Source organism: Exiguobacterium sp. KKBO11 (assembly GCF_001644945.1).
Taxonomy (GTDB): Bacteria; Bacillota; Bacilli; order Exiguobacteriales; family Exiguobacteriaceae; genus Exiguobacterium_A; species Exiguobacterium_A abrahamii.
The window spans coordinates 401,105-516,447 of sequence record NZ_LUCU01000022.1; the positions used below are offsets into that span (position 1 = coordinate 401,105).

Annotated in this window: 119 protein-coding genes, 1 riboswitch and 2 other annotated features (2 of these 122 running past the window's edge); of the genes, 31 read left to right on the forward strand and 88 right to left on the reverse strand. The window is 48.7% G+C overall.

The genetic code is table 11. The features are described 5' to 3' along the window. The 25 genes from AYO36_RS09080 to AYO36_RS09200 all read right to left on the reverse strand — a co-directional run. A protein-coding gene (locus AYO36_RS09080; RefSeq protein WP_064300424.1) for an alpha/beta hydrolase crosses the window boundary here: on the reverse strand, window positions 1–952 show its 5' portion. Its footprint begins 665 nt before the window's first position; only the first 952 of its 1,617 coding nucleotides appear in the window; it begins with the start codon at window positions 950–952; its stop codon lies beyond the left edge, outside the window. A gap of 145 nt (window positions 953–1,097) precedes the next feature. Then, window positions 1,098–2,273, reverse strand: a complete 1,176-nt coding sequence (locus tag AYO36_RS09085) for a glycine C-acetyltransferase (RefSeq protein WP_064300230.1) — start codon at window positions 2,271–2,273, stop codon at window positions 1,098–1,100. After that, on the reverse strand, window positions 2,273–3,361 hold the full coding sequence (gene tdh, locus AYO36_RS09090; protein WP_023467708.1) for an L-threonine 3-dehydrogenase: 1,089 nt from the start codon (window positions 3,359–3,361) through the stop codon (window positions 2,273–2,275). Before tdh ends, AYO36_RS09085 begins: the two co-directional genes overlap by 1 nt. Before the next feature lie 98 nt (window positions 3,362–3,459). Beyond that, window positions 3,460–4,326 carry a 2-oxoacid:ferredoxin oxidoreductase subunit beta gene (locus AYO36_RS09095; RefSeq protein WP_023467707.1) on the reverse strand — a complete coding sequence of 289 codons (867 nt, stop codon included), beginning with the start codon at window positions 4,324–4,326 and terminating at the stop codon, window positions 3,460–3,462. Then, window positions 4,313–6,061 carry a 2-oxoacid:acceptor oxidoreductase subunit alpha gene (locus AYO36_RS09100; protein ID WP_035398188.1) on the reverse strand — a complete coding sequence of 583 codons (1,749 nt, stop codon included), beginning with the start codon at window positions 6,059–6,061 and terminating at the stop codon, window positions 4,313–4,315. Before AYO36_RS09100 ends, AYO36_RS09095 begins: the two co-directional genes overlap by 14 nt. A 189-nt stretch (window positions 6,062–6,250) precedes the next feature. Then, window positions 6,251–6,511 (reverse strand): stage V sporulation protein S, encoded by a 261-nt coding sequence (locus tag AYO36_RS09105; protein ID WP_023467705.1) that lies wholly within the window; start codon window positions 6,509–6,511, stop codon window positions 6,251–6,253. A 29-nt stretch (window positions 6,512–6,540) separates the two neighbouring features. After that, window positions 6,541–7,335 carry a TIGR00282 family metallophosphoesterase gene (locus AYO36_RS09110; RefSeq protein WP_023467704.1) on the reverse strand — a complete coding sequence of 265 codons (795 nt, stop codon included), beginning with the start codon at window positions 7,333–7,335 and terminating at the stop codon, window positions 6,541–6,543. A 49-nt stretch (window positions 7,336–7,384) separates the two neighbouring features. After that, window positions 7,385–8,947 carry a ribonuclease Y gene (gene rny, locus AYO36_RS09115; protein WP_023467703.1) on the reverse strand — a complete coding sequence of 521 codons (1,563 nt, stop codon included), beginning with the start codon at window positions 8,945–8,947 and terminating at the stop codon, window positions 7,385–7,387. 194 nt (window positions 8,948–9,141) lie between these two features. Continuing rightward, window positions 9,142–10,185: a recombinase RecA gene (recA, locus tag AYO36_RS09120; protein WP_023467702.1), complete on the reverse strand. Its 1,044-nt coding sequence runs from the start codon at window positions 10,183–10,185 to the stop codon at window positions 9,142–9,144. 111 nt (window positions 10,186–10,296) lie between these two features. Continuing rightward, a complete protein-coding gene (locus AYO36_RS09125; RefSeq protein WP_064300231.1) occupies window positions 10,297–11,529 on the reverse strand; it encodes a competence/damage-inducible protein A in 1,233 nt (410 codons plus the stop codon). 71 nt (window positions 11,530–11,600) lie between these two features. After that, complete coding sequence (pgsA, locus tag AYO36_RS09130; RefSeq protein ID WP_023467700.1) at window positions 11,601–12,179, reverse strand: CDP-diacylglycerol--glycerol-3-phosphate 3-phosphatidyltransferase; 579 nt, start codon at window positions 12,177–12,179, stop codon at window positions 11,601–11,603. Window positions 12,180–12,242: 63 nt separating this feature from the next. Beyond that, complete coding sequence (locus AYO36_RS09135) at window positions 12,243–13,142, reverse strand: helix-turn-helix domain-containing protein (RefSeq protein ID WP_050678534.1); 900 nt, start codon at window positions 13,140–13,142, stop codon at window positions 12,243–12,245. A 27-nt stretch (window positions 13,143–13,169) separates the two neighbouring features. Next, window positions 13,170–13,952 (reverse strand): DUF3388 domain-containing protein, encoded by a 783-nt coding sequence (locus AYO36_RS09140; RefSeq protein ID WP_023467698.1) that lies wholly within the window; start codon window positions 13,950–13,952, stop codon window positions 13,170–13,172. A 94-nt stretch (window positions 13,953–14,046) separates the two neighbouring features. Then, window positions 14,047–14,751: an elongation factor P 5-aminopentanone reductase gene (gene ymfI / locus AYO36_RS09145; protein WP_064300232.1), complete on the reverse strand. Its 705-nt coding sequence runs from the start codon at window positions 14,749–14,751 to the stop codon at window positions 14,047–14,049. Then, on the reverse strand, window positions 14,751–16,022 hold the full coding sequence (gene yfmH / locus AYO36_RS09150) for an EF-P 5-aminopentanol modification-associated protein YfmH (protein ID WP_231884694.1): 1,272 nt from the start codon (window positions 16,020–16,022) through the stop codon (window positions 14,751–14,753). Before yfmH ends, ymfI begins: the two co-directional genes overlap by 1 nt. After that, window positions 16,019–17,272: an EF-P 5-aminopentanol modification-associated protein YfmF gene (gene yfmF, locus AYO36_RS09155; protein WP_023467695.1), complete on the reverse strand. Its 1,254-nt coding sequence runs from the start codon at window positions 17,270–17,272 to the stop codon at window positions 16,019–16,021. Before yfmF ends, yfmH begins: the two co-directional genes overlap by 4 nt. Next, window positions 17,269–17,820, reverse strand: a complete 552-nt coding sequence (locus AYO36_RS09160; RefSeq protein WP_029341191.1) for a cob(I)yrinic acid a,c-diamide adenosyltransferase — start codon at window positions 17,818–17,820, stop codon at window positions 17,269–17,271. Before AYO36_RS09160 ends, yfmF begins: the two co-directional genes overlap by 4 nt. A 33-nt stretch (window positions 17,821–17,853) precedes the next feature. Further along, the gene (locus tag AYO36_RS09165; RefSeq protein ID WP_023467693.1) at window positions 17,854–19,581 is read right to left on the reverse strand and encodes an ATP-binding protein; all 1,728 of its coding nucleotides are present in this window, start codon (window positions 19,579–19,581) and stop codon (window positions 17,854–17,856) included. Window positions 19,582–19,583: 2 nt separating this feature from the next. Then, the gene (locus AYO36_RS09170) at window positions 19,584–20,300 is read right to left on the reverse strand and encodes a response regulator transcription factor (RefSeq protein WP_023467692.1); all 717 of its coding nucleotides are present in this window, start codon (window positions 20,298–20,300) and stop codon (window positions 19,584–19,586) included. A gap of 170 nt (window positions 20,301–20,470) precedes the next feature. Beyond that, entirely contained in the window at window positions 20,471–21,637 is a 1,167-nt protein-coding gene (gene ccsB, locus AYO36_RS09175; RefSeq protein ID WP_023467691.1) for a c-type cytochrome biogenesis protein CcsB, read from the reverse strand. Beyond that, window positions 21,634–23,181 carry a cytochrome c biogenesis protein ResB gene (gene resB / locus AYO36_RS09180; protein WP_081637418.1) on the reverse strand — a complete coding sequence of 516 codons (1,548 nt, stop codon included), beginning with the start codon at window positions 23,179–23,181 and terminating at the stop codon, window positions 21,634–21,636. Before resB ends, ccsB begins: the two co-directional genes overlap by 4 nt. Window positions 23,182–23,204: 23 nt before the next feature. Then, window positions 23,205–23,795, reverse strand: coding sequence for a thiol-disulfide oxidoreductase ResA (resA, locus tag AYO36_RS09185; protein ID WP_023467689.1), 591 nt, complete (start codon window positions 23,793–23,795; stop codon window positions 23,205–23,207). Between the two features lie 126 nt (window positions 23,796–23,921). Further along, entirely contained in the window at window positions 23,922–24,683 is a 762-nt protein-coding gene (locus AYO36_RS09190) for a pseudouridine synthase (protein WP_023467688.1), read from the reverse strand. Beyond that, entirely contained in the window at window positions 24,683–25,255 is a 573-nt protein-coding gene (scpB, locus tag AYO36_RS09195) for an SMC-Scp complex subunit ScpB (protein WP_023467687.1), read from the reverse strand. Before scpB ends, AYO36_RS09190 begins: the two co-directional genes overlap by 1 nt. Beyond that, window positions 25,245–26,000, reverse strand: coding sequence for a segregation/condensation protein A (locus AYO36_RS09200; protein ID WP_023467686.1), 756 nt, complete (start codon window positions 25,998–26,000; stop codon window positions 25,245–25,247). Before AYO36_RS09200 ends, scpB begins: the two co-directional genes overlap by 11 nt. A gap of 92 nt (window positions 26,001–26,092) precedes the next feature. Here AYO36_RS09200 and AYO36_RS09205 point away from each other — a divergent pair, with 92 nt between their 5' ends. Further along, entirely contained in the window at window positions 26,093–26,557 is a 465-nt protein-coding gene (locus AYO36_RS09205; protein ID WP_064300234.1) for a DUF309 domain-containing protein, read from the forward strand. A 17-nt stretch (window positions 26,558–26,574) separates the two neighbouring features. Here AYO36_RS09205 and AYO36_RS09210 read toward each other — a convergent pair whose 3' ends face one another. The 11 genes from AYO36_RS09210 to AYO36_RS09260 form a co-directional block, all read right to left on the reverse strand. Next, a complete protein-coding gene (locus AYO36_RS09210) occupies window positions 26,575–26,922 on the reverse strand; it encodes a GNAT family N-acetyltransferase (RefSeq protein WP_023467684.1) in 348 nt (115 codons plus the stop codon). 151 nt (window positions 26,923–27,073) lie between these two features. After that, window positions 27,074–27,601 (reverse strand): type 1 glutamine amidotransferase domain-containing protein, encoded by a 528-nt coding sequence (locus AYO36_RS09215; protein ID WP_035398198.1) that lies wholly within the window; start codon window positions 27,599–27,601, stop codon window positions 27,074–27,076. A 97-nt stretch (window positions 27,602–27,698) separates the two neighbouring features. Beyond that, window positions 27,699–28,136 carry a peptidylprolyl isomerase gene (locus AYO36_RS09220; protein WP_023467682.1) on the reverse strand — a complete coding sequence of 146 codons (438 nt, stop codon included), beginning with the start codon at window positions 28,134–28,136 and terminating at the stop codon, window positions 27,699–27,701. A 103-nt stretch (window positions 28,137–28,239) separates the two neighbouring features. Continuing rightward, the gene (locus AYO36_RS09225) at window positions 28,240–29,244 is read right to left on the reverse strand and encodes a S66 family peptidase (protein WP_064300235.1); all 1,005 of its coding nucleotides are present in this window, start codon (window positions 29,242–29,244) and stop codon (window positions 28,240–28,242) included. A gap of 82 nt (window positions 29,245–29,326) precedes the next feature. Continuing rightward, window positions 29,327–29,971, reverse strand: coding sequence for a hypothetical protein (locus tag AYO36_RS09230; protein ID WP_064300236.1), 645 nt, complete (start codon window positions 29,969–29,971; stop codon window positions 29,327–29,329). Between the two features lie 93 nt (window positions 29,972–30,064). Continuing rightward, window positions 30,065–31,366 (reverse strand): pyrimidine-nucleoside phosphorylase, encoded by a 1,302-nt coding sequence (locus tag AYO36_RS09235; RefSeq protein WP_055967087.1) that lies wholly within the window; start codon window positions 31,364–31,366, stop codon window positions 30,065–30,067. 47 nt (window positions 31,367–31,413) lie between these two features. Next, a complete protein-coding gene (locus AYO36_RS09240; protein WP_029341181.1) occupies window positions 31,414–32,226 on the reverse strand; it encodes a purine-nucleoside phosphorylase in 813 nt (270 codons plus the stop codon). Between the two features lie 18 nt (window positions 32,227–32,244). Then, on the reverse strand, window positions 32,245–33,417 hold the full coding sequence (deoB, locus tag AYO36_RS09245; RefSeq protein WP_064300237.1) for a phosphopentomutase: 1,173 nt from the start codon (window positions 33,415–33,417) through the stop codon (window positions 32,245–32,247). 118 nt (window positions 33,418–33,535) lie between these two features. After that, entirely contained in the window at window positions 33,536–34,420 is an 885-nt protein-coding gene (gene xerD / locus AYO36_RS09250) for a site-specific tyrosine recombinase XerD (RefSeq protein ID WP_064300238.1), read from the reverse strand. 125 nt (window positions 34,421–34,545) lie between these two features. Further along, window positions 34,546–35,028, reverse strand: coding sequence for a ferric iron uptake transcriptional regulator (gene fur, locus AYO36_RS09255; RefSeq protein WP_023467675.1), 483 nt, complete (start codon window positions 35,026–35,028; stop codon window positions 34,546–34,548). Window positions 35,029–35,129: 101 nt separating this feature from the next. Further along, window positions 35,130–35,660 (reverse strand): NUDIX domain-containing protein, encoded by a 531-nt coding sequence (locus tag AYO36_RS09260; RefSeq protein ID WP_023467674.1) that lies wholly within the window; start codon window positions 35,658–35,660, stop codon window positions 35,130–35,132. A gap of 168 nt (window positions 35,661–35,828) precedes the next feature. Here AYO36_RS09260 and AYO36_RS09265 point away from each other — a divergent pair, with 168 nt between their 5' ends. Both AYO36_RS09265 and AYO36_RS09270 read left to right on the forward strand, forming a co-directional pair. After that, window positions 35,829–36,683, forward strand: a complete 855-nt coding sequence (locus AYO36_RS09265) for an aldo/keto reductase (protein ID WP_064300239.1) — start codon at window positions 35,829–35,831, stop codon at window positions 36,681–36,683. 67 nt (window positions 36,684–36,750) lie between these two features. Then, window positions 36,751–37,410, forward strand: coding sequence for a type 1 glutamine amidotransferase domain-containing protein (locus tag AYO36_RS09270; protein ID WP_023467672.1), 660 nt, complete (start codon window positions 36,751–36,753; stop codon window positions 37,408–37,410). 63 nt (window positions 37,411–37,473) lie between these two features. Here AYO36_RS09270 and AYO36_RS09275 read toward each other — a convergent pair whose 3' ends face one another. The 11 genes from AYO36_RS09275 to AYO36_RS09325 form a co-directional block, all read right to left on the reverse strand. After that, complete coding sequence (locus tag AYO36_RS09275; RefSeq protein WP_064300240.1) at window positions 37,474–38,091, reverse strand: hypothetical protein; 618 nt, start codon at window positions 38,089–38,091, stop codon at window positions 37,474–37,476. A gap of 80 nt (window positions 38,092–38,171) precedes the next feature. After that, a complete protein-coding gene (locus tag AYO36_RS09280; protein WP_023467670.1) occupies window positions 38,172–38,708 on the reverse strand; it encodes a PadR family transcriptional regulator in 537 nt (178 codons plus the stop codon). A 162-nt stretch (window positions 38,709–38,870) separates the two neighbouring features. After that, on the reverse strand, window positions 38,871–39,455 hold the full coding sequence (locus tag AYO36_RS09285) for an NUDIX hydrolase (RefSeq protein WP_064300241.1): 585 nt from the start codon (window positions 39,453–39,455) through the stop codon (window positions 38,871–38,873). Then, window positions 39,452–40,033 (reverse strand): CDP-alcohol phosphatidyltransferase family protein, encoded by a 582-nt coding sequence (locus AYO36_RS09290; protein WP_023467668.1) that lies wholly within the window; start codon window positions 40,031–40,033, stop codon window positions 39,452–39,454. The genes AYO36_RS09285 and AYO36_RS09290 overlap by 4 nt, the downstream gene beginning before the upstream one ends. Window position 40,034: 1 nt before the next feature. Next, the gene (locus AYO36_RS09295; protein ID WP_064300242.1) at window positions 40,035–40,922 is read right to left on the reverse strand and encodes an ABC transporter ATP-binding protein; all 888 of its coding nucleotides are present in this window, start codon (window positions 40,920–40,922) and stop codon (window positions 40,035–40,037) included. After that, entirely contained in the window at window positions 40,894–41,643 is a 750-nt protein-coding gene (locus AYO36_RS09300; RefSeq protein WP_231884695.1) for an ABC transporter permease subunit, read from the reverse strand. The genes AYO36_RS09295 and AYO36_RS09300 overlap by 29 nt, the downstream gene beginning before the upstream one ends. Continuing rightward, window positions 41,640–42,398, reverse strand: coding sequence for an ABC transporter permease family protein (locus tag AYO36_RS09305; RefSeq protein WP_064300243.1), 759 nt, complete (start codon window positions 42,396–42,398; stop codon window positions 41,640–41,642). Before AYO36_RS09305 ends, AYO36_RS09300 begins: the two co-directional genes overlap by 4 nt. After that, window positions 42,385–43,581 (reverse strand): ABC transporter substrate-binding protein, encoded by a 1,197-nt coding sequence (locus AYO36_RS09310; protein WP_064300244.1) that lies wholly within the window; start codon window positions 43,579–43,581, stop codon window positions 42,385–42,387. The genes AYO36_RS09305 and AYO36_RS09310 overlap by 14 nt, the downstream gene beginning before the upstream one ends. A 19-nt stretch (window positions 43,582–43,600) precedes the next feature. After that, entirely contained in the window at window positions 43,601–44,359 is a 759-nt protein-coding gene (locus tag AYO36_RS09315) for an SDR family NAD(P)-dependent oxidoreductase (RefSeq protein ID WP_064300245.1), read from the reverse strand. Next, window positions 44,359–45,330 carry an MBL fold metallo-hydrolase gene (locus AYO36_RS09320; protein WP_064300246.1) on the reverse strand — a complete coding sequence of 324 codons (972 nt, stop codon included), beginning with the start codon at window positions 45,328–45,330 and terminating at the stop codon, window positions 44,359–44,361. The genes AYO36_RS09315 and AYO36_RS09320 overlap by 1 nt, the downstream gene beginning before the upstream one ends. Window positions 45,331–45,503: 173 nt before the next feature. Next, a complete protein-coding gene (locus AYO36_RS09325) occupies window positions 45,504–46,943 on the reverse strand; it encodes an NADP-dependent glyceraldehyde-3-phosphate dehydrogenase (protein ID WP_064300247.1) in 1,440 nt (479 codons plus the stop codon). A 218-nt stretch (window positions 46,944–47,161) separates the two neighbouring features. Between AYO36_RS09325 and AYO36_RS09330 the strand changes: the two genes are divergently transcribed. Further along, window positions 47,162–48,040, forward strand: a complete 879-nt coding sequence (locus AYO36_RS09330) for a chemotaxis protein CheV (protein ID WP_023467660.1) — start codon at window positions 47,162–47,164, stop codon at window positions 48,038–48,040. 46 nt (window positions 48,041–48,086) lie between these two features. Here AYO36_RS09330 and AYO36_RS09335 read toward each other — a convergent pair whose 3' ends face one another. Continuing rightward, complete coding sequence (locus AYO36_RS09335; protein ID WP_064300248.1) at window positions 48,087–48,455, reverse strand: Hpt domain-containing protein; 369 nt, start codon at window positions 48,453–48,455, stop codon at window positions 48,087–48,089. Window positions 48,456–48,577: 122 nt separating this feature from the next. On the opposite strand from AYO36_RS09335, the gene AYO36_RS09340 reads away from it, so the two are divergent. After that, complete coding sequence (locus AYO36_RS09340) at window positions 48,578–49,513, forward strand: magnesium transporter CorA family protein (protein ID WP_023467658.1); 936 nt, start codon at window positions 48,578–48,580, stop codon at window positions 49,511–49,513. 80 nt (window positions 49,514–49,593) lie between these two features. Here the strand turns inward: AYO36_RS09340 and AYO36_RS09345 are convergent, their stop codons facing one another. Beyond that, complete coding sequence (locus tag AYO36_RS09345) at window positions 49,594–50,697, reverse strand: PP2C family protein-serine/threonine phosphatase (RefSeq protein ID WP_035408959.1); 1,104 nt, start codon at window positions 50,695–50,697, stop codon at window positions 49,594–49,596. A gap of 126 nt (window positions 50,698–50,823) precedes the next feature. Between AYO36_RS09345 and ytzI the strand changes: the two genes are divergently transcribed. Both ytzI and AYO36_RS09350 read left to right on the forward strand, forming a co-directional pair. Continuing rightward, on the forward strand, window positions 50,824–50,997 hold the full coding sequence (gene ytzI / locus AYO36_RS16770; RefSeq protein ID WP_023467656.1) for a YtzI protein: 174 nt from the start codon (window positions 50,824–50,826) through the stop codon (window positions 50,995–50,997). 134 nt (window positions 50,998–51,131) lie between these two features. Continuing rightward, on the forward strand, window positions 51,132–51,683 hold the full coding sequence (locus tag AYO36_RS09350; RefSeq protein WP_023467655.1) for a hypothetical protein: 552 nt from the start codon (window positions 51,132–51,134) through the stop codon (window positions 51,681–51,683). A 52-nt stretch (window positions 51,684–51,735) separates the two neighbouring features. Here AYO36_RS09350 and AYO36_RS09355 read toward each other — a convergent pair whose 3' ends face one another. Both AYO36_RS09355 and AYO36_RS09360 read right to left on the reverse strand, forming a co-directional pair. Then, on the reverse strand, window positions 51,736–52,320 hold the full coding sequence (locus tag AYO36_RS09355) for a YdcF family protein (RefSeq protein ID WP_082874218.1): 585 nt from the start codon (window positions 52,318–52,320) through the stop codon (window positions 51,736–51,738). Between the two features lie 361 nt (window positions 52,321–52,681). Next, window positions 52,682–53,506 carry an endonuclease I family protein gene (locus tag AYO36_RS09360; RefSeq protein ID WP_064300249.1) on the reverse strand — a complete coding sequence of 275 codons (825 nt, stop codon included), beginning with the start codon at window positions 53,504–53,506 and terminating at the stop codon, window positions 52,682–52,684. Window positions 53,507–53,843: 337 nt separating this feature from the next. Between AYO36_RS09360 and amyS the strand changes: the two genes are divergently transcribed. Then, window positions 53,844–55,385, forward strand: a complete 1,542-nt coding sequence (amyS, locus tag AYO36_RS09365; RefSeq protein WP_064300250.1) for an alpha-amylase — start codon at window positions 53,844–53,846, stop codon at window positions 55,383–55,385. 46 nt (window positions 55,386–55,431) lie between these two features. On the opposite strand, the gene AYO36_RS09370 is transcribed toward amyS, so the two are convergent. Then, the gene (locus tag AYO36_RS09370) at window positions 55,432–56,046 is read right to left on the reverse strand and encodes an NAD(P)-dependent oxidoreductase (RefSeq protein ID WP_064300251.1); all 615 of its coding nucleotides are present in this window, start codon (window positions 56,044–56,046) and stop codon (window positions 55,432–55,434) included. A gap of 182 nt (window positions 56,047–56,228) precedes the next feature. On the opposite strand from AYO36_RS09370, the gene AYO36_RS09375 reads away from it, so the two are divergent. From AYO36_RS09375 to AYO36_RS09400, 6 genes are all read left to right on the forward strand, one after another. Then, window positions 56,229–56,918 (forward strand): hypothetical protein, encoded by a 690-nt coding sequence (locus AYO36_RS09375; RefSeq protein ID WP_064300252.1) that lies wholly within the window; start codon window positions 56,229–56,231, stop codon window positions 56,916–56,918. A gap of 17 nt (window positions 56,919–56,935) precedes the next feature. Beyond that, window positions 56,936–57,859 carry an AAA family ATPase gene (locus AYO36_RS09380; protein WP_029341157.1) on the forward strand — a complete coding sequence of 308 codons (924 nt, stop codon included), beginning with the start codon at window positions 56,936–56,938 and terminating at the stop codon, window positions 57,857–57,859. Between the two features lie 6 nt (window positions 57,860–57,865). Beyond that, window positions 57,866–58,933: a DUF58 domain-containing protein gene (locus AYO36_RS09385; protein WP_064300253.1), complete on the forward strand. Its 1,068-nt coding sequence runs from the start codon at window positions 57,866–57,868 to the stop codon at window positions 58,931–58,933. A 28-nt stretch (window positions 58,934–58,961) separates the two neighbouring features. Continuing rightward, window positions 58,962–59,822 (forward strand): ABC transporter permease subunit, encoded by an 861-nt coding sequence (locus tag AYO36_RS09390; protein WP_047390994.1) that lies wholly within the window; start codon window positions 58,962–58,964, stop codon window positions 59,820–59,822. Beyond that, on the forward strand, window positions 59,822–60,850 hold the full coding sequence (locus AYO36_RS09395; protein WP_058712917.1) for an ABC transporter permease subunit: 1,029 nt from the start codon (window positions 59,822–59,824) through the stop codon (window positions 60,848–60,850). The genes AYO36_RS09390 and AYO36_RS09395 overlap by 1 nt, the downstream gene beginning before the upstream one ends. Window positions 60,851–60,964: 114 nt before the next feature. Further along, entirely contained in the window at window positions 60,965–62,137 is a 1,173-nt protein-coding gene (locus tag AYO36_RS09400) for an MFS transporter (protein ID WP_064300254.1), read from the forward strand. Between the two features lie 52 nt (window positions 62,138–62,189). On the opposite strand, the gene AYO36_RS09405 is transcribed toward AYO36_RS09400, so the two are convergent. From AYO36_RS09405 to AYO36_RS09425, 5 genes are all read right to left on the reverse strand, one after another. After that, window positions 62,190–63,299 (reverse strand): MFS transporter, encoded by a 1,110-nt coding sequence (locus AYO36_RS09405; protein WP_064300255.1) that lies wholly within the window; start codon window positions 63,297–63,299, stop codon window positions 62,190–62,192. Window positions 63,300–63,442: 143 nt separating this feature from the next. Then, on the reverse strand, window positions 63,443–65,998 hold the full coding sequence (locus AYO36_RS09410; protein ID WP_064300256.1) for an ATP-binding protein: 2,556 nt from the start codon (window positions 65,996–65,998) through the stop codon (window positions 63,443–63,445). Between the two features lie 208 nt (window positions 65,999–66,206). Continuing rightward, window positions 66,207–66,659, reverse strand: a complete 453-nt coding sequence (locus AYO36_RS09415; RefSeq protein WP_064300257.1) for a hypothetical protein — start codon at window positions 66,657–66,659, stop codon at window positions 66,207–66,209. 71 nt (window positions 66,660–66,730) lie between these two features. Beyond that, window positions 66,731–67,150, reverse strand: coding sequence for a hypothetical protein (locus AYO36_RS09420; RefSeq protein ID WP_047390976.1), 420 nt, complete (start codon window positions 67,148–67,150; stop codon window positions 66,731–66,733). Beyond that, entirely contained in the window at window positions 67,150–69,267 is a 2,118-nt protein-coding gene (locus AYO36_RS09425; RefSeq protein WP_064300258.1) for a DNA topoisomerase III, read from the reverse strand. Before AYO36_RS09425 ends, AYO36_RS09420 begins: the two co-directional genes overlap by 1 nt. A 44-nt stretch (window positions 69,268–69,311) precedes the next feature. Between AYO36_RS09425 and AYO36_RS09430 the strand changes: the two genes are divergently transcribed. Next, complete coding sequence (locus AYO36_RS09430; protein WP_023467639.1) at window positions 69,312–70,208, forward strand: DMT family transporter; 897 nt, start codon at window positions 69,312–69,314, stop codon at window positions 70,206–70,208. A gap of 46 nt (window positions 70,209–70,254) precedes the next feature. Here AYO36_RS09430 and AYO36_RS09435 read toward each other — a convergent pair whose 3' ends face one another. Then, window positions 70,255–71,715: an MDR family MFS transporter gene (locus tag AYO36_RS09435; RefSeq protein WP_064300259.1), complete on the reverse strand. Its 1,461-nt coding sequence runs from the start codon at window positions 71,713–71,715 to the stop codon at window positions 70,255–70,257. 145 nt (window positions 71,716–71,860) lie between these two features. Here AYO36_RS09435 and AYO36_RS09440 point away from each other — a divergent pair, with 145 nt between their 5' ends. Then, complete coding sequence (locus tag AYO36_RS09440) at window positions 71,861–72,676, forward strand: SDR family NAD(P)-dependent oxidoreductase (protein WP_023467637.1); 816 nt, start codon at window positions 71,861–71,863, stop codon at window positions 72,674–72,676. Window positions 72,677–72,720: 44 nt separating this feature from the next. Here the strand turns inward: AYO36_RS09440 and AYO36_RS09445 are convergent, their stop codons facing one another. From AYO36_RS09445 to rnz, 7 genes are read right to left on the reverse strand one after another with little or no spacing between them, the layout of a single operon-like run. Beyond that, complete coding sequence (locus AYO36_RS09445) at window positions 72,721–73,092, reverse strand: hypothetical protein (protein WP_064300260.1); 372 nt, start codon at window positions 73,090–73,092, stop codon at window positions 72,721–72,723. 27 nt (window positions 73,093–73,119) lie between these two features. After that, window positions 73,120–73,683, reverse strand: coding sequence for a hypothetical protein (locus tag AYO36_RS09450; protein ID WP_064300261.1), 564 nt, complete (start codon window positions 73,681–73,683; stop codon window positions 73,120–73,122). Further along, on the reverse strand, window positions 73,680–74,633 hold the full coding sequence (locus AYO36_RS09455; protein ID WP_082874219.1) for an ATP-binding cassette domain-containing protein: 954 nt from the start codon (window positions 74,631–74,633) through the stop codon (window positions 73,680–73,682). Before AYO36_RS09455 ends, AYO36_RS09450 begins: the two co-directional genes overlap by 4 nt. Further along, the gene (locus tag AYO36_RS09460; RefSeq protein ID WP_058712924.1) at window positions 74,569–75,288 is read right to left on the reverse strand and encodes a hypothetical protein; all 720 of its coding nucleotides are present in this window, start codon (window positions 75,286–75,288) and stop codon (window positions 74,569–74,571) included. Before AYO36_RS09460 ends, AYO36_RS09455 begins: the two co-directional genes overlap by 65 nt. Further along, window positions 75,266–75,670: a DUF4430 domain-containing protein gene (locus AYO36_RS09465; RefSeq protein WP_055966801.1), complete on the reverse strand. Its 405-nt coding sequence runs from the start codon at window positions 75,668–75,670 to the stop codon at window positions 75,266–75,268. Before AYO36_RS09465 ends, AYO36_RS09460 begins: the two co-directional genes overlap by 23 nt. Continuing rightward, the gene (locus AYO36_RS09470; protein WP_055966805.1) at window positions 75,667–76,563 is read right to left on the reverse strand and encodes a hypothetical protein; all 897 of its coding nucleotides are present in this window, start codon (window positions 76,561–76,563) and stop codon (window positions 75,667–75,669) included. The genes AYO36_RS09465 and AYO36_RS09470 overlap by 4 nt, the downstream gene beginning before the upstream one ends. Before the next feature lie 3 nt (window positions 76,564–76,566). Further along, a complete protein-coding gene (rnz, locus tag AYO36_RS09475; protein WP_055966808.1) occupies window positions 76,567–77,472 on the reverse strand; it encodes a ribonuclease Z in 906 nt (301 codons plus the stop codon). A 108-nt stretch (window positions 77,473–77,580) separates the two neighbouring features. On the opposite strand from rnz, the gene AYO36_RS09480 reads away from it, so the two are divergent. Continuing rightward, a complete protein-coding gene (locus AYO36_RS09480) occupies window positions 77,581–77,760 on the forward strand; it encodes a hypothetical protein (RefSeq protein WP_023467629.1) in 180 nt (59 codons plus the stop codon). A 62-nt stretch (window positions 77,761–77,822) separates the two neighbouring features. Here AYO36_RS09480 and AYO36_RS09485 read toward each other — a convergent pair whose 3' ends face one another. Continuing rightward, window positions 77,823–78,947, reverse strand: coding sequence for a M20/M25/M40 family metallo-hydrolase (locus AYO36_RS09485; protein WP_064300262.1), 1,125 nt, complete (start codon window positions 78,945–78,947; stop codon window positions 77,823–77,825). A 95-nt stretch (window positions 78,948–79,042) separates the two neighbouring features. Between AYO36_RS09485 and AYO36_RS16775 the strand changes: the two genes are divergently transcribed. Beyond that, on the forward strand, window positions 79,043–79,192 hold the full coding sequence (locus AYO36_RS16775; RefSeq protein ID WP_156501846.1) for a hypothetical protein: 150 nt from the start codon (window positions 79,043–79,045) through the stop codon (window positions 79,190–79,192). On the opposite strand, the gene AYO36_RS09490 is transcribed toward AYO36_RS16775, so the two are convergent. Continuing rightward, window positions 79,180–80,133: an aromatic acid exporter family protein gene (locus tag AYO36_RS09490; RefSeq protein WP_023467626.1), complete on the reverse strand. Its 954-nt coding sequence runs from the start codon at window positions 80,131–80,133 to the stop codon at window positions 79,180–79,182. The genes AYO36_RS16775 and AYO36_RS09490 overlap by 13 nt on opposite strands. An 85-nt stretch (window positions 80,134–80,218) precedes the next feature. Between AYO36_RS09490 and AYO36_RS09495 the strand changes: the two genes are divergently transcribed. The 4 genes from AYO36_RS09495 to AYO36_RS09510 all read left to right on the forward strand — a co-directional run bounded on the left by AYO36_RS09495 (window position 80,219) and on the right by AYO36_RS09510 (window position 84,142). Then, complete coding sequence (locus AYO36_RS09495) at window positions 80,219–81,295, forward strand: N-acetylglucosaminidase (protein WP_064300263.1); 1,077 nt, start codon at window positions 80,219–80,221, stop codon at window positions 81,293–81,295. Window positions 81,296–81,352: 57 nt separating this feature from the next. After that, window positions 81,353–82,288 (forward strand): manganese-dependent inorganic pyrophosphatase, encoded by a 936-nt coding sequence (locus tag AYO36_RS09500; RefSeq protein ID WP_064300264.1) that lies wholly within the window; start codon window positions 81,353–81,355, stop codon window positions 82,286–82,288. 85 nt (window positions 82,289–82,373) lie between these two features. Then, a complete protein-coding gene (gene fadH / locus AYO36_RS09505; RefSeq protein ID WP_064300265.1) occupies window positions 82,374–83,138 on the forward strand; it encodes a 2,4-dienoyl-CoA reductase in 765 nt (254 codons plus the stop codon). A gap of 290 nt (window positions 83,139–83,428) precedes the next feature. Beyond that, on the forward strand, window positions 83,429–84,142 hold the full coding sequence (locus AYO36_RS09510) for a ZIP family metal transporter (RefSeq protein WP_047390876.1): 714 nt from the start codon (window positions 83,429–83,431) through the stop codon (window positions 84,140–84,142). 65 nt (window positions 84,143–84,207) lie between these two features. Here the strand turns inward: AYO36_RS09510 and AYO36_RS09515 are convergent, their stop codons facing one another. The 7 genes from AYO36_RS09515 to AYO36_RS09545 all read right to left on the reverse strand — a co-directional run bounded on the left by AYO36_RS09515 (window position 84,208) and on the right by AYO36_RS09545 (window position 89,584). Then, a complete protein-coding gene (locus AYO36_RS09515; RefSeq protein ID WP_064300266.1) occupies window positions 84,208–84,846 on the reverse strand; it encodes an HD domain-containing protein in 639 nt (212 codons plus the stop codon). Beyond that, the gene (locus tag AYO36_RS09520; RefSeq protein ID WP_055966817.1) at window positions 84,828–85,364 is read right to left on the reverse strand and encodes a GNAT family N-acetyltransferase; all 537 of its coding nucleotides are present in this window, start codon (window positions 85,362–85,364) and stop codon (window positions 84,828–84,830) included. The genes AYO36_RS09515 and AYO36_RS09520 overlap by 19 nt, the downstream gene beginning before the upstream one ends. 65 nt (window positions 85,365–85,429) lie before the next feature. Continuing rightward, window positions 85,430–86,152, reverse strand: coding sequence for an amino acid ABC transporter ATP-binding protein (locus AYO36_RS09525; RefSeq protein ID WP_041255311.1), 723 nt, complete (start codon window positions 86,150–86,152; stop codon window positions 85,430–85,432). A gap of 13 nt (window positions 86,153–86,165) precedes the next feature. Continuing rightward, entirely contained in the window at window positions 86,166–86,825 is a 660-nt protein-coding gene (locus AYO36_RS09530) for an amino acid ABC transporter permease (protein ID WP_041255309.1), read from the reverse strand. A gap of 57 nt (window positions 86,826–86,882) precedes the next feature. After that, window positions 86,883–87,656 (reverse strand): transporter substrate-binding domain-containing protein, encoded by a 774-nt coding sequence (locus tag AYO36_RS09535; protein ID WP_023467617.1) that lies wholly within the window; start codon window positions 87,654–87,656, stop codon window positions 86,883–86,885. A 287-nt stretch (window positions 87,657–87,943) separates the two neighbouring features. Beyond that, window positions 87,944–88,369, reverse strand: coding sequence for a BrxA/BrxB family bacilliredoxin (locus tag AYO36_RS09540; protein WP_064300267.1), 426 nt, complete (start codon window positions 88,367–88,369; stop codon window positions 87,944–87,946). 30 nt (window positions 88,370–88,399) lie between these two features. Beyond that, window positions 88,400–89,584 carry a class I SAM-dependent methyltransferase gene (locus AYO36_RS09545; RefSeq protein ID WP_064300268.1) on the reverse strand — a complete coding sequence of 395 codons (1,185 nt, stop codon included), beginning with the start codon at window positions 89,582–89,584 and terminating at the stop codon, window positions 88,400–88,402. 110 nt (window positions 89,585–89,694) lie between these two features. On the opposite strand from AYO36_RS09545, the gene AYO36_RS09550 reads away from it, so the two are divergent. Continuing rightward, the gene (locus AYO36_RS09550; RefSeq protein WP_058705388.1) at window positions 89,695–90,468 is read left to right on the forward strand and encodes a sporulation protein; all 774 of its coding nucleotides are present in this window, start codon (window positions 89,695–89,697) and stop codon (window positions 90,466–90,468) included. A 178-nt stretch (window positions 90,469–90,646) separates the two neighbouring features. Then, on the forward strand, window positions 90,647–92,563 hold the full coding sequence (locus AYO36_RS09555; RefSeq protein ID WP_064300269.1) for a glycoside hydrolase family 3 protein: 1,917 nt from the start codon (window positions 90,647–90,649) through the stop codon (window positions 92,561–92,563). A gap of 31 nt (window positions 92,564–92,594) precedes the next feature. Here AYO36_RS09555 and AYO36_RS09560 read toward each other — a convergent pair whose 3' ends face one another. Both AYO36_RS09560 and tenA read right to left on the reverse strand, forming a co-directional pair. Continuing rightward, window positions 92,595–92,903 carry a hypothetical protein gene (locus AYO36_RS09560; RefSeq protein WP_156501847.1) on the reverse strand — a complete coding sequence of 103 codons (309 nt, stop codon included), beginning with the start codon at window positions 92,901–92,903 and terminating at the stop codon, window positions 92,595–92,597. Between the two features lie 51 nt (window positions 92,904–92,954). Beyond that, a complete protein-coding gene (gene tenA / locus AYO36_RS09565) occupies window positions 92,955–93,650 on the reverse strand; it encodes a thiaminase II (RefSeq protein ID WP_064300271.1) in 696 nt (231 codons plus the stop codon). Window positions 93,651–93,723: 73 nt separating this feature from the next. Then, window positions 93,724–93,830, reverse strand: a riboswitch (TPP riboswitch). Window positions 93,831–94,023: 193 nt separating this feature from the next. Here tenA and AYO36_RS09570 point away from each other — a divergent pair. The 7 genes from AYO36_RS09570 to AYO36_RS09600 all read left to right on the forward strand — a co-directional run bounded on the left by AYO36_RS09570 (window position 94,024) and on the right by AYO36_RS09600 (window position 103,211). Further along, window positions 94,024–94,905: a DUF1002 domain-containing protein gene (locus AYO36_RS09570; protein ID WP_023467610.1), complete on the forward strand. Its 882-nt coding sequence runs from the start codon at window positions 94,024–94,026 to the stop codon at window positions 94,903–94,905. Between the two features lie 276 nt (window positions 94,906–95,181). Beyond that, window positions 95,182–96,981, forward strand: coding sequence for a ribosomal protection-like ABC-F family protein (gene abc-f / locus AYO36_RS09575; protein ID WP_064300272.1), 1,800 nt, complete (start codon window positions 95,182–95,184; stop codon window positions 96,979–96,981). A 196-nt stretch (window positions 96,982–97,177) separates the two neighbouring features. Then, window positions 97,178–98,641: an alanine/glycine:cation symporter family protein gene (locus AYO36_RS09580; RefSeq protein WP_064300273.1), complete on the forward strand. Its 1,464-nt coding sequence runs from the start codon at window positions 97,178–97,180 to the stop codon at window positions 98,639–98,641. A 137-nt stretch (window positions 98,642–98,778) separates the two neighbouring features. Next, complete coding sequence (locus AYO36_RS09585; RefSeq protein WP_023467607.1) at window positions 98,779–99,672, forward strand: diacylglycerol/lipid kinase family protein; 894 nt, start codon at window positions 98,779–98,781, stop codon at window positions 99,670–99,672. Between the two features lie 245 nt (window positions 99,673–99,917). Next, on the forward strand, window positions 99,918–100,634 hold the full coding sequence (locus tag AYO36_RS09590) for a M23 family metallopeptidase (protein WP_023467606.1): 717 nt from the start codon (window positions 99,918–99,920) through the stop codon (window positions 100,632–100,634). 116 nt (window positions 100,635–100,750) lie between these two features. After that, window positions 100,751–102,724, forward strand: coding sequence for a penicillin-binding transpeptidase domain-containing protein (locus AYO36_RS09595; RefSeq protein WP_064300274.1), 1,974 nt, complete (start codon window positions 100,751–100,753; stop codon window positions 102,722–102,724). 16 nt (window positions 102,725–102,740) lie between these two features. After that, a complete protein-coding gene (locus AYO36_RS09600; RefSeq protein WP_064300275.1) occupies window positions 102,741–103,211 on the forward strand; it encodes a GNAT family N-acetyltransferase in 471 nt (156 codons plus the stop codon). A gap of 263 nt (window positions 103,212–103,474) precedes the next feature. Here the strand turns inward: AYO36_RS09600 and trpA are convergent, their stop codons facing one another. The 12 genes from trpA to buk form a co-directional block, all read right to left on the reverse strand. Further along, a complete protein-coding gene (gene trpA / locus AYO36_RS09605; protein WP_047390833.1) occupies window positions 103,475–104,257 on the reverse strand; it encodes a tryptophan synthase subunit alpha in 783 nt (260 codons plus the stop codon). Further along, entirely contained in the window at window positions 104,257–105,453 is a 1,197-nt protein-coding gene (trpB, locus tag AYO36_RS09610) for a tryptophan synthase subunit beta (RefSeq protein ID WP_023467602.1), read from the reverse strand. Before trpB ends, trpA begins: the two co-directional genes overlap by 1 nt. After that, window positions 105,450–106,019, reverse strand: coding sequence for a phosphoribosylanthranilate isomerase (locus AYO36_RS09615; protein ID WP_064300276.1), 570 nt, complete (start codon window positions 106,017–106,019; stop codon window positions 105,450–105,452). The genes trpB and AYO36_RS09615 overlap by 4 nt, the downstream gene beginning before the upstream one ends. After that, a complete protein-coding gene (trpC, locus tag AYO36_RS09620) occupies window positions 106,016–106,783 on the reverse strand; it encodes an indole-3-glycerol phosphate synthase TrpC (protein WP_064300277.1) in 768 nt (255 codons plus the stop codon). Before trpC ends, AYO36_RS09615 begins: the two co-directional genes overlap by 4 nt. Beyond that, the gene (gene trpD, locus AYO36_RS17020; protein ID WP_035409058.1) at window positions 106,780–107,796 is read right to left on the reverse strand and encodes an anthranilate phosphoribosyltransferase; all 1,017 of its coding nucleotides are present in this window, start codon (window positions 107,794–107,796) and stop codon (window positions 106,780–106,782) included. Before trpD ends, trpC begins: the two co-directional genes overlap by 4 nt. Window positions 107,797–107,802: 6 nt before the next feature. Further along, a complete protein-coding gene (locus tag AYO36_RS17025; RefSeq protein ID WP_064300278.1) occupies window positions 107,803–108,369 on the reverse strand; it encodes an anthranilate synthase component II in 567 nt (188 codons plus the stop codon). Then, the gene (trpE, locus tag AYO36_RS09635) at window positions 108,366–109,760 is read right to left on the reverse strand and encodes an anthranilate synthase component I (RefSeq protein ID WP_064300279.1); all 1,395 of its coding nucleotides are present in this window, start codon (window positions 109,758–109,760) and stop codon (window positions 108,366–108,368) included. The genes AYO36_RS17025 and trpE overlap by 4 nt, the downstream gene beginning before the upstream one ends. A gap of 51 nt (window positions 109,761–109,811) precedes the next feature. Next, window positions 109,812–110,061 (reverse strand) — a binding site (T-box leader). Between the two features lie 48 nt (window positions 110,062–110,109). Then, window positions 110,110–110,361 (reverse strand) — a binding site (T-box leader). Window positions 110,362–110,417: 56 nt separating this feature from the next. Then, window positions 110,418–111,686, reverse strand: a complete 1,269-nt coding sequence (locus tag AYO36_RS09645; RefSeq protein WP_035398284.1) for a dihydrolipoamide acetyltransferase family protein — start codon at window positions 111,684–111,686, stop codon at window positions 110,418–110,420. A 14-nt stretch (window positions 111,687–111,700) separates the two neighbouring features. Continuing rightward, window positions 111,701–112,684 (reverse strand): alpha-ketoacid dehydrogenase subunit beta, encoded by a 984-nt coding sequence (locus AYO36_RS09650; RefSeq protein ID WP_023467596.1) that lies wholly within the window; start codon window positions 112,682–112,684, stop codon window positions 111,701–111,703. Beyond that, window positions 112,681–113,694, reverse strand: coding sequence for a thiamine pyrophosphate-dependent dehydrogenase E1 component subunit alpha (locus AYO36_RS09655; RefSeq protein WP_023467595.1), 1,014 nt, complete (start codon window positions 113,692–113,694; stop codon window positions 112,681–112,683). The genes AYO36_RS09650 and AYO36_RS09655 overlap by 4 nt, the downstream gene beginning before the upstream one ends. 13 nt (window positions 113,695–113,707) lie before the next feature. After that, window positions 113,708–115,129, reverse strand: a complete 1,422-nt coding sequence (gene lpdA / locus AYO36_RS09660) for a dihydrolipoyl dehydrogenase (RefSeq protein ID WP_023467594.1) — start codon at window positions 115,127–115,129, stop codon at window positions 113,708–113,710. Further along, a protein-coding gene (gene buk, locus AYO36_RS09665; RefSeq protein WP_064300280.1) for a butyrate kinase crosses the window boundary here: on the reverse strand, window positions 115,099–115,343 show its end. 859 nt of this gene lie beyond the right edge of the window; only the last 245 of its 1,104 coding nucleotides appear in the window; the start codon falls outside the window, past its right edge; the stop codon is at window positions 115,099–115,101. The genes lpdA and buk overlap by 31 nt, the downstream gene beginning before the upstream one ends.

Here is a 115,343-nt window from a genome sequence, read left to right on the forward strand (position 1 = left end):
TGAAGTTTTGAATCATCGGCACGAACGTCCGCTCCGTACCGAATAACCCGTGGACGAGGAACGTCGGCACGATTTCACTCTTTCCTTGCGTGACGATCTGACGCGTTGGTGGCGGCGCACTTGACGTATCTTCCGCGAACACCCACCACGCTCCTCCCCCGACAATCAAACAGACGAGGAGCGAGATGCTGATCGTCTTCAACTGTTGCCGGCGCAAACGACGGACACGGTGAAAGACCCAGTAGAGGAATAATCCGACACCGATTAATAACACGATACCGGTAATGATCCAACCTGTCGGATTCGGTACATACGCAATCAACTGTAGCTGGTTGGCTTTCGTTCCGTATAATTTCCATGACACATCATGGTAATTCGACCAGTCGATCTTTTCTCCATTTTGGAGACCGATCACTTTTGGACCGTGGAGCTTGATCTCGATATCGGCTTGACGGATATACCGATCGGCGAGTTTCTTGACTTGTCCTGTCGGTTGATAGCCTTTGATATTCAAACGATCGATACTGAGATCGATGTTCGTATCAAGTCGATACGTATCAAACCAAAAACCGTCCGATTTTTTCATGTCGAACTTCGTATCGGGTGGAATGAGAATTCCGCCAATCCCCGTCTTCCATTCGTCCTTGATCGATGTCATGTCCTTGAAGTTCGCGAATGTCTTCTGCATCCGGATCCCTTCATAGTCATCCTTCGTCTTGAACGCCTTCGCTGCATAGCCGTTCTTTTCTGCCTGTTTGACATAACTATTCCAATTCGGATTTAGATTCAATAAACGCGCCACTGGGTGTTCCTTTGCGGCATATGTCGTCTTTAAGGTAACACTCTGATCGGTATGGATCGTCGCATCATATTGGATGCGAATACAACCCCCAAGGAGCAGCGTCAGCATCAAAAATGAGAGCAATATCCCTTTCTTCTTCGTACTCATCAGGTCACATCCTTTCCTCATCTGTTATTCCCTATCTCGCAAAAGTAAAAACGGTCGACTTTGATTCTTTCGTCATGACGCACTTCAGGCAGTGGGTCATCGACCCACTGCCTGAAAGTATGCGGACCTGGTTCGTCCGTGATCGATATCAACCGATCAAGTTTAATTCACGACCGACTTTTTCGAAAGCTGCAAGCGCCGTCGTTAAATCTTCACGCGTATGTTCCGCCGTCACGATCGTCCGGACACGTGCTTTTCCTTTTGCAACCGTCGGGAAGGCGATGCCTTGAGCAAAGATACCTTCTTGACGTAAGCGGTCCGACAACTCGTGGCAACGTGCTTCATCCCCGACGATGACAGGTGTGATCGGCGTCGTCGACGTTCCGATGTCGAATCCAAGATCCCGGAGTCCTTGTTTAAAGAATTCCGTGTTTTCCCACAGACGATCGAAGAGTTCCGTCTCTTCCTCCATGACACGGAGCGCTTCCCGGTTCGCTTCGACGACTGCTGGTGGATGTGATGTCGAGAACAAGAACGGACGTCCTTTATGGATCAGGTAATCTTTGACGTGCTGTTCACACGCGACGTATCCCCCGAGGACACCGATGGCTTTTGAGAGCGTACCGACTTGCAGGGCAACACGTCCGTCAAGACCGAAGTGATTGACCGTACCGCGTCCCGCTTTCCCAAGCACACCTGACGCATGGGCATCATCGACCATGACGAGTGCGTCATATCGCTCTGCTAATTCAACGATTTCCGGAAGTGGTGCAATGTTTCCGTCCATCGAGAAGACACCATCCGTGACGATGAGGCGCGTCCGCGCGTCTTGTGTTTCTTGTAAGGCCGCTTCAAGATCCGCCAAGTCGACATGTTTATAGATGCGGCGTTTCGCTTTCGTCAGACGAATCCCATCGATGATCGAAGCGTGGTTCAACTCATCCGAGATGACGACGTCTTCCGGACCGAGCAGTGCCGATAAGACACCGAGATTCGTTGCGAATCCCGACTGGAAGACGAGTGCTGCTTCCGTATGTTTGAATGTCGCAAGTTCCCGTTCGAATGCTTGGTGCATCTCGAGTGTTCCGGCAATCGTCCGAACTGACCCTGTTCCAGCACCGAACGTGCGCGCTGCTTCCGCAGCTTGTTCAGCGAGACGTGGATGTGCGGCGAGTCCGAGGTAGTTGTTCGACGACAGTTGAATGAGTTCCTTCCCGGCAATCGTCACGCGGTTATGTTGCGCGCTCTCAAGTGCCACGAGGTTGCGGAACGTGCCCGCCTGTTTCATCTCTTCTAGTTCTGTCCGTAAGTGTTCAAATCCCATTAATTCGTCCCCCTTGGTTGTAATACGACTTTCCCGCATTTCCCTTGACGCATCAATTCAAATCCTTCTTCGAACCGCTCAAGCGGCAACGTGTGTGTGATTAACGGTCGGACATCGACTTTTCCGCTCGATAAGAAAGCAGAAACCTGGCTCCATGTCTCGTACATCTTCCGACCGGTGATTCCTTGGACCCGGACACCTTTAAAGACGACGTGGTTCGTCAAATCGATTTCGACCGGTTTGACCGGCAGACTGAGGATGTTGACGTCTCCACCTGCTGTCACCATCTCGAATGCTTGACGAATCGCAACCGGATGACCACTCATCTCACAGACGACATCAATTCCATCTCCGTCCGTCATGCGCTCGATCCGCTCTAACACATCGTCATGACGTGAATCGATGACGACATCCGCCCCCATCGTCCGCGCGAGTTCAAGACGATACGGATTGACGTCGATCGCAACGACTTCCGCCGCACCAGCTGCTTTAGCGACGGAGACCGCCATCAGACCGATCGGACCACAACCGACGATTGCGACCGTTTTCGCACTGACATCGCTCGCGAGAACCGTATGGACGGCATTGCCCATCGGCTCTTGGATCGAGGCGATCCCTGCTGGCATATCTTCCGGGTTGACCCAAAGGTTTTCTTCCGGCATGACGACGTATTCTGCAAAACATCCTTGTGTATCGACACCGATGATCTTCGTGTTCTTACAGATGTGATATTGTCCACGAAGACATTGTTTACATTGATGACAGACGATATGCGTCTCCGCCGAGACACGATCACCGAGCTTCAAGCGTTTCGTGCCTTCTCCGAGCTCGACGACTTCGCCTGAGAACTCGTGACCGAAGACATACGGCGGATTGACACGCGAGGCTGCCCACGCGTCCCACTCATAGATATGCACATCCGTCCCACAGATCGATGTTGCCTCGACTCGAATCAAGACTTCTCCACGACTCGGTACGGGTACTGGTACTTCTTTCAGTGCCGCACCGAACCCGCGCTCTTCTTTGACGAGTGCACGCATCGTTTTTGTCGTTGTCGTCTCTTCTACCGTCGTTACTAATTTCGTCATCTTTCCCCGACTCCTTCGCGGAAGCTCACGTTTTTTATATGTGGCGAACTTCCAAATGTTTAGCATCCCCAAAAAACCAAACACATCTTTCCTCTATCTTACATGAATTCTGCTGCCAGTTTACCGAATGTTTCTTCGTTCAGCTCAAGATCCGCATACGCAAGACCCGATTCTTGATACCCATCGATTTGTGACTGGTAATCAGGACGTGTTTCATCCTGATAGATCAATCCCATGACGAGTCCGTCGTGAGCATGAACGGTCTGTTTCGCAAGATCCAAGTTCGACGGATCATATCCTTCGATGTCGGACAGCTTCGTCAAGTTCTGTTTGAACCAATCGTACGTATTGACCTTGTTGAACGTGACACATGGACTGAAGACGTTGATGAAGGCAAATCCTTTATGTGCCGTCGCTTGCTCGATCAGTTGCGTCAAGCCCTTCAAATCGTTCGAGAAGCTTTGGGCAACGAACGTCGCACCAGCCGTCAAGGCGAGTTCAACCGGTGAAACACTCTTTTCGATCGACCCTTTTGGCGTCGATTTCGTCTTGAATCCAGGTGCAGAAGTAGGTGACGTCTGTCCTTTCGTCAAGCCGTAAATCTGATTGTCCATGACGATATACGTCATGTCGACATTGCGCTTGAATGCATGAATCGTATGTCCCATGCCGATTGCAAATCCATCACCGTCGCCACCAGACGCGATGACCGTCAATTCGCGGTTCGCCATCTTGACACCTTGGGCGATCGGAAGGGACCGTCCATGAACACCGTGGAAGCCATACGTATTGATATAACCGGAAATCCGACCAGAACAGCCGATCCCGGAAATCAATGCCAACTCTTCTGGTTCGAGACCGACGTTCGCGACAGCACGCTGAATCGCTGCTTGAATCGAGAAGTCTCCACACCCTGGACACCAGTTTGGTTTGACATCATTTCTAAAATCCTTAAAGGTTGCCATGATATACCCCTCCTACGACCTGCTCGACGACCTCTGCTGGGTAGAACGGGTCGCCATTGAATTTCAGGATATGCTCGATCTTCGATGCATGTCCACAGTTCATCTGGATCAGCTTCGCTAGTTGTCCCGTTGCATTGTACTCGACGACGATGACTCGTTTTGCCCGCTCTAAGTGCGGCGTGACGAGCTCACTTGGGAACGGATGGACTTGACGGATATGCAAGTGATCAACCTTGATTCCTTGTGCTTCGAGTCGTGGCATGATCTCTTCGATCGTTCCACGTGTCGAGTTGAAACCGACGAATAAGATATCCGGTTCTGCATGATGCTCCGTTACGAGAACGGCATCCTGTAAGCGGAACGTGTTCAGCTTCCGAAGTCGCTTCGTCATCTGATCGACTCGGTTCTTCGTCGCTTCCGACGGACGCCCTTCCTCATTGTGTTCAACACCCGTTACATGATGAATCCCGTGCTTGACGCCTGGAATGACACGTGGGCTGATCCCATCTTCCGTCACTTCGTAGCGTTTGAAGTACGCTTTTCCTTCAAGTTCCGGTAAGTCTTCCTGGATCAACTTCCCGCGACGGATCTCAACGCGTGACATATCCGGTGGCTCAACCGATTGTTTTCCGAGCGACAGCATCAAATCCGTCAATAGAATGACAGGACATTGGTATTCCTCTGCGATATTGAATGCCTCTGCTGCATCGTAGAACGCTTCCTCGACCGTTGACGGTGCCAAAACGACCTTCGGAATTTCACCATGCGTGCTGTAGATCATCGCCATCAAGTCAGACTGTTCCTGTTTCGTCGGTAGACCGGTTGACGGACCACCTCGTTGTGTATCGACGATGACGAGCGGTGTTTCCGTCATCCCGGATAACCCGATCGCTTCCGCCATCAATGACAATCCTGGACCAGCAGATGCTGTCAAAGCACGGACACCTGCGTAGTTCGCCCCGATCGCCATCGTGACTGCCGCCAATTCGTCTTCCGTCTGGACGACCGTTCCGCCGAACTGCGGCAGTTTCTTGATTAAGTATTCCATGATCTCAGATGATGGTGTGATCGGGTAAGCTGCCATCAGACGTGCTCCACCGGCGATTGCACCAAGCGCGATCGCATCGTTTCCGATCATGAACATCCGTTGTTTTCCGTCAGCCGGTTCCAAGACGAACCGCTCGCCCTCTCCTGCAAGTGCTTCGAACGCTGCTGCACCCTCACGAATCGCCGCTAAGTTTTTCTCGACCATGTCTGGACCTTTTCGACCGAAAATCTGTTCGACGACGGCTTGGAAACGCTCTGGTGCAATGCCGAGAATCGCACTCGATGCACCGATCGCGACCATATTCTTCATCAATGCCGTACCGAGATCAGCTGCGATTTCCGTAAATGGAATCGCATACAAGGAAGCGCGTGCTTCGTCTGGATTCGTCGGATTGAATTTCGCATCCGCGATGATGATGGCACCTTGACGCAATTCATGGAAGTTAACATCGATCGTCTCTTGATCGAATGCGACTAAAATATCGAGATCATCGGAAATCGTCCGGACTTCCTGTGTCGCGACACGAATCTTATTGTTCGTATGTCCTCCCTTGATACGTGACGAAAAGTGACGGTAACCATACAGGTAATAGCCGAGTCGATTCAAGGCAATCGCAAAGATTTCGCCTGTTGATTCGATCCCTTCTCCCTGCTGACCGCCAACTTTCCATGATAACTGATTATACATCGACGTTCGCTCCTTCTCTGTCCCCTGAAATGATAGTTCTCTCTATCCTCCCTCATGATACCGATTTACCGGAAGTAGTACAATGCTCCCTCGGTGGAAAGGTGAGAAAATTTCGCGGACGTAGCAAAAAGACCATCTACTCCAGTCGAGTAAATGGTCTACTTGCAAATAGGACCTATGTCCAATTCGTCATCGTGGTTCGATGATGAGTTTGATGGCGGTTCTCTCTTCCCCATCAATCAAAATGTCTGTGAAGGCTGGGATACAAATCAAGTCGATGCCAGAAGGCGCCACGAATCCGCGTGCGATGGCGACGGCTTTGACAGACTGATTGAGCGCTCCCGCACCAATGGCCTGAATCTCGACGGAACCTCTCTCTCGAATGACACCCGCGAGTGCACCTGCTACCGCGTTTGGATTCGACTTAGCTGATACTTTCAGGACGTCCATGCGTGTACCTCCCCATCCAGAAATGGCAATCAGTCGAAGAATACTGACTGATCCGTCAGATGAATCCGTTCAATCTTCGTTGCTTTTTTGGTTGTGTCATCGATATGAATCAAGACTCCATTAAGTTGTTCCCGTCCTTCGGCAACTTCAAACCGTGTTGGGAGCTGTGTCTTGAATTTTCGTAGGACATCTTCCTGGCGCATTCCGAGTACGCCGTTCAGCGGTCCTGTCATCCCGACATCCGTGATGTAAGCCGTTCCTCCGTCAAGGACACGCTCATCTGCTGTCTGGACGTGCGTATGTGTGCCGACGACAGCTTGTACTCGACCGTCGAGGTGATAGCCCATCGCAATTTTCTCACTCGTTGCTTCCGCATGAACATCAACGAAGATGGCATCGACTTTTCCTTCGACTTCCGCAATCAGTGCATCGACGGTACGGAACGGGTCACCTAGTGGTGGTAAGAAGACCGTTCCCTGGACGTTGATGACGGCAATCTTTTTATTACCTGCTTTGACAATCATCATCCCACGACCTGGCGTCCCTTCCGGATAGTTTGCCGGACGGACGATTCGATCCGCGTCGTCGATCCAGTCAAAGATGTCGCGGTTATCAAACGTATGGTTCCCCATCGTGATCCCGTGGAATCCGAGTTCAAGGAATTGATGATAGATCGACTTCGTGATGCCACGTCCGTGTGCTGCGTTTTCGCCGTTGACGAGCATGACGTTCGGGTTGTACTTCGCTTTCAAGCGTGCTGTGAATTGTTGTAGGATATGTCGACCGGGTGCACCGACGACGTCTCCGATGAATAAAATCTTCATTGCTGTTCCTCCGTTCATTAAAAAAAGTGGCGGTCGCCCGCCACTCCACTTATTTCGCGTATTCGACTGCTCGTGTTTCCCGAATGACCGTGACCTTGATGTGTCCCGGATAATCGAGTTCTTCTTCGATTTTTTTCCGGATGTCACTCGCCATCTTGTGAGCCAGTACGTCATCGACGACGTCAGGTCGAACGATGATACGGACTTCACGACCCGCTTGGATCGCAAATGATTTTTCGACACCGTCGAACGATTCCGAGATTTCCTCGAGGCGTTCGAGACGGCGGATATAACTTTCGAGTGTCTCTTGACGTGCACCTGGGCGAGCAGCAGATAATGCATCCGCAGCTGCGACCAAGACGGAAATGACAGATGTCGCTTCCGTATCCCCGTGGTGGGATGCGATCGCGTTGATGACGGTTGGATGCTCTTTGTACTTCGTACCGAGCTCGACACCAATCTCAACGTGACTGCCTTCGACTTCGTGGTCGATCGCTTTCCCGATATCATGCAGAAGACCCGCACGCTTCGCAAGCGTGACATCTTCTCCAAGTTCAGCTGCCATCATACCTGCAAGGTGAGCAACCTCAAGTGAGTGATACAGGACGTTCTGTCCGTAACTCGTACGGTACTTCAAGCGACCGAGAATTTTGACAAGGTCCGGATGAATGCCGTGGATCCCGACATCATACGTCGCTTCTTCCCCGATTTCTCGAATCCGCTCGTCGACTTCACGACGGGATTTGTCGACCATCTCTTCAATACGGGCCGGGTGAATCCGACCATCCTGAACCAATTTCTCGAGCGCCATTTTAGCGACTTCGCGACGAATTGGGTCAAAACCAGACAAAATGACGGCTTCCGGCGTATCATCGATGATCAAGTCGATTCCAGTCAAGGTCTCGAGCGTACGGATGTTGCGGCCTTCCCGTCCGATGATCCGACCTTTCATCTCATCGTTCGGTAAGTTGACGACCGATACAGTCGTCTCTGCGATATGTTCAGCGGCGAACCGTTGAATCGCAAGTGACAAGATGTTACGTGCTTTCTTGTCGGCTTCTTCTTTTGCTTTTTGTTCGATTTCTTTTTGAAGAATGGCTGCGTCATGTAAAGCAGCCTGTTTCGTCTCATCCATGATGATCGTTCTTGCCTCGTCTTGCGATAAATTCGCGACGCGGACAAGCTCTTGACGTCCCTGTTCATACAGGTCCTCTACTTTGCGCTCTAGTTCTTCAGCTTGATGCTTCCGTTTCGCGATCTCTGCATCACGTGTATTGATTTGATCTTCCTTACGGTCGATAGCGTCAACACGGCGATCGAGTGTCTCTTCTTTCTGGAGCAACCGGGCTTCTTGTTTCGCTAGCTCTTGGCGACGTTCACGCAATTCTTTTTCCACTTCGTTACGAAGTTTGAATGCTTCATCTTTCGCTTCGAGTACTGCTTCTTTTTTCGTTGCCTCAGCCGATTCACGCGCACGTTCGACGATTTTGTTCGCTTCCGTTTCTGCGCCTTGAATTTTCGCTTCTGCAATCGATTTCCGCAAGAAGTAGCCTACGATGAATGCGATCAGCAAAGTGAGGAGAAGTATGACAATCCAAGTCAGTGTACTCATGGGTTCACCTCCCCTTTGCAAGGTGTTTCTTAGTTCATTTCGGTATTTCATCGAAGCTGTCTAAAAAACGTACATCTATATTGTAAGGATAGCACTCGTTCATTGTCAACGAACGGACGGGAAAGAATTCCACTGTTTTCCTCTTTTACACTAAAAAAAGAGAGGATTCGCATGCGAATCCTCTCTAAAACGATTTATTCAGCAAATAGATCTTCTGGTTGTTCTGCTTCGAAATCAACCGGCTCTTCGCGATCGACGAGACCGTGGTGTTCACGAATCAAACGTTCGACCTCTGCTGCGACTTCCGGATGCTCGACCATGTATTGCTTCGCGTTCTCACGTCCTTGACCGAGACGCTCTGAGTTGTACGAGTACCATGCACCACTTTTTTGAACGATATCGAGGTCTGTTCCGATGTCGATCAACTCACCGACTTTCGAAATCCCGAGACCATACATGATGTCGACTTCCGCTTGTTTGAACGGAGGCGCGATCTTGTTTTTGACGACCTTAATCTTCGTTTTGTTACCGACGACGTCCGTACCGTTTTTCAACGCTTCCGCACGACGCACTTCTAAACGAACAGACGAGTAGAATTTGAGTGCGCGACCACCTGGAGTTGTTTCCGGGTTACCGAACATGACACCGATTTTTTCACGGATTTGGTTGATGAAGATGACGATCGTCTTCGATTTATTCGTTGCACCAGACAGTTTACGAAGCGCTTGGCTCATCAAACGTGCTTGAAGACCGACGTGTGAGTCACCCATCTCGCCTTCGATCTCTGCTTTTGGTACGAGTGCCGCAACGGAGTCGACGACAAGAATATCGACCGCACCAGAACGAACGAGTGCTTCCGCGATTTCAAGTGCTTGTTCCCCAGTGTCCGGTTGTGACAAGAGGAGCTCATCGATATTGACACCGAGTTTGTTTGCATATGCTGGATCAAGCGCGTGCTCCGCATCGATGAACGCTGCTTGTCCGCCTTGTTTTTGAACTTCTGCGATTGCATGAAGCGCAACCGTCGTTTTACCTGACGATTCAGGTCCGTATACTTCGATGACCCGTCCACGTGGGTATCCACCTGCACCTAGGGCAATATCTAATGTAATCGATCCAGAAGAGATTACTGATACCTTCTGATCCGCATTTTCTCCGAGTTTCATGATAGAACCTTTACCGAACTGTTTCTCTATCTGGCGTAGCGCCATCTCAAGTGCTGCTTTACGATCACTCACGTAGCAGGCCTCCTTTTAATTATCTTACTGAGATTATTGTACTTCTTTTGAGACCGAATGACAAGCATTTTACGAACATTTATTCGCATACTTGCACTTTGATCATTTTTCTCACTCTGGTGCTTTTTCGAGATGTTTCAGTAGAAGGAAATAGGTATCCTTGACGGCGCGCAGTCGAATCATGCCTCTATCGAACGAAGGATATTGCCATTCGACGATCCGTGTTCCATGTGCGTCCGCAACAGCACAATAGACCGTTCCGACCGCTTTTCCGCTGTTGCTCGTCGGACCTGCTTCCCCCGTCAAGGCGACGGCGATATCGGATTGATACAGTTCCCGTGCCCCTTCAGCCATCGCGATCGCGACCTCTTTACTGACAGCAGTATGCTCTTGTAATAAATCCTCTTGTACCGATAACACGGCTTGTTTCGCTGCATCATCATAGACGACGGCGCTCCCGCGCAACACTTGACTCGCACCGCTGACATCAACGAGACCACTCGCGACGGCTCCTCCCGTCAGTGATTCGGCAAGTGAAAGTGTCAATCCTGCTTCTTGATACCGTTTTAGAACGACTTCCGGCAGACTCGTCTCCCCATATCCATAAAAGTACATGCCGACTTCAGCAAGGACGTGTTGTTCGAGTTCATCGAGCATACGATCGGCTTCCTGTTGATCGAGTGCTTTAGCCGTCAGGCGCAACCGGACTTCAGCGAGCTCCGCATACGGTGCGACCGATGGATTGGTCGCTTCCTTGATCAACGTTTCTAGACGGTCGTTTAAAGCCGATTCCCCGATTCCGAAGAATCGTAACGTCCGAGAACGAATCGTTTCTTGACCGAATAGATGACTGAAGTGATCTTTGAGGATTTGCTTCATCTCGCGTGGCACACCGGGTAAGACGATATATTGGTGATGCTCGGTCTGGACCGACATACCGGGAGCAAGTCCTGCATCATTACGTAAAACCGTTGCACCATCGATGATTAATGCTTGTTTTCGTTCGTTGATCGTCATCTCCCGTTGACGTGTCTTTAAAAACCCTTCGATTCGCTCGTACGCCGCTTGATCGAGGACGAGATCGCGTCCGAGAAGATTAGCGAGCACTTCTTTCGTCAAGTCGTCTTCCGTCGGTCCAAGGCCTCCTGTGATGACAAGGAGGTCTGCCCGCTGTTGTGCCTGACGGAATGTCTCTTGCATCCGCTCACGATTGTCACCGACGACTGTGTGATAATGAACGTCAATTCCGGCACTCGCTAACCATTCGGAAAGGTACTGTGCATTCGTGTTCGCGATTTCCCCAAGGAGAAGTTCGCTTCCGACTGCGATGATTTCTGCTTTCATGTTGATTCCTCACCTTCTTGAAGTATAAGAAAAGACTGTTCGGTATGACGAACAGTCTAAATTGATCCATCTTACATGGATTTCGTAATTAACTTAATGTTTTTCGAGAAATATTCGACACCTGAGTAAATCGTCAAGATCAAAGCAAGCCACATCGTGATGTCTGCGAACGGAATGTTCCACATCGCAAAGATGATATCGTGCAACAAGTATGCCGTGATCGATGTCAGCTGGACCCATGTCTTGGCTTTGCCAGAGTTTCCGGCAGCAAGGACGATCCCTTCATCAGATGCGACGAGACGAAGACCCGTGACTGCGAACTCTCGACAGAGAATGATGACGACGATCCATGCTGCGACGAATCCAAGTTCCACCAAGTAGACGAGAGCAGCTGCAACTAACATCTTGTCGGCAAGTGGATCCATGAATTTTCCAAAGTTCGTCACTAATTTTTGTTTGCGAGCGATATATCCATCGAGCCAGTCCGTCAGTGAAGCAACAAGGAAGATGATAGCTGCAACGAAGTGTGAGACGGGAAGCTCGGCTCCCAGTACATCCCACTGTCCCCAGTTCGGATCAATCGCAAGTACGATGACGAACACGGGAATTAATAAAACGCGTAATACTGTCAATTGATTCGGTAAGTTCATGTAACGCCCTCCTCCTTCATTTCGTATGTAAATGACATGCCATCTAAAAGAAGGCACGCCGAATTACGGCGTGGCTACTTTCTTTAGATAGATGTTTTGGACGAGAAGCGAACGGTTCAGTTTCAGTTCTTGGTCATTGACGACGATTTTATCAATCCCTTTAATCGAACCGATCCGGATCCGGATCAAGTCCGTCTTCGCGTCCTTCACGACGATCGGATTCGGATCCGATGCGTTGATGTGGTCTGGCGCGAGTGCTTCTCCTTCAAGTGATGTATCACGTACACCAACGAATGGCGACGGAGAGGCATCTTTCTTGATTTGAATCGAGACACTCATCGTATCTTTCGTTGCGACTTCATACGTGACATCTTGACCAGATGTCGACTTCGCAGCAAGTGCCTCTTTTTTAGGTTCTTCTTTTGTTTCTTCCTGCTTCGCCGGTTCTTCCTTCGGCTCTTCTTCCGTCTTCGCAGGCGCATCCGTCTCTTTACTTGGTGCGTCCCCTTGATCGATCGTGACATCATTTTGCTTCGGTGCGGACGTCTTCGCCTCTTCGTTACCGTCGAGGAACGTCTGCAGACCATAATACAAGGCAGCGCCGATCGCAAAGATTAGAACGATGATGATGATGTTCGGAATCCAGCGTTTTGCAACGCTCTTCTTCGGAGCACTTGATTTCGAATACGTCGCGCGTCGTGACAATTCGACGACCGGTTGTGCTTCCGGTTCCGGAAGATCACGTTTATAGGTCGTAAAGACTTCATCGACGTCAAGACCGAGTGCTTCCGCATATGTCTTGATGAAGGCCCGGGCGTAAAAAGCACCCGGCAATTGATCATAATTCCCTTCTTCGATCGCGACGATGTAACGCTTTTGAATCTTTGTCGTCGTTTGAATTTGTTCGAGAGAGACACCAAGTGCCTCCCGTTGTTCTTTTAAGTAGGTTCCGAGCTCGGTCATCGGTAACACACCTTCCATTTTTCATACTTATTCAAAGTTGAACCAATCATTTCCACCATGGGAACGAGGCAGTTCAGTCACAATGATTTCTTCAGTCGTGTTGCGTAATTCAATGATGTAATCAAAATCATCCCACGTATACTCGCTGGATTTGACGAACGCATCCGGATGTTCGACGATTTTCGTCGCCGGTAGACGCATGACTTCACGCAGGATTTGCCAGTGTCGTTCATCGAAATTTCGTTGTGATACTAACGCATCGATGATGTAGACATAATCACCCGTCCGCTCATCGTCGAACAACGATGTTCGAACCGTCTGTTTAATCAACGTCGACGATAAGAACAGCCATTTCTTATTCGCACTGACGCTCGCTGCGACGATTGACTCCGTCTTGCCGACGCGTGGCATGCCGCGGACACCAATCAACAAGTGCCCATCCTGTTTACATAGCTCTGCCATGAAATCGACGAGAATCCCTAAGTCTTCCCGGACGAAGCGGAACGTCTTTCGTTCATCACTGCTTTGATCGATATAGCGCCCGTGACGAATCGCGATTCGGTCACGTAGTTTTGGTTTTCGTAGTTTGATGACCTCTATGGTTGACATCGTCTTGAGAATAGCGGCGAGTCGTGGAATTTGATCCGGTTGTTTCGTTTGGAGCAACATACCGCGTCGTTGATGATCGACACCATTGATCGTCACGATCGAAATATGTAACATTCCCATCAACGAAGCAATGTCCCCGAGTATACCGGGACGGTTGACCTTTAATTCATATTCGAGATACCATTGCTCGAACTCACTCACGCGCCCATCCTCCTCTATCAATACGATTATCCATTCCTCATGTTAAATGATTTTTTGAAAAATGAAAAGCATTCCTGAACTGAAATTCCATCGCCTACATCCATGCGCCATCTATTTTAAGGATGGCTCCCGACACATAACTTGATTCGGGTTGCACTAAGTAACGGATGGCAGAAGCCACTTCCTCTGCTTTTCCGAATCGACCGGCAGGGATTTCAGCGATCGCTTGTTTCTTTTCATCTTCCGAGAAAATCGCGTTCATCGGCGTATCGATCCACCCCGGCGTAATCGCGTTGATGCGTCCGTGCATCGGTCCAAGTTCCTTGCTGTATGCCTTGACGAATCCGAGCTGTGCCGCCTTGCACGTCGAATAGACGACCTCACCCGCGACACCTTGTTCCCCTAATACACTACTGATGACGACGATCGCAAGCTTCGACGTAAACGGTTTCGTCCGTGTCACGGTTTGGCTGATGCGCATCAACGCCTCGACATGGATTTTCCAAAGTTCGTGCATTGATGTTGCCGATTGATCGAGCAACAGACCGCTATAACTCGTTCCGGCACAATGGACGAAGGCATCAACGACAGGTAATGCCGCACAGAATGCCTGCAAGTCCTCCTCGTCTGCTAAGTTCGCAGTCAGGATGTGGTGCTCGCCTTGCCACTCCTCTATCATCCTTTCTAAAACCGCTTGCTGTCGATACGTCTGAAGCACCAATTCATGTCCGGCGGCAGCAAGTTGTTTTGCTGCCGCAAGACCAATGGCGCCACTCGCACCGGTGATGAGGATTCGCATCACGCGTACGGTTTGACGATTGAGATCGCCCGGTTTTCAATGGCGAACAACTCGTCGAAACGGGCTTCAATCTCTTCTTTCGTAATCGAAGCAATCAACGTTGGAAGCGTGAACAGGTTCGTACCGGCAAGTGCATGACGCGAGAACTGATTCGCGATGAATTCCGGTGAATTCAAGGCACGGAGGAACTTCCCTTGCATCATGTTCCGCTTGCGCGTCACTTCGTCTTCCGTAAAGTCAGGACGTGTTTGCAGGAGTGTCTCATACGCTTGGATGAACTTGTCTGGATCTTCTGTCTCCATTCCAAACGTCGCAAAGGCGAACTCTTCCTCACTCGAGTAATCAAAGCTGAACGTATCGTCAATCAGACCGTCTTCATACAGTTCCAAATACGTCGATGATGTCTGATCGAACAAGAGATGTAACAGCAGTTCACTCGTTAACTCACGGCGGACTTGTGCCTCGCCGCGAAGCGATTCGTCCTTGTAACCGATCAATACCTTAGGTGTCTTAACGTCGAGCTCGAGTTCAAAGCGTGGACGATGTACGCCATGCGGTTCTTGACCATAATCCCGCTCGATCGCCGGACGATCCGTATAGTCTTTCTTCGCCTGGTTCGCCTTGATCAATGCCAGTGTCTCTTCTGGATCGATGTTTCCGACAACGAACAACACCATGTTCGATGGATGATAGAACGTACGGTAGCACGTGTATAGATCATCGGCTGTGATTTGATTGATTGATTCCGGAGTTCCCGCGATATCGATCCGGACTGGGTGCGATGCATACATCGATTCGATCAGACCGAAGAACAGGCGCCATCCCGGATTATCTTGGTACATCTGGATTTCCTGCGTGATGATCCCCTTCTCTTTTTCAACGCTTTCCGGCGTGAAGTAGGGATCTTGTACGAAATCGATCAACGTCTCGAGGTTTTGTTCAATCAGCGACGTCGCTGAGAACAAGTACGCTGTCCGCGAGAACGAGGTAAAGGCGTTCGCTGAGGCACCGAGACGACCGAACTCTTGGAAGACGTCCCCTTTTTCGGATTCGAACATCTTATGCTCAAGGAAATGGGCGATGCCGTCCGGTACCGTGACCCATTCCTCCCCTTTTTTAAAGCGTTGATCAATCGAACCATAACGTGTCGTAAACGTCGCGTACGTCTTTTCGTACCCTTTTTTTTGCAACAAATAGACGGAGAGCCCGTTATCGAGTTGCTCGTGGTATACCGTTTCGTCTGTATCGTGATAGGTCAGTTGTTCCATCATGCTTCACCTCGCAATAGATATACGGCATCAAGATCGATTGCCGCTGCTAATCGAACGACGTCTTCACGTGTCGCCGTCTCAATGATATGAATTTCATCTTCAAGTGTCAGTCCACGCATCTTCGAACCATTCAACCAGCCAATCAATTGACCTGGCTGATCAAGGATTTGACGGCGCGCATTGATCAGCATCGCCTTCGTCTGTGTCAATTCTTCATCCGTGAACTGTCCTGCTTTCAAATCAACGAGTTGTTCCAAGATGATTTTTTCGGCACGTTCCGCTTCTTTCGTGTCGACCCCTGCATAAACATAGAGTGCACTGTTCAATGCCGCATACCGTGAAGCCGCATAATACGCGAGACTCTCTTTTTCACGGACATTCATGAACAGTTTTGAATGCGGGAAGCCACCGAACAGACCATTGACGATTTGCATCCGAATCGAGTCAGCAGATGTCGGATCGACCGCTACCCGGTAACCAAGATGCAATTTACCTTGCTTGATCGGTTGCGTTTCACTCGACCGTTTTACACCATTGACTGCTTTTTGGGCCGGAATGTAATGACTGATTTTTTCAGAATGCGATGGCAAGAATGATAGAGCGTCTTCCATTTCCTCCTTCGTTACATGTCCGACGACGAAGACATCAATCCGGTCGTCTTCAATCATCGAACGGTATGTATCACGCAAGGATGACGGGGTGATCTGTTCGAGTTCTTCGAGTGTTCCAAGGGATGGCAACGCGACGGCTTCACCTGGTGCCATCAATTCGAGAAGACGTTGCTGTGCGTAGCGCATTTTATCGTCATATAGTGAACTGATCCGTAAGGCATGCAATCGTTTTTCTTGTTTGACGAACTGTTCACGGAAGCCACCTTCCGTCAAATCTGGATACAGCACCATTTGCTCGAGCAATTCGAGTGCTTCTTTTAACAACGACGGATGATGGACGAGTTCTCCCCGGACGACATCGAGTTGGAATGAGATGACATGCTCTTCTCCGAACTTCGACGCGTCCGCATAAAGTCCCGCATCATATAGTGTTTCAAGCGGCTCACGTAAAGCTTTCATCGACGGATAAGCGGCTGTCGATTTTTCCATGATATACGGTAGGATTGCACGGCTTGTCAGCGTCTTCGCTTCTAACGGTGCTGAAAATGTGACGAGAATCGTCGTCGTCTTGAATTTGTCGGTCGGAACGAGATGGTAGCTCGTTCCTTCCTTTTTCCATGTGCTAAATGACTGACTCATTGCTCTCCATCCTTTCGTTTGAATACATGCGCACTGCGGACATATTCAATATCTGCTTTTTGTTTGACGGCATTCTCGTAACGAGCTGCTGTAAAGAAGAAGTCACTAAGTCGGTTGATGAATGGTAACAAATGAGCCGCTTGAGGAACATCGATCATCGAACGTTCAACGCGACGACAGACCGTCCGTGCCACGTGTAACGTTGCAGCTGCTTCCGTTCCACCAGGCAAGATGAACTTATCGAGCGGCGGCGATAACTCCGTTAACGTGTCAATCCAACTTTCTAAATCAACCGTCGCTTCTTGACTCAAGCGTGACGGGCGCGGCTCGACATACATCAAGTCACTGCCACAATCGAATAACGCGTGCTGGATCACTGTCAGTTGCTCACGCACCTCGATCGATGATGCTTTCGTCCGGGCAAGTCCGACGAAACTGTTCAATTCGTCGAGTTCTCCCATCAAGCTGATCAAACGATCATTTTTTTTGACTCTCCCACCAACGAGAGATGTTTCTCCTTCGTCACCAGACTTCGTGTAAATTTTCATTTTTCATTCACTCCTATAGCGAAAGGAAGCGACTCATAATGTTCGCTTCCCTTGTTTTTTCGGTAATCGGATCCGGAAGGTCGCTCCCTCTCCCAAGCGGCTGTCGACTTCGACTTCACCACCATGAGCTCGGACGACATTCGCCACGATCGCAAGACCGATTCCTGTACCCGTCTTGCCACGTGTCCGCGCTTTATCCGCTTTATAAAAACGGTCAAAGACGAACGGTAGATCTTCTTCTGGAATTCCGTCACCCGAATCAATGACGGATAATGTAATGTTTTCCCTATCTTCGTCAATCTTAATCTTGATTTCACCGTTCTCCGTATAACGCAGGGCGTTACCGAGGAGGTTCGTCAAGACTTGCTCCATCTGATCAGGGTCTGCTTCAAACGCGATGTTCGGACCAGAAACCGAGAAGGTAACCTGTTTATCGCGTCCCATCTGTTTGAACTTCTTGATCACCCGCTTCGCAAAAGGTATTGCTTCGACGGATTCAATCCGTAACTCCTGATATCCCGCTTCCATTCGCGCAAGATCAAGAAGATCGTTAACAAGTCTCGACAGTCTTTGGGACTCGTCGTAGATGATCGATGCGAATTCCTTCGTCGCCTCGTCACTTTCGGTCATGCCATCGACAATCGCTTCTGAGTACCCTTGCAACATGACGAGTGGTGTCCGCAGTTCATGACTGACATTCGCGACGAAATCAGCGCGCATCTTCTCGAGTTGCTGCGCTTCCGTCATATCACGCAGGACGGCGACCGCTCCGATCTGTTCTTCTTGTTCGAGTAACGGACTGACGATGATGATGTAGAAGCGTCCCTCTCGTTCAAAGGAGACCGTCATCTCCGTCTCTTCACGCATGACCGTCTGGAATAACTCAATCAGTTCATCCGGTACGGGAGAACCCGCCAAAAAGGCTTCAGCCGGTGGATTCGTTGCAAGGAGCTCACCTGATTTCGAGAACGTCAACACGCCGTCTGCCATACAGCGCAGAATCGAGGAGAGTAAATGCCGCTCCTTATCGAGATCCGTGACGTATTGATTGAGCTGACTACTCATTTCATTGAACGCAAGCGCTAAGTCACCGATTTCATCCCGTGAACGTTGCGTCAAGCTCTGATCGAACTTTCCTTCACCGGCCTCAACGACAGCTTGACGAATCGTCCGCAGTGGTGCCGTGATTCGTGTCGAGAGGAAGAAGGCAAAGACGGTCGTTCCGATGATCGCTAACAGGACACAGAGTTGAATGATTTGACGTGCACCCTCATTCGCCTGTTCGATGTTCGTCAATTGCTCGATCAAGTAGATCGTTCCGTTGCCACTATCCGTAATGAGCGGTGCCCGATACGCGAGTGCTGCTTTTCCATCGAAGGTCTCATAGTTGCCGATCGCCGTCTCGCCTTCTTCACCATCAATTGCTTTCCAGTTCTGACGTTCGAGTTCCTTGATGATCCGGTTCGCCTTCGCTTGTGAGATATTCGCTTCGACGGAATCATCCTGCGTCTTTGCGATCAGTGTCGCGCCATAGATATCCGTGATTTCGACCGCAGTACTCGACCCTTCCTCGATGCCGGAGTGCGCCTGAAAGACGGTCTCGACTTGTTGACCGAGCTTTGCTAGGTGCCCCCGTTCCTGTTCGATATGGAACGAGTTGAAAAATTCAAGTAACAAGATCGTCAAGGCGATCAAGACGACCGAAACGAGTAACAGAATCGTTCCCCATAGTTTGATGACAACGCTTTGCAACCATTTCATCGTCAGGTCGGACTATTCTCGAACTTGTATCCGACACCCCAGACCGTCGTGATCATTTGAGCGGCGTTCGGAGACAAACGATTCAGCTTTTCACGCAGACGTTTGACGTGTGTATCGACCGTCCGCAGATCTCCGAAAAATTCATAGTTCCAGACTTCCTTGAGTAATTGTTCCCGCGAGAATACCTTGTCCGTTTGTTTTGCTAAGAAATACAGGAGTTCGTATTCTTTTGGTGTTAAATTGACTTCTTGTGATTCAACCGTCACGCGGTGGGCATCATTGTCGATCGTCAAGTGTGGGAAAACGATGACATCTTTTGTTTTCGCATCCGTGTGGAGGAATTTCGTCGCACTTGCACGACGAAGGATCGCTTTGACACGCAAGACGACTTCGCGTGGACTGAATGGTTTGACGATATAATCATCTGCCCCCATCTCAAACCCATGGACGCGGTTCGTCTCTTCGCCTTTTGCCGTCAACATGACGATCGGCGTCGCTTTCGTTTTCCGCAGTTCTTCACAGACTTGCATCCCGTCCATCTTCGGCATCATCAAGTCGAGGAGAATGACATCGTATTCTGTCTCAAGCGCCATTTCAAGCGCCGTCTCTCCATTGTCTGCTTCCTCGATCGTGAAATTTTCCCGCTCCAGATACATCTTCAACAGGCGACGAATCCGTTCTTCATCGTCGACGACTAAAATACGTGCTTCTTCTGACATGCTGTCTCCTCCTATGAACTAAACTCTACTCCTCTATCCTACTACTCTTTTAGTATACTATGAAACGAAAAGAATGGCTTGCTCTAGCTGATTTCTCCGAAAAGGCACACTTCGGTCAGACGCACACGAAAAAGCAGCGGACCGTTTCCGGATCCGCTGCTTGCTTTTTCTTATGCGTACGAGTGTAATCCTGCTACGACAAGGTTAACGAAGACGAGGTTGAACATGATGACGGCAAATCCGCCGACACATAGCCACGCTGATTTTTTACCAATCCACCCACGCTGGATACGCATGTGGAGATAAAAGACATAGAAGAGCATCGTAATGAGTGCCCATACTTCTTTCGGGTCCCAGCCCCAGTAACGGCTCCATGCCATTTGCGCCCAGATCATCGCGAAGATCAGACCGCCCAGGATGAAGATCGGAAGACCAATCGCAACAGAACGATAGCTGATCTCATCTGCTGTCTCAAGATCAATCTTACGCGCAATCGGCTTCAAGCTCTCAGCAAGACGCTTGCGAAGAATGACGAAGCGAAGCAAGACGTATAAGACGACGCCACCAATGATCGACCATAAAACAGTATTGACTTTGTTCGCGTTCAAGAAGTTCGGTAATTCGATGACGGCACCTGAACCCGATAAGACTTTTCCGCCTTCAGGACCTGTCAAGACTGGCATCGCGTAGTCATGTGTCATCGTTGCACCGTTTTTCGCAACGTATTCGATCGTCGATGCAGAACCTGTTGCTTTGAACAACAGCCCAACTAAGATGTAACCGACAACACATGCGAGTGAGAACATGACGACTTCGAGCCACGTCCGTGTTTTCGATTCCTTACTGAAATCCGTCGCGTGAATCAGATACAGTAATCCCGTCGCGAAGCTGACGGCAAGAATCCCTTCGCCGAGCGCTGCCGTCGTGACGTGGATTTTGAGCCAAACACTTTGTAGTGCTGGGATCAACGGTTGGACTTCATCCGGGAACATCGACGCATAGGCGATGACGAGCAATGCAACTGGCATCGCAATCAAGCCAAGGACGTTGTTTTTGTAGATGGCATAAACGATCAAGAAACCAAGTACCATCATCATGCCGAAGAATGTCGTGTATTCATATAAGTTCGAAACTGGAACGTGCCCAGCTCCAGCCCAGCGCGTGAAGAAATATCCGAGCTGCGCGAGGAAACCGATGATCGCGAGCGTAAAGGCGATTTTACCAGAACGCGTCGGTCCTTTTTTACCACTCGTCGCTACAGCGAAGAATCCTGTACTGACGAGGTAGACGATGAATGATGTAAGGAGCAGGTTACTGCTCAACTGAAGCAAATTCATTTAGCTTCCCCCTCTTCCCGCAACTTTTGTCGATCCTCAAGTTCTGGTAGACCGACTTCCGTCAACGCGAGATTAGCTTCTTTTTGAAGCCCCAATGCATTTTTGTTCGTAAATCCAGCAATCTGGATCCGACCGTTCTTCTCTTTGAGCCAGAGACGACGGTGTGGCCAGTACATTCCGATCAATAGACCTGCCATGAAGATGATACCACCTGCAAACAGGAACGGTAGCGTCAGATCTTTTTTAATCCGGACACCCGAGATGTTCGAGAGTTCCGTACCCGCGAATGCCATTTTGTACTGGTTCTCATCTCCACCGACGTTCAATTTGATCCCAATCAAACTCCGTTCACCTTTCGGATGTTCCGGTGACTTGATACTAAAGACGAAGGCTGGATTGACTGGACGTCCCGAGTTCGTCGTTGGCTGACCATCTTTAACGACGAAGTCCGGAAGGAAGTCCTTCAGTTCGACTTCATATCCATCTTTTAAAGCATATGTTTCTTTCGGATCACGCAAGTCGACTTTGATCGTATCGACGACTTTGTCCGTCTTCTGGTTGACGATATTAAACGACATCGTCTTGAATTCCGGATCTGCCGCGTATTGTTCCTGGAAGACTTGATAATCATCGAATTCGAATGGGCGGTTGACTGCCGTCTCACCTGACTTGATTTCTTCAAGCTTCGGTTTGAAATCGGATGTTTCGCCGACTTTCTTGTACAGCGTCATCTTCGTATCATAGTTCTTCGGTACGTTTCCGCCTGCTGCTTCAAGTGACTTCTTGAACTTCTCATCGACCTTCTCAGGATCATAGAACTCGATGTTGAACGCTTCATTTTTCAAGTAGTACTGATTGTCCGTCGCCTCGATCGGCAACGTCTCTCCTTCGCGGAGCCAAAGCAATTCATCTTCGTGCATGCCTGGTACGACTCGAAGCATCGCACCACCGAAGAATAAGACGAGTCCGATATGATTGATGTATGGACCCCATCGACCGAAACGTTGCTTTTCAGCTAAGAGTGCTCCGTCTTGTCGACGGACTTTATAGCCTTTTTTCTCAAGCAACGGTGCGATCGCATCGATTTTTTTGACATCGCCAGTCGCTTCCGCGCCAAATCGCTGACCGTTCATGAAACGGTCCGACTGGATAACCGGTTGTTTCTTCAGTGCTCGGTAGAGCGGGAAGAATCGGTCGATCGACACGATGATGATCGAGAGTAATAAAAGCGTGATCAATCCGATATACCACCATGATTCAAATAGATTATGGAATCCTAACGTATAATAGATGTCACCTGCAGTGCCGTATTCCTTTTGATAAAACTCTTCCGGTGGTGTTGCCTGTGGAATATACATCTCTTGCGGGAAGATCGTTCCGACCCCACTCGCGATGATGATCAAGGCAATCAACCATAACCCGACCTTGACGGACGAGAAGAACGTCCATGCCCGGTCGATCCAAGATGGATTCTTACGTTTCGATCGAAGCTCCGCTTCTTCGTAACGCATGTCCAGTTGTTTGAAATCTTCTTGCTCCTGCATCCTTAAATCCCCCTTCGATGCCGTTACTCGTTCGCTTTCTTCACCATCTCTTCAAGCTTCGCTTGATCAATCTCACCTTCATACTTCTCGACGACTTCACCTTTTTTATTGATGATGAACGTCACAGGTAAGTTGTAGATCCCGTAAGCCTTCTCGACAGAGCTGTTCGTATCCATGAGAATCGGATAGTCCGTTCCGCCAATATCCTTGATGAAGCTTGAGACACGAACTGGTGTTTCACCGACATTGACCGCTACGAAATTGACGCCTTGGTCTTGCATCATCTGATAGTTGTCATTGATCAATGGCATCTCTTTCTTACATGGTTCACAGAATGTTCCCCAGAAATTGAGTAAAAGTCCTTTTCCTTTGTACTCGTCCATCGAGTGCTGTTTCTCACCATATAAATCGACGAGTGCGAAACCAGGGGCATCATCGCCTGCCATGACACGACCGTTTTTATCACGTGTCGCTTGATCGACGAATTGCATGATGACGACTGCTCCGGCGAACAAGACAATCGTCATGATCATCAGACGCCAGAAGGAGCGTTTCTTCTTTTTTTGCTGGGCCGCTGCTAAGCGTTCTTCCGGATTTTGTTTCGTTTTTTTCATATTTTACCGCCTCCACCCATATTGTACTTGAAATCGCTTTACCGTTGACAAAATGTGAAATTCGTTAATCGTTTTGTCACAAAAAAAGAAAACTCAACCCGGAGGATGAGCTTCTCGCTTTACAAATTAACGTTTTTTTGTGTTCTTACGTCTTTTCGTAGGTGGAGCGGCTGGATCCGCTAGCTCACGCAATTGATTGACTTCTTTTTTTGAAAGTTCACGCCACTCGCCAGAAGTAAGACCTGCCAGTGTCAAGAAACCGAACTGTTCACGTTTCAACTTCAAGACTTCCGAACCGAGTGTCTCGACCATTTGACGGACTTGGCGGTTATGTCCCTCGTAGATGACCATTTCAAGAATCGCTGTGTTTTTCTTCTTATCGATATCGCGCATCTCGACACGTGCTTTACCTGTCTTGAAACCATCCGGTAAGACGACACCTTTTTCAAGACCTTTGACGTGGAAGTATTCTGGTACACCTTTGATTTTGACGATGTAGCGCTTCGGTACCTTATATTTCGGGTGAAGCAAGAGGTTCGAGAATTCACCGTCATTCGTCATTAAAAGAAGACCGCTCGTATTGTAGTCGAGTCGACCGACTGGGAAGACACGGTGTCCGGGTGGTACGAGATCAACGACCGTCTTACGTCCTTTATCGTCTTCAACCGTCGAGACGACACCTGTTGGTTTATAGAGCATGTAGTAGACGTGTTCTTCCCGTTCGAGCTTCACACCGTCTACTTCGACTTCCGCACGTGCTCCGACTTTCGTTCCAAGCTCCGTGATGACTTTTCCGTTGACCTTGACGCGACCTGCTGTGATCAATTCCTCTGCTTTACGCCGCGAAGCGACACCTGCTTGTGCGATGATTTTTTGTAACCGTTCCATTAATTCACTCTCTCCTCTAATGAAGGATCATTCCGGAAGAAGAGATCTCCATCCGATTCGAACGTTTCTTCGAACTCGAGTGGCGGCAACTCTTCAATACTGTTCAGACCAAAATGGTCCAGGAAATGATCCGTCGTTTTATACAATTTTGCGCGACCGACGCCTTTGGCGCGTCCCGCCTCTTCAATCAAACCTTTTGCACTTAACGTATGGATGACACGCTCCGTCTTCACACCACGAACGACTTCGATGTCAGCACGTGTGACGGGTTGCTTGTATGCGATGATGACGAGTGTCTCCATCGCTGCTCGAGACAAGGAATCTTCTGCGAGCGAACCGGCATATGCCTGAATATATGGCGACATCTCTTTTCGTGTCACCATCTTAAAGACACCACCCGACTCCACGATTTGCAACACACGCTGCTCTGCTTCGAATGTCGTTTGAAGAGCCAGCAACTGTTCACGCGCTGCCGCTTCACTGATCTCTAGCGCTTGACTGAGACCACGCGGATCGATTCCATCGTCTCCGACGACGAATAACAGGCTCTCAATGATTTGTTCATACGCCAATCTGACTCTCCTCCTTCACCATGCTCCGCAATAGGATATCATCGGTCATCTGTTCACAATCAATGACCCGTTGCTTCACGAGCTCAAGAACAGCGAGGAAGCTGACGACTAGTTCTTCGACCGTCGGTTGCTCCGCAAAAAAACCGAAGAATGTCGTACGCTCACGGGTCGCGACGTACCGGGCAACAGACTCCATCTGTTGCTCGAGTGACCGTTCTTCCCGTTTGACCGTCTTCGAACGGCGTACCTTCCAGGCTTCCCGTTGGCGCATTTTTTCGTAAGCACGTAATAAATCACTCAGTGATAACGTACCGTTATACTCTTGTGCATCCGTGTCGAGATAACGCATCAAATCCTCTGGTTGTTTCGAGAACAGCTCAAGGCGTGCCTCTTCCTTTTCTTTCAGGACGAGTGCTGCTTCCTTGTATGCTTTATACTCGATCAACTGTTGAATCAGACCTTCTCGCGTCGGTTCTTCCTCGAAATCGGGAATCTCATCGTATTCCGTCTGTTCGATCGGCAAGAGTTGTTTGCTTTTGAGTTGCAACAGCGTCGCTGCCATGACAAGATATTCACTAGCAACATCTAGTTCAAGATGCTGCATCGCACGGATATAGGACACATATTGATCCGTCACCATGGAAACGGATATATCATAAATATCGATTTCTAATTTACCAACCAAGTGTAACAGCAAGTCCAGCGGGCCTTCAAACGCATCCATCTTTACACTGTATGATTCCATGATTCTCCCTGCCCATCAACGTTTTTTGCGCCTTAGTATACCATACAACAGATGGGTTCGACTATGTTATATTCAAAGGAAGAGGTGATTCCATGAATCCGATTGAACGATTCGTATTTGAATTCAACATTCGGCACGATTACTTCGAGTGCCATGAAATCTTAGAGGAAGTCTGGCAAGAAGGACAACGTCAGGACGAGGCGCTTGTCGGTCTGATCCAACTGGCCGTCGCTCGCTATCATCACCGCCGCGGCAATACGGCTGGGGCACAGCGGACATATGTGAAAGCATTCGATAAAATCGAACGTCACCGGGCAACACTGATTGCGTCTGGGATCGACGTCTCATATTTGCTCGATCATCGCGACCATTTTACGGATAAGGTCTATCGACACATCCCGTTGCCTGTCTTTTCGGACGTCATCCGAGCCGTCGCACTTGAAGCGACAGCACCTGATCTCGACTATGTGACGCATAAACACCGTTTACGTGATCGTACGGATGTCGTCACGGCACGACAAGAAGCGCTACAAAACCGAAGAGACCGGTCCATCTGAGCCATGGACCGGTCTTTTTATTGATTTTTCCATTTGTCGACGAGGCGTTGCGTCTCTTCGGTCGCACCCGTAATATCCGTTCGAAGAAGTTTGGCTGCTTCATCGAGTAGAAGATACGACATCCGTTCTCCACGGAAAGACGGTGATAATGCGATATGTTTCAATTCAGCATGGCCATCCATTAATTGAAACCCGATGACACCGACGAAATCCTCATCTTGTTTGTACAAATACAAGCGTTGGTCTTCTTCCTGTTCATAGGCTTGAACCGTTTCAAGCAAATACTTCGGATCCTTCACTTCGCACGAAAAGGCGATCAGCCCCATCGCGGTCCGTTCATTCAACTTCTTATATTTTACTAGCATGTGATTCTACACCTTCCTAATTTCAACAACTCTCAGGAGCATGAACGACTGAGACTCATTCATTCTACACCTTCTCACACAGAATTACTGCATTTTTTTCATAATCCATGAAAATGCAGGAGACTGTCACGTGACGTCCCCTGCATCTGAATCACGCTTGTTCTTCCATCACTTGGATGAAGGCACGCATGTAGTCCGGTAGATCGGGCGGACGACGACTCGAGACGATATGTCCGTCGACGACGACGGCTTCATCATGCCAAATTGCACCCGCATTCGTCATGTCATCCTTGATTCCTGGCGTACTCGTGACGTTGACACCTTTTAAGATGCCGGCAGAGATCAGCACCCAACCAGCGTGGCAGATTTGACCGATCGGTTGTTTGTTCTGGTCAAAATGACGCACCATGTTCAGAACAGAGTCAAAGCGGCGTAATAGATCGGGCGACCAACCACCTGGAACAAGAATCGCATCGTATTCTGCTGGATTGATCTCATCGAACGTCTTATTCGATTTGATTGGGACACCGTACTTCCCGATATATGTTTCATCCGCTTTCTCACCGACGATGTCGACGATTGCGCCTTCTTCACGTAAGCGATGGACTGGATACCATAATTCTAAATCCTCGAAGTCATTGCTGACGACTTGGATGATTCGTTTTCCTTCTAAACGCATGACAAACACTCCTTTTCGAGTTGAGTTCCCTTACTGATTGTACCCGGTTCTAAAAAAAGAAAAACTCCTCTTCGAACGTTCGAAGAGGAGAAAGAACTTACGCTTCGACGCGGATTTCTTTGATGCCAGCGCCTTGCTTCATTTTTTGTGCATGTTCGAGACCTGAAGTCACTTGTCCGAAGACCGTGTGTACGCCGTCGAGGTGCGGTTGTGGCTCGTGTACGATGAAGAATTGGCTTGATCCTGTGTTACGACCAGCGTGTGCCATCGAGAGTGAACCCGCCTTGTGTTTGTGTGGGTATGATGTTGACGTTTCACAAGGAATCGTTTTTCCTGAACCGCCTGTACCGTTTCCGATTGGGCATCCGCCTTGTGAGACGAAGCCTGGGATGACACGGTGGAAGTTCAATCCATCGTAGAAGTTCGAGTTTGCAAGGTTTTCGAAGTTTTCAGTCGTGATCGGTGCTTCATCGTTGAACAGTTCGAATTCGATTTTATTTCCATCTTCTAATAAGATATGACCAGTTTTTTGCATGTTTGACCAACCTTTCGTGCTTTTCAGCAAGAGATTCGTCACGATTCAAGATCGTGATTCCATGGTACAGTGTACCAAATTTCAGGACGTCGTGCAGACCTTTTTACTCGACGGCTGCCTCTAACACATCGAGTGTCACCGAATCCGTGGCTTCGACACGAATCCGCACCCCATTCGCGAGTGTTGTGACGGGATCCGTATGCCCGAAGTCCGCATCGAGAATGATCGGGAAATCATAGCCCCGCGTCGCGCGCAGAATGATGTCCTTGAGCGGGAAGTCCGGGTCAAAATCGACTTTGCGCGGGAAACGTCCGACGACGAGTGCCGCAATCTTGTCATACGCACCCATGTGTCGCAATTGCGTGAAATACCGGTCAATCGTTTCCGGGGTCTCACTTTCGTCATCCTCAAGCATCAAGACGACACCGTCAAACGATGGCAAATAAGGTGTTCCGGCAAGCAGTAAAAGTGTTCCCGTGTTCCCCGTAAGAATCGGACCTTCTGCGACACCGGTCTTAACAATTGTGTAACCTGCGTTCACTTGATGTTCTCGTCTTCGGTCGTCTGCGACATCCCAGCGTAAAATCTCATCTGTCCACTCCTCAGACGCTTCGATCCGACCGATCGGCTCCGTCTGCATGAACGTACGTTTGAACGATTCTTCTGTATACGGATCAAGACCATCGAATTGACCGAACTGCGTCAGCAGTGCGGGTCCGACGAACGTCGTCAATCCTGTCTGCTGGTAGATCCCAGCAAACAGTGCCGTGATATCGCTGTAACCTACGAAGATCTTCGGATTGTTCCGGATCAATTCATAATCGAGTTCGTCGAGTAGCTGGTGTGAGTTAAACCCACCGATTGTCGAGATAATTGCCTTGATTGACGGATCTGCGAACGCCATATGTAAATCTTGCAGCCGTTCCCCGATCGTTCCTGCCGTATGACTATGAACAGCCGTTGCGTTCGGCATTAAGAAGACCTCGAAGCCCATTTTTTCAAGTGTTGCGATACCGCGGGCGAGACGACGCGGTACGTATGCTGCGACAGCAGACGCCGGCGAGACGATGGCAATCTTATCCCCTTTTTGTAAGCGTGGTGGTTTCATGAGAGTTCCCCCTTTTCATTACAAGTATTTCCAGTATAACAAATCGAAAGGGGACCGCGTACTTTCATTTTTCCCCTCCATTTTACAGCTTCACGAAGAGCGAATCTCCGTTCTCAAGCAATTCTCCTTTTTCCGAGACATAATCGACCTTGACTGTCATATGTTGAAGAATCTTTTGTTCGCGCAACGACTTTGCCCACGCTGTGACCTGCGCTTTATCCTGTTCGTGTCGCTTGCGTGGAACGTCCACTAAGAGCGTCGGAGCGACTTCCTTCCGTAAATAAGCCTTTGAATCAAAACGCGCGTCACCTAGCTGCTGTATTTTATCGTTGTCATAAAGTACGGTCACGCTCAATTGATTGTTCAGTTGTTCGAGAGTCGGCGACGGGATCCGTCGCTCTAACCGATCTTCCCAAAGTGACGCATGATACGAGTCAACGAACCTCCCCGACTCCTCTTGTTGATAGACGAAAAACTCAGTATTCGTTTTTTCGTCTATCGCGCGTGCGGCATATTCAAATGGAAAATTGCCCATGTTGTCGTAAAGACTACCGGTCACCTTCGCTTCCGGAAGATGCTGTTCTAAGTAAGTTTTTGCTTTCCGCTGTACTTCAGTCTCTTTCGTTCCATCCGAGTTCATATCCTGTGTAAAAGCGAACGTCATCAATAAGGCACTACCTCCGATGACTCCAATTAGACTGGCAATCCCGATTATCCAACGTTTCATATACTCCCCTCCCATATTTTTACACTTACAATTTTATCATAAAAAAAGAGTAGCGGACGACGTCCGCTACTCAAGTATTGCTGATTGGATTGCTTACTGGATAACAGCGTGAACGAGCGGGCGTTCTGCCGGTTTCGTTTCACTGATATGGTACGCGTGATCCATTTTTTCGATTGCTTGATCGAGTGTTTCTTTGTTTGAACGAAGTGTTGCGATGACATCGCCGACTTCGACACGGTCGCCGACTTTCTTGTGCAACGTAACGCTTGCTGCGTGATCGATCTCATCTGCTTTCGTCGCGCGTCCTGCACCGAGGATCATTGCTGCAACACCGACTTCGTCAGCGATGATTTCAGAGACATAACCTGCTTTTGAAGCGACGAATGTTTTTTCGTATTTCGTTTCAAGTGCTTTTGTCATGTCGTCAACGAGAGACGCGTCGCCACCTTGAGCTGCGATGAACTTTTTAAAGACGTCAAGTGCTGCTCCGTTACCGAGACGTGTTTCGAGATCCGCATATGCTTCGTCAAACGTCGGGTAGAAATCACCGAGGACTGCCATGTGTGATGCAATCGTCAAGGCGATGACTTTCAAGTCACGAACATCTTTCCCTTGAAGGACTTCGATCGCTTCCTTGACTTCGTTTGCGTTTCCGATTTCAAAGCCGAGCGGCTGATCCATGTCTGTAATGACAGCAACCGTCTTACGGTTGACACTCTTACCGATTGAAACCATCTCTGTCGCAAGTGCTTTTGCATCTTCAAACGATTTCATGAAGGCACCAGAACCTGTCTTGACGTCGAGTACGATGCTGTCTGCTCCTGCTGCGATCTTTTTCGACATGATCGAACTTGCGATCAATGGGATCGAGTTGACCGTCGCCGTGACGTCACGAAGGGCGTAGAGTTTTTTGTCTGCAGGCGTCAGGTTACCCGTTTGACCGATGATTGCCATCTTAATGTCGTTGACTTGTGAGACGAACGCTTCTTCAGAAAGCTCGACGTCAAAACCAGGGAACGCTTCGAGTTTGTCGATGGTTCCACCTGTATGACCGAGTCCACGACCGCTCATCTTCGCAACCGGAATACCGATTGACGCAACGAGTGGTGCGACGATCAGACTGATCTTGTCACCAACACCGCCTGTCGAGTGTTTATCGACTTTTTTCCCGTGGATACGTGAAAGGTCGATCACGTCGCCCGAGTTGACCATCGCCATCGTCAAATCAGCGATTTCACGATCTGACATTCCTTGATAGAAAATCGCCATCGACATCGCTGACATTTGGTAATCTGGAATCTCACCGTTCGTGAATCCTTCTACCATTGCTTGAATATCAGCTGTTGCGAGTTCGCCACCGTCTCGTTTTGTTGCAATCAAATCTACCATACGCATAATCTAGTTCCTCCTCAGGAGTGTTTTGTGAGTTTTATAAACAGTCGTTACATTTTTTTGATCGAACCGCGAACGAGTGATAGGAAGTGTGCCCGGACACGTTCTGTCGTTTCGATGACTTCATCATGATGTAACGGTTGGTCGAGAATACCTGCTGCCATGTTCGAGACACATGAGATCCCAAGGACTCGCATATCGGAATGACGGGCAACGATGACTTCAGGGACCGTCGACATACCGACGACGTCGCCACCGAGCATCCGTGCCATCTTGACTTCTGCTGGCGTCTCATACGTTGGACCTGTGTTTCCGAAGTAGACACCTTGACGGACACGAATTCCGAGTTCATCTGCTGTTTCTTGTGCGAGACGAAGTAATTCCGCATCATACGGCTTCGACATATCCGGGAAACGTGGTCCCATCTCATCGACGTTCTTCCCGATCAATGGGTTCGTACCGAAGAAGTTGATGTGATCCGTGATCAACATCAAATCACCTGGTTCGAACGCTTCGTTACAAGCACCCGCTGCGTTCGTGACGATCAATGTCTCGACACCGATCGCTTTCATGACACGGACTGGGAACGTGACCATATCCATCGAATATCCTTCGTAGAAGTGGAATCGCCCTTGCATCGCAACGACTTGTTTCCCTTCAAGAGTACCGAAGACGAGTTGTCCCGCGTGTCCTTCGACCGTTGATACCGGGAAGTTCGGAATTTCATGATATGGAATCGCGATCGGGTTTTCGATCTCATCCGCGAGGACACCCAGTCCTGAACCGAGAATCAACCCGATTTCTGGTTTTGCCTGCATCTTGCTTTCTAAAAACGAACGTGTTTCATTCCAGTTGACTGTCATCTGAATCGCTCCCTCGAATTATAGTTCTGTTAAAAAGCTTGTTCCATGTGCCGGCATTTTGACGCCGAAGTTTTCTGCGACAGTTGCTCCAAGATCAGCGAACGTCTCACGAATACCAAGCGATTTTGCGACGCCGTTCTTGTGGTAAGCAAGCAACGGTACGTATTCCCGTGTGTGGTCCGTTCCAGCATGAACCGGATCGTTTCCGTGGTCAGCCGTGATGATCAAGAGATCGTCTTCGTTTAAGCGAGCAAACACTTCTGGAAGACGCGCATCGAACTCTTCGAGTGCTTGTCCGTAACCTTGCGGATCACGACGGTGTCCGAACAACGCATCGAAATCGACGAGGTTTAAGAAGCAAAGTCCGTTGAAATCACGATCGAGTTGTTTCACGAGCTGATCCATGCCGTCCATGTTCGACTTCGTCCGGATTGCATCCGTGACGCCTTCTCCATCATAGATATCGGCTATCTTACCGAGCGAGATGACATCAAGTCCTGCCGTCTCGAGTTCGTTCATGACCGTCCGGTCGAATGGTTTGAGTGCATAGTCGTGACGGTTCGCTGTCCGGACCCACGCTCCTGCTTCACCAAGGAATGGACGCGCGATGATGCGACCAAGCATGTACGGGTCATCCCGCGTGATATCACGTGCGTATTCACAAATCCGGTACAGTTCCTCTAATGGCACGACTTCTTCGTGTGCTGCGATTTGAAGAACAGAGTCTGCCGACGTATAGACGATCAAAGCGCCTGTCTCGACATGTTCTTGTCCGAGTTCGTCGAGAATTTCCGTACCAGAAGCCGGTTTGTTCCCGATGATCTTCCGTCCTGAGAACTCTTCTAAGCGATGAATCAAATCATCCGGGAATTTTTCGAAAACACGGAATGGTGTATCGATCCGGAGTCCCATGATCTCCCAATGCCCTGTCATCGTATCTTTCCCTGCAGATACTTCCTGCATTTTTCCGTATGCCGCAAGCGGTGCTTCTTCAGCTGAGACACCTTCGATCGGTTCGATATGCGAAAGACCGAGTTTTGCCATGTTCGGCATGTTGAGTCCATTGCGTTCACGCGCGATGTGACCGAGCGTATGCGAACCAAGATCTCCGAACTGTTCAGCGTCCGGTGCTTCTCCGATTCCTACGGAGTCCATGACGATCAAAAATACACGTTTAAATGATTGAGCCATTTGCTGTTCCTCCTATATACGAGCTGTAGTTGTGCGATTCCCGTTACGATTTTTCCCGGAAAGAGACTAGACAAAACGCATCATTTGTCTGAAGTCAGACCTTTAAAAGATAGAACCATCACGCCCGTGGATGATGTTTCTTATACACGTCGTGGAGTCGTGCTTTGTTGACGTGTGTATACATTTGTGTCGTCGACAAATCAGCGTGTCCTAGCATCTCTTGTACGACGCGTAAATCGGCACCATTTTCAAGTAGATGGGTCGCGAACGAATGACGCAGGACGTGCGGCGTGATCTCTTTTTCGATACCCGCTTCCTTTGCCCGTCGCTTGATCATCTTCCAAAACCCTTGCCGTGATAAACGATCACCGCGACTGTTTAAGAAGACGTCGTCCGTCTGTTGACCACCGAGACTGTTGCGCGCGAGGTCAAGATATGTCCTGACGCTCTCAATCGATGTCGTACTCATCGGGATGATCCGGGATTTATTCCCTTTCCCAAGACACGACAGATACCCGAGTTCGAGTTGCAAATCGTTCAACTTCAGTTGGAGCAGTTCGCTGACGCGCATGCCTGTTCCATAGAGAAGCTCAAGCATTGCTGCATCTCGTCGTGTAAGCGGATCGACACCGACGACCGAATCAAGCAAGCGTTCGACGTCCGTTTGACTCCAGACGACGGGCAACTTTTTCTCCGGTTTCGGTAAATCAAGATGACGAGACGGATCGTGTGTCGCAAGTCTCTCTTCGACCAAATATTGATGAAACGAACGGATCGAGCTCGTCGCCCGGCGAACCGTCGATCGTGACTTTCGTGCATCAAGCAATCGTTCAATATGGTCGACGATATGATGTCGGTGAACCTGTTCGAACGAGGAAACTTCCGCTGTTTCAAGCGTCTGTAAGTATTGATTTAAATCATTTCGATACGCAGCTGCCGTATTCGCGGACATTTGCCGTTCAATCACTAAATAATTGATAAATGCTTCCAGTTGTTCACGCACTGAACTCATCCTCTTCGTTTACGAAATCGCTTACTTTCCCATCATATCAAAGGTGTAAACCGTTGTGAAGAGGTCTGACCTATAAAAATTGAAAAAGAAAAACCATCCGAAATTTCGTCGGACGGTCAGACTGTTTGTGTTTGCGATTGTTCCAACGCTTCCCGAGCATGACGCTCTTGGCAGACACGGCAGACGCCATGGAATGTCAGGCGGTGATCCTTGATTTTAAAGTGGAATCGGGACACGATTTCTTTCTCTACTTCTTCTAGCATATCGTCTAAAATCTCTTCGACGGATCCGCATTCGATACAGACGAGATGGTGATGCGAATGACTCGCACCTTCTTGTCGTAAATCAAACCGGGATACGCCATCTCCGAAGTTGACCTTATCGACGACTTCAAGCTCCGTCAATAATTCGAGCGTCCGGTAAACCGTCGCAAGTCCGATGTCGGAGTTCTTTTCTTTTACAAGGAGAAAGACATTTTCGGCACTGAGGTGATCCGACTCGTGTTCGAGCAGGACACGCACAGTCGCTTCACGTTGGGGAGTCAGCTTATATCCTTTACCGCTTAGCTGTTTTTTGATGCGTTCTACACGACTTTCCATCATAACGCCCCCTTTGTTCGAACTGATGCTATTATCATAGCTGATAATCAGTCTTTTTTCAAATTAAAATGATTATCAACTGAAAATCATTTAAATGAGAATCATTTTAAAGTACGAATTTGCCAATGCTGGATTGCCATGATCGTTTTCGCGTCGACGATCGTTCCGTTTGCAACGAGTTCGAGTGCTTCTTCGAGCTTCAATGTCTTATTCTCAAGGAACTCATCCTCATCGAGTTGACGATCACCGGCAGTCAGACCAATCGCTTCATAGATATGTACACGCTCACTGCAGAAACCAGGCGCACCGTAAAAATCAAAGACATGTCGTAACTCTTTCGCGACGTATCCTGTTTCTTCCTTTAATTCGCGTCCGGCACAATCGAGTGGATCTTCGCCTTTCTCGAGTTTTCCTGCTGGAATCTCGATCGATAGACTCTCGAACGCCTTCCGGTACTGTTCCACGACGATCAAATCACCTTGTTCATCAAAAGCAATGATCGCGACGGCACCATTATGATAGACCAATTCACGGACCGAGGTATTGCCGTTCGGTAACGTGACGACATGTTTCTCGACATCAAAGACTTTTCCTTCATAGATCACTTCACGTTCAATCGTTTTTTCTTCCATCGGATGTGTTCCCCTCTTCTATCTTAGTTTACGTTCTCTGTCATGATTAGTATGCCGTTTCCGACGTATTGCCGCAAGACTTCGAAATCGTCTTTTTCATCAGATATGATACACTAGAATGCAGAAGTTCCAAACTTATAGTTCATCTAAGAAAAGAGGGAATTGAACATGTCATTAGGATTAGGTACGATGACGATCTTAAAGCGCGGCCAGGAGGAAGCAACAGCAATCCTGCGGACGGCACTTGATGCTGGAATCACGCACTTCGATACAGCGGACGTCTATGCGAACGGAGCGGTCGAATCCATCATCGGTCAAACCTTCTCACAAGAGGATCGCAGTCGATTGTTCCTCGCCTCAAAAGGTGGGAATCGGATGAACGCGACCGGAACCGGTTGGACATGGGATCCGAGTTATGACTATCTGAAGCAAGCTTGTCTTGAAAGTTTGAATCGTCTTGAAACACCTTATCTCGACCTGTATTACGTCCACGGCGGCACGATCGATGATGACATCGATGCGTCGATCCGCGCAATGGAAGATTTAAAAGCAGATGGGAAGATCAAGGAATATGGTCTGTCGTCACTGCGCCCGAATGTCATCGAATATTGGCTCGAGCATAGTAATTTCTCTTACTTGATGACGCCTTATTCGTTGCTCGATCGCCGCATCGAAGAGTTGTTGCCACGCTTAAAAGAGAAAAACATCCAAGTCGTTGCCCGTGGTCCACTGGCAAAAGGACTCTTGACACATGAGAGTGCTTCACGCCTGCAGTCGGTTGATCGGTTCGAACAATTCGATAAGGAAACGCTTGAGGCGAGTCTACAAAAACTTCAAGATTTCCCGCTTCCTGCGCTTGCGTTGCAAGCCATCGATCAACAGGTCGACATCGTCCTTCCTGGTGCGTCGAGCGTGTCACAGCTTCAGGCAAACGTCCAAGCGATGAAAGAGTCGATCTCACAAGCTCAAATCGACCAGGCACTTGCTACACTACCGGTTCATCACTATACGGAACACCGGTGAGGTTTAACTCTTCATATCTCCGGGAAACTCCTTCTTTGTAACGTTCATACAGAGGAGGAGTTTTATTATGGCTCGTATTTTAATCGTATCAACAAGTGCAGATGACATGAATGGTCACAAAACAGGATTATGGTTCGAAGAGTTCGCAGCACCATACAACCTGTTTAAGGATGCAGGACATGACGTGACGGTCACTTCGATCAAAGGTGGCGACGTCCCGATCGATAAAGCATCGATCGTCAAAGAAATCTTGCCGAAATTCCAAGATGCACGCCGTGCGTTGCACGACACGAAAGCACTCTCGGAAGTCGATCCAGCATCATTTGATGCCGTTTACTTCCCAGGTGGTCACGGTGCAGTCGTCGACTTCCCGAATAACCCACAAGTGGCTGGTGCCATTGAAGCTGTCATCAAAAAAGATGGCGTCGTCGCATCAGTCTGTCACGGTCCAGCGGCCTTCGCGCACGTCATGATCGATGGCAAACCTTTCGTATCAGGTCGTCAAATCAACGGCTTCACAGACGAAGAAGAAAAATCGACAGGTCTCGAAGATAAAGTACCATTCTTGCTTGAGACGACACTTCGTGGTGAAGGCGCCACTTTCCTGACATCGGATGCTGGTAAGGAATTCGCAGTCATCGACGGCAACGTCGTCACAGGACAAAACCCGGCTTCAAGTGAAGCAGTCGCAAAACTAGTCCTCGCGAAACTGGCGACACAAGCGTAATAGATAGTATTCACACAAAATGGAGCGCGCGACATCATGTCGCATGCTCCATTTTTTCATACGTTATAGACGGTGAATTGAATCCAATCGTTCGAGATTTGCTTCTGTCTCACGTGTTTTTTGTTCGAGTCGCTTTAACTCGTCCTCGAGTTGTTGCTGTTGGGCTTGCAATGCAGATCGTTCTTCCTCCGTATAGGAACGTGCTACTTCTTTTTCTTTGAGGTACCACCATTTTTTGACTTTTTTAGGTGGCGGTCCGAGTTCAATCTGTTGCTCGTGTTGTTTGACCTCATCTATTTGTTCAGCATGCGCCAATTGAAGCTGCTTCAATTCCGCCTCATAAGTAGCTTGTCTAGCTTCAAGAATTGGTGTGAGGTACGCGAGGATATGCGCAGTAAAGTCTCGCTCGACGACCCGTCGTAACACATCTCGCCGAAGCGAAGCTTCCGAATGACTAAAGGCATTCTCCCAAACGATTGAATCTGCCCGTTCTAGAATCTCCTCTTCTTCTGCTTCTCCGAGCCAACGTAGTTTCAGTAACAATGGTTCAAGGAGTGCCTCTTCTACATACGCCGTAAATTGTGAATACGAGGTCGCTTCTCGTATCAACCGTTCTTCATGTAAGTGAAATAAGGATTCCGCCTCTTCCTCAATCCAGTCTTCATAGTCATTAAAGTACATCGATTCTCTCCTTACTAAATCCTATTACAAAATAAAACTGGCTCGAATCCGCCATCTACATGACAGTCGAGCCAATTTGGTTAGACGTTCGCTTCGTTCTTTTTGATTTCCGCGATTGCCCAGTCACACCAATCCAAGTAATTCAACATCATACGCAAGCCGTACTCACTCGTCAAGGTCTCCCCTAGTGTTGCACCGTTCTCGAGGTGGTCGTGACGCCAACTATGCATCATCTCGACGGCAAATTGATGGTGCCGCTTCGACTCTTCCAAATAAGCAACGGCTTCCTCTGGTGGGAGCAGATGCAAGAGCGACACCCGCATCAAGTTCTCATCCTTCATCTTCGGTTTGAATTCATTCGGTGTCCGTAACCATTCAACGAGCTCTGTCCGTCCTTTATCGGTGATGGAATAGACTTTCTTGTCCGGCAAGTCTTCTTGGACGATATGGACACTTGTCACGAGCTCTGCCTCTTCCATCTTTAACAACTCTCGGTATATTTGAGTATGATGTGCGGTCCAGAAGTGGATCATTTGTTTTTTAAAAGTCGCGCTTAAATCGTAACCGGTCGCTTCCCCTTGGGTCAGCAGCCCGAGTAGTGCAAATCGTAATGCCACTGGCTGCACCTTCTTTCCTTCTTTTGTATATATACTTAATTATCTCAAATATATCTTAATTTCGCTACTCTTGCGTCGAACGAATGTACGATTAAAAAAAGACCTGCGAGCGAAATCACATTCGATCGTAGGTCTTCATGCGTTATTGCTTTTCCATTCGTTCTATTTACGTAATTGCTCGATTCCCTGTCGGACATGTCTCCAGTAAGAAAAAGGATGTGGAACGAATTGACGACGATCGAACCATTCGCCTGTCGTGTCCTGAATGCGCTCGATGGACATGTCCGCGATTCGTTCAAACTGCTCGATTGAAAAAGCAATCAATCGCTTCACTTCTGTTTCCTGGAGGACGTATGCGTCTATCGCTTGATCACTTCGAGCAAGAAAGACATGGCATCGCTCACAGTCCCAGAGCGACGCATCCCGAAACTCCTCTTCCTGGATGCCAAGCGGTATCAATTGATCAAAGGTACATGTCAAACCAATCTCTTCCTCGAGTTCCCGGACACCATCCTCGACTGTCTCATCCGCAAGCAAGTGACCCGCTGCCGTGATATCAAGCATTCCTGGAAAGTCCTTCTTTTGTTCAGACCGTTGCTGGAGCAACACGACGTCCCGCTTTGGATCATAGACGAAACAATGAAACGTTTCATGCCACAAGCCGTTTGCGTGGACTTCTGATCGTGGACGAGGTCCGAGCAGGTTGCCCGCTCGATCCACGGTCATGATCATCTCTTGTTCACTCATCGCAACACCTTCGAAGCTTGATGGAATCGTTCCCCGACCGTATAGAGTTCAGCAATCAAGAAGACAATTGCGATCCAAATGATAGCGCTTGGGAACAGGATCATCGCTGTTAGGAATAAGAACCCTTCCGTCCGCTCGACGAGTCCCGGTTGATATTGAAACGACTTGTAGCCGTAATTTTCACTGACCGCTCCGATTGCAAGGAACATCGTCATCCCAATGACGAATGATGCGACGAGCAACAGAATAACGACCTGCGTTTCCGGAAACCGAAGCGCAAGACCAATCAATACTGACAGCTCGACGATCCGGTCGAGAACAAGGTCAAGAATCGTGCCGATTGGAGTCGTCTTTTCTTTTCGTGCCATCGTTCCATCGATGACATCAAGCATGCCCGAGATCCACAACAAGACAATCGCCGTTCCCATCATGTCGTTATAGACGAAAAAGCCCGTCGCACCACCGATGATGCCGGAGATGATCGTCACCTGTGTCGCCGATAATCCAATTTTCTTAAATAAGGTCGCCCCTTGATCAAACAGGGGTTGAACGATTTTACGCGCACGCGTATCTAACATGTCACCCCTCCTTTCTAACGATATAGCCTTCTTTCTCATGAATCGTCTCGTCTGAAGAGAGCACGAGTCGTTCTCCGGATGCTCGTTCGACTTCGTAGAATCGAACACCGTATTGAATGAGTTCTTTCGTAATCGTAACACGTTCATCCGTCTCCTTCGTCGGTCTTGAGACCAAGTTGACTGCCGTCAACGGATGCCATGTTTCTTCAATTTGAATGCCTTCGCCAAAAAACGGGCTAGTCTGGCTCAGCGTAATCGGTGTACCATGATCGACGATTCGCCCCTGTTCTAAGACATAGACGATATCCGCCATCGCCATTGCCTCTTCCCGATCGTGTGTGACAAGGAGTGTCGTGACACCTTGTTCCTCGGTCAACTTCCGAATCAATGTCCGTAGTTCCCGTCGTCTCGGTACATCTAGACTCGAGAACGGTTCATCGAGCAACAAGAAGTCCGGTTGACTCGCCAGCGCACGAGCTAAACTTGCCCGCTGCTGTTCGCCCCCTGACAGTTCGTGAACAGCACTTTTTCCTCTTCCCTCGAGTCCGACGCGATGTAACCAGGATTCGAGCTCGATCGGTGTTAATTGTTTGGCACCGAGACGGATGTTCTGTTCGACGTTCAAATGTGGGAACAACAGCGACCGTTGAAACATCATCGTCACACCTCGCTGATTCGGTGAAAGAACAGTCACATCTCGGTCACCGAACTGAATCACTCCACTCGTCACACGTTCGAGACCCGCAATCAGGCGGAGAAGCGTCGTTTTCCCACTACCACTCGGTCCAACTAAAGCCACACATTGTCCAGATGCGATATTTAAATCGATATCAGACAACACATGCTTCGTTCCAAATCGTTTATTGACTTGTTGTATCGTGACTTCCATTTAAACGCCTCCGTACGATTCGTATCCAACTAGAAAAAATAACGGCTTGTCCAGCATAAAAGAGAATGGGCAACCCGATCAACCAGAGTGTCGCTAGACGCGCCGCCCCTTGCGAATTACCAGAATACGCCGGGAATACTTCGAGTGATATCATGCGGACGATCCCACCACCAATCAACGCAACGAGTGCATACTGACTGATCGTGATCACCGTGACGAGTAGCGTCACGGATTGTAACGTCGAACGAAGCATCGGTCCCGTCAAATAGAACCAACGCTTGAACCGGTTCCCCTCAATCAAGACCATCTGTTCAAGCATCCGTTCTCCGAGCGCCTGAAATCCGTTCGTGTACAAGCGAACCGTATACGGCAAGGTCGGCAGAAGCAACACGAGCAGGACACCAAAAAATCGATCTGCCAAACCAAGACGGATCCATGTCAAATAGAGACCGAATGATAGCAATAACACGGGAACGAACAGCGGCAAACTAATCAAGAACTCTGCTATACGAATCCGTTTCCCCGTTTGAAAGGCAATCGCTTTTCCTGCCATGTATCCGAAGAGATGATTTAACAATACGACGGCACAAATCATCGCGACGGTCGTGCCGAGCGTCGCTTCTAGGCGCGGATTCCAATTCCACTCTCCTGGAATCAAACCAACTAAAGGAACGATGAACAGGAGTACAACGAATACGGTCACACTGATTTTTTTCATCATTCGCTTCGCCCCCTACTGATCTTCGTTGCCAGTGGGCGTGTCAAACCAGTCATAAGCAATAGCAGGAGGAAGAGTCCTCCCGTCAAGACGACACTCATTGCAAAAGCGAGTGGTTGCTCCGATAAATCGCCTTGTGTATACAAATCGAACGCATAGACGCCAAGTAATTTTGGATAGGTCACGCCGAGCAGTGCTGGAATCTCATATGCGAACAGGATGAAGGCAAGCAAGATAAATGCTGCCTCAAGCATCGGAACGAGTAGGAAGACGCCCCGCGCATGCCAGAATCGGCGCACTGGTGATAAACCGAGCATCATACCGAGTTCTTGATAACGCGAATCAAGACGCCGGACCACCGGTAAGAGATAAAAAAACACGAACGGAATTTCTTTATACAGATACGTCAGGATGACACTAAAATAATTCCCTTCATGCGGTCCGATGACAGGCACATCACTCAAATAGAGGATCGCGAGGTAAGCCGCTCCTAGATGAGGGATGAATAAAGGAATCGCAAGTAACGCGGCTAGTCGTGTTCTGCTCAAGAGCCTTGCGAGCACCACGCCGATGATCAGCGCGAGCACCGTACTGACGATGGCCACGTAACTGCTGACGGCTAGACTCTCTAAAAAGACCTCATCCGTCAGTAGCTCGCGGTAATCAGCAGATGTCGTCATCGAGATACTGACCCATAACCCGTATAAGACCATACCTGCCATCAAGAGTGCAGCAGGATACGCGTTACCGCGCCACACGAGACGGCCATTCCTTACGGATCATCTCGAAAATGGATGGGTCGAGTTCCGTTCGGACCTTTCCTTCAAAGACGCTTGGCTTTGGTGTCGACGGTGCAGCCGGTACATCAGCGAATTGTTTTTGTTCTGATGAATCAAGTGTCGATAAATCAAGACTCGTTCCGTCTCCCCAATACGTCGCATCGTACTTTTTCAACTGTGCTTCAGGTGATAACAACGTATTGATCGCAACGAGTGCGCCCTTCGGATTCGGTGCGTTGAACGGTACGGAAAGGAAATGCGTCGACGCGATTGATCCATCCTTCAAGACGATCGGACGTGTTTGTTTCGGAAACGTTCCTGACTTCACTTCTTGTTCAGCCCGTCGTTCGTTGAAGCCCATCGTGAAATCAACGTCTCCCTTCGCGTATAACTGATCGAGTTGGGCAAGTGTCTTTGGATAGGTCTTCCCTTTTTTCCAGAGATACGGTTTGATTTCGTTCAAATAAGCCCATGTCTTCTTGAAGTCTGCTTTCGGGTCTTTTAAGGTTTCATTCGATTCGACACCATACATGACGTGGCGGACGAAGGCATTCCCCGTAAAGTCCGTCACTTCCGGATAAGTGAAACGTCCTGGATTTTCCTTGACCCATGACTTCAGTGCTTTCAAGTCGGTTGGTGGCGACTTCACGTCAGCTGCGTCATAGTGCAACGTATATTGAACTTTCCCCCATGCGGCTTCAAGTCTGTCTGTTTTCGTACCACTATCTGAACTCTGTGCGGCAGCATCAACATATTTCATGTTCGGGAGGACTTTTGTGATTTCTCCATACAGTAAATCATCTTTTTTAGCATTTAAAAAATTATCGCCATTGATCCAGACGACATCGATGACACCTTTTTCCTTACCTGCCTGTTTCTCAGCACGCAGTTTTTGAATGATATCCGCCGTCTCGATCGGGACCCGTTCTAACGTGATGTTGTGTTCCTTCTTCAGACGCGGTGCTACGTATTCATCGATGTAGGCATTGATGCCGTCATCGCCGCCCCACATATACATCCGAACCGTTGACTTTTCCGCTTCTTTTTCGATCGTCTGATAAGAAGTCCCTAAGACATTCTTCGGTTCCGGTGTCGCATCCGGTGTTCCACAGCCTGCGAGCAGCGTACCTAGGGCAAGAAAGCTGATTACCTTTGTTTTCATTTGTCGTTCTCCTCCGTCATCACTTTTTATCGAAGCCCGGTTTTCCTAACCACTCGATCAACCGTGGCATCACGCCGTACCCTTTTGCCGATAGCTCCATCCACCATGGTGCATTGACTTCACGTTTACGCCGCTCTATTGCTCGGACGACAGTCGAAGCTAGTCGTTCTTTCGATAGGACGATAGAAGCGACATTTTGCTCATACTTCCGGTCGACATCCGCACGGACAAAAAATTCTGTCGCGATCGGTCCTGGATTGACCGTCATGACGTGGATGCCTTTTGGACGTAACTCCAGACGTAACGCGTTCGAAAACTGCAACATCGCAGCTTTCGTCATGCAATAGATCGTTGATTTCGGTGTCGGCAACTTCCCCGCCTGACTGGCCACGTTGACGATCATGCCACCTTCTTTGAGTAATGGCAGACATGCCTTCGTTAAGCGAACGGGACTTAAGACGTTGATCCGGTGCATCGACTCAATCGTTTCAATCGAGGTATCGTCTAAGAAGCTGAATTCCCCGAAACCTGCGTTATTAATCAAAATATCAATCCGTCCATAACGATTTGCGAGTGTTTTTGCAAGAATTTCAGGCGCCTTTTCCAAATCGTAGACCAGGTAGTCTGCCTGGAGTTCAAATGCTAACGTTTGTAATCGATCCTCGCGTCGTGCAATTAAAATCAAGTTTGCGCCTTCTTTATGCAAGGCTCGTGCCAACGCTTCGCCGAGTCCACTCGAAGCACCCGTGATGACGATCGTCCGATTGATGAGTTGCATTAGACTTCCTCCGTTTTTGAATAGTAGAGGATGCCTTCGCGCTTCTCAACTTGAATTGTTTTACGCGCGACGAGTGTGTCGAGCCGTGCTTTCATCTCACTCATGACGAGCGGGAATGATTTTTTTAATCGGTTTCCATACGTCACTTGTGCTAATTCGAATAACGTATGTTCTCCCGTAAAATACTTCAAGAGCTGATCACCACGCGCCTTGCGTTGCATCAATCGTTCTTCGACGAGCGCCGCGACATCCCGAATCGGAGCACCATGACCGGTATACGCGATTCGAATTTGTTCACCTTGTAGTTTTTCTAAGGAGTTCAGGTACGCAAGGACAGGACGTTTTACGAGCACATCATCACCTGGTTGCGGTTGTTCGAGCAATGGATTCGGCTCGACCCGGTCGAGCAGGTGATCAGCCGCGAACAACACACCATCGTCACTTAGTATTCCGATTTGGTCACTTGCATGCCCCGGTAGTTCGATGACCCGGTATCGCCCAGACGGCGTAATCGCGTCGCCTTCTTTTAATGTAAAATCAAGTTGACCTTTTCCAAGCCATTTCAAGGCAGATTGATAGCTTGGTAACATCTCTTGAATCGCTAGCGGAACGCCAAACGATGTCGCCAATCGACGCAAGAATGCGTCCCCGTTGTTCAAGAAGGTCTCGTCTTGTTCCAAGTATGGGCGTAATCGCGCATGTCCATAGACGGGAATGCCTTTCTCTGAAAAGCGATGTGCCATCCCAGCATGATCCGCATGATGATGTGTCACGATGACACGATCTAAATCCTCGACCTGAAGTTCATGTCGCGCAAGCGTCCGTTGCATCGTTTGCCATGCTTCAAGCGTATCCGGTCCACAATCAATGAGAATGTTTTCCCCTTCCGTACGTAGTACATAGCAGTTCACGTCTCCAACCGGAAATGGTGTCGGAATCGGAATCGGGATGATTTCGTCTGATACAGTCATACCTACACGCCTCTTTTCTCTCGTCCATTTTCTTTCATTATAGAGAGAATGAAGCTATAGCGCCAAACTTTGTGCGTCAAAGGGTGACATTTGTTTTCTAGCTTACGTTAAAGCGCGAGAAATGGATGCACAAAAAACCGACCTTTCCGCAGATTGAAAGGTCGGTCAGAAACTTATTTTAAGTTGAGGACTGTTAATTTGTCGCGTGTCATCGAAGCTAAGCTACGTCCGACGCCTTGAACGCCGAGACCCGATGATTTCACACCGATGAATGGGAAGTGGTCAGGACCACGTTCAGTCCGACCATTGATTTGAACAGAACCTGTTTCAAGCGCATCCGCTACTGCAAACGCAGCATCGATATTCTCTGTGAAGACACTTGCTTGAAGACCGTATTCTGATTCGTTTGAGTATGCAATCATTTCGTCGACCGAGTTGACACGGATGATTGGAAGAACTGGTCCGAACGGCTCTTCCCAAGCAACGCGCATGTCGCGTGTCACGTTGTCAAGAAGTGTTGGTTCGATCAAGTTCGCCGTACGTCCGCCACCTGTGACCATCGTTGCGCCTTTGTCTGTTGCGTCCGTGATCAAGCCTTCGACGAAGTCCGCTGATTTCGTATCGATGAGCGGCACGACGACGCTGTCTTGTTCAGGTGAACCGACTGTCAATTTCGCGATTCGTGTCTTGAGTTCTTCAATGAGTGCATCCGCTTGATGATCAAGAACGAAGACGCGTTTGATTGCTGTACAACGTTGACCTGAGTAAGAGAACGCCCCACTGATGATATGATCTGCCGCAAGTGACAGATTCGCATCTTCAAGAACGAGTGCTGGGTCTTTTCCACCAAGTTCAAGGACAAGTGGAATCATTGCCGATTGACGCGACAAATGTTGTCCTGTGCCTGTACCACCTGTGAATGTGATCATGTTGATACCCGGGTGAGCCGTCAAGTAATCACCGATGACCGATCCACGACCTGTGACGATGTTGACGAGTCCAGCTGGAAGACCTGCTGCGACGAGTGCTTCGACCATCAAGATGCCGCTGATCGAACCTTGTGTTGCTGGTTTGAAGACGACGGCGTTTCCTGTCATGAGGGCAGGTGCGAGTTTCGCCGCTGCCAAGTTGACTGGGTAGTTGAACGGTGAAATCGCAAGCACGACGCCGAGTGGTGCTTTTTTGATGACCGCGATTTTTTTCGCGCTACCACCAGGGAACGAATCCCCTTGCATCATCTGACCGTCGAAACGGAGACCTTCTTCCGCTGTGTAGCGAATGATTTCAGCTGTCCGTTTGACCTCTTTGACGCCATCTGCACGCCCTTTACCGACTTCGCGCATGATGACTTCACCGATTTCGTCCGCACGTTTTTCGAGTTCCTTTGCCCAAGCGTGAAGCAATTCAGCCCGTTTATTCGCTGGTTGTTTTGCCCACTCTGCTTGTGCCGCTTTCGCTGAAGCGATGGCACGATCGACTTCCGGTTTTGTCATCGCTTGGACGCGACCGACAAGATCCTCTTTATATGGTGAAGAGATTTCAATCGTCTCTTTTGATTCACTTTCATGCCATTGTCCATCTAGTAAAAATGTGTAGGTTGTTGCTGTAGTCATTCCACTCTACCTCCATTTATTTTTATCTCTCTCATTTCAGTGTGTGGCTGCATAGCTTATTGTAATCAATTGGTCTGACAAATGCCAAACTTTTTGCTTAACATATTATGAAAGCGATTACAACACTTTTTTTGTCAATTCAGAACTAGAATTTTTAGCATAGCATGCCGATAACTAGTCAGAAGTGAAGTGAAGGTAATGGAAAGGGGCACAACCATATGTATAATCAGCACGATATTTTATTAGAAGCCGGCACGAACGAACTCGAGATCGTCATCTTCCATTGCGGACCATACACGTTTGGAATCAACGTCATGAAGGTTCGGGAAATCATCGTTCCGCTCCCGATGACACCACTCCCAGGTACACCGGACGCTGTCAAAGGATTGATTGAACTGCGTGGCGAAGTCATGACAGTCATCGATTTGCCGACGGTCATTGGTGTTCCACACGATGAAGCAACCGAGGATCGATTGATCATCTGTGAATTTAATGGGGAAAAAAGCGTCCTGCGTGTCGATTCCGTGACGGAAATCCGTCGTATCTCATGGGAACAGATCGATACACCAAACGAACTCGCTCGTGGCATCGAAGGACTGACGAACGGTGTCGTCAAAACGGGCGACAAGATGATCATCTTGCTCGACTATGAAAAAATCGCACTTGAGCTCTCACGCAAGGATATCTTCGCCCGAGAAGAAGGACGTCGCGTCCAGTCCCGTGACCGGTCCGACAAAGTCATCTGGATCGCCGAAGACTCGGAAATGCTCCGGACATTGATCATCGAAACACTTGAGGAAGCCGGTTACCATGGTCTGAAATGGTTCATCAACGGTAAGGAAGCTTTTGATGCGTTTGAGAATGGAAGCAACTGTGACCTTTTGATCACTGATATCGAGATGCCGAAGATGGATGGACTACACTTGACGAAACGACTCCGTGAAGATGATCGTTATGCGGAATTGCCAATCATCGTCTTCTCTTCCTTGATTTCCGACGATTTACGCCATAAAGGTGAATCCGTTGGTGTCAATGCACAAATCACGAAACCGGAAATCGGTCGTTTGATCGAAACGGTCGATTCATACGTCTTATAAGAAAAAAAGCCGACAGCATGTCGGCTTTTTTGATCTATTCGATTACTCAACGCAGGGCGTCAATATTTTTTCCAGTAAACACATCGAGCCAGACGACACGGAATTCCACCATGCATTGCTCAATCCGATCGACGATTTCTTGTGTTCCGGTCATTGAACCAGATTCTGCTTCTTTTTCAAGCAGTTCGAAATCATCAGCTAAATCATCAGCGGCAACGGAATAGGAAGCACCTTTTAGCAAGTGAGCGAGCTTTTCAGTTTGCTCAGCATCTTGCTTGGCGACGGCATCTTTTAGTTCAGGAAACTTTCGATCGAACTGCGCGATATACGTTTCTCCGATTTTTTGAAGGAACGCGTGATCCCCACCCGCGATCGATTGAAGTTCTTCGAGCTTCTTAGCATTAAAAAAAGGCATGTCTTCCCCTCCTCTGTTTTCATCTTATCACTAATCTTCGTAAAAAAAAATCGGAGAATCATTTACACGCCATCGTTTCTATTTCTATAATGAGACAGTGAAGAGCAGGAGGGATAGACAATATGTTGACGATTTATCGAAGCGATGTCACCGGGGCAGTCAACGAGATACAGGAGTTCACGAAGGGTTCCTGGATCCATCTTGTCAATCCGACAAAGGACGAAGCCGACCAAGTCATCGCTGCTACGAATATTCCAGAGGATTTCATTTATGACCCTTTGGACGTGGAAGAAAAACCACGTTTTGAAAAAGATGAAGAAGGTCTACTGATGATCGTCGACGTTCCCTACATCGAAGAAGAATCATCAGGACGCCGTTATAATACGATTCCGCTCGGTATCATCGTGACATCCCGTCATTTCATCACCGTTTGTTCGCAACAGCTCGATGTCCTGACGTTATTCTCGAGTGGTAAGTTGCGAGGATTCCGGACGAATTACCGATCGCGCTTCGTATTCCAGATTCTCTATAAAGTCAGTTCCTCGTATTTACGTTTCCTACGCCAAATCGATCGTCGTATGGACGAACTTGAGGAAGAACTTCAACGTTCGATGCGAAATCAAGAAATCTTTCAATTGATGAACCTTCAAAAATCATTGGTCTATTTCATGACGTCCTTGAAATCGAACGATGGTGTGCTCGACCGAATCATTAAGACACCGAGTCTTGAGAAACATGAAGATGATGAAGATTTACTCGAAGACGTCTTCGTCGAACACCGACAAGCGATGGAGATGGCTCAAATCTATAAGGACATCATCAGTTCGACGATGGATACGTTTGGTTCTGTCATCTCGAACAACGTCAACTTCGTCATGAAGTTCCTTGCCTCGATTACGATTGTCATCTCGATTCCGACGATGATTTCCGGGATGTTCGGGATGAACGTTCACGTTCCATGGGAAGGAGAAGTCATCGGATTCTGGATTGTTTTCGGTATGATGATCTTCTTCTCTGGTCTTGCCGCCTTCATCTTATGGCGGAGAAGGTTCTTTTAGTCCAAGTAGATTCAGAGCTTGTATGACTCAAAAAAGACTCAGCGACGGTGCTTCCGTCGCTGAGTCTTTTCATTTACAGGTTAATTGATTTCGACCGTCACGAGACATAGGTCATCCGCTTCATCGCTCTGATCCGGTTGAATCAACTGATGGATGTTCGGTCCTTGTTGTTCGATCAGATTCTGGATGGCATGGATTCCTTCATCAATGCCTTTACTGTAGAGTTCCATGAAACCATCCGTGTACAGGTAAACACACCCTGGTGAGACGATGTCGATCGTCTTGCTCGAATACGTCGAGTCTTCGAACATACCGACAGGAAGTCCCGTATTCTCAAGCGGAATGATTTGATCATTCATGCGTAACAAACCAGGTGGGTGCCCTGCGTTCGCATAGCTGAGCTTCATCTCATCTAGGTCGATGTAGAGGTAAACGGCAGTGAAATAGATTTCTGTCTCGTCTCCCGGGAACAAACGACTCATCTGCTGATTCAATTCTTCAAGTACTTGTGCTGGATCACCAATCCGGTGCACGAGTTCGAACAAAATCGAACTCATTCCCATCGTGATCAGCGCAGAAGAGACACCGTGTCCCATGACGTCAAACAAGATGATGCCGTATTTATTCTGAGAGATGCGGTACCAGGCGTACATATCTCCCGCGAGCTTTTTAGAAGGGATATACGTCGCCATGATGCGGATCTCATCGTCTTCGATATTCGCACTGAGCACACTCTGTTGCAGTTTTTGCGCCAAATCAAAGTCTTCCTGTAATACTTTTTCATATCGTTTTCGCGCATCGATTGCTTGCTTCAGACCAATCGCGTTACGAACTCGCGCGAGCAATTCCGTTTTACGGATCGGTTTCGTCGTATAATCCGATGCTCCTGCATTCAGTCCATCAACGATATCTTCTTCGTTTGATCGCCCGGAAACGATCAGAATCGGTAATTCATCAAGACCAAACCGTTTTCGAATCAAACGTGTCGCCTCGATTCCGCTGATTCCCGGCATTTCGACGTCGAGAAGAACGACGTCCAACTGTTCGATGAATAACGGATCCTCCATCAATTCGATTGCTTCTTCCCCACTCATCGCCTTGACGACGTCATAGCCTTCATTTTCTAACAATCGCTCTAGGAGCATTAAATTCGTTAACTCATCATCTACGACCAAAATACTCATACGCCGTCACCTCGTTCCGTTTAACATGTTTATCTGACATCAGTTTAGCACACAACCTACAATTTCGTTTAGACGGAAGCTGCGTTTTCCGTCATACTAGAAAGTGAACGAAAGGAGGAGTGGACTATGTGGTTATATGTCGTCTCCATTCTCATCATCGTATTCGTCTTGGTCGCTTCGATCATCGTCATTTCGAAAGGATATGGCTACAAAGGCAACAAAGATGATATCGAAATCGATTATGATGAAATCAACCGAAAACTTCGTCACGAAAATGATGATGATTCATCCAACAAATGAACCTCTTAGACCATCATATCACGATGGTCTTTTTTATATTCATTTCAAATACATGTTATTTTTAAATGTTTTTTATTCACTCACAAGGGTATATCCATATCATGGTTAAATATTATCTCAAGGGAGTGTTCATCATGGAACCGAAGCTTCAACATGATCCACACGCAGCACACGCAGAACATCCGAATCGCCAGTTCGATCAGGAAGAATCATCAGGTCGTCAAATCAATCTCGTCACAGGGATGTTGCTCGGTGCCCTTGTCGGCGGTCTATTGACGCTACTTAGTTCTTCGTCTCGCCAAAATACGAAACAGAGTTTACGGGGAGCGAAAGATTCCGTCTCTACCCTCGCTTCTTCTATTAAGGAAGATCCGTCAGGTAAAGCATCACAAGTCATCAATCAAGTGAAGAGTGCTTCAAGCATCATTCAAGAAGTCGCATCTGACGTGCAAAATGTCTATGACAAAGTGAACACAGAGCTTGAAACGGTGAAATCAGATGCCTCGACGGTGAAAGAGACAGTAAATGAGACGAAAGGTGACTTGAATGCAATCAGCAATAAAGTCGTCGAAGCGAAGGATGTCGCACTCGGCAAAGAAGAACCACCTGCTGAACATGATGCTTCCGACAAACAAGCAAATGATTCTCAATCTTCTGAGGAAAAACATAAAGGTGAAGGCATCTAATCATTCAATGCACTTCTTCTTTCTCCCCGACATGTTCAGCATGTCGGGGTTTTTAGCGTAGGAATTGAACAACGATCGCAACGCGTTCGCGCATTCCAAATCGAAGGACTCCTGAAAGTGGCGTTTCAGCCGGAATCGCATCCGTCTGTAAACCAAGTTGTTTCGCCTCTTGTCGCGCACGGTACAGATGAAAGTCTGACGTGACGATCGAAACGCGACGAACGTCCTTTGGCAACAACGCTTTTGAAAATTGTAGATTTTCCGTCGTTGATGTCGAGTCGGCTTCAAGGATCAACCGCTCTTCAGCAATCCCAGATGCCAGCATCCCGCGACGCATCGCCTCTGCTTCTGAAATATCTTCATCTGGACCTTGTCCACCGCTCAAGATGAAGCGGACTTCTGAATGTTGTTTCCCATATGCCGCAGCTGCCTGAATCCGGTTATGTAGGATTTGCGACGGTTTTTCTCCTTTGACACCCGCACCGAGGACGATGACATACGGTGACGACCCATCAGCGAGTGGCCGTTCCCCTTTATTGACGAAAATACCGACACTGTACCAGAAGGCGACACAAGCGACTAGTCCCCCACCGACCATCCATTTGATGTTTCGTTTGTTAAACGTGCGTTTGATCATACCGTACGACCTCTCTACTAAAAAATGGCTTACGGTAGGCAATACGAATGGTTCTCCAAAAAAGTTTCAGCATAACAGGTTCGGACTCAATGAAAAAAGGCTGACTCAAAAAAGAATGACGCGTCTTTTCACGCCCTTTCCTCAGGCGAGACACAAGCCAGTTTTCCTGCTTTATTCAAGCAGGAAAGCGGGTCTTATTTGTCTCTGTCAGCGCAAAGATGCGCTTTTCCTTGTAGGAGTTGCGTGAAACGCGTCATTCTTTTTGTTACAAGATAAGGATGGCAGATCATCATTCTGCCACCCTTATCTTTGTAGAGGCTGACTGTTGAGTCAGCCCCTTTCCTAATTTACTGACTCGTCATCAATTTCCCCAAATTGATGTTACGTATTCCGGATGATCGATGAATGGATTCCGGTTCTTTTGCCACTTCTCAAAGATGACATCGTTGCGACGTTTCTCGAAGCTATCAACTGGGTCAAGCTTATTCCATGCTTTCAGCGTCGACAATTTGCCATGTAACGGGTTCGTACCATTATTGACGTTTTCTGAAGCTTCGAGATCGATTTCTCCGCCACCTTCATAACGAACCGCCATGTAGAAGATCATCCGCGCGATGTCACCTTTGACACGGTTCGGTGGTTCCCACGAATCGCTATCGCGATAGCAATCACATCCACTGTATTTCGTACCGCCATTATCGAAATCTAAATTCCCACGTGCGCTGTTGACGACGACATCTTCCGGACGCAAGTGATGCAAGTCTGTTCCAGGACCGTTCGTCGTACCAAAGTCACCGTGCGACTTTGCCCAGACATGTTCACGATTCCATTGACCGACATTCCCACCGTTGTTACTTTTCGCAATCGATTTCCCCGTGTATAACTCGATGACGTTATTCGCATTATTTGGATCTTGATCCGTTTCTTTCAGTGCTGTCCATACCGTGTCGTATGACACTTGTGTATGATTATCGATGATATCGTGCAGCGATGCCTTCAACGCTGCCCCTGTCTTCCCCGCTGCTGGTAAATAGTACGCATCGATCGTCGATTGTGATGTAACCATCTGCGGACCTGCTGAAACTTGTTTTGGATCAACTGTTTTTGCTGTGACCGGTGTAAAGACGATTGACCCGAGCGCAAGTGTTGCAGCAAGCGCACCTGTGACCTTTGACTTCCAGTTCATGTGTGTTCCCCCTTAAATGGTATGTATGAAAGCGGATGTTACACGCTCATTTTCACACCGAATCCATTCCTGGTGGAAGATGGACGATAGACCTGGTTTTTTGAGGATGATTCATCGTTCAGAATATTCATCGAAAGGCAACGGTTAGATGGTCCTGATTTTTTTCATTCATGACGTCAATCCCATCAAAATAGTTCTTCAGAATAAATATTCTAGGGTCAAAAGTCACGAACAAAAGAGACTTACAAATAAGAATCCGGGACGATATTCCTCCTGTCTGAAGCTTCCCTATAATAAATAATGCAAGCGCTTTCACAAATCATGAGGAGGTCTTTACGTGAAACAAAAAAGATGGATTTTAGCAACCGTCGCATCCGCTGCTTTTTTAGCGCCACTTGCGCAACCGATTGCAGTCGGCGCAACGGCAGACAACGGAACGATGATGCAGTATTTCGAATGGTATGTGCCAAATGACGGTAACCACTGGAACCGTCTCGGGAGTGACGCAACAAAGCTCGATCAGCTCGGGATCACATCGGTCTGGATTCCCCCTGCTTACAAAGGTACCTCGCAAAATGATGTCGGGTACGGCGCCTATGATTTGTACGATTTAGGTGAGTTCAACCAAAAAGGAACGGTCCGTACGAAATACGGCACAAAGGCGCAATTAAAAACGGCGATCGGACAATTGCATACCGCCGGAATCGATGTCTATGGCGATGTCGTCATGAACCATAAAGGTGGCGCCGATTTCACGGAAGCCGTCACGGCAGTCGAAGTCAATCCGGGTAACCGCAATCAGGAAGTCTCGGGCGATTATCAAATCCAGGCATGGACGGGCTTCAATTTTGCAGCACGAAATAACCTCTACTCGAACTTCAAATGGAAATGGTATCACTTCGACGGCACGGACTGGGATCAATCGCGTTCTAAGAGTGCCATCTACAAGTTCCGCGGTACCGGTAAAGCGTGGGATACGGATGTCTCAGGTGAAAATGGCAACTACGATTACTTGATGTATGCGGATCTCGACTTCGATCATCCAGAAGTCCAGCAAGAAATGAAGAACTGGGGTAAATGGTACGTCAACGAACTTGGTCTTGATGGGTTCCGTCTCGATGCCGTCAAGCATATCAAACACGGTTACTTAGCGGACTGGCTTGCGAACGTTCGTCAGACGACGGGCAAACCATTGTTTACAGTCGCAGAGTACTGGCAGAACGATCTCGGCACGTTGCAAAACTACTTAAGCCGGACGAATTATCAACAATCCGTCTTTGATGCGCCGCTTCATTATAAGTTCGAACAGGCAAGTAAAGGCGGCGGTTATTACGACATGCGGACGATCTTTGATGGTACTCTCGTCAAGAGCAATCCAGTCCAAGCCGTCACACTCGTAGAGAACCATGATTCGCAGCCTGGACAATCGCTTGAATCAACGGTTCAGTCATGGTTCAAACCGCTTGCTTACGCGATGATCCTGACACGTGAACAAGGGTATCCGTCGGTCTTCTATGGTGACTACTATGGTACAAAGGGTACGTCGAATCGCGAAATTCCAGCACTCGCTTCGAAGATTGATCCGTTACTCAAAGCACGGAAGGACTTCGCGTTCGGGAAACAAAATGATTACCTTGATAACCAAGACATCATCGGTTGGACACGTGAAGGTGTCTCAGACCGGGCAAAATCAGGTCTTGCGACAATCCTTTCGGATGGTCCTGGCGGTAGCAAGTGGATGTACGTCGGGCTTCAGAACAAAGGAGAAGTCTGGACAGACATCACTGGAAACAACACAGCATCGGTCACGATCAACCAAGATGGCTACGGTCAATTCTTCGTCAATGGTGGTTCGGTCTCCGTCTATCGTCAACAATAAGCAATCAAAAAGGTCTCTTCCGTATGACGGGAGAGACCTTTCTTCTTCATTCAGCGAGACCGACACTCGATTTGATATGATCTTCTGTCTCGATTGCTTGTAAGAGGAAATGCGCCACATCTGCGCGATTGATTTGTTTTGCATCTTCCGGAACACCTGTATCTGCTTGACGATAAAGCCCCGTCAACGGACCGTTCAGTAAACGGAGTGGTCGGACCACCGTATAGTTCAAATCCGCTTGTTGCAAAAGCGCGATCGCTTGGCGGTGATCCTTCAGTGGATTTTTCAGAATCCGCTGAGCGAGCATTCCTTGTACACCCGGTAATTCATCATCAACACCGGCAGACGCGACATAACCAATTCGGTCTACGCCCTGCTTTTTCATCGCTGTCACGATCCGGACGAGACTCCGTTCTAAAAAGCCGCTGTATGCAAGACTCTCTGTGCCAAGAGCCGTCAGGACAGCCTCTTGCCCGGCAACAGCAGCCGTCACCGCTTCTTGATCGAGCACGTCGCCTTTAACGACGTGTAACCGTTCGTCACGTAGTGTCAGTTTTTCCGGACTGCGGACAAATGCTGTGACCTCATGCCCGTGATCAATCGCTTGCTTGACCAGTTCTTGCCCCGTTTGACCCGTCGCTCCAAAAATAATCAATTTCATACAAAACACCCTTTCTCTTTCAAGATCCACTGATTCCATCATACCCTCACCACTTGAAAATGAATCGTCTCACCTTGTCTTTATTTTCAGAAAATTGTTTTTATTTGTTAAGCGTGTGTGCTAAAATCTTCCTAAGTACATATGGATATTTTTTCCTTAAAAAACAGGAAGGAGGATCGCTTGTGTTACGGCAACGCTTTATCATGTCGCTTGGTGTCATTTTGATTGGTCTGTTCTTGTTTCAAACTACCGCGACGTATATTTACACGCATTACATCATGCCGGATCCTTTTAAAAAGCCTTCGATTGCAGAAACTGAAGCGAACGGCGAAATTAGTTTTAAAAACGGTCACTCACCTACTAACACAAAAGGCAAGATGCCTTTTGAACCGATCGATCCACGACCTGGTCCAAAAGAGCTCTGGAAATCCCTTAAAGCGGATGCCTCTGACTCCCCCTTTTCTTATCTACAATATGTCATTTTAATCAGCTTATTTAGTTTCATGGTCTGGAAACTCGTTCAGTCGCGTCGCGTGAAAAAACGGCGCATTCCTACAGGAGACGTAACGGATGACGTTCCATTCGCTCAGTCGATCTTTCGTCCTGCTTCTTTAAGAAAATCGCCTTATCTGTATGCATCGTATTCGTCTTCACGTGTCCGTGATCTTGTCATCCGCTTTGAGCAACACTTACCGCGCAGTCAGCAACGTCGTCCGAACGAAACGCTTGAAGACTGGTTACGTCGGATTGAGGTCCCTGTCGATTTTCAGTTATATCGGAATATTCGATACGGAGATATGTCGGAAACAATCGTCACGAACGATGAGATTCTACGTTTCGAACAACAATTAGCACGCTACTCAACCATTTGAACTTGGAGGGATTTCCTATGAAACTACAACAATTAAAAGACCAACTCAATTCCATCTATCTCGGTAAACCGGACGTCATTGATCTTTGTCTGACGGCACTCATCGCAGAAGGACATATTCTATTAGAAGATGTACCGGGAACAGGGAAAACGATGCTCGCCAAAGCGCTCGCTCAGAGCTTTGAAAGTGCCTTCTCGCGTATCCAGTTTACGGCGGATTTGCTTCCGTCCGATGTCATCGGTTCGGACTTCTTCAACTTAAAGACACAGGAGTTCGAGAATAAACGCGGTCCATTGTTCGCGAACGTCGTCTTGATTGATGAGATCAACCGTGCTGTTCCGCGGACACAATCGGCATTGCTCGAAGCGATGGAAGAACGTCAAGTCTCGATCGGTGGAACGACCTATCAGATGCCAGCCCCATTTTTCGTCATCGCGACACAAAACCCGATTGAATCGGCAGGAACGTTCCCACTACCGGACGCCCAACTCGACCGGTTCATGGTCGCAATTGAAGTCGGTTATCCGGATTTCGAGAACGAACGGCGCTTATTGTCTGAGATTCTGACGAACGTCCGTCGGTCAGCTGTCGGCATCGCGTCAGGCGGTGACTTGATTTCCTGGCAGGAAGAGGCACGCCGCGTCCATGCATCACAAGACGTGCTCGATTATCTATTACACATCGTTCAAGCGACACGAAACCATGAACTCATTGAAGTCGGCGTCAGTCCGCGTGGAGCGATTGCATTACTTCGCGCCTCGCAAAGCTACGCGTTCTTGAATCAACGCGACTTCATCATCCCGGAAGATATCAAATATCTTGCAAAACACGTCCTGTCCCATCGCCTGACACTGACACTTGAAGGTGGAATCAAGACGACGAAAGCGGCTGTCTTGACGCATATTCTTGACGACGTGCCGGTTCCGGTCGAGATGGGGTGACGAATCATGCAGATTGAACGTTCCGTCCCGTTTTGGCTTGAACGTCGACTCTTTCCACTGTACGTCACGATGACGTTCATCTTTCTTTTCATTCCACGTCTTTCCGTCCTCGGTTTTCTGTTCGCAGCCTTAGCGACGATTCATTTCGTCGTTGGGCGAACAGAAAAGCAGCTCCGACGGGACGTGGCAATCGAATGGAAACATTATGAATCATTGATGTTCAACCAGGAACAGACATCACTCCATTTACAAGTCTTCGGCGTCGAATCCTTGAGTCAACTCGGACTCGAAGCGACACTTCGTTTGCACACTGATGGCGGAGTCATTTTCCCGGAGATGGACCCACTACATCCGGCGACGTTTCATGCAGTGATTGACTCTGAAGACGCAGTGACGATTCCGATTCAGACGGTTCGCCGCGGACCAGCCGAGTTCGATGAAATCATCTTGACGATTCGCCTGCCGTGGAAGATGGGTGTCTATCTCTTTACGTTCGATACGTATCCGTCGTTTACAGTCTTACCGTCCTTGACGGCGCAAGCGACGCCATTGCTTTTACAGCGTTTACGGATCGGCGATCGACCGGACCGCTACTCACCGCTCAAGAACAAACTCGTTCAACTTGGTGCAAAACCTTATACGGCGGAACCGTCAAAAGAGATCGATTGGTATGCGACGGCGAAGACCGGTCGCCTGCAGGCGAAAGTGTTCGAAACAAGCAATCAGGATACGTTTACGATTGCCTTGAATTTATCAGCCCCGAGCGGTTACGGTCTCCATCAACAATTTGAGACGTTCATTGAACAAGCCGCATTCCTGATCAGTGAATTAATCAAGGAAGGCTGTAAAATCGAACTATTCCTCAATCGACTCGACGGAGCGAACCGAATGACACATCTCTCATTACAAGAAGGACAACCACAATTAAAACATGTCCTGATGACGCTCTCGACGGTCTCGACGCGTGATTCGTTCATCGCAACGCAACAGTTCGAACGCTACGTACTGCGCCGGAAACATATGAACAGTCAGTTGATCCAAATTGGCAATGACCGAATCCTCGCCATCGGTTGAGGATCCAAAGAAAGGAGTTTTTCCCTTCATGTTTTTTATCGCCCGAAAATCAATTCAGCTCATCGTGGCTTTTTTTGTCTTGATTGCGATCAGCGCCCTTCCAGCACTCGTTGCGCAAATGAAATTCAACCCAGCAAGCTACTGGGAAGGTCTGAAACAGCAATTTGCTCAATTAACGAAACTTGATGAGATTACCTATTTCAACGTAACCGCTCAAAAGGAGTTCTTATTGCTTCCTACCATCAGTCCCTTTATTAAAGAGACGTTAATCATCTTTACGACAGCTATGCTGGTCTCCGCTGTGTGTGCGATTTTTTATGCTTATTTGTTTTATCGGAGTGGCCGCAAAACACGCATGATGCTGAAACAGACAACGCGGACGCTTGAGATGGTTCCGGATCTGTTCTGGATCATTCTTTCACAATTCCTTGTCCTTTATCTGTTTAAAACGACCGGGTATGACAAAATCGAAATTGCGGGATCCTATGCTGAGTACATTCGTTTTTTACCGATTCTTACCCTAACGTTGACAACACTATTCTTCTTCATCAAATGGTTGACGACGCAAGTACTCGAACAGGAAGCTGCTCCTTTTCTTGAACTCGCACGGGCTAAAGGCATTCGTCCTGCCGCTCTTTTCTGGAAACACTTGATTCCAACAATGATCTATCGGTTTTATCTGTTTTTCCGAGCGAACATCATTACGGTCTTATCGAGTCTCGTGATCATTGAATACACGTTCGAAGTGCAAGGTATGTTCCGGTTCGTCTTTTATAATGGACAAATGCCGATTTTGATGGTCATCTTGTTCTTAATCTATCTACCGATTTTCATCATTGATTTGTTGGCAGAATGGCTTATTCCTAACGCCTGGAAAGGGGGGATTTGATGCGTCGTACTTTGATGCGAGATCCTGTCTTCTGGCTATGTTTATTTTTACTCACTGGTTTACTGCTCCTTAGTTTTGGAAATACGATCTTTCGTGATGGTCAAGTCGATCAAATCTCGAACCGGTATGCTGAAGACGGTACGTTCCTTGCGACGTCACCACTAAAACCATCAAGTGATCAATGGCTCGGTACAGACCGCTCTGGCTATGACCTCTTTCAATTGATGATTGAAGGATTTAAATGGACAGCCGGTATTTGTATGATTGTTGCGCTCGGTCGAATGTTTCTTTCGCTAGTGATTGCGATTCCGCTAGCTTTTAGAAGTGCTCGCGTCAATCGATACTTAAAACTTATTCTTGATGGATTTTTAGTTTTACCGCTCTCTCTTGTCGCGTTGCTCCTTTTGCTTCCATCACTTACGTTCTTTGATTCGACTGCTATCCCACCGTTGTTCGACCGTGTATCGTTCGAGTTGATCGTCTTGATTTTGCTTGGTCTCCCCTCTTTATCGCTTTATCTGATTGCTGAGACCCGTCAGTTACTTAGTCAAGAGTTCATGATTGTCGCCCAGACGCTTGGTGGCAGTCCGTGGCATCGGTTCAGACGCCACATTTGGCCACATCTTGTTCCAACGTTGACAATCGTTTTTATGCAACAGTTCATCCAAACGTTGATGTTACTCGTTCACTTATCACTTTTCAAAATTTTCTTCGCTGGAACGGTTAATTTACATGTAGGAACTGCCCCAACGATTTTTGAGTGGTCCTCGATGTTCGGTTATTACTATAACCAGTTTTCAGCGACGTCTTGGCTCAATCATATGTTCCTTGTTCCACTGATTGGGCTAGCATTAGTCGTCTTTTTCAGCAATCTATTCATGAGTCGACTCGAACGGGCTTTCCGCTTCCGCCAGCAACTAAAACCAATCAAGCTATCGGCATCTCGTGCTCAAGACGAAGCCGCTGCGACGTCGATGGTCGATCCCTTTACACTCGTTGCCCGGAACTCCCGTCACGATTCTGATTGACAATCCATTTTTTTCCTCTTACACTAGAAAAAAACATGAAATGAGGGCGTCCAATGTAAGTCATTCTGAATTCTCACTCCTAACTAAATACGTACGATATGGAGGTCATTCAGAATGAACCGGTTTACGCTTTTATTGGTCAGTCAATGGATTGCGAATGCGGGAGATGCGCTCTATATCGTCTCCCTGATCGCGATGATCTATCAAACGACAGGGCAAGCGAGTCTCGCTGCCCTGTTTCCCGTTCTCGTCACAGCAGGCATGACAGGAAGCGGCTTCTTATTCGCCCAAGTCGCTCAACGTGTTCCCCATGCCTCCTTGTTGTTCGGCAGTCAACTCCTCAAGACGATTCTCTTAGGCATCATCTGGGGACTTGATTTACCACTGCCACTTATCCTCGCACTCGTTGGATGTATCGCTTTCTTCGACGGATTTGCTCGTCCGATCGAAAGTGCCTTCATCCCTCGACTGTGTCAGGATGTCCAAAAGGCTAACAGTCTCGTACAAGGTTCGAATCAAGTGATTCAGCTCATCATGTGGCCGCTCGGCGCCATTCTGGTCAGCTGGTTATCGCCGCTTTCCGTCTTGTCCGTCTCGGCCGGTCTGTTTTTAGGTGCGAGTCTCATCAGCTATCTGTTCTATCGAAGCGTCCGCTCTCTACCCGACCCTTCGATGGAAGGGGAAGACGTCTCCTTCCGGTCGAGTATTCGCTACACGCGAGCGCATCCATTCGCGAAAGCCAACACGTATCTCGTCGGAATCGATGCGTTCATCAGTACGGCTTGGATTTCTGCTCTGTTCCTCGTCTATATCGATACACATTTCCAGCTATCGGAACGCTGGTGGGGCATTCTAAATGCCTTCTATCTGCTGAGCATGATCGCCGGTAGTTACATGATGTTACGTCGTCGTGGAACGCGTTCGTTGCTTTATTGTAGTATCGCCTTTTCGATTGTTGCGACCTTCTTGTTTGCTTTCGCTCCAATCGTCACACTTGCCGTGATCGCTTGTTTGATCCAAGGGTTCGCAAGTCAGGTCCGGGCGATCGAGATTAATACGTTGTTGCAGACGACGACACCACTCGAACGGTTACCGTATGTCTATAGCGTGCAACAAACCGTGTATGCACTCTGCTTCTGTCTCGGTAGTCTGCTGTTCGGATGGCTTGCCGATGTGTTTGCGATCGAGCTTGTCTATGCGCTCGCAGGAGCCCTCTCCTTGTTGATGTGGCAACCGGCTCGCCAGCTATTGGCACATTCCTCTCAGGAGCAACGACACGTGTCGTAATAAATGACAGTCAAAAGGACAAAGGTCAATGCACCTTTGTCCTTTTTTTGATTCAGTTCTGACGCATTCGCGTCACACTATACAACAGAAGCAGCATAAGTGAGACGAGACCGAGCGCGGCATAGGTCATCTGAAGCGAGAAGACACGTTCGACGAAGACGAACAGCGTACCGGTTCCAAGCACAGCTAACCGTTCAATGACTGAGATCAGCGACGTAAACGTTGCACGTCCATTTGGCGGCGCAACTTCTTGGATGACAGTGGTCACATAAGGCTCAGCCCAGCCATAGCACAAGTACAGCATACCGAGTAAACCGATACTGACGAGCGGAGAGGCAACCGACAATCCGGCAAGACACACGATATAGATCATCGCCCATCCGACGGGCGATCGGAACCGAGATAAGGAAGCACCAATCGCCTGCATGATTTGGAATAACACGAAGACGAATCCGAAATGGACCATCGGTATCGTTTGATCCCGTAGATAGAGTTGCCAAAACTCATCGACGAAATCAATCGTCGCCCCGTATAACAAGACAAGACAAAGAATTCGGACGTAAACGCGTCGAAACGAAATACCGTTTAGCAATGTCTTCAACGAACTCGTCTCTCCGTCCTGTTCTCGCGCTGCTTCCTTTAAGAAAAACGTCAGCAGTACTGTTCCGAGCAATACCCACCAGGACACGTGATAGTGCCAAATCAAGTCTACCGATCGCACGGCGTAACTTCCGACAAGTGCCGCGAGTCCTGATGTCAATAAACCACCGATTGAAATCAGTCGCCAGACCGTCTCGAATCGCTCTTCTATCCTTTGCATTCGCAATGTTTCATAGACGTGGGCTTCAAGCGCTCCACTAAGTGCTGCGCCACCGATGCCGGCAAGGACCATCGCCAAGAGGAAGGCAGGTAATGAGTAGGCTTCAAGCAACACCGTAAAGGATAACCACTCACATACGAAACCAGCCAGAATGAACGGCTTTCTGCCCCACCGGTCGGATAACAAACCGAACGGGACCTCACCAATCAACATGACCCAAGCAAAGACGATTTCTGCGATGACGACTTCGGCAATGCTCATTCCCCGGTCTTCCCAGTAAAAGCGCTCAATCACATAAGCTGGAATGAACGAACTACTAGCTTCGATCAGGATCCAAAGCATGAGTGATCGTCGGACTTAACAAGGCCATCTGCTTCGCCGCATCTCCTCACTTCCTTTCTGTTTGATAGTAGTTAATTCCCGTTTTGCAGATGAAACCAACAAAAAACGTTCTTTGATTTTTCAATCAAAGAACGTTTTTGACATTAACATTCATCTGCCGATTCCGTGACCGGTACGACGGACTGGACGATCGGTAGTTCGACGATGAACGCCGACCCGACACCTTCCGTTGATTCGACATGAATCATTCCTTCATGCGAACGAACGATTTCCTGACAAATCGCAAGACCAAGACCGGTACCGCCGATTTTTCGACTATCCGAATTATCGACTCGGTAAAACTTACTGAACAGTTGTGGTAGCGCGTGACGCGGAATACCAATCCCTTCGTCTTCGATCTTCAACTGAACCCGGTCTTCGACTTGACGCATCGTAATCGTGATCTGACCACCATCTGGTGAATACTTGATCGCATTGTTGATCAGGTTCGTGAACAACTGGCGCATTTTTTGTTCATCGGCATGAATCCGACCCGTCGTCGTTTCTTCAAAATCAAGGACAAGCTCGTGATCTTTTGCCGAAGCGGTATGGAACTCGACCGTTTCCTGAATGACTTTCGTCAGATCAAGCGGTTTAAAGTCATACTGTTGCTGACTCGATTCCATGCGCTGGACATCGAGGAAGTCGTTGACGAGATTCGTCAACCGTTCGGTTTCTGCATGAATCGTCTCGAGATACCGTTGACGTTTTGATTCCTGTACGTCGCGCGCGAGCATCAATTCCGTGTAGCCGTAAATCGAGGCAAGCGGTGTCCGCAACTCATGCGAGACGGTCGAGACGAATTCCGATTTCATCCGGTCGATCGCTGTCTCTGCCGTCACGTCACGTAAGACGAGCATCGTACCGCGGAAACAACCACCGTAATGAATTTCCTCTGCATACAGCGTGACGAATCGCTCTTCCTTGTTTAAGGACAACGCCAAGCTCTCCGTCGGAATTTCCTGACTGCAGACGTGATCCATGTAGGTTAAGAACGCCTCATGTTGATCGACTTGCACTGCCAACTCTTCGATTTTGACGTCGAGCGTCATCAATCCTTCTTCCGCCACTTGATCGTGCGCCGGATGATGGAATAAAGCGAGCAATGGTTTATTGGCAAAAATCGTCTCTCCTTCGATATAGATGACCGCTTCCCGAATCGAATGGAGAAGTTTGGACGTCTTTTCCCGTTCTCGTTCGACTTCTTCAAAGACACGCATCCGGAGCAAGGAGAGTGCCAATTGACGGGAGAACGACCAGATTTCGTTCGTCTGCTCTTCCGTAAAGGCATCTCGGTAACGGACGAGATAAATGCTTGCAATCATTGTGTTCGTCGCTGGATCCATCACCGGTACGACGATTTCGTACATAGTGTATGGATACGGGAGCGGATGATGACTCGCGACTTGTTTCGTCGAGCGAACGGCACGTTTATTAAGACGTGCGCGTTCGAGTAATGACGTCGAAGCGTGCAATAACTGGTGCTCCTGAGCTGACGTCATCCCGTACGAGACGAGATCCGTATAACGGTCTTGCTCTAAGAAGACGATTGCTCCGAGCTCCGCATCGGTGATCGTAATCAATTTTTCGATGATCGCTGGATACGCCGTCAACGTCTCACGAGACGCGAGTGTCTCGGTCAACTCATTGCGATAACGCAAATGGGTCTCGTTGCGCAACGTGATGTCGAGTGCTTCTTCGAGCTCTTCCTGTTGCGATTGAAGCTCTTCTTGCTGGGCAATTAATTCTTCCTGTTGACTTTGTAGTTCATCGTTACTTGCGACGAGTTGATGTTTTTGCCCGGAAATAGCGGCTGCCATCTGGTTGAACGTCGTCGTCAACTCACCAATCTCATCTTGACGATTCGTGATGACGATCGGTGTCGCATCCTCACCTTTAGCGAGTCGTCCACTTTCCCGGTTCAACTGACGCAACTGACGCGTCAAGCGGCGGACGAATGGTCGGACGAAAACGAGAGTAATCAATAAGAGGATTGCAATATTGACTGCTCCGAGAATTTGCGACGAGTTGACTTGTTTACCAAGCCGCTCTTGCGCTGCCATCTCTTGATCGTTTAAGGAATTACGATATTTTGTGAAGACCGTCTCCATATCAACGATACTTGAACTCATATCAGCCGCACTCTTCGTCTTGATGTTAAACTTCCGCTGTGGATCGAGTGGTTTTGATTTCGTGACCTTTCCAAGCGTCGGCATCTTCAAGAACGGTTCCGTCACTTTGCCGTCTTTTTTCGCCGCGACATAATTGACGAGGCTTGGCATGACGCGTTGGGTATACGCCGTGTAGAGTTCCCGTGCGTCCGTTGCATACTGTCGTTCTTCTTTAAAACGTGCATTTCGCTCGAACCACGTCGTTTGTTGATTGATACCATTTTTCTTTTCTTCGATTTCCTTCAGCATTTCTTCGTCACCAAGCAAGACGAAGCCCCGCATTTCGTACTGCATACTTTGCCATGATTCGTACAAATCCGTCGCCCGTGTCCGATGTTCGTTTAACATCTTTAATTCTTGCCGTGATTCATCCACCTGTTGTTTCGTATATAGGTAGACACCACCTGTCGTTAGCAGCAGTGTCAGAAAAATCACATAAAACGCAGACATGATTTGCCGTCCGATCGTTCGATTCAGCCATGTTTTCATTAAAAGAATTCAACTCCTTTCCCTTTATTCTTCTCCAGCAATAAAGGTATTCCCGTCCATTCATTGTAAACTTTTTTCAATCAATACACAGCATTCTGCTCAAAAAGATTTCAATTTCATACAACTTTAATCTAAATCGTTGTATATGACAATTAGATGTCACGATTCGATCGTTTTCAACAAAAAAAGAGCCCCTGAGGACCCTTTTTTAATGATGATGGTGATGGCTATTGCTATGGCTCCGGACCGGCTGTTCGTCCGCTAAATGATCCGCATCCAAAATACCGAGCCGTAAGTATTGGGCGACGACTTGTTTTTTCGTCGTTTCGGAAATTTGATCCGTTCCTTGGACGAGCCTTAAGATGCCAGTCGCAATCCGAAACGGTTCGAGATTCGTCTTTTCCACCGGAAAACTTGTCAACGTTTCTAAGTAAGCGACGTAATTCAGTGCATCCGATTCATCCGGACTGACGAGACGCGCCGCATGCTCGCGCAGTTGTTGCGTCAATGAATTCGTCGAAATTCCCTTTGAGGCCGCAGAGATAACTCCAAACAGAATGAAACCGATGATGAGAACAAAAAATCCGACCATGAAAATCGGCATGCCCGAGAAGAAGCCGTCGCCTCCCAGTTCGCCTTCCATGAATGCTACTGTGAACATAGTGAACCCTCCAAATGAATAGAATGATGACGATCACTTATCCTACGTCATCCTCTTCAAGAAAGTTTCACCTAGTTAGGTAGTTTTTGTAAGTCAGCTTGGAACCAGTCTTCAACGAAGAAGCGTTCCGTCTCCGTCTCGATTTGATATGAATACAACACTTCGAAGTCGCCCTCCGTCAGCATCGGTAATGTCAATTCGCGGACGAGTTGGCGTAACTCTTCTGTCAGCTCAGCTTCGTAGCGGATGAATCCATCTTCCCGGTGCTCGACTTCCGTCAAGTACGGAAGTAGGATGTGTTTTCCGAATGATTGTGGATCATCGATCACTTCCGCTGTCACACCAAACAGTTCTTCTGCTTCTTCGACCAGTCCTTCTGCCGACTGTACCTCGATATGATCCGGAAACCAGACCGTCAAGCGGCGCCCTTCCTGTAACAGTCGTTCAAAGACAGGACGAAATGATTGATTTTGAATCAGTTCGTATTGCATCAGTCTTCCCCTTTCGTGAATTCGAATTTTAATTGATCGCGTTCGAGATAGAGCATCGCCTTAAACTGGCGCGCATTCTTTTTCATCTCGAGTGGCTTTGTTTTTTGACCCGCTAGTACTTTTTTGACTTCCGTTTGCGTCAGTCGGGCACCAAGGATCGTTTTCGGTAACGTAAAGCCACAGTTGTTCTTTTGATAGCCACTGCAGCCATAGAACTTCCCACGATCAAGCACTGCTGATTGACACAGCGGGCACGGACCGACCGGACGATTCGTTGCACCCCGCGGGGACTTGCTTTTGACTTGTGTCGGATCAACGGCGAGTTGTTCAATTCGTTGTTTTGCATCGACGACGAGATGCTCCGACAATTTTTTCGCCTGTTCAATGAACTGGGCAGCAGATGCTTCTCCTTTGCCGATTTGCTCGAGACGGCTTTCCCACTTCGCTGTCATCTCTGGTGAAGCAAGAATACTTCCCGTCACGGCATCGATCAAGATTCGACCTTTTGGCGTCGGATGAATCTCTTTTTTGACAAGTTTAATGTACTCGCGTCGTTTTAGTCCGTCGATGATCCCGGCACGGGTTGCTTCCGTCCCGAGTCCCTCGACTTCCTTCATGATCGCTTGTAGCTCATCTTCGAGTAATTTGCCAGCTGTTTTCATGCCGAGGATGAGTGTCCCTTCCGTATAGCGTTTCGGCGGCTCCGTTTGTTTCTCAAGCAGACGACAGCCTTTGATCGGCATCTCTTGTCCTTGTTCGACGGCTGGTAATTCGACTTCCTTTGACTCGATTTGTAAGACCTGTTTAAAGCCCGGATCAATCGTCCGACTGCCGCGTGTCAAAAAACGGTCCATCTCACGCGTCGTCACGATTTCCGTTTTCTCCGAGACAGCGTCCGGTGCAAAGGCAGCAAGGAAACGGCGAACGATTAAATCGTAGACTTGCGCATCTCGTCCAGAGAGCTTCGCGACGGCACCCGCCTCTTCTGTTGGAATGATCGCATAGTGGTCGCTGACCTTTGCCGGATTGACGTAGCGTTTATCGTTAGCTGGATTGTTCGTTAGGACATCCTTGATTGGGCTATATTCCGCTTGCTTCAATAACCGATCAAGAATGACCGGGAACTGTCCCGCCTCCTCTTTCGTCACGAAGGAAGAGTCCGTTCGCGGATAACTGATCCAACCACGGATATAGAGTTTTTGCGCGATATCGAGCGTCTCTTTTGCACCGAGACCAAACCGTCGGCTCGCTTCTGTTTGTAAGAGCGACAAACTGAACCAAAACGGTGGACGTTCCGTCTGCCGTTTTTTCTCGATCGATGCGACGATTCCGGTTCCTTTCGTCCGATCCACGATCGCTTGTGCCTGTTCCCGGTCACTCAGTTTCGTCTGTTTCTTCGCATTGATATATTTTCCTTTGTATCGCGTAAAATCCGCCTCGACTTCGTAGTACGTCTCCGGTAAGAAATTCTCGATCTGTTTTTCCCGTTCAACGATCAGTGCAAGCGTCGGTGTCTGGACTCGTCCGAGGGAAAAAACGTCGGCGATGCCCTTCTTCTTCAGTAACGTCGTATACGCACGGGACGCATTCATCCCGATCAGCCAATCGGCGCAAGCGCGACTCATCGCCTCATGGAAGATGTTCTCTGTTTCCTTACCATCGAGCAGGTTCGCAAACCCATGATCAACCGCTTGAGGCGTCAAACTCGAAATCCAGAGTCGTTGCAGTGGTTTCGCGTTGTTCGCGAGACGTAAGATCAATCGGACGATTGCCTCTCCCTCTCGCTCGGCATCCGATGCTATAATGATGGAAGTCGTCGTCCGCTCATTCAATAATTTCTTGATGACTTGGTACGGTTTACTCTTACCTTTTGCCAGTCGGTAATCAAATCGTTCCGGGATGATCGGCAGATGATCGTAGTTCCATCGTTTCCATTTGGCGTCATAATGCGCCGGCTCCTGCAGTTCACATAAGTGTCCGACCGCATAGGCGAGTTTTGCTCCTTGCGGAAACCGGTCACACGGCTTGATTTCAATGTAGCCGTCCCGCTTCACGGACGGATACGGTGCTGCCAGTTTTTCAGCTTGTTTTGGTTTTTCAGCAATGATCAATTGCACACGCTTCACCCTCATTTCCTTACTTCAGACATGTGGAGGTACCCATGCCCTATTTTACGTTATTCATGGCTTTATTCTTTATTTCAACATCGGCAATCTTCGTCAAGTGGGCGGAGACCCCGATTGAGGCTGTCGCCTTTTACCGCATGTTGTTCTCGACCTTGTTGTTGCTCCCGCTCATTCGATTGAAGGAACTTTTGCAACTCAGTTCGTCAACGATCCGGCATATGCTATTAAGTGGCATTTTGCTCGCCGGGCATTTTTGGCTGTGGTTCCTCTCTCTTGATTATACGACAGTTGCGAGCTCGACGCTCTTCGTGACCGCGAGTCCGATTTTTGTCCTGGCCGGTAACGCGTTATTCTTCAAACAACATCCGTCGCGCAAAGCACTCCTGTTCGTCGCTGTCGCCTTATTTGGTGGCGGTCTCGTCGCTTATGGAGATATCGCTGTCGGCATGCGTGCCTTGATCGGGGACGGTCTTGCCTTGCTCGCAACGATTTTAGTCGCTGGTTACTGGTTGCTCGGTCAACACGTCCGCACAAGCGTCTCGACGAACCTCTATTCGTTCGGTGTCTACGCTGTCGCGTCGCTCGTCTTGCTTTTGTTATCGTTGATTCAATCGACGAATCTCGTTGCTGCGTTCCAACAGGATTGGTGGCTGTATATTCTTCTCGCCGTCTTCCCGACGTTACTCGGTCACAATTTATTCAACTGGGCGCTCGCTCGTGTCAGCGCCAGCATCGTCAGTATCACGATTCTTGGTGAAGCGGTTTGGGGGATGATCTTCGGATACTATCTGTTCGATGAGAAGCTGACATGGATTCAAATCACCGGTGCCGCTTTACTATTGATCGGAATCGGATTGTTCCTCCGACGCAACGAACGCGATATTCGCGAACAACTCGCCCAGCGTGAGAGTGCCACTAGTCAATCTTCTTAATGACAAAAGCGAACCAGGATGATCATCATCCTGGTTCGCTTTTTCATTACGATCGTGGATCGTCAGGTCGAACTTTCGGTAAACGCCATGTCATCGCGAACGCGAGAATCGCACAAAAGACGCCACCGATGAAGACGTAACGTAATCCATGTGATAACGCGATTTCTGCCGCATACTGCACATCCTGTCCGAACGTTTTTGCCGTACTCGATTGGAAGAATGGATCAATCGCGTACCCTGAGAGCGTGTCCGACGCTGAAAACGAACGAAGGATGGATAGGTTGAAGATCGTACCGAAGATCGCAACACCGAGCGTCTGTCCCGTCGTACTCAAGAACGAGTTGACGGCCGTCGCTGAGCCACGAAGTGACCAATCGACGGAAGTCTGCAAGACGACCATAAAGACAGGCTGTGAGAGACCAAAACCAATTCCGATCAGCGAAACAGCAAGATAGATGAAGACATCACTTGATTCGCGCGTGATTAACGATAAAATCACAGTACCGACGATCAGCAATCCCATTCCTGTCATCGTCCGGTACCGGGGCGAGGCGACACCAATCGTCCGTCCACCGATGATGGCGGTCAGCGTCCAAAAAAGCGACAGCGGCATCAACATGAAACCGGCCTCAGTCGGACTCTTCCCGAGTACCCCTTGGGCAAAAATCGGAATATACGCTGACATCGAGACGAGCACCCAGGCGGAAAAGAAGACCGCTAAGTTGATCACGAGAATGACCGGATGGCGAATGACTGCTGGTGGTAAGAGTGGATCGCTCGCCTTTTTCTCGACGCGATAAAATGTGAACAACAACACGAAACTAATGAAAAAGCTCGCTAGAATGATCGGACGCAAGAACGTCTCCGACTCACTCCCCGACAATAAACCGTATAGAAACGCACTCATCCCGAGCGCAAACAATAACGCGCCCCGGTAATCGATTTTCCGCTCCGTTTCACGGACCGTCTCTTTGTAGTAAACGACGATCATGAAGAAAGACAATAAGGCAAACGGTACGTTTAGTAAGAAAATATACCGCCACGAAAGCGATTCGACGAGGAATCCACCGACAAGTGGTCCAGCGACACCTGAGATTCCCCAGACAGCGCTGAGCACTCCTTGGATTTTCCCCCGCTCCTCATATGTATACAAATCCCCAATGATCGTCATCGCGATCGGCAATACAGCTCCTGCCCCGATTCCTTGGACGGCGCGGAAAACGATCAACATCTCCATCGATTGAGCGAGTCCACAGGCTAACGAAGCGACGGTGAAGACGCCGATCCCGAATAACAGAACTCGTTTTCGACCATATAAATCTGCCATCTTTCCGTAAATCGGTGTTGATACCGCCATGAACAACAAGAATCCAGCAAAGATCCAACTGACTAATTTCGCCCCGTTCAATTCACTCGCCATGACAGGTGTTGCTGTTGCAACGATCGTCCCCTCGATCGCGGCTAAAAACGTCGCGAGCAACAAGGCGACGGTTACTTTTTTCCTCATTCGTTCCACTTCCCCTCTACTGTTCTATCATACTGGTTGAACCAGTGATAAGAAAAGTAAATGCTTACGAAACAGGATTCGCGGGAACGGTATGGAATGGTATACACTAGACTCAGATTCACGATTTCGAATGGAGGAATGTCCTATGTTACGAAAAACGGCACTGATTACCGGTGCATCGGGTGGAATCGGACTGGATCTCGCTGTTCTCGCGGCGCGAGATGGCTTCGATTGTGTACTCGTTGCCCGCAATGAGAAAAAATTGAAGGAGCTTCAACAGGTCCTTGAAAAACGCTATCAGATCAAAGTCTATGTATTCGCTGCTGATTTATCACTAAGCGACAGTGTTGATCGTCTCGTGCAATACTTAGAGGAACAAGAATTGACAGTCGATCTATTGTTCAATAACGCTGGCTTCGCCACGTCAGGACGCTTTGCGGAAATCGATCCAACAGAAGACATTAACTCGATCCAGGTCAACGTCGTCGCCTTGACGGATTTGACGAAACGTCTCTTACCAGGAATGGTTGAACGTGGCTTCGGACGCATCCTGAATGTCGCGTCGGTCGCTGCCTTCATGCCAGGACCTTACATGAGTGTCTACTACGCAACGAAAGCCTATGTCCTGTCGTTCTCGGAAGCACTTGCGACAGAAGTAGACGGCTCGGGTGTCAGTGTGACTTGTCTCTGCCCGGGACCGACCGATACGAACTTCTTCGACCGGGCGAACATCACGCTACCGTTTAAGAGTATGCCGTCACACCTCGTTGCCTTCGCCGGGTACCGTGGCATGCTCAAAGGACGCCGCGTCGTTGTTCCAGGTGCAAGCAACCGCGCCATGGTTTCCTTATCTCGTCTCTTGCCACGCCGTCTCCTGACAGAAGTGACCGGTCGCATTCAAGACCCTGCTCGCCAACAAGAATCCTCGACAGAAGAAGAACTCCTGTACGCGAATTCATGAAAAAAAACGGAAGGACCAGATAGCTGGTTCTTCCGTTTTTGTATTTATGCCTCGTGATGACGAAAACGCCGCGTCGCATAACGTTTGATGCGATCAAAGGTCGTCGTATAGCGATACAGATAACGAATGACGAGCGCACTCGTGATCGAGACGATGTAGCCTGTCGATAAGACGAGTAACCAGGAGACAATCGCGAGGAACCATGAACTCTCGAATCGTAAATGTTGCCAAAGTAATCCTTCTGATGAGGTAATGAGCATGGCGCTTGGGAAGATGGCGGCAGCAAGTAAGTAACAAGCAGCATAACGTCCTCTAATCGTACCTTTCATCAACAGAATACTGCCAAACACTAAGCCGACACTCGAGACGATGAGCAACATGACGACATAAGCAAGCGAAATCGACGATCCCAGCATATGCCTTCCCTCCTGTTCGATATGTTACTATTCTGTACCCCTCTTTTCATCGAATGAATGCATAATTCGTAAAAAAATCGGAAACAATATCCAAATGAAAATCGCGTTACTGAAACCGTGAAGCATATCAAACGTTCCTCCGGCTACAAGCAGTGTCAAAAAAGCTTGCCACGAGAATCCGGTCAATACCAAGAACCCGAGATTGCTCACCCATCCGTATAAGAAACCAGCTAGAAATCCATATCCAGTCAATATGATCCGGTAACGAAGAAACGGAACAAATCCTAAACTGGCAATCGTTGCATACGCCAGCGCTTGAAAGAGGACGAACGGACCGCTTCCGAGAAATAAGCTCGTTAATACAACGACAAGCATCCCAGAAATGGCTCCGACGATCGGATGGATGAATACGGCTAATAATAAGACGAGTGCCGTTGCCGGCTGGACGTTCGGCAAACTAGAAAACAACAATCGTCCGACAATTGCCGCTGCCGTGATGATGGCGATGAACCGTAATCGTTGATCCGTCATCTGAAGTCTCTCGAACATGACTAAAAACAGACAAACGATTAGAACCGTTGCGACGATCATACGAACAACCGACTTTCTTGTAAAAAGTCCTTCGTCGGTCCATCGAAAGCAACTTCTCCGTGCACGAGATAAATGATCCGCTGTGCTGCCCGAATGAGAACTGGATCATGCGTCGCCATGACGATCAGATTCGTCGGATTCTGCTGCCACGATGCGACGAAAGCCATTCGTGCGCTGTCATCAAGTCCAGCCGTCGGTTCATCAAAGTAATAGCTGTCTTTACTCCAATCGATACCGTCCAAGAGACGCTTTTTTTGCGTCGTAAAACTACCGCTTCGATCGTCTAATGGCGCAAGCATCGGATGCGCTGGTACATAATGTGTCTCCCCCGACCGCCGGACTTTTCCGTATAGCGGTCGCTCGACACCGAGCGCGAGTCGTAGTAACGTCGATTTCCCACTACCATTCGCACCGATGATCGCAATGCGTTCACCTTGATGAAACGACAATTTTGCTGTCACGAGTGCAAAGCGTGTCTGTAACGGATAACGGTGTTGGACGTTATCGATCCGATTCAGGACACGACCTGTCAGTTCAGTTGCGCGACTCGTGATCGCCAAGTCGGATTGTATCGTCATCGAGCAATGGATCTGACAATCAAACCGTCTTTCGATTTCTTCAAGCAATCCCATCAATCGCTTTCGCCTGACATGATCAAGAAAGAGAAACGGTTCCGACAAGAACAAGCTCTTTGGTGACGAAGACAACGCATGACCGAGTCCGACGAGCTGTTGTTCTCCGGAAGAGAGCTCACTGGACTCCGCTTCAAAAAAAGCTTCTAGCCCAAGCAAGGTCGCGAGTTCTCCTGCCCGAAACAAGGAACCCGTCGCCAGAAGATCTCGGACACGTCCATGAAGCAACCGCTCCGGTGTCAAGACCGGTTGTTCATGTTCGCCCGCCTGTTGACGTAGTCGCTCTTCGCGATCGGTGTCGGTATACATGATAGGCATCCCGGATTCCCCCTTTTGTAAATAATAGTGCTACGGGCAAAATCATCGCCGAAATGATTGCCCATGGTGTCAGACAAAGAGCCAGTCCTGCCGCAAGCAATAAGCCTGTCTGAACATCACGTCGCGTGATCGGTCTTAAGCGAGACGGCACCGCTTCAATCGGTACGATATGATAGGCGGCCATCCGCTCCAGTCGAACAGCAAGCGACGCATTCGGATGACTCATCTTGACTTCGGGCCAAGTGCGTAAGAAAGACGGAATCAGTGCCAGCACCATACCCGTCAATCGTGTCAGTCGAGGTAAGAAACGAAACAACGGTCCCATCTGCTCGAGTCGAACCAACGTAAAAATCCATTGACTCGACGTGATGAATAGCGTCACTTGGACCGTCGTTTCATAAATCGCTACTGTGTCGATGCTTGCACCATAAAGAAGCGGGACACACATCATGACGGCATAAAGAGCCGGGAGGACTAAATAGCGAAACACAGTCCGTTCTTGAACGAATAAAAACAAGAGCAGATGATAGACGACGATCACTGATTGATCATGTGTGAGGACGAACGGGATCGTAATCATCCCGATGAAAAAGAGAGCGACGTTCACTGGGTGAAGTCGCTCCCGTTCTGGTTTACTCAAAATAAGCCATTGCATCTTTTTCAAATCGCCATTCGAGACGATCTCCTTTTTTCAGTTCATAACTTCCAGCACCGACTTCGCCCGGTTTGCCGTTGACTCCGAAGACCCAGCCACTACCTGTTCCAGCTGATTTCTCTCGAATCCCATCGACTGCCGTGACATATGCCATCTCACCTTTGCCTGTTTTGACGACATCGAGCGTTGTATCTTCAAGTGCATCAAGTGCCGTATCTTTTTCGTTCAAGCATACGTCTTTATTAAATAACGTCTTATCCTTGACGTGATCCACGACCGATACCTTGACTTCCGCCTCGCAAGACGCTGTTTGTTGTTCCTCTTTTGCTTCCGCGCAACCGGCAAGTAACACGATACTTGCAGCAAATAGCCATTTTTTCATCGTACGACTCCTTTTCGCCTTGATGTCTCAAAGCTGTAATTGTATAACAGAATGGTTTTATTTCGTAAGGATTGACCGTCAGAACGGTAATACGTCAGACGGACCGCATTCGCTAAGACATCGTCCCCTGTATTGACGTACGGAATCAATTTCCCTTCGTCATCAATCAAGAAGACCGTTGCATCCTGCAGACTAAACGTTTCGTAGAGCCCATCGAGATCCATCTCGACATAAGGGGTTTTGGAATCATGTAAGATTTCATGAATCGAAAGCTTTCGCAACGTCTCAAACGATTGATTCGCATCAATCAGTTTCTGGTAATATGATGTCAACGATTTTGTCGCCAACTCTTCACGTGGTCGATAGGAAATCGTTCCTGTCAGCTCCTGGTAACTGACATCGTAACGAATGAAGCGTTTCGGTGTTTCGACGAGCATCTCAAACGAGGCGTTCCGGAGATTCCCGCCCCGATCGAACATCAACCGACTTTGTTCCATCCGCAGTCCCTCTTCACCGACACGCCGTTCGATTTGAGAAAGGAAATTGTCGAATGAGTCATCCGTGATCGTCACGCGACCAATCTGTTGTGTTTCTTCCCGCAACACTCCCGCATCAAACGGACCGAGAAAGAGTTGCAACAGGAAGAATAAGAACCCAAAGAGTGCCATGTACCGTTTATAACGCGAGTTCTTTTTCGGGTGCAGGACGATCAGGAAAATGATGATGCCGAGCGGTAACTGAATATCATAGACTGGAAACGACACGGCCCCGAGACACGCATAAAAAATGAACTTCATGTACAAGTATTTTTCTTTTTCCGTCCGACGTTCGAGTAAAAAACCTAATCCGCTAGCAGCCAGTAAAAAGAGTGCCCATAAAATGAGAAAGTCCATCGTCTATCCTTTGACCGGGACGATCCGGTGATCAAACATGAGATGACTGTTCGTGAATACTTCTCGTGCCTCTTGTTCCAGTACTTCCTCTTGATCGACATAACGAGCGGAAACGTGCGTCAATAGAAGCTTTTTCGCTCGTGCCGTTTCTGCAATGACAGCTGCCTGTCGAGCGGTCGAGTGACCGAAGCGTCCCGCATGTTCGACTTCTCGATCGGCAAACGTTGCTTCATGGACTAATACATCAACGTCTCGCGCCAGTTCGACCGAGGCTGCGCACGGCATCGTGTCGCCAAGAACGGCTAGCTTAACACCTGGTTTTGGTGATTCTAAAAAGTCGGACGATGGATAGACCGTTCCTTCGAATTCGAAGGTTTCTTCCAGTGTGATTCGGCGATAGATCGGACCGGATGGCACGCCTAGTGCCTTCAGTGCATCCACACGCAAGGCGCCCCGCTCTTCTGGTCCTTCGAGTCGGTACCCGAACGCCGGGAAGCGATGTTCAAGCGACCGCGCCGTCACGCGGAATCCATCCTGGTCATAGGTTTGACCGTCTTCGACTTCAACGATCCGGAGTGGATAGCGTAGATATGTTCCTGTGATGCGTAATGTCGCGTCCATCCATTCTTTGATCCCGGTCGGTCCATAGATCGTTAGCGGTGTCGTGCCTTCCAGCGCTGCTCTTGTACTAATGAATCCTGGTAACCCAAAGATATGATCCCCGTGTAAATGGGTGATGAAGATCGCGTTGACTTTCCGTGGTTTGATCGGGCTGTGTAAGATTTGATGTTGTGTCGCCTCTCCACAATCGAACAACCAGGTCATTTTGGGGTGTAACAAGGCAATCGATGTGACGTTTCGTTGTTTCGACGGCATACCGGCTCCTGTCCCTAAAAAATAAAATTCCATCTTTTTCCCCTTTTCGTAAAATTAGCATTTTTTATACACAAAATACACCTTTCTTCTGTTGAAGCATGGTAAACTGTACCTATTCAGATTTGGAAGGTGGTTTTTTCCATGACTAAGATTGAACGGACCTATGCCCGCATCGTCCGGGAAGCCCGCAAACTGAACGAGAGTTATCGGCAAAAATACGGAAAGTCGATTCAAATCGATGAAATCGCTTCGACCTTATTATGTACTGAAGAACTCGTTCTAGAGTCTATGGAATATGTTGATCGTCCTCAAGTAGTTTAATCGTACAATGATAAAGAGTGTACCGCAATGTTGCGGTACACTCTTTTTTGTGTTTCATCAGCTTATTTGTTCGTGATGTAATCGACTAGCGTCACGCAAAGTTCCGCTGTTTTGACGAGTTCTTCGATCGGCATCTTCTCATTCGTCGTGTGGATATCTTCATATCCGACAGCCAAGTTGACCGTTGGGATACCAAAACCAGCAATGACGTTGGCATCTGATCCGCCACCAGAATGTAAGAGGCGTGGCGTGCGTCCGAGTTGTGTGATCGCTGCTTTCGCGACTTCGACGACTTGATCTCCATCCTCGAACTTGAAGCCTGGGTACATGACTTTGACTTCAACTTCAGCACGACCACCAAGCTCTGCTGCTGCTTCTTCGAACGCCGCTTTCATCTTCTCTGTCTGTGCTTCCATCTTCGGAGCGACGAGTGACCGTGCTTCCGCGAAGATTTCGACATAATCACAAACGATGTTCGTTGATGGACCGCCACCGCTGAACCGTCCGATGTTCGCTGTCGTCTCTTCATCAATCCGACCGAGCGGCATCTTCGCGATCGCTTTCGACGCAATCGTAATCGCCGAGACACCTTTTTCCGGTGCGACACCAGCATGCGCTGTTTTCCCGAAAATCTTCGCATTGACTTTTGCTTGCGTTGGAGCAGCCGTAATGATGTCTCCGACTTTTCCATCTGAATCAAGTGCAAAACCATAATCGGCATCGATTTTCGATGGATCAAGAACCATCGCACCGACGAGTCCAGATTCTTCACCGACTGTGATGACGAACTGAATTTTTCCGTGAGGTTGTTTCGTTTCGTTCAATACATGCACGAGTTCGATCAGAGATGCGAGACCTGTTTTATCGTCTGCCCCAAGAATCGTTGTGCCGTCCGTCTTGACGTAACCGTCCTCGATGATCGGTTTAATGCCTTGACCCGGGAATACCGTATCCATATGGGAAGTGAAATAAATTTTATCGACGCCGTCTTTCGTTGCCGGAAGCGTGACGATTAAATTGTTTCCTTTATGTTCCGTCTTGGATGAAGCGTCATCCTCGAACACCTCACATCCGAGATCCTCGAACGTTTTTTTCAAATGGGCACAAATGCGTGCCTCCTCTTTTGATTCCGAATCAATCTGGACAAGTTCTAAAAACGTATCTAATACGCGTTGTTCATTGACCATGACAAAACCCTCCTCCTAATATGTTTCAATCCACTAGCGCTTTTTTAGTATACCATCCCCATCGTCATTTGCACTTCTGAAAGGTTGTTTGTACAATGGCAGTAATCAGTCGATACGAGAGAGGAGTCAATGACGATATGGCAAAACCATCGAAACAACAACGCATCATCAAATGGACGACGATCGGGATCTTAGCAATCTTCCTGATCGGTACGTTCGCCTCGACGATGTTTTATTTCTTTTGATTGACGTAGCGTTGTTTTAAACGTAAATATTGCTCCGCTTCTTGTAGCATGTGTAGTAAGGCAGAGCGGACCTCGAACTCTTCCCGCGTGACGGGTAAGGCAGAGGCACGGAAACGTGTCAATAACGCCTCTAGTTCTGAAATGTACACCATTGCGTCGGCTTCAGGTCGGACATTGTCACCAATCGTCCGAAAGAAGTCGGCGACTTTTTTTCCTTCTTCGACGACGAGGACCAGTTCCTCGGCATGATGGACGATACCGCGCAGTAACTCGAATTGTTGTTCGCGCATCCGGAAGTAGGCATAATCCTCATCATCGTTCCGACGACCGATCGCGTTTCCCATCCGTTTTAAGGCGGCATCCTTCCCTTCACGTAACAGTCGTTCTGTCTCGTCAAGCGTCAACGCATGATGATTGACCCGCCCTGTCTCGATCGCAGCGGCGACTTCGAAGAATAAGGCAGCGATCCGTTGATCAATCTTTTCTCGGCGGTCGTCAATCAACAAATCGAGACTTGGCATGTACATGTTGACAAGCAATCCGACACCAACACCAATGCCAAGCAATAAGGATTCATTTAACAGGATGTGCGCGTTGAGCTGACGTTCCGTATACAAATGTGTCAGAATGACGACACTCGTGATGAAACCGTCCTGAAGTCGGAGGCGTTGAACAGATGGAAGGAATAAAATGAAATAGATCAATAACGTCACCGGACGATAGCCGATGACCTCGAATAGAATGAATCCGAGCACGATGGCAAGTAATGATGCCATGATGCGTTCGTAAGAAGACCGAAACGTCTTCTTTCGTGTCGACTGGATGCTCAAGATGGCGATGATGGCAGCGAAGACGTAATAGTCGAGCTTGAGCTGTTCTGCGATCCACATCGCGAGCGCAGCAGCGACTGCTGTCTTCAGCGTGCGATAACCGATTTGCAACAGGTTCACCCCCTTTTGTTTTTCTTTGTTAGACTACCTACGTTGGACACGAATGTCCATTGCTTTTTAAAGGACGTGATTTACTTTGACGACACGCACTATCCGCCCCGGTCGCCCCGTGCGCCGGACCGGTTCGATAAAAGGATTGCTTTTTTTCTTCCTCATCGGAGTTCTCTTGTTCTTTTGGCTCCGCGAGGAACCGAAGACCGTCTTAACCCCACCAGCGCCTTATTCAGCTGAGCGCTATGAAAAAGGCAAAATCATGGAACAAGAGTTCCAGACGTTCACCGAAGCGAAGGAGTACGCGGGGCAGCGTGGTGCGGTGAAACGTTCATCGGACGACCGCTACGTCTACCTCGGTGGACCAGGTACTGGGATCGTCGACGATCGTGGTATTCTATCGATTCATCGTGACCCTGAGTTAAAGAAACGGCTCACTTACGTCGCTTCTGGCACACGTGTCCAGTTGCTTGAGTTCGGTGAACAGACGAGTCGTGTCAGTATCGCCGGCGTGACGGGGCATGTCCCAACGGACCGCTTACGTCCGTTCCCGGCAGAACGTGTCTCGAATGCATCGTATTATCAGACGAAGGGCGATCGACTCCTTCACTACATCGTCGCGGACAGCGGACTTGGTGGACTGATCGTTGCCGGCGAAGCGACGAAAACGACTCCTCGGACGAGCAAATATGTCGAATCGAAGACATTAACGCGTGATTTGACGAAACCGACGCGTCTCAGTGCCAAACAACTCGATGCGTTCATCAAGGAGCAAGCACCGGACAGCCCCTTGATCGGTAAAGGGAAAGTCTTTAAGTCCGTTGAAAAGAAATACCGTGTCAACGCGGCCTATCTGCTTGCACATGCGATTCACGAATCCGATTATGGACGGTCTGAGATTGCCCGCGAGAAAAATAACTTGTTCGGCGTCAATGCGACCGATTCCGCGCCGGGAGAAGATGCGACCGTCTATAAATCCTTGACGGACTCAATCGAGCAAACCGGTCGATTCATCGCAAAGGATTATCTCGATCGGGATGGACGTTATTTCCGTGGGGCGTACCTTGGAAACAAACAAAAAGGCATGAACGTCTTTTACGCGTCAGACCCCTTCTGGAGTGAAAAAATCGCTGGTATCATGGTGAAAATGAACGCTTTCTAAATCCGAGATATGATACACTATAGGGCGAGACAACAATCATTGAGGAGTGAACACGTCATGGAAAAAGTTTTAGTATTTGGTCACAAAAATCCTGATACCGATACAATCACATCGGCAATCGCTTATGCAGAATTAAAGAAAGCACTCGGTGTCAATGCCGAAGCCATCCGCCTCGGTGAAATGAATGATGAAACGTTATTCGCACTCGATACGTTCAAAGTGACAGCACCACGTTTAGTGACAGAAGTCGCGACAGAAGCGTCACACGTCATTTTAGTCGACCACAACGAACGTCAACAAAGTGCGAACGATATCGACGCTGTTACGGTAACGGAAGTCATCGACCATCACCGGATCGCAAACTTTGAGACATCGGATCCTGTTTACTACCGGGCAGAACCGGTCGGCTGTACAGCAACGATCCTGAACAAGCTCTACAAAGAGCATGGTGTTGCCATCAAACCAGAAATCGCTGGGTTGATGTTATCAGCGATCATTTCTGACTCGCTCCTGTTCAAATCGCCGACTTGCACGGAGCAAGATATCATCGCAGCACGTGAACTCGCAGAAATCGCTGGTGTCGATGCGAACGTCTACGGTCTTGAGATGCTCAAAGCTGGAGCTGATCTCTCGAAAAAATCCGTTCCTGAATTGATCTCACTTGATGCAAAAGAATTCACGATGGGAACACTCAAAGTCGAAATCGCTCAAGTCAACACGGTCGATACAGCTGAAGTCTTACTTCGCCAAGAACAACTCGAAACAGCGATCAACGAAGTCATCCTTGCAAAAGGACTTGATCTGTTCGTCTTCATCGTCACGGATATCTTGACGAACAACTCTGTTGGACTCGTCCTCGGGAAAGAAGCGAATCTCGTCGAACGTGCTTACGGTCTTGAAGCGACGAACAACCTTGTTTACCTCGAAGGTGTCGTTTCACGTAAGAAACAAGTCGTTCCTGTCTTAACAGATACGGCTCTTGCAACACAATAAGTCAGAAAAAGAAGGAGTTCGCTCCTTCTTTTTTGAATAAAGAATATGAATGGCTGTTCATTCATTACATAAAGGAGGAAGCAATATGACACAAACGATCATGGTGACGGGTGGAACGAACGGAATGGGGAAAGCGATGGCGCTCGCCTTAAAGGAAGCCGGCTGGAACGTCGTTGTTACAGGACGCGACGCGGAACGCTTGCGACTCATGGATGAAGCATTGGGTCAGATTCAAGGCGAACATCTGACGATTCAGATGGATGTCCGTGATGCTGACGCTTGTCTGGCTGCTGTCAATCAAGCACGCGAACGGTTTGGTCGTCTCGAAGCATTGATCAACAATGCTGCCGGGAACTTCATCTGTCCGACCGACGAGTTATCACTAAATGGATGGAAGACGGTCATCGATATCGTCCTCAACGGGACATTCAACTGCTGTCACGCTCTGGTCAAAGGATGGCAGGAAGATCAAGTCGTTGGCGGACAAATCGTCAACATCGTTGCGTCTTATGCGTGGCAGGCCGGCGCTGGTGTCGCTCCGAGTGCTGCTGCGAAAGCCGGTGTCCTGAACTTGACGCGAACGCTTGCCGTCGAATGGGGCTATAAATATCAAGCCCGTGTCAACGCGATCAGTCCAGGTCCGATCGAACGGACAGGTGGTGCTGACAAACTCGCTTTATCACCGGAACACGCGGAACGAATTCGTCGCAACGTCCCGCTCGGTCGATTCGGGACACCGGAAGAGATCGCAACGCTTGCAGCGTGGATGGTGTCAGATCAAGCCCGCTACTTGAACGGAGAATGTATCGCTCTTGACGGTGGTCATTGGTTAAATAAACAACCATTCTAATGATTGAGATTTAATGACTTAAGAAGTCGGTCTCCACAAAGATAAGAATGACGCGCTTCACGCAACTCCTACAGGAAAAAGCGCATCTTTGCGCTGTCAGAGACGAACAAGACCCGCTTTCCTGCTTGAAAGAAGCAGGAAAACTGGCCTGTGTCTCGTCCGAGGAAAAGGCGTGCGTCATTCTTTTTTTGAGTCAGCCCCTTGCATGCGTCGCGAACTATTTTTCTTCCTTTTCGCTATGTTTATGAATTATCTAGAACAGGTAGAAAGGACAAGAAGGAGGCGATCGTATGTGGGAAGCGTTCGGTTGGGGAGCGCTAGCAGGTGGTGCCGTTGTCATCGGTGCCCTATTCGGATTGTACTTACCCTTAAAGCAACGCCTGATTGGTTATATCATGTCGTTTGGGACCGGGATCTTGATTGGAGCAGCGACGTTCGAGTTACTCGATGAAGCATTAAAGAAGTCAACGACGCTCGTCGTCGCGATCTCCTTCATCGTCGGCGCTCTCGTCTTTACGGGCTTCGACCTATTCGTTTCGTCACGCGGCGCGAGTAAACGGAAACGCTCGTCTGGTGGGAACGAAGGCACGGGAACAGCGATTTTTTTCGGGACGATTCTTGATGCGATCCCGGAATCAATCATGATCGGTGCCAGTCTGTTATCGGGAAATGTCAGCGCGGCACTCGTCGCGGCGATTTTCGTCAGCAACATCCCGGAAGGTTTATCGAGTACGACCGGTTTGCGAAAAGATGGATTCTCGAAGAACAAAGTATTGCTGATGTGGGGAGTCGTCTGGTTGATCTCCGCCCTCGCCTCACTCGCCGGCTACACGATTCTCGCAGAACTACCGGACATGCAATTCGCCATGATCGGTGGCTTCGCAAGCGGTGGGATCATCGCGATGCTCGCTTCGACGATGATGCCGGAAGCTCATGAGGAAGGTGGTGCGATCGTTGGTCTGTTCGCAGCACTTGGGTTAATTACTGCCATCATCCTTAGTTAAATACAACATAAGGCGCGTTGTCTGGAAAATGAACCGGACAACGCGCCTTATGTGTTTAAATTGATTTACATATCACCTACTTCTCCCGTAGCGCCCTCCCATTCCTGCTTAAAACGATTAACGAACTCTTCCATGTAGCGATGTCGCTCTTCTGCTAAATGAAGTGCTGTTTTCGTATTCATTAAATCTTTTAGTCGGAATAACTTTTCTTCGAAATGATTCAGGGCACTTGTCTCTCCCTTTCGGTCACCCGGTTTTCGTGGTGCTAGTCCAGGTACATGCATCGGCTCCCCGAACCGGCCAGCGAACTGAAATGTGCGCGCAATCCCGATTGCACCGATGGCATCGAGTCGATCAGCATCTTGAACGACTTGCCCTTCGATCGTTTGCATCGGTGGGCGTGTACCGTCTTTATAGGACAGGCTCGTGATGATGTCTAGAATTTGTTCCTGTTCTTCTTCTGTCACTTTTCCTTGTAAAAAGGTTGCGACCGTTTCTGCCGTTCCCCCGAGTTTACTATCTGCTACGTCATGAAGTAAGGCCGCCAGTTCGATGATTTTGACGTTCCCGCCTTCCTGTTTAGCAATATGTAAGGCTAAGCGGCGAACCCGTTCGATATGGGCATAATCATGACCTGAAAAGTCCGTCGCGTGAAACGACCGGACGAACGCTTCCGTTTCTTGAATCATTGTCGTTCCCTCCATTCCGGTTCGAGTAATCCGTACAGTAACATATCATGTCGCTCCCCGTCTCGTCGTAAAAAGGCTCGGTATCTTCCTTCCTGAACGAACCCGAGTCGTTCGTACAGTTGAACCGCACGTGTATTATACTCAAAGACCGTCAATTGAATCCGGTACAGATTCAGTTCGAAGAAGGCGTATTCGAGGATTGTCTGTAGCGCATCCGTTGCATACCCTTGCCCTTCACAATCCGGATCGATGCCAATCATCAGCCATGCCGTTCCATGTGTCGGTAAAATATCTTCTAATGCGACCACCCCAATCATCCGTTCATCTTCGAAGTTACGAATCGCAAACCGAAACGTCTCCGGAGCATCCGTCGCCATCATCTGTTCAATCTTTTCCTTCGATAAGTGACGATATGGCGTCGCACTGAAATGGCGAGCAAACGTTGCATCGTCAAGTAGACGTTGCATCACTTCGGTATCTTCCGATTGAAAACGCGTCAGACGAGTATGATGACCTTCAAGCAATTTTTTCATTCTTATCCCCCCTCTATACAAAAAACCGAAAAACGCTAACCCTCTTCAGAGTTAGCGTGCTGTGCTCATAAAACTTTTTCGAGGAACTTTTTCGCCCGGTCCGTCTTCGGATTGTCAAAGAGTTCGACCGGTGAACCTTCTTCCATCAGAATCCCCTCATCGAGGAACAAGACACGATCCGCAACTTCTTTGGCGAAACCCATCTCGTGTGTCACGATGACCATCGTCATTCCGCTTTCCGCCAGTTGTTTCATGACGTCCAGTACTTCATTGACCATCTCCGGGTCAAGCGCTGACGTCGGTTCATCAAACAACATGACGTTCGGTTCCATCGCAAGAGCACGTGCGATCGCGACCCGTTGTTTTTGTCCACCTGACAACTGGTTCGGGTAATTATCGCGTTTTTCAGCTAGACCGACACGTTCAAGCAATGTCTCTGCCCGCTTGACTGCCTCGTCTTTTGAGATACCAAGGACGTTGATTGGTGCGTACGTCAAGTTATCAAGAACAGACTTATGTGGGAACAAGTTAAATTGTTGGAACACCATGCCGATGTTCTGACGTGCTTTCGAGATGTTCGCTTTTGGTTTCGTTAATTCAAAACCATCGACGATGATCGTTCCACTCGTTGGTTGCTCAAGTAAGTTGATACACCGTAGAAATGTTGATTTACCGGATCCCGACGGTCCGATGACAGCGACGACTTCACCGCGTGTGACTGTCGTCGAGATACCTTTTAATACTTCTAATTTTCCGAACTGCTTATGCAAATCGGTGACTTGGATCATAGGTTCCATCTGATTACCCACTCTTTCTCATAGCTTTTTCGACTTGTTGGCCTATCAAGCTCAATCCCATGACGAGAACAAAATATACGAATCCGGCAAACAACAACGGTTCGAAATAAATCGCCTTTTCTCCTCCAACGATTTGCGCACGACGCATGACGTCGAGCACACCGACTGTCGAGACGAGTGCCGATTCCTTCGTCAACGTGATCAATTCGTTCATGATCGCCGGAAGGATATTTTTAAAGGCTTGTGGCAAAATGATCGAACGGAGTTGTTTGAAATACGAAATACCGAGCGCATCTGCCGCTTCCCACTGTCCGCGATCAACAGCCTGAATCCCTGCCCGAATGATTTCCGAGATATACGCTCCGGAGTTCAAGGAGAAGGCGATGATTGCCGATTGGTATCCTGTCGTCACATACCCTGTCAACTGTGGTAATCCAAAGTGGACGATCGCCAGTTGCAAAATCAATGGTGTCCCCCGGAAGATCGCTGTGTAAGCATGACCAATGAAACGGAGGAAACGGCTCTTCGTGATTTTCAGTGCCGCGACGACGATTCCGATCAGCATCCCGGCAATGGCCGCCACGATGACGACTTGGAACAGGACCGGAATCCCCTCAAGAATATATGGAATTGAATCTTGAATCTTTGTAAAGTCTATCATAATCAATCTCCTAACGTCGCACAAAAGGGATGAGGTTACCCCCACCCCCATGCACTTGACTTATTTTGCTTCTTTTTGGAACCATTCTTCTGCCAATTTATCGATTTCACCACTGTCGATCATCTTCTTCAACTCTTTGTTGAAATCGTCACGCATCTTATCCCCTTTTTTGAAGGCGATCGCTGATCCAGCTGGACCATCTTCTTTAATCTGGTACGTTTTTAGGGATGCATCTTGATCCATGTATTTGACGGCAACTGCATCCTCGATGATGAGGGCATCAATCCGACCTGTATTCAATTCTTGAATGATTTCTGGGATTTTGTTTAAAGGAACCGCTTCGCTATCTTTGAAGCGATCTTTTGCGAGTCCCTCTTGGATCGAACCAAGCTGGACACCGATTTTTTTGCCTTTGAGTTCGTCTTCCGAACTAATCGCTTTATCCTTCGTCATGACTAAGTTTTTTGATTCGAAGTAGATGTCCGTGAAGTCAGCATTTTTCTTACGCTCTTCTGTCGGTGTCATGCCCGCCATGACGAAATCGACACGACCTGAGCTGAGGGCACCGAGTAGGCTTCCGAATTCCATGTCTTCGATTTTTAAGTCATACCCGAGATTTTTCGTGACTTCCTTGGCGATCGCAACGTCGAACCCGACGATGTCCTCTCCTTTTTTCGTATCGATGTATTCAAATGGGAAGTAATCCGCTGACGTTCCCATCGTCAATACTTTATCGCTTTTGCTTGATCCACCTGTTGATTCTTCCGACGCGCCACATGCTGCCATCGTGACTGCCAGAATGCCTGCCATTGCCGTTGCTAATAATTTTTTCATACGAATTTTCCCCTTCCAACGCTCAATTGTCAGAACTTTAACAATAGTATGACTTATGTGTATGTCCAATTCAATACCGAAAAGCCTGACCTGTTCTATTGCTTTTAGGATATACGAATATTTATTCACTGTAAAGCATAAATATATAAATTTTTTTGACTTTCTATTCATAAATCATGCATAAATGACTTTTTATACAATTTTGCAAACGCTTTCAATATTGAAATTTATTATTTTAATCTCATGAATGCACAAAAAAAGACCCCTTTATCAGGAGTCTTCTTTGCTTATGCGTAGATTTCAATCAATGATTCAAGTTTGTCGACGACTTCTTCTGCCGTGAACGATTCGATGTCGAACCGCTCGACCATTGAGAGGATGTTTCCATCTTGCATTAATGCAAATGATGGAGATGAAGGTGGATAACCTTCGAAGTATTCACGCGCACGGTCTGTCGCTTCGCGATCTTGACCAGCGAATACTGTGACGAAATGATCGGGCTTGATGCCCTCTTTCCGATTGACGTACGCTGCAGCAGGACGGGCGATCCCGCCAGCACATCCACATACTGAATTGACAAGGACAAGTGTTAGCCCTTCGCGTTTCATTGCTTCATCTACGCTCTCAGGCGTCGTTAATTCTTCAAATCCAGCAGCTTGCGCTTCTTTGCGGGCTGTTTGGACGACATCTTCAAAATACATTTGGAAATCCATCATATTGCCTCCTTTGATTCGTTCTCCTTCTTATTGTACGAGTTTCGATGAAATCTGTCCAAGTCTGTCGCTTAATTCAGTTTCTAAAAATGGTCGGGCATGCAACAAATCACGGAACGCGATGTAGCGGTCGATTTTTTCTTCCGTTGGTCGCTTGTTTTGTTTGTATGCTCGAATCAAGATGTTCTTCGGTGTGTGCTCGAGATCGATGAATTCGAGCAACTGCGCTTCGTATCCAACGAGCGTCAACAACTCGGCACGAATCGAGTCTGTCGCCAGTGACGCGAATTTTTCTTTGATCAGCCCATGCTGGAGCATGACATCGAGTGGCGAACAGTCCAGTTGACGGTTCAATTCCTTTTGACAGCACGGTACGCTCAGGATGACCGATGCATTCCAGTCAACAGCTCGCGCGAGTGCGACGTCAGTTGCGACATCACAAGCGTGAAGTGTCACCATCAGGTCGACTTCCGTCTCCCCTGTGTAATCATGAACGTCTCCGACACGGAATGTTAGATCGGTATAATCCAGATCACGCGCAATTTGTGTACATTCTTCGATGACTTCTTTCTTTAGATCAAGACCTGTCACTTCGAGGTCGAATCCTTTGACGACTTTTAGATAATGATAGAGAGCGAACGTCAAATACGACTTCCCGCAGCCAAAGTCCAAGATCCGGAGTTTTTTTCCTTTTGGTAAGGCAGCGATGCTATCCTCGACGAATTCAAGGAAACGATTGATTTGTTTAAACTTATCGTACTTCTGTTTTTTGACCTGACCCGCTTCCGTCATGACGCCTAAGCGAATCAGAAACGGAACCGGCACACCGTCTTCTAATAGATAGATTTTTTTCCGGTCATGCGACAAGAGAGCTTTCATCGGCTCCTTTTTGGATGTCTTGATCGCGACTTTCATCTTTTTCGAGAGCTGGAATTGCCATTCTTCTTCTTCAAAACGGAATAAGAATTGACGGAATTCCGTGAACCAGTCATCGAGTCGTCCGACGAAATCGTCAATTAAAATATTTTCATGCTTCATAACGCGTTCAAATTGAAACTCTACCTGCATCATCACCGTATCTCTTAATAGAATCGGTTTTACCTTGATTCGTCGGAGATCATTTGATTTTTGACGCGGATTACTTATCGTTGCATGGATCAGTATTCCTTGCGTGATTTGCGAGGCAAGACTCGCTTTTAATTCATGTAGTTCCACTAGTCGTCCCGTCCTTTTCTGATGTTCTTTCGAAACTGTAGCAAATTCGTACCTGTTCGACAAGTTTACAAGCTTCATCATTCGTACGTAATCAAAAGGAGGAATGCATCATGTTCAAAAAAATTCTCTCACAAATCGGAATCGGTGCCGCTACGGTCGATACACGCTTGACGGATGACCGCTGTGAACCAGGCGGTCAAATTCACGGTGTCGTCCATATCAAAGGTGGAAACGTCGATCAAGAAATCGATCGAATTTATCTTGAATTCAACACGCAGTACAAACAAGAAGTCAATGATAGCACGACGTTTACGACCTTTACGCTCGACCGATTTGCCTTAAATGAAGCGAAGTTCACGATTGAAGCGGGTGTCGAGCGGGAAATTCCCTTTACATTACGCGTCCCGCTGAATACACCACTCTCCGTCAGTCAATCGAAATCGTGGATCGAGACGGGACTCGACATCGCTCAAGCCGTCGATCCATCGGACCGTGACGCTGTCATCGTCGAAGCAAACCGCTACCAAGCAACAGTCTTAGATGCGATGGAGTCACTTGGCTTCCGATTGAAAAAAGCCGATACGGAAAAATTACCTGGACGATTCCGGAAAGATTTACCGATTGCTCAGGAGCTTGAGTATTCAGCTCGCAATACACACTACGCTCATAAACTGGATGAGATCGAAATCATCATGCTTCAAGACGGGTCTGGGATTGATTTAATCGTCCAAGTCGATCGTCGTGCGCACAGTCTCGGATCATTGTTCAGTGAAATGGCTGGTGCGGATGAGTCAATGATCAAACTTCGTCTGTCCAATAGTGAATTGCAAGATCAATCGTTCGTCGAACGTCAGCTGACAAGCATCGTGGAACGCTATAGCTAATCAATCGATCGAATTTACTTGAAAGTGATTCCTCTTCAGGGGAATCACTTTTTTATTGAATTTTATTTCAATTTGAAATCGTTTACAAATAAAACATTGTTTTAAAATAACCCCCTTGCTATACTGTCCGTATTGAAAAGAATTCCAGTCACGGTTTGACTAAAGGAGGACGTACATCATGAAAAAAATCGGACAGTTCACGTTAACAGCCGGACTCGCAGCAGTACTCGTCTCAAGTAGTTTACCTGTCATGGCAGAGGCAGGATCTTCAGCCGATCGGATCAGTCACAAAATCGACACGATGACACTCGAACAAAAAATCGGGCAGATGATCATGCCGGACTTCCGACAGTGGAATGGCAGCAATCATACGTCGCTTGCCCCAGAAGTCGCGAACATCATCGATCGCTATGATTTAGGCGGCGTCATCTTGTTTGCTGAGAACGTCAGCGAAACCGAACAGACGACGAAACTCGTTCATGATCTGCAAGAAGTCGTCAAACAAGATGCTAGCAACGATATTCCGCTCTTCGTCACGATCGACCAAGAAGGTGGAATCGTTACTCGGCTCGGAACAGGGACGAACTTACCTGGCAACATGGCGTTAGGTGCGACCCGCAGTAGCACATATGCCAATGATGCCGGTCATATCATCGGTTCCGAACTGCGTGCGCTCGGCATCAATGTCAACTTTGGTCCGGTTCTCGACGTCAACAGCAACCCTGGAAATCCTGTCATTGGTGTCCGCTCGTTCTCGAGTGATCCGGAGCTCGTCGGCACACTCGGTTCCGCTCTAATGAAGGGAATTCAGTCTGAAGGTGTCGCGGCGACCGCCAAACACTTCCCGGGTCACGGCGATACGGCGACCGATTCCCACTATGGATTACCGGTCGTTGACCGATCCCTGCAGGAGCTAGAACAAGTCGAGCTCGTACCGTTCAAGCGAGCTATTGCTGAAGACATCGATATGATCATGACAGGACACATCGGGATGCCGCAAATCGAACCTGAAGTCGTCACGTCGACAAATGGTACCTTCCCTTTACCTGCGACGTTATCGGATGATGTCATCACGGGCGTACTGCGCGAAAAACTTGGCTACGATGGCATCGTCATCACAGACGCGTTGAACATGCAGGCGATCGCCGACAACTTCACGGAATCAGAAGCCGTCTTAAAGACGTTTGACGCTGGAGTCGACATCGCGCTCATGCCGACGATCCTTCGTTCCGAGCAAGATGTCACAAAGCTCGATCAGATTTTCAAGGATGTGATCGCAGCAGTCAAAGATGGTCGCCTCTCAGAGGAACGGATCGATCAATCGGTTGAGCGGATTCTGACACTGAAAGCAGAACGCGGAATTTGGAACGGTACGACTGACACGACATCCCTAGCTGAAAAAATCGCGCAATCGAACCAAATCGTCGGTAGTCCCGAGCATAAAGCAAAAGAACGTGCGATGACGGAAGCCGCGGTCACACTCGTGAAAAATGATCAGCGGACCTTACCATTCAAACCGAAAAAGAACGCAAATGTTCTTGTGATCGCTCCTGCGGCGGATCAAACGGACAGCATGAAAAAAACGATCGCTTCCCTACCGAAGAATCGGAACTGGCACGTGACGACAGCGAATTACTCGGCTACTACGCTACCGCTCGACCAAAACCCGACATTACGGGCGCAACTCGATGCAGCAGATTACATCATCGTCGGTTCCAACGTCAACACGAGTGCTAAACTACTACCTACTGCACCAGAACAAGCGATTCCGGCTTCGATCTTCCGCTATGCGAAACAAACGGATACACCATCCGTCCTGCTCAGTCTCCGTAACCCATACGATGTCGCCGTTCAACCGGACGCACCGGCACACGTCCTCGTCTATGGCTTCAAAGGCGATCCAAACGGTCCAGACTCCGAAGCAGGCAATCTAAAATCAGCGGGACCGAACCTGCCTGCAGGTATCCGAGCGATCTTCGGAACGTTCAAACCGCAAGGCACTTTACCGGTTGATGTGCCGGTCTTTCAGAACGGTGTCTTTACCGATCAACTGCATCTCGAATTCGGTGACGGCTTTAAAAACTGGAAAAAATGATGACGTGATACACCAAAAGACCGAAGCTCCTTTACAGGATGCCTCGGTCTTTTAACGATTGATACGGATATTCGGCTTCTTCTTTCGAACGCTTGTAGACACGATGAAGTGAATAAGTCAACGAAACATAGAGGATGACGACTAGGATAGTCGCGATGGAACTCCCCATTGTAAAACCGAACTGAAGCAACACCTGAAAATTCTGAATCGTAGCATATGTGCCGTACACCACCATCAATATGGGAATGATGTACCCAACAAATCTCACTTTCACTTTTCCGAGCACCTGTTGCACGACATATGCCGCGAGAATCACAAGTGCGATCACGATGATTTCCATTCCAATCCCTACTTTCACCAGATGGTATTCCTAATTCTACCATCTACTGGTTTAAGAAGATACCGGGCGTGCTGGAATCTTTTCGTAGACCGACGTGAACGTCTCTTCCGTCCACCCCATGTGCCAGAAGAGTAACTCATAGTAACAACTTGTCACGAAATGACGTTTCATCCGCTCGCGTTCCGTCGGGCTCGCTTGTTCCGCCAGTGCATCAAGCCGTGCAATCTGTTCAAAGACGACCTTTTCAAACCATTCCGAGCTGTACGTGTCGATCCATTGCTGATAGATTTTTTCTTCCGGAGTACACGTCAGTAATTGCTGTCCGACTTCATAATACAACCAGTAACATGGCAAGATGGCAGCAATCGTCTCACCGAGCGTTCCTTCACTCGCATGATGCATGTGGGAGACATACGCATATGTTGTCGGTGCCGGTTCAAATGCTTCAAGATCTGCTTCCGTAATACCGAGCGGCTCAAAAAATGATTGATGTAAGCTCAACTCTGCCTCGTAAGTCGAAGTAGCATGCTCGGCAAGTGTCGCGATCGTCGCGAAGTCGTCTGCTTTTGACGCTGCCTTCGCTTGAATCTTCGCAAAGTGTTTTAAGTAATAGGCATCCTGCATGACGTAATGCCGAAATTTCGAGAGCGGTAACGTCCCCTCCCCGATTCCTTGTACGAATGGGTGCGTAAAACTACTATCCCAATACGCTTGTGCCGCTTGTTTGATTTCTTGTGTGAATGTCATGATCTCATCCTCCTCGTTTAGTATGAAACGAAAAAACACCACCCCGAAACACACGGGCATGGCGCAAGAAGAACAAGACTTGACGCCACTTCCCTCCGTAAGTACGAACTTAATCAGGTTCAAAGGGTCCGAACGTCTTCGTTCGTCTCAGTCGGTCTACCGACTCCCCTAGTGGTCATTATTCGATTCCCATCCACTATAGCATGCTGAAAATGGAAGTCAAGTTGTCCTCTTTTCGCTATACTATGGAGTGTCAGAAGACGGATGCCGTCTCCATCTACAGACCGATTCCGAACTTCTTTCGTTCTCGTACACTAACTTTAGTACCTGATACTATAATTCATTCTGTTACTTACAATTGGAGGATTTCATTATGCATACACCAACAAAAATCATGGCGTCAGCCGTTATCGCTTCTGCTCTATTACTCCCGACAGCCGCATCTGCCGAACAAGTCGTCGATAAGACGATCGTCACACTCGGGGAGTCGCTCGGCGCAAAGGATAAAGCATGGGTGCTTTCCCGTCTCAATGCACCGGAAGGCATCACACCGATCATCGCCACTTCTGCTGACGAAGAAAAATATCTCGGGAAAAACATTCCACAGTCGCAAAAAGGTGGCAACATGTATTCGTCGGCTAAGATCGAACTGACGGAAAAAGGTGATGGACTTTCCGTCTCGACGGAGAACATCACATGGGTGACAAAGGATATGTATCTCAACGCTCTCGTCACAGCGGGTGTCAAAGATGCCGATATCACGATCACTTCTCCCTACAAGGTGACCGGGACATCGGCACTGACAGGAATCATGAAAGCGTACGATCAAACTTCCGCTGAGACTGGAATTAAGTTAAGTGACGAACGCAAGGATTTAGCACAGCAAGAATTATCGGTCACATCAGACGTCGGAAAAACGGTCGGCACGGATAAAGTCGCTGACTTAATGAATGAGATCAAGGCTGAGATCGCCAATCAAAAACCGGAAACCAAAGTCGAGATCGAAAACCTGATCGTCCAAGTCATTCAAAACAACAATATCCAGTTGTCTGACGCACAAATGGACCGGTTGACGAATCTATTCAATCAAATGGAGCAAGCGAACATCAACTGGGGACAAATCGAGAGTGGTTTGAAAAATGCGGGGCAAGACATCCACGCGTTCGCAACATCAGAAGAAACGAAAGGTTTCTTCGCTAAATTATTCGATGGACTCAGTGACTTCTTCAGTTCAATCGCTGGCGTGTTCAAATAATTCAGACTTCCGTAACTGACAAAAAAATAGTAAACTAGAGATATCTGAAACGAAAGGTGGTGTGAAAAGATGGACTTTGCCGCGTGCAAACACTGGTTGATGGAACAATTGTATCTGTTGCGCGCGATTTTTCATGGAATGGCGTTCTAAGGCACCCGTCTGCCCTTTTTTAGAACTTCATGATTGAAAAATACAGCAAAGCGCATCTTTCACACATGATGGAGAGTGCTATTTGCGCTCTCCTTTTTTTGATGCGCGCGAAAGGATCAATTGATTATGATGATTTGCGACATTCAACACCTAACCAAACAATTCGGAGGCGAAACGATCTTAACGGATGTTTCCCTCTTCTTAAACGAACACGACCGTGTCGGTCTAATTGGACGAAACGGGAGTGGCAAGACGACATTACTCCGCTTGCTCGCTCGCCTTGAGCAACCGGACGGTGGTGTCATCTATCAAAAGAGCGGTTTGACGATCGGCTATTTGGAACAACTTCCTGTATATAGTGAGACGATGACCGGACTCGACGTCCTTTGGACAGCGTTTGAAGACATCCTCGCGATCCGTTCTCGAATGCAACAGTTGGAGCAAATGATGGCGACAGCACCAGAGAATCTGGATGCGTTACTCGCACGATATGCGGAAGCGACGAATGCGTTCGAACAAAAGGATGGCTATCTACTCGACTCGAAAATCGAGCGCATGGTGAACGGGTTACACCTTCGTCCGTTACTCACTCGTCCTTTCCACCAGTTGAGCGGTGGTGAACAGACGAAGATTTGTCTCGGTCGCATGTTACTCATGGAGCCAAATCTGCTCATTCTTGACGAACCGACGAACCATCTTGATTTAGCTGCCGTGGAATGGCTAGAGCAGTTCTTACGGGACTACACAGGAACCATCCTGCTCGTCTCTCACGACCGGGTCTTCTTAGACGCCGTCGTCACCTCGATCGTTGAACTCGAGGACGGTGAACTGACAACCTATATAGGGAATTACAGCGCGTTCGTCGTCGAACGAGAACGTCGCTTGATGGAACAGTTCCACGCCTACCAAGAGCAACAGAAAAAAATAAAGAAAATGAAGGAAGCGATTCGTCGACTCCGGCAATGGGCAAACGAAGCGTCTCCACCGAGTGAGAAATTATTCCGTAAAGCAAAATCAATGGAACGAGCACTCGAGCGGATCGAACGGATTAAACGACCACAACTCGAAGCCAAAACCGCTGATGTCTCCTTCTCTTCCACTGATCACACGAGCCAAGTCGTCTTTCGCGCTGAAGAACTCTCGTTTGCTTACGGAATTCGCCACATTTTTGATGACGTCTCGTTCGAGATCATGGCACAGGATCGGATCGCGATCGTCGGAACGAATGGGAGTGGGAAATCGACGTTGCTCTCACTGCTGCTTGACGAATTATCACCAGAGGCAGGCACACTCACGCGTGGACCATCGAATCGGATCGGTTGCCTGTCCCAGCATGCCCATTTCGAGGAGGACGCGCGGTTAATCGACTGGTTTAGAGACCGGATTGCCGTTCCAGAAGCGGAAGCCCGCCATATCCTAGCCCGGTTCCTGTTCTTTGGACCAACTGTCTTTCGGTCCATTTTGTCACTGAGCGGAGGCGAACGTGTGCGATTGCAACTCGCCGTCCTCGTTCATTCGTCGGTCAATGTATTAATTCTCGACGAGCCGACGAACCATCTCGATATTGAATCAAGAGAGACACTCGAAGAAGCACTCGAGAATTTTTCTGGTACATTGATTGCCGTCTCACACGACCGCTATTTCTTAAATCGGCTTTTTCCGCAGATCCTGTGGCTCGAAAATGGTCTGACGCGTTATCATGGTACGTATACGTATGCTCAACAGAAGCGTACTGAGTTCGCTACGTCTTCCTCACTCCACGTAACCCCTCAAAAACCAAAACGCTTGTCACAACATGAGTTAGAAGTGCAGATCGAGCGGCTTGAACAGAAATTAGCAAAACGTGAAAAACCGACCGATACCGTTTCTAAAAGCATCCAACAGCAACTCGATGACCTATACGAACAATTGCTACAGTTTGGATGATTTAGCTTTACTTGCCTGTCACTCTCGATACCGAGAGTGGCAGTTTTTTCGTTCACCTACAATGTTTTTAACTCCTAACATTTAGCTAACTTTATTAAGTTTTAAAATTTTATTTTATTTTGTTGTTGCTTATTATCTGAAAATTCGTATAATTTAGCGTATAGCTTTTATTATTCTTTGGGAGGAATACACCATCATGAACGCCATTCAGCAAGTCATTCAAGGAAGTGTCGATTACGCCAACAACATTTTATGGTCGTATGTATTAATCGCCGTATTGATCGGCGGCGGGATCTACTTCACGATCCGAACTGGCTTCATCCAATTCACTTACTTAAAAGAGATGTTCCGCGTCACGCTCGATAAAAGTGAACAAACAACAGACGATAAAGGAGAAAGCATCACTTCTCTCCAGTCATTCTTCATCGGTGCGGCGACACGGATCGGTACGGGTAACCTTGCCGGTGTCACGATTGCCGTCACACTCGGCGGACCAGGTGCCGTCTTCTGGATGTGGATGGTCGCTCTCTTAGGGGGCGCGACGGCTCTCATCGAAAGTACACTGGCTCAAGTCTATAAAGTACGCGATACGAAATCGAACGCATACCGTGGTGGTCCTGCCTACTACATCGAAAAAGGCTTGAAGAACCGAGCTCTCGGAATCGTCTTTGCAATCTTGATTGCTGTGACGTTCGGCCTTATCTTCAACTCCGTTCAATCAAACACGATTGCCGCTGCCTTTGACAATGCGTTCGGTATCAACACAGCTGTCGTCGGCGCAGCACTCGTCGTCTTGACGGGACTCGTCATCTTTGGTGGTGTCCACCGTGTCGCGAAGTTCTCTGCAATCATCGTTCCTATCATGGCAGGTCTCTACTTGATTGCTGCTCTTTATGTCGTCGTTACGAACCTGACGGAACTTCCTGGTGTGTTCGCAATGATTTTCAAAAGTGCCTTCGGAATCGAGCAAGCATTCGGTGGCTCGGTCGGTGCTGCAATCTCACTCGGTGTCAAACGCGGATTGTTCTCAAACGAAGCGGGAATGGGGTCTGCTCCGAACGCTGCGGCGGCGGCTGAAGTCTCTCACCCAGCAAAACAAGGTTTCTTACAAACACTTGGTGTATTCCTTGATACGTTGATCGTCTGTACAGCGACAGCAACGATTATTCTCCTCAGTGATAGTTATGCTGCTGGAAATGGCGAAGGAATCGGCATGTTGCAAAACGCGCTCTCCGAAGAATTTGGTGCAATTGCCCCACCATTCATCGCACTCAGCGTCTTCTTGTTTGCTTTTAGTTCGATCGTTGGTAGTTACTACTACGGTGAGACGAACATCGAGTTCATCAAACAAAGTCCAGCAGCCGTCTTCGGTTTCCGGATTGCGACAATGGGCTTCGTCTTCATCGGATCTGTTCTCAGCCTCGGTATGGTATGGAGTTTTGCCGATCTCTTCATGGCAGGCATGACATTAATCAATATGACAGCGATCCTCCTCTTGAGCGGCATCGCTCTCAAAGTCATCAAAGATTATCAGGAACAACGGAAACAGGGACTCGATCCTGTCTTCTCAGCAAAAGCACTCGGGATTGAAAATACGGAGTGTTGGGACGTTGAAGAAGAAGCTCGTCCTGCTGCTGGTGAAGTGCCGCCATCACAATAATTTAACTCTGAGTTCAAACTTCAACACCGAGGAAGCCATGTGCCTACTCGGTGTTTTTATTTGTAAAAAAGAATTTGGATTATGTTTTCATCGGACAGGGAAAAAGTCAACAGATTGTCCCGAAGGAGGAATTCATCTTGTCTCAAGCCATGTTGATCATCAACCCGTCTTCTGGTAAAGAACTCGGAAAAAAACACGCGACGCTCGCTGAAGAGACGCTTGCTACTCGCTTTGAAACCGTCGACGTTCGGTTCACGGAAAAAGAACACGATGCGACGGAATTTGCGCGTCATGCTGCCCAGTCTAATTACGATGCTGTCATCGCCATGGGAGGTGACGGAACGGTCAATGAAGTCATCACCGGAATTGCCGAACAACCGCATCGCCCAACACTCGGGATCGTGCCACTCGGAACGGTCAATGACTTATCGCGCGCATTACACATTCCGACGGATCCCGAAGAGGCGATTCAGATTCTAGCTGACGCCCCTGCCCGACCGCTCGATATCGGTAAATATGATGACCATTACTTCATGAACGTCATCGCTGTTGGTCTGATTGCAGAAGCCGTCGAGGAGGTCAGTGTCGAACAAAAAACGTCACTCGGATCGGTCGCTTATTTCATTGAAGGTCTAAAAGCCTTCAAGGATCATAGCCCCTATCCGATTGAAATTGATTCTGCTGAGAAACAATTTGATGGAGAAGCACACTTGTTGATTATCGCCTTGACGAATTCCGTCGGAGGGTTCGAATCCTTTGCAGAAGACGCAAAAGTCGATGATGGACTGTTGCATGGGTTCATCATTACGAAGCTTGGATTCTTTGATGCGCTCCAAGCATTACCCAAACTCATCACGGGGGGATTATCAAAAGCCGATCAAATCGAACACTTCACGACGACACGTGTCGAAATTCGCTCGAAAGAAGAATTGCCGATTAATGCCGATGGGGATACAGCAGGTCATGTTCCTGTGACTGTCGAAGTGCTCCCGCAACATTTAACCGTGTTTTCACCCTCTTCTGCTGAATAACAGTATAGGTTCATCGAAAAAAGAACTGACTCTTTGTCAGTTCTTTTTTACTTATTAATCCATTACAATATATGTTAACAAAGCGTAATTTTGAAACATATTTGAAATATTTTCGTGTTATTGACGATGCTATAATCATCTCAGGCGAAAAATCATTCTTTAAAATAAATAAATATACATAAATTCTTACAATTTTGTAATGATCCGTTCTGTCGCTTCAGATTTTTAAGGAGGAAAAACACTCAATGAAACGTTTACTTACAACAATGACAATGACAGCTTTGGTAGTTTCAGGTTTTGCAACAACGAGTGCTTCGAAAGTTGAAGCTGCAACGACATATAAGGTAAAGGTCACAGCAGACGGGCTTCGTGTCCGTACAGGTCCATCAACAGCTTATAAAATCGTCGGTAGCGTCAATACAGGACAGACATTCAATTATCTCGGTGTTTCCGGTTCATGGACAAAAATTTCATACGGTGGCGCATCACGCTACGTTTCTTCTACATACGTAAAAAAATACAGCACAACGACTTCGTCAAAAGCAACGACTGGCTTCTCGCGTCCAGCAAGCGGTCCAATCACGCAAGGATATGGTGCTGCAAGTGGCGTTTACGGTTATACGTTCCATAACGGCATCGATATCGGTGCTCCAACAGGCACACCTGTCTATGCATCGGCTGCTGGTAAAGTCATCACATCCCGTTATTACGGCGCATACGGAAATCACGTCATGATGACGCATACCGTCAATGGCATTCAATATACGACGGTGTATGCACACTTAAACAGTCGCTCTGTCTCAGTCGGACAAACGATTGCTAAAGGATCGAAAATCGGTACGATTGGTGCGACAGGTAACGCATTCGGTGCGCACCTCCACTTCGAAATGCATCGCGGTCCTTACGTCTACAGCGGAACGTCTGCTGCAAACAGTGTCAATCCACTCAATTACTTCAACTAAGCTTGATTCACCGGACTTCTCCCCATGAGAAGTCCGGTTTTGTGTTTCAGATGAAATCTCCTGACAGGAATGGTACGGTATGGTTATGAGTCTAATCCACAACGGAGGCGAAACACATGAAACGAACGATCCCCTTTCTTTTATCAGCGACGTTTGGTGTGACGTTACTTGCCGGATGTCAAGATCAGCCGACACCCGAAGAACGTCTTGATGCCTACATCAAACTTTGGGAAAAACAAGATTACGATAAGATGTATACGTACGCGAGTACGGCTACTAAAAAGGAATACGGAAAAAAAGAATTCATCGACCGGACAAAACAGTTGTCGAAATCGCTTGATATCAAAAAGTTATCCGTCGAGCGAAAAAAAACGAAGGAAGCAACGGATGACGAAAAAGCGTCCCTTCCCGTACGAATCTCCTTTGATACGGTTGCAGGAGCCGTTGCTTATGATAAACAAGTCCCGTTAACATTCGAGAAACAAGGAGAAACAGAAAACTGGTTCATTGACTGGGACTCTTCGTTTGTTCTAAAAGACTTTAAGAAAGAAGACAAGGTTCAACTACAAACCGTTGAAGGGAAACGCGGTGATTTGCTCGACGCGAACGATAAACCGCTCGCGACCTCGGGTAAAGGATATGCTGTCGGCGCCACTGCAGGACAACTTAAAGATGTTGAACAAGTTGCCGAGTTGCTCGACCGCCCGACCTCATCGGTCGAAGATTCCTTAAAAGCAAGTTGGGTTAAGGACGGACAATTCGTTCCGCTCAAAACACTGACCGACGAAACAACGGTATCGAAATTGCGTGATATTCCAGGTATCAGCGTCAAAGAGACGGAAGTCCGAACATATCCACTCGGGAAGGCCGCTTCACACTTGATCGGTTATATCGGTTCGGCGACAGCAGACGAGATTAAAGAATCGAAAAATAAAATCCAAGCTGGCGAACAGGTCGGGAAACGGGGTCTCGAACAAGTTCTTGATGATCGCTTACGTGGTGAAGCCGGAGCTTCGATCATTCTACAAAAGAAAGACGGATCAAGCGTTACTGTCGCTGAAACGAAACCGGCGGATGGTGAGGATATCCCGTTGACGATTGATGCTACGCTTCAGAAAAAGACGTATGACACGATGAAAGAGGATCCAGGAACGGCATCGGCAATCGATCCGCGGACTGGTGAGACACGTGTCTTACTCAGCTCCCCTGGCTTTGATCCTTCTGAATTCATGTCAGGGATCTCGCAAGCGCGACTCGATGAATTGACGCAGGATCCGGATCAACCATTGTTGAACCGATTCACGAGTGCTTTCGCACCCGGTTCGACCCAAAAACCCCTAACGGCCGCGGTTGGTTTAAAGAGTGGAACACTCGACCCGGAAAAAGCCTATACAATCAATGGACTGAAAAATAAGATCGATGGTTTTAACGTCACGCGGATTCACGAGACGCCAGCACCCGTTAATCTGCACAATGCGCTCGTTTATTCAGACAACATCTATTTCGCCCGCTCAACACTCGAACAGGTCGGAACGAAGGCGTTCACGTCTGGACTTGAAGCACTCGGATACGGAGAGAAACTACCGTTTGCGTATCCGTTACGCGCTTCTCAAATCTCAAACGACGGGACAATCGCTTCAGATGGACAGCTGATGGATACGTCCTACGGACAAGGACAGATGCTGACGAACATTCTCCATCTAACGTCGATGTATGAAATTTTCCTGACAGATGGAACAATCTATCGCCCGACCCTTTTACAAGAGGAAAAAACGAAGCAAGTCTTCAAAAAGGATCTGCTGGATGCAAAAGACGCGAAGATGATCCGCGATGATCTTTATGACGTCGTCCATAACGGTTACACGCTCCCAGCTGACATCAAGGAAGTCGATGTTGCCGGTAAGACCGGTACGGCAGAATTGAAAAAAGCAGGCGAAACCGATGGAAAAGAAAATGGCTTCTTCGTCGGTTACGACAACGACAAAAAAGATCTTCTCGTTGCCATCATGATTGAATCGGTCGAAAAAGAAGATCGTGGCAGTCCGTATGTATCGGGACTCGTCGCCGAAGTACTCAAACAAAATCGATGATTGGAGTGATTGCTTGATGATCCGCACGAGCCGTATTTCAGACCTTCCTGCCCTGCTTTCCTTGACGGCAGAGACGTTCTTGCACCATCAACGATTATCGCCTCACTTTCATCCAGATGTAACGACACCGTACACGCTGGAGTCTTTAAGTCAGATGGTGGAAGCAGAACAACAACTCTGTCTGACAGCGCTTGACGGAGAAACACTCGTTGGTTACTTGTTCGGCAAGTGGACTGCGCCAGCATCCGATCGATTTACACCAGTCCGGATCTTGAACATCACCGACGTCGGTGTCACCTCATCCCATCGTTCATTCGGAATTGGTCGCCAGTTAATGCAGGCTGCAGAAGAACTCGCACTCGAGCGAAAGGTCGATGCTGTTCGCTTAAACGTTTGGGCGGTCAACGACCGTGCCGCCACGTTTTATGAGGAACTTGGATTTGAACCGCTGTATACCAACTTGCAGAAGTCGCTCGTTCAACAGTGACATCTATACGAAAAAGGGGCTGACTCAAAAAAAGAATGACGCGTCTTTTCACGCCCTTTCCTCAGGCGAGACACAAGCCCGCTTCCCTGCTTCATTTAAGCAGGAAAGCGGGTCTTGTTCGTCTCTAAAGCGCATAAATGCGCCTGATCCTGTAAGAGTGGTGTGTGACGCGTCATTCTTTTTGTTACGAGATAAGGGTGGCAGATCATCATTCTGCCACCCTTATCTTTGTAGAGACTGTCCTTTGAGTCAGGTCCTTTTTATTAATGCGACGGCGTCGCCGCAAGACGTGCTGCCATCAACTGTTGAATTGTTTCTCGATCGTTCTGGTGCAGTAAATCGACGATTTTACTGCCGACGATGACCCCCGAGACTGGGCGGCTCAATTGTTTGACGTGTTCCGGTGTACTGATCCCGAACCCGGCAAGTACAGGTACTGGACTGTTTGCTGCGACGTTCGCTAAGTGGTCTTCAAGCGCCGTATCAAACGTCGTCTGTCCACCTGTCGTTCCGTTGACCGTGACCGCATAGAGGAATCCTTCACTTTTATCGGCAATCTTTTGAATCCGCTCCATCGGACTCGTCAAGGAGACGAGCTGGACGAGCGCGATGTCCGATTTGTCCTCTTGCTCGAAGAACTGTTCGCTCTGCTCAAGCGGCAAATCAGGAATAATCAGTCCGTCGACCCCGACTTCGCGACATGTCGCTAGAAACGCCGTTAATCCGTAGCGGAAAATCGGATTTAAGTACGTCATCAAGACGACAGGAACATCGACGGTCTGACGAGCAACGCGAACTGCCTCGAGGACATCCTTCAGTCCAACGTTCGCTTCTAGTGCGCGAAGTCCCGCTTCTTGAATGACTGGACCGTCAGCGACAGGATCCGAAAACGGAACACCGACTTCAATCGCTGTCGCTCCGGATTCAGCGAGAAACGACAGGATTTCCGGGAGTTGATCAATCCCTCCGTCTCCCCCCATGACGTACGGAATGAAGGCTTTCTCCCCTTTGCTCGTAACGGTACGAATGGCTGTTTCTAATCGCATCACGCTTCCCCCTTTAGTGCGTTTCTGACAGTGACGACGTCTTTATCGCCCCGTCCTGATAAGCAGATGACGAGAATCTCTTCCTTGTCCATCTCTGCCGCGAGTTGAGTCGCGTAGGCAATCGCGTGTGCCGACTCAAGTGCCGGGATGATTCCCTCCTTGCGGCTCAACAACTGGAGTGCTTCCAGTGCTTGTTCATCGGTCACCGCTTCATATTGGACGCGACCGATATCTTTTAGCAAGCTATGCTCCGGTCCGACGCCCGGGTAATCGAGTCCAGCTGAGATCGAGTGTGCTTCCTGTACTTGACCGTGTGCATCCTGTAAGAGATACATCATCGAGCCATGCAAGACACCGACCTCTCCTTTTGTCATCGTCGCTGCGTGTTTCTCTGTGTCGATTCCGCTGCCCGCCGCTTCAATGCCATACAATTTTACATCTGTATCATCGATGAACGGGTGGAACATCCCGATCGCATTACTCCCACCGCCGACACAAGCGACGATCGCCTCTGGTAGACGCCCCTCTTTTTCGATGATTTGGCGTCGTGTCTCTTTTCCGATGACCGCTTGGAAATCACGGACGAGTTGCGGGAATGGGTGTGGTCCGAGAACAGAACCCATCAAGTAATGCGTGTCTTCGACATGTTTGACCCAGTAGCGGAGTGCTTCATTGACGGCATCTTTGAGTGTCCGACTGCCTTGTGTGACTGGGATGACGGTTGCTCCAAGTAACTCCATCCGGAAGACGTTCAATTCTTGACGACGCACGTCCTCTTCTCCCATGAAGATGACACATTCGAGATCGAGTAAGGCACAGACCGTCGCTGTCGCGACACCGTGTTGTCCTGCCCCTGTCTCAGCAACAATTTTTCGTTTCCCCATCCGTTCAGCCAATAACGCTTGACCGATCGTATTGTTGATTTTATGGGCACCGGTATGGTTCAAGTCTTCTCGTTTCAAGTAGATCTTTGCGCCACCGATCGTTTGCGTCAAATGTTCGGCAAAATAAAGTGGTGTTTCACGTCCGACGTATTCTTTCAATAATTCGTCCATCCGCGCTTGAAACGCTGGATCTTCTTTTACGGTTGCGTAAGCTTCTTCGAGTTCGATCACCGCGTGCATCAATGTTTCCGGGATGTAGCGCCCTCCGTATTTACCGTATTGTCCGAGTGTATCCGGTTGTGCGTAGCTCATGCTTCTCTCTCCTTTACGGCATCTGCGAATGCCTGCATTTTGATGGGATCTTTCCGTCCATCCGTCTCGATGCCACTTGAGACATCGACGGCGAACGGGTGATATCGTTTGATTGCTTCTCCGACGTTTCCTGCTGTCAAGCCACCGGCAATGAATAGTGGACGATCGGCTTGAATGTCTCGTGACCAGTCGAATGTCTCGCCACTTCCAGCAACCGGTGCGTCGACGAGCAAATACTCCGTCTGTTGCTCTATTTCTGCGATGTCCGTCACGGGAATCGCTTGAATGACGGGAACTGGTATCTCTCCGTCCGGAATGACACCATGAATTTGGACGAGATCCAGTTCTACCTGTTCGACGGCGTCGGTCACCTGCTGATAGGTCGGGGAGACGAAGACACCGACGACCTGGACCGTTTTTGGAATGTCGCGTCTGAGACGCGCCGCCTCTTCTAGCGTGACCTGTCGTTTACTTTTAGCAAAGATAAAGCCGATGTAGTCTGCTAAGCGAACTGCCACTTCGACATGTTCTCCTTCCCGGAGACCACAGAACTTAATCCGTGTCATACGCGAACGCCACTTACTTCTCGGATGAAGACTTGCGGATCGTCTGCTCGCATCAACGTCTCGCCGACGAGGATACCGTCTGCACCGGCAGCGTGTAATCGCTGTGCTTCCTCGACCGTCTTGATGCCACTCTCACTGATATACCGGACGTCCGGTTGTTTTTGTTCGAGTAATCCGACCGATGTCTGTAAATCGACTTCGAACTTTTTCAAGTTCCGATTGTTGATGCCAATGATTTGTGCACCGATCGCCTCTGCCCGGCGTAACTCCTCTTCGTCATGGACTTCGACTAAGACCTCAAGTCCTTCCGCGTAAGCATATGCATACAAGTCAGCAAGCGTCTCCTGCTCGAGAGCGGCGACGATCAAGAGAATCAACCGTGCCCCATGTGCTTTTGCCCGGTCAATTTGAATCCGATCAATCATGAAATCCTTACAAAGCACCGGGATGTCGACTGCTGCAGCGACTGCCGCTAAATCGTCCATCGATCCTTTGAAGTACGTCTCGTCCGTCAAGACAGAGATGACAGTCGCCCCACTCGCTTCATATTGTTTGGCCTGAGCGATGACGTCGACTTCGAGTGCGATGTCACCTTTTGATGGCGAAGCTCGTTTGATTTCCGAGATGACGGATAAATCCGCTCCTGCTAGTCGTTGCTTAATCGACGGCTTCAATGCCTCCCGATCAATCCGTTCGACACCAGTTAATTTTAATTGCAGGACTTCTGCTCGTTTCGTTTCGATGATGCGATCTAAGATATTCATCCGATTGCTTCCTCCCGTGTCATTTGTCGTAATTGATTCAATCGTTCCATCGCCCGTCCTGAATCGATGCTATCTGCTGCTAAGGCAATCCCTTCTTCGATCGTCTTCGCTCGATTTGCTGCAAAGAGGGCAATTCCGGCATTGAGTAGGACCGTGTCGCGATAAGCGCCATGCTCACCACCAAGGACTTGCAATAAAATCGTCGCATTCTCTTGTGCACTACCTCCACGGATCGCTTCAAGCGGTGCGGTCTTCAGTCCGACTTCCTCCGGATGAAGACTGAAGCGGATCAGCTCACCTTCGTCGAGTAAGACAAGTTGGTTCGTTCCGGCAAGGGACGCTTCATCCATTCCATTCGCACCGTGCAAGACGATTGCCCGCTTCCGCCCGAGTCGGTGTAATGTCAACGCCATCGTCTCGAGCATATCCTCCCGGTAAATTCCTAATAGTTGTGTCTTGAGCGGGACCGGATTCGTCAACGGCCCGATCAAGTTAAAGATCGTTGGAATCCGCAGATCGCGTCGGACCTTCATGATTTGCTTGACGCGTGGGTGCATCCGTTGCGCAAACAAGAAGGCGATTCCGTTCGACTCGAGCTGTTCTGCTAAACGTTCCGGTGTCGCATCGAGCGAAACCCCGAGTGCTTCGAGCACATCAGCGCTGCCCGTTTTACTCGAGACACTCCGATTCCCGTGCTTCGCGACTTTCATGCCGGCACCTGCCAGAACGAAGGCGGCTGTCGTACTGATGTTGAACGATTGTGAGCCGTCGCCTCCAGTGCCGCAGTTATCCATGAAATCGCCGGTGACCGGAATGTCGAGGGCGACCTCGCGCATGATTGAAGCGAGACCGGCTAATTCTTCTGCAGTCTCCCCTTTTGCTTTCAATGCGACGAGAAAAGCGGCAATTTCGCTATCGGTCACGTCTTCCGCAAATAGTTCGCGTGCTGCCTGTTGCATCTCTTCATATCGTAAATGTTTTGCTTCTGCTAATTTCAATAACGTCTCTTTCATCGTTCGTCACTCCTTTGTCAATTCAATGAATCGTTTAATCATCTGCTGTCCTTGTGGTGTTCCGACAGATTCAGGATGGAACTGGATTCCGAACGTCGGATGCGTCCGGTGCTCGAGTGCCATGATCGTCCGGTCATCCGTTTCTGCTGTGATGACGAGCTCCGTCGGTAAGTCGTTGCGAGCGACGATCAGCGAATGATAGCGCATGACCTCTAACGTTTCCGTCATTTCGTCGAAGAGTTGTCCCGATTGTCGAATCATCGATGTCTTCCCGTGCATGATGACTGGTGCTTCGACGACGCGTCCTCCGAATGCTTCGCCGATTGCCTGATGTCCGAGACAGACACCGAGAATCGGTACTCGACCCGATAATTGACGAATGAGATCGATGCAGATACCAGCGTCAGCCGGGCGACCGGGACCGGGTGAGAGGATGATGCCGTCTGGTTTCATCTCGCGTAGTTCTTCGATGCTGACCGCATCGTTTCGAATGACGTGAACGTCCGAATAAACGGATGCGTATTGGTATAGGTTATAGGTAAAAGAATCATAATTATCAATTAGGACGATCATTTCCAAACCTCCAGTAGTGATTTCGCTTTGTGTAACGTCTCCTGGTACTCAAGGCGTGGAATCGAGTCGTAGACGATGCCAGCTCCTGCTTGAACAGAAGCGACACCATCCTTGATCACCATCGTCCGGATCGCGAGGGCAAAATCCATATTCCCTCGAACATCGAAATAGCCGACCGCCCCGGCATATACTTCTCGTTTCACCTGTTCGTACTGGTCAATCAGCTGCATCGCTCGAATTTTCGGAGCTCCCGTGACCGTCCCAGCTGGTAGACAAGAGACGAGTGCGTCTGCTCCGGTCTTTCCGTCTGCTAACGTGCCTTCAACGACAGAAACGAGGTGCATGACGTTCTTGAAGCGCTCGATTTGCATGAATCGCGTCACCTCGACGGTACCAATCTGACAAATCCGACCGAGGTCGTTGCGTCCGAGATCGACAAGCATCCGGTGCTCGGCTCGTTCCTTCTCATCGTGAAGCAACTCCTCTGCCAGTCGTTCGTCCTCTTCTTTCGTCTTCCCCCGGCGGCGTGTGCCGGCAATCGGATTCGTCGTCACTCGATTCCCTTTGACTTGGACCAAACTTTCCGGGGAGGCCCCGAGTACGATCGCTTCGCCTAAGTCGATATAGAAGAGATAAGGGCTTGGATTGTCCTTGCGGAGCTTCCGGTAAAACTGGAACGGGTCACCTGAGAATGTCGCATCGAGGCGTTGTGAGAGAACGAGTTGGAAGACGTCGCCTTGGCGGATATGTTTCTTTGCTTGTTCGACGAGTCCTTCAAACGTCTCTTGATCCATCAACGGTTCATAGACGACATCCCGGAGAGGACGCTCGATATCCGTTCGCTCCCGTGGTTGCTCAAGTTGTGCTTTTCGTTCTGCTAAACGTTGACGTAATTCATCACGATCAGTGATGCCACCGAGCGACGTCTGAATCAAATGAACACGATGTTCGAGATGATCGAACAGGATGATTTGGTCGTATACAGCGAGTAGCGCGTCCGGTAGTTGTCTCGTTCGCTCTGGAATATCACCAAGCGTTTCATAGGCGCGCATCATGTCGTAACCGACATATCCGATCCCACCCGCTAAAAACGGAAGGTCTTCTTCGACGCCACCCCGGAGGATCATCTGTTGCATCAGTCGTACTGGATCACCCGTTTCCTGCGTCAATCGACCTGTCGTCAACTGTTCCCGCGTCACGGTCCGTCCCTCTGCGCGAATCATCTCCACCGGATCAACACCGATGATCGAATACCGTCCTTGATCCGTATGCGCAGAACTTTCAAGCAAACATTTCTGTGTTCCGCTCAGTTGTTGAAAAATCATGATCGGCGTCATCTCGTCGCCGTTTAGTTCAAGTTGTTCGATGATAAGTGTGTCTGTCTGAACCATCCCTGTTCGCCTCCTGGAATATAAAAAAGTCCCCCACACAGCGTATGCTGCATGGAGGACGATTATCTCGCGGTGCCACCTCTCGATTGGAACGGTTTGACCGTTCCCACTTTGTCTGATGCGTCTTAATAAGAGACATCATAGCCTACGATAACGGGGGCATCCGTCGCGACCTACTTCTTCGTTCAGCCACGCTCTCATGAGACCATTCACGAAACCTCGCCGTACGGAAGTCGCACCATTCTTCCGCTCTCTGAAACGCCGATGTTGTCTCGCTACTTAACTCACTCTACGATTTGTTCGATTCGATTGTATACGAAAAGGGTCTTCTCGCCCATTCATGTAGAACATGAAGGACGGGAAGACCCGCGGTACCACCTTCGTTGACGATGCTGACACCGTCCCCTTTGAAACGAACCGGACCGTTGTCCTGATTCGTCGACCCCGATAACGGGAGGAACCCGTCAGAGCCTACTACCCATTGAAGGGATTCGGTCTGAAGCTCAGAAGGCCATTCGCTTGTTGCCCGATACTGATTCGCACCACCCATCAGCTCTCTTGAATCGTTTCACAAGTTACTTCTCTTCGTCTTTGCTATCGTGTGTTGAATTGATTCTTATATTACGATGCTTCTTCTTCCCTGTCAACTGGAAAAACTCAATATAGGGAAAGTTGGTTCGGATCAATCGATTCGAGCGCTTGTTTGACAGTTTGTAGGAACTGTCCGGCAACGAGTCCGTCGAGCACCCGGTGGTCGATCGACATACAGAGGTTGACCATGTCGCGTGCTGCAAACATGCCGTTCACCCAAACTGGACGTTTGACGATCGATTCAACGGATAGAATTGCCGCCTGCGGGAAGTTGAGGATCGGTGCCGATTGAATCGAACCGAATGATCCTGTGTTGTTGACCGTAAACGTACCGCCCTGCATCTCAGCAGACGACAACGTACCTGCTTGTGCGCGTTTCCCGAAGTCATCGATCGCGCGTGCGATACCTTTGATGCTTAGTTCATCCGCATTCTTGACGACCGGTACGAACAGAGCGTCTTGCGTCGCGACAGCAAGTGATAGGTTGATCGCTTTCTTTTGAATGATCTTATCTCCCGCCCATGTCGAGTTCATGATCGGATGTTTCTTCAATCCTTCGACCGTCGCCTTCATGAAGAACGGCAAGAACGTCAATTTGACCCCTTCTTGTTTGAAGAACGCATCTTTATGACGATTACGTGCTTCGACCAAGTTCGTGACATCGACTTCGATCATCAACCAGGCATGTGGCGCTTCGTGTTTCGCACGTACCATGTTCGAAGCGATCGCTTGACGCACACCGGCAGTCGGAATCTCGATGTCGCCCGTTTCCGTCGGTTGTGGTGCACTGACCGGACGTTTTGGTGCAGGTGGTGCTTCTGCCGGAGGCGCTACCGGAGCCGCTTGCGCTTCCGGTTTTGGTTCAGTTGCTTGTGGTGTCGGGATCGATCCAGACTCGATCAGTTTCAAGAGGTCTTTCCGTGTAATCCGTCCGCCAGCTCCAGTACCCGTCACTTGTTCGAGATCAATGCCGTGTTCTCCCGATAGTTTCAAGACAGCTGGTGAATAGCGTTTTTTCATCGATGTATCAGACGACGTCGTTTCTTCGACAGCCGGTACTTCTTGTTCGGTCGCAGCGACTTCCGTTGACCCACCACTGACTTGCATCGTGACAATCGCGTCACCGACTTGCAACGTATCCCCTTCTTCTGCAAGCAGTTTTTCAATCACACCATCAAATGAAGATGGGACTTCTGCCGTTACCTTATCGGTAATGACTTCTGCAATCGGATCGTATTTTTTGACAGTATCGCCCGGTTTGACGAGCCACATCGAAATCGTCCCTTCTGTGACGCTTTCTCCGAGTTGTGGCATCGTAAGTGTTTCAGTCTTCATCGATCAGTTCCTCCTTAGTATGCGTGCAACGTCCGGATTTTATCTTCGATTTTCTCACTCGAGATGTTGAAGAACTTCTCCATTGTCGGAGCGTATGGCATGGCTGGTACGTCTGGACCACAGAGTCGTTCGATTGGTGCATCGAGATCAAACAATGCTTCTTCTGCAATGATTGCCGACACTTCACTCATGACGCTACCTTCTTTATTATCTTCCGTAACGAGCAGGACTTTCCCCGTCTTTTTCGCCGCTTCGACGACTGCTTCGCGGTCGATTGGATACACCGTCCGCAAGTCAAGGATGTGGACATCGATTCCGTCTTTTTCAAGGCGCGTTGCCGCTTCGAGTGCCATATGGACACACAGACCGTAGGTGATGATCGTCACGTCTTCTCCCTCACGTTTTACGTCTGCTTTACCGATTTCAACGGTATAATCGCCTTCCGGAACATCCCCTTTCAACAGGCGATAACCACGTTTATGCTCAAAGAACAAGACCGGATCATTCGAACGAATCGCTGCCTTTAGCAATCCTTTTGCGTCATATGGATTAGACGGGATGACGATCTTCAGACCAGGCGTCGAGTTGAACATCGCCTCGACCGACTGAGAATGGTAAAGTGCTCCGTGAATTCCGCCGCCGAACGGTGCGCGGATGACGATCGGACACGTCCAGTCATTGTTCGAACGGTACCGAATCTTCGCTGCTTCACTGACGATTTGGTTGACCGCTGGCATGATGAAGTCAGCGAATTGCATTTCAGCAATCGGACGCATGCCGTACATCGCAGCTCCGATTCCGACACCGGCAATCGCACTTTCAGCGAGTGGTGCATCGATGACACGTTCTTCTCCGAATTGTTCGAGCAATCCTTGGGTTGCCCGGAAAACACCACCACGGACACCGACGTCTTCGCCGAGGATGAAGACGGACTCGTCGCGTTCCATCTCTTCTTTGATTGCACTATTGATCGCTTCGATTAAACTTAACGTCGTCATTTCGTTTCCTCCTCGTCGTACACGTAACGTAATGCATTTTCTGGCGCATCGTAAGCTGCTGCTTCCGCATAAGCCGTTGCTTCGTCGACTTCTTTCTCCATCGCTTGTTCGATTTCAGTCGCTGATTCTTCCGTCAGGACGCCCATTTCAATCAGACGCGCCCGGAAGAGTTTGATCCCGTCACGTGCTTTTAAGGCATCGAGTTCTTCCGCAGAACGGTACGATTTATCGTCATCATCCGATGAGTGTGGCACGAGACGTTCGACTTCAACTTCGATCAAGGTCGGACCTTCTCCCCGTAATCCGCGCTCGCGTGCTTCCTTAACGACCTTATAGACAGCGAGTGGATCGATGCCGTCTACCGTATAGCCAGGCATTCCGTAGCCGATTGCCCGATCAGCGACGTGTTTCGCCGACAGCTGTTTCGAGAGAGGTGTCGAAATCGCGTATTTATTGTTTTCACAGAACAAGATGACCGGGAGTTTATGAATTCCGGCGAAGTTCGCCCCTTCATGGAAGTCTCCTTGGTTTGAAGAGCCCTCTCCGAACGAGACGTAAGCAACGAGTGGTTCCTTACGCATCTTCGCAGCAAGTGCGATCCCGACAGCATGTGGGACTTGTGTCGTGACCGGACTTGAACCCGTGACGATGTTCAAGGCACGTGAACCGTAGTGTCCTGGCATTTGACGACCACCTGAGTTCGGATCTTCTGCCTTTGCGAATGCCGACAGCATGATATCGCGTGACGTTTGACCGAAGTGTAAGACGACGCCTAAATCACGGTAATACGGCAAAATGTAGTCCGTTCCTTTTTCAAGGGCGAACGCTGCACCGACTTGAGCCGCTTCTTGTCCTTGACATGAGACGAGGAAGGGAATTTTACCCGCTCGGTTCAACTTCCACATCCGTTCGTCGATCTTCCGCGCACGGACCATCGTTTCGAACATCTGAATCGCGTCCTGTTCCGTTAATCCGAGTTCTACTAATTCTTTGAATTCTATTTTTTCCATCCGTAATTCCTCCTTAGGCGTGAACCGCGAGTCCGTCGACTGCAAGTGCTGCTTCACCGAATGCTTCTGACAAGGCCGGGTGCGGATGCACGAGCTGTCCGACTTCCCATGCCGTTGCATTGAGTACGAGCGCTAATCCACCTTCACTGATCAGTTCCGTTGCTTTTGGTCCGACGATGTGAACGCCGACAAGATCATCTGTCTTCGCATCGGAGACGAGCTTGATGAAGCCTGCCGCCTCTCCTTCGATCCGCGCTTTCCCTAATCCGTTGAACGAGAAGCTTCCGACCTTAACGTCCATTCCGGCACGTTTCGCTTCGTCTTCCGTCAAACCGACCGATGCCGCTTCCGGTACGCTGTAGATACAACGTGGCACGAACGCATATTCAAGTGGTGTCGTAGTTCCATGGACGATCGCCTCGACCGCTTTGACACCTTCTGCTGACGCGACGTGCGCCAGTTGTAAGCGACCGATGACATCCCCGATCGCATAGATATGTTGATCCTTCGTCCGGAAATGGTCATCTACTTGGATGAAGCCATTTTCGACGACGATATTCGTGTTTTCAATCCCAATGCCTTCGACATTCGCCATTCGACCGATTGCGACAAGCAATTTATCCGCTTCAAGCGTCGTTTGTTCTCCATTACGGTCGATCGCGATCGAGACACCGTCTTCTGACATCCGGAACGTGTCACTTTGTGCAGCTGCGCCGGTATGAATCTTGACGCCCCGCTTTTTCAATTGACGGGCGACTTCACGACTGACTGCCGCATCTTCCGTCGGTAAAATCCGGTCGCTGAATTCGACGACCGTTACTGCGACGTCAAAATCCGTCAACATCGATGCCCATTCGACACCGATGACGCCGCCACCGATGATGACGATCGACTTTGGCAAATCTGCCATATCGAGTGCATCATCCGAGCTGAGGACATACTCTGAATCAAAAGCGAGTCCGTTCAATGGACGTGGACGCGACCCTGTCGCGACGATCAATTGACGCGGAAGGATCAACTCGCCTTCGCCTTCTTCCGGCTCAACGCTGATCGTTCCCGGCATCGGTGAAAAGATACTTGGTCCAAGAATCGAACCCCGACCATGAAAGACTTCAATCTTTCCTTTTTTCATCAGATGCTGAATGCCTGCCTCTAATCCATCTACGATCTCTTGTTTCCGTTGTTTGACCTGTTCGAATCGTAAAAACGATTCCGGTACGTCCACGCCATATGTAGCAGCGTGTTTGACCGTCTGATAGACTGCTGCTGATTTCAAAAAGGCTTTAGATGGGATACAGCCACGATGTAAGCATGTCCCGCCTAATTTTCCTTGTTCCACGATTGCTACCGACTTCCCGGCTTGTGCCGCACGAATCGCGGCGACATATCCACCGGGTCCACCACCTAGGACAACGACGTCGAATTCTCTAGCCATGTTGGTTCGCCTCCATATTCCTTAACTTCTTCTTCCCCACGTAAGACACGCAACACTCCTTCTGCGAGCGCCTGCAACTCATCTTCACCAGGACTACGTACGACTTGACCGAGGTGGGCGATGCGTTCTTCGATCGCACGCGTCAATCGATCACTATAGGCAAGTCCGCCTGTTAGGATGATCGCGTCGATCTGACCGAACAAGACGGCACTTT

Bases quoted from the DNA above. Each gene is read 5' to 3' on its own strand.
- fadH (WP_064300265.1), top strand. From the start codon at position 82,374: ATGACACAAACGATCATGGTGACGGGTGGAACGAACGGAATGGGGAAA.
- AYO36_RS09400 (WP_064300254.1), top strand. From the start codon at position 60,965: ATGAACCGGTTTACGCTTTTATTGGTCAGTCAATGGATTGCGAATGCG.
- tdh (WP_023467708.1), bottom strand. From the start codon at position 3,361: ATGACGAAATTAGTAACGACGGTAGAAGAGACGACAACGACAAAAACG.
- trpB (WP_023467602.1), bottom strand. From the start codon at position 105,453: ATGAGCTACGCACAACCGGATACACTCGGACAATACGGTAAATACGGA.
- AYO36_RS09420 (WP_047390976.1), bottom strand. From the start codon at position 67,150: ATGCAATACGAACTGATTCAAAATCAATCATTTCGTCCTGTCTTTGAA.
- AYO36_RS09105 (WP_023467705.1), bottom strand. From the start codon at position 6,511: ATGGACGTCCTGAAAGTATCAGCTAAGTCGAATCCAAACGCGGTAGCA.
- AYO36_RS09360 (WP_064300249.1), bottom strand. From the start codon at position 53,506: ATGAACTGGAAGTCAAAGGTCACAGGTGCGCTTGCTGCAACACTTGCG.
- AYO36_RS09455 (WP_082874219.1), bottom strand. From the start codon at position 74,633: ATGCCTATCATGTATACCGACACCGATCGCGAAGAGCGACTACGTCAA.
- tenA (WP_064300271.1), bottom strand. From the start codon at position 93,650: ATGACATTCACACAAGAAATCAAACAAGCGGCACAAGCGTATTGGGAT.
- AYO36_RS09395 (WP_058712917.1), top strand. From the start codon at position 59,822: ATGCGTCGTACTTTGATGCGAGATCCTGTCTTCTGGCTATGTTTATTT.
- AYO36_RS09225 (WP_064300235.1), bottom strand. From the start codon at position 29,244: ATGAAACCACCACGCTTACAAAAAGGGGATAAGATTGCCATCGTCTCG.
- AYO36_RS09550 (WP_058705388.1), top strand. From the start codon at position 89,695: ATGTTCAAAAAAATTCTCTCACAAATCGGAATCGGTGCCGCTACGGTC.
- AYO36_RS09590 (WP_023467606.1), top strand. From the start codon at position 99,918: ATGAAACGTTTACTTACAACAATGACAATGACAGCTTTGGTAGTTTCA.
- AYO36_RS09485 (WP_064300262.1), bottom strand. From the start codon at position 78,947: ATGGTCAATGAACAACGCGTATTAGATACGTTTTTAGAACTTGTCCAG.
- yfmH (WP_231884694.1), bottom strand. From the start codon at position 16,022: ATGATGGAACAACTGACCTATCACGATACAGACGAAACGGTATACCAC.
- AYO36_RS09295 (WP_064300242.1), bottom strand. From the start codon at position 40,922: ATGGAAGTCACGATACAACAAGTCAATAAACGATTTGGAACGAAGCAT.
- AYO36_RS09385 (WP_064300253.1), top strand. From the start codon at position 57,866: ATGCAGATTGAACGTTCCGTCCCGTTTTGGCTTGAACGTCGACTCTTT.
- AYO36_RS09240 (WP_029341181.1), bottom strand. From the start codon at position 32,226: ATGACAGTCAACTGGAATGAAACACGTTCGTTTTTAGAAAGCAAGATG.
- AYO36_RS09525 (WP_041255311.1), bottom strand. From the start codon at position 86,152: ATGATCCAAGTCACCGATTTGCATAAGCAGTTCGGAAAATTAGAAGTA.
- AYO36_RS09480 (WP_023467629.1), top strand. From the start codon at position 77,581: ATGACTAAGATTGAACGGACCTATGCCCGCATCGTCCGGGAAGCCCGC.
- AYO36_RS09560 (WP_156501847.1), bottom strand. From the start codon at position 92,903: ATGGAAATCATCGTGATCGCACTTGTGATTCTCGCGGCATATGTCGTG.
- trpA (WP_047390833.1), bottom strand. From the start codon at position 104,257: ATGCGATTAGAAACAGCCATTCGTACCGTTACGAGCAAAGGGGAGAAA.
- AYO36_RS09215 (WP_035398198.1), bottom strand. From the start codon at position 27,601: ATGCGTTTAGAAGGAAAACGAATCATCCAAGTCGTCAGCAATGACTTC.
- AYO36_RS09335 (WP_064300248.1), bottom strand. From the start codon at position 48,455: ATGCCTTTTTTTAATGCTAAGAAGCTCGAAGAACTTCAATCGATCGCG.
- AYO36_RS09390 (WP_047390994.1), top strand. From the start codon at position 58,962: ATGTTTTTTATCGCCCGAAAATCAATTCAGCTCATCGTGGCTTTTTTT.
- AYO36_RS09435 (WP_064300259.1), bottom strand. From the start codon at position 71,715: ATGAGGAAAAAAGTAACCGTCGCCTTGTTGCTCGCGACGTTTTTAGCC.
- AYO36_RS09405 (WP_064300255.1), bottom strand. From the start codon at position 63,299: ATGCTTTGGATCCTGATCGAAGCTAGTAGTTCGTTCATTCCAGCTTAT.
- AYO36_RS09345 (WP_035408959.1), bottom strand. From the start codon at position 50,697: ATGAGTATTTTGGTCGTAGATGATGAGTTAACGAATTTAATGCTCCTA.
- AYO36_RS09580 (WP_064300273.1), top strand. From the start codon at position 97,178: ATGAACGCCATTCAGCAAGTCATTCAAGGAAGTGTCGATTACGCCAAC.
- ccsB (WP_023467691.1), bottom strand. From the start codon at position 21,637: ATGAATTTGCTTCAGTTGAGCAGTAACCTGCTCCTTACATCATTCATC.
- AYO36_RS09515 (WP_064300266.1), bottom strand. From the start codon at position 84,846: ATGGAGGGAACGACAATGATTCAAGAAACGGAAGCGTTCGTCCGGTCG.
- AYO36_RS09445 (WP_064300260.1), bottom strand. From the start codon at position 73,092: ATGCTGGGATCGTCGATTTCGCTTGCTTATGTCGTCATGTTGCTCATC.
- trpC (WP_064300277.1), bottom strand. From the start codon at position 106,783: ATGAATATCTTAGATCGCATCATCGAAACGAAACGAGCAGAAGTCCTG.
- AYO36_RS09520 (WP_055966817.1), bottom strand. From the start codon at position 85,364: ATGAAAAAATTGCTTGAAGGTCATCATACTCGTCTGACGCGTTTTCAA.
- AYO36_RS09300 (WP_231884695.1), bottom strand. From the start codon at position 41,643: ATGATGAAAAAAATCAGTGTGACCGTATTCGTTGTACTCCTGTTCATC.
- AYO36_RS09650 (WP_023467596.1), bottom strand. From the start codon at position 112,684: ATGACGACGTTAAGTTTAATCGAAGCGATCAATAGTGCAATCAAAGAA.
- abc-f (WP_064300272.1), top strand. From the start codon at position 95,182: ATGATGATTTGCGACATTCAACACCTAACCAAACAATTCGGAGGCGAA.
- AYO36_RS09165 (WP_023467693.1), bottom strand. From the start codon at position 19,581: ATGAAATGGTTGCAAAGCGTTGTCATCAAACTATGGGGAACGATTCTG.
- AYO36_RS09200 (WP_023467686.1), bottom strand. From the start codon at position 26,000: ATGGAATCATACAGTGTAAAGATGGATGCGTTTGAAGGCCCGCTGGAC.
- AYO36_RS09410 (WP_064300256.1), bottom strand. From the start codon at position 65,998: ATGAAAACATGGCTGAATCGAACGATCGGACGGCAAATCATGTCTGCG.
- ytzI (WP_023467656.1), top strand. From the start codon at position 50,824: ATGTGGTTATATGTCGTCTCCATTCTCATCATCGTATTCGTCTTGGTC.
- AYO36_RS09235 (WP_055967087.1), bottom strand. From the start codon at position 31,366: ATGCGTATGGTAGATTTGATTGCAACAAAACGAGACGGTGGCGAACTC.
- rny (WP_023467703.1), bottom strand. From the start codon at position 8,947: ATGAGTACACTGACTTGGATTGTCATACTTCTCCTCACTTTGCTGATC.
- AYO36_RS09315 (WP_064300245.1), bottom strand. From the start codon at position 44,359: ATGCAACTCATCAATCGGACGATCGTCATCACGGGTGCTTCGAGTGGA.
- AYO36_RS09275 (WP_064300240.1), bottom strand. From the start codon at position 38,091: ATGTACTTTAATGACTATGAAGACTGGATTGAGGAAGAGGCGGAATCC.
- AYO36_RS09415 (WP_064300257.1), bottom strand. From the start codon at position 66,659: ATGTTCACAGTAGCATTCATGGAAGGCGAACTGGGAGGCGACGGCTTC.
- trpE (WP_064300279.1), bottom strand. From the start codon at position 109,760: ATGGTTCAGACAGACACACTTATCATCGAACAACTTGAACTAAACGGC.
- AYO36_RS09450 (WP_064300261.1), bottom strand. From the start codon at position 73,683: ATGATCGTCGCAACGGTTCTAATCGTTTGTCTGTTTTTAGTCATGTTC.
- resA (WP_023467689.1), bottom strand. From the start codon at position 23,795: ATGAAAAAAACGAAACAAAATCCGGAAGAACGCTTAGCAGCGGCCCAG.
- resB (WP_081637418.1), bottom strand. From the start codon at position 23,181: ATGCAGGAGCAAGAAGATTTCAAACAACTGGACATGCGTTACGAAGAA.
- AYO36_RS09500 (WP_064300264.1), top strand. From the start codon at position 81,353: ATGGAAAAAGTTTTAGTATTTGGTCACAAAAATCCTGATACCGATACA.
- AYO36_RS09110 (WP_023467704.1), bottom strand. From the start codon at position 7,335: ATGAAGATTTTATTCATCGGAGACGTCGTCGGTGCACCCGGTCGACAT.
- AYO36_RS09265 (WP_064300239.1), top strand. From the start codon at position 35,829: ATGTCATTAGGATTAGGTACGATGACGATCTTAAAGCGCGGCCAGGAG.
- ymfI (WP_064300232.1), bottom strand. From the start codon at position 14,751: ATGCGAATCCTCATCACCGGTGCGAGTGGCGCCATTGGTCTTGCGGCA.
- AYO36_RS09260 (WP_023467674.1), bottom strand. From the start codon at position 35,660: ATGGAAGAAAAAACGATTGAACGTGAAGTGATCTATGAAGGAAAAGTC.
- AYO36_RS09555 (WP_064300269.1), top strand. From the start codon at position 90,647: ATGAAAAAAATCGGACAGTTCACGTTAACAGCCGGACTCGCAGCAGTA.
- AYO36_RS09540 (WP_064300267.1), bottom strand. From the start codon at position 88,369: ATGGATTTCCAAATGTATTTTGAAGATGTCGTCCAAACAGCCCGCAAA.
- AYO36_RS09205 (WP_064300234.1), top strand. From the start codon at position 26,093: ATGAATCCGATTGAACGATTCGTATTTGAATTCAACATTCGGCACGAT.
- AYO36_RS09290 (WP_023467668.1), bottom strand. From the start codon at position 40,033: ATGTTAGATACGCGTGCGCGTAAAATCGTTCAACCCCTGTTTGATCAA.
- AYO36_RS09160 (WP_029341191.1), bottom strand. From the start codon at position 17,820: ATGAAAATTTACACGAAGTCTGGTGACGAAGGAGAAACATCTCTCGTT.
- AYO36_RS09135 (WP_050678534.1), bottom strand. From the start codon at position 13,142: ATGACCGAGCTCGGAACCTACTTAAAAGAACAACGGGAGGCACTTGGT.
- AYO36_RS09085 (WP_064300230.1), bottom strand. From the start codon at position 2,273: ATGGGATTTGAACACTTACGGACAGAACTAGAAGAGATGAAACAGGCG.
- AYO36_RS09100 (WP_035398188.1), bottom strand. From the start codon at position 6,061: ATGTATAATCAGTTATCATGGAAAGTTGGCGGTCAGCAGGGAGAAGGG.
- yfmF (WP_023467695.1), bottom strand. From the start codon at position 17,272: ATGAGTCAGTCATTTAGCACATGGAAAAAGGAAGGAACGAGCTACCAT.
- trpD (WP_035409058.1), bottom strand. From the start codon at position 107,796: ATGAAAGAGACGTTATTGAAATTAGCAGAAGCAAAACATTTACGATAT.
- AYO36_RS16775 (WP_156501846.1), top strand. From the start codon at position 79,043: ATGGCAGTAATCAGTCGATACGAGAGAGGAGTCAATGACGATATGGCA.
- AYO36_RS09535 (WP_023467617.1), bottom strand. From the start codon at position 87,656: ATGAAAAAATTATTAGCAACGGCAATGGCAGGCATTCTGGCAGTCACG.
- AYO36_RS09460 (WP_058712924.1), bottom strand. From the start codon at position 75,288: ATGCAATGGCTTATTTTGAGTAAACCAGAACGGGAGCGACTTCACCCA.
- AYO36_RS09430 (WP_023467639.1), top strand. From the start codon at position 69,312: ATGCCCTATTTTACGTTATTCATGGCTTTATTCTTTATTTCAACATCG.
- AYO36_RS09220 (WP_023467682.1), bottom strand. From the start codon at position 28,136: ATGCAAAAAACTGGTCATATCTTATTAGAAGATGGAAATAAAATCGAA.
- AYO36_RS09380 (WP_029341157.1), top strand. From the start codon at position 56,936: ATGAAACTACAACAATTAAAAGACCAACTCAATTCCATCTATCTCGGT.
- AYO36_RS09440 (WP_023467637.1), top strand. From the start codon at position 71,861: ATGTTACGAAAAACGGCACTGATTACCGGTGCATCGGGTGGAATCGGA.
- lpdA (WP_023467594.1), bottom strand. From the start codon at position 115,129: ATGGCTAGAGAATTCGACGTCGTTGTCCTAGGTGGTGGACCCGGTGGA.
- fur (WP_023467675.1), bottom strand. From the start codon at position 35,028: ATGGAAAGTCGTGTAGAACGCATCAAAAAACAGCTAAGCGGTAAAGGA.
- AYO36_RS17025 (WP_064300278.1), bottom strand. From the start codon at position 108,369: ATGATCGTCCTAATTGATAATTATGATTCTTTTACCTATAACCTATAC.
- AYO36_RS09615 (WP_064300276.1), bottom strand. From the start codon at position 106,019: ATGACACGGATTAAGTTCTGTGGTCTCCGGGAAGGAGAACATGTCGAA.
- AYO36_RS09570 (WP_023467610.1), top strand. From the start codon at position 94,024: ATGCATACACCAACAAAAATCATGGCGTCAGCCGTTATCGCTTCTGCT.
- AYO36_RS09595 (WP_064300274.1), top strand. From the start codon at position 100,751: ATGAAACGAACGATCCCCTTTCTTTTATCAGCGACGTTTGGTGTGACG.
- rnz (WP_055966808.1), bottom strand. From the start codon at position 77,472: ATGGAATTTTATTTTTTAGGGACAGGAGCCGGTATGCCGTCGAAACAA.
- AYO36_RS09310 (WP_064300244.1), bottom strand. From the start codon at position 43,581: ATGAAAACAAAGGTAATCAGCTTTCTTGCCCTAGGTACGCTGCTCGCA.
- AYO36_RS09655 (WP_023467595.1), bottom strand. From the start codon at position 113,694: ATGGAAAAAATAGAATTCAAAGAATTAGTAGAACTCGGATTAACGGAA.
- AYO36_RS09270 (WP_023467672.1), top strand. From the start codon at position 36,751: ATGGCTCGTATTTTAATCGTATCAACAAGTGCAGATGACATGAATGGT.
- AYO36_RS09125 (WP_064300231.1), bottom strand. From the start codon at position 11,529: ATGAAAGCAGAAATCATCGCAGTCGGAAGCGAACTTCTCCTTGGGGAA.
- AYO36_RS09230 (WP_064300236.1), bottom strand. From the start codon at position 29,971: ATGAAACGTTGGATAATCGGGATTGCCAGTCTAATTGGAGTCATCGGA.
- AYO36_RS09350 (WP_023467655.1), top strand. From the start codon at position 51,132: ATGGAACCGAAGCTTCAACATGATCCACACGCAGCACACGCAGAACAT.
- AYO36_RS09510 (WP_047390876.1), top strand. From the start codon at position 83,429: ATGTGGGAAGCGTTCGGTTGGGGAGCGCTAGCAGGTGGTGCCGTTGTC.
- AYO36_RS09320 (WP_064300246.1), bottom strand. From the start codon at position 45,330: ATGACTGTATCAGACGAAATCATCCCGATTCCGATTCCGACACCATTT.
- AYO36_RS09340 (WP_023467658.1), top strand. From the start codon at position 48,578: ATGTTGACGATTTATCGAAGCGATGTCACCGGGGCAGTCAACGAGATA.
- AYO36_RS09325 (WP_064300247.1), bottom strand. From the start codon at position 46,943: ATGACTACAGCAACAACCTACACATTTTTACTAGATGGACAATGGCAT.
- pgsA (WP_023467700.1), bottom strand. From the start codon at position 12,179: ATGAACTTACCGAATCAATTGACAGTATTACGCGTTTTATTAATTCCC.
- AYO36_RS09170 (WP_023467692.1), bottom strand. From the start codon at position 20,300: ATGTCAGAAGAAGCACGTATTTTAGTCGTCGACGATGAAGAACGGATT.
- AYO36_RS09645 (WP_035398284.1), bottom strand. From the start codon at position 111,686: ATGAAGACTGAAACACTTACGATGCCACAACTCGGAGAAAGCGTCACA.
- AYO36_RS09330 (WP_023467660.1), top strand. From the start codon at position 47,162: ATGTATAATCAGCACGATATTTTATTAGAAGCCGGCACGAACGAACTC.
- AYO36_RS09210 (WP_023467684.1), bottom strand. From the start codon at position 26,922: ATGCTAGTAAAATATAAGAAGTTGAATGAACGGACCGCGATGGGGCTG.
- deoB (WP_064300237.1), bottom strand. From the start codon at position 33,417: ATGGCTCAATCATTTAAACGTGTATTTTTGATCGTCATGGACTCCGTA.
- AYO36_RS09600 (WP_064300275.1), top strand. From the start codon at position 102,741: ATGATCCGCACGAGCCGTATTTCAGACCTTCCTGCCCTGCTTTCCTTG.
- AYO36_RS09370 (WP_064300251.1), bottom strand. From the start codon at position 56,046: ATGAAATTGATTATTTTTGGAGCGACGGGTCAAACGGGGCAAGAACTG.
- AYO36_RS09095 (WP_023467707.1), bottom strand. From the start codon at position 4,326: ATGGCAACCTTTAAGGATTTTAGAAATGATGTCAAACCAAACTGGTGT.
- AYO36_RS09190 (WP_023467688.1), bottom strand. From the start codon at position 24,683: ATGGAACGGTTACAAAAAATCATCGCACAAGCAGGTGTCGCTTCGCGG.
- AYO36_RS09465 (WP_055966801.1), bottom strand. From the start codon at position 75,670: ATGAAAAAATGGCTATTTGCTGCAAGTATCGTGTTACTTGCCGGTTGC.
- AYO36_RS09355 (WP_082874218.1), bottom strand. From the start codon at position 52,320: ATGATCAAACGCACGTTTAACAAACGAAACATCAAATGGATGGTCGGT.
- AYO36_RS09285 (WP_064300241.1), bottom strand. From the start codon at position 39,455: ATGAGTGAACAAGAGATGATCATGACCGTGGATCGAGCGGGCAACCTG.
- AYO36_RS09470 (WP_055966805.1), bottom strand. From the start codon at position 76,563: ATGGACTTTCTCATTTTATGGGCACTCTTTTTACTGGCTGCTAGCGGA.